The organism is Serratia sp. NPDC078593 (assembly GCF_050268245.1).
GTDB lineage: Bacteria > Pseudomonadota > Gammaproteobacteria > Enterobacterales > Enterobacteriaceae > JBNNGK01.
The window spans coordinates 114701-198732 of record NZ_JBNNGK010000008.1; the positions used below are offsets into that span (position 1 = coordinate 114701).

Below are 84032 nucleotides of genomic sequence, written 5' to 3' on the forward strand. Positions count from 1 at the left end.
GAACTTTGTACGCGTAGCGATCCAGAAGGCCGGCCAACCGTATTTGACCGTTTGCCAAAACTACGTGGTTCACGTTGGGTTGCTGTTGGCCGTCTGGATGTCAATACATCCGGTTTGTTGCTGTTTACCACCGATGGTGAATTGGCAAACCGTCTGATGCACCCAAGCCGGGAAGTTGAGCGTGAGTACGCAGTGCGGGTGTTTGGTCAGATTGATGACGATAAAGTCAAGCAACTGAGCCGTGGCGTTCAGTTGGAAGATGGCCCAGCGGCGTTCCGTACCATCAGTTTCCAAGGCGGCGAAGGCCTCAATCAGTGGTATAACGTAACGCTGACCGAAGGCCGTAACCGTGAAGTGCGTCGTTTGTGGGAAGCGGTCGGTGTGCAGGTAAGTCGCTTGATCCGCGTACGTTATGGCGATATCAACCTGCCGAAAGGCATTCCGCGCGGTGGTTGGACAGAGCTGGATCTTCCCGCGATCAATTACCTGCGTGAGTTGGTGGAGCTACAACCGGAAACCGTCAGTAAATTGCCGGTGGAACGTGAGCGTCGCCGCGTTAAAGCGAATCAGATTCGCCGTGCGGTAAAACGTCACAGCCAAGTGACGACGGGCCGCCGCGGTGCGTCAGGTGCTAAGCCAGCCAGCAAGGGCGGCAAGCCAAGCACCCGTAAATAAGCCCCATCAGCAGCCGTGTTAACGCGGCTGCTGTCTCACCAATCAATTCCCTGTTGCGCCTTAATACCTGCATCAAATGCGTGCTTCACTGGACGCATCTCGGTTACGGTATCCGCCAGTTCTAACACATCACGGTGGCAGCCCCGCCCGGTGATAATCACCGTTTGATGAGCTGGGCGCTGTGCCAGCGTCGTCAGCAAGTCTTGCAGATCAAGATAACCGTAACTCACCATATAGGTTAGTTCGTCCAGCACCACCAAATCCAATGCGTGATCGGCCAGCATACGTTTGCCATGTTGCCATACCGCTTGGCAGGCTTCGGTGTCGCTCTGCTTATTTTGTGTTTCCCAAGTAAAACCGGTAGCCATAACTTGGAATTCAACGCCATGCTGTTGCAGCAGGTTCTTCTCACCGTTCGGCCATTCACCTTTGATGAATTGGATAACGCCTGCCTGCATACCGTGGCCAACCGCACGCGTCACCGTACCAAAAGCTGCCGTGGTTTTGCCTTTACCATTACCGGTGAACACCATCAATAAGCCCTTTACATCTTGCGCGGCAGCGATACGGGCATCGACCTGTTCTTTCAGCCGTTGTTGGCGTTGTTGGTGACGATCGTCGGTCATGGGGCATTCTCCTATTCGGCAGCGCCAGGTTTGCGGTTAGGTTGTGCGTCAAAGCTCATACCTGTTTTACGACGGCTATCGTCGCCCATTAAATACAGATACAGCGGCATAATATCAGCCGGGGTTTTCAGTTTGCTCTTGTTTTCATCGGGGAACGCACTTGCCCGCATTTTAGTACGTGTTCCCCCCGGATTGATGCAGTTAACCCGCAAGTTTTGACTTTTATACTCTTCAGCTAAGACTTGCATCATGCCTTCGGTAGCAAATTTTGACACGGCATAAGCGCCCCAATTTGCGCGGCCAGTACGCCCCACGCTTGAAGTAGTAAAGATTAGTGAACCCGCGTTTGATTTTAGCAGCAGCGGTAGCAATGCCTGTGTCAACATGAACGTTGCATTGACGTTAACCTGCATTACCGAGTTCCACATGGTCATTGAAATCTCTGCCATTGGCACGATGTCACCTAACAGCCCGGCGTTATGAAGAACACCGTCAAGGCGGGGCACCTTTTTAGCTAACAGCTCAGCCAACTGTTGGCATTGCTCCGGGGTGGTATGCAACAAATCCAAGGTAAAGGTCAGCGCTGGGGCGCCGCCGAGTTTGGCTATTTCGTCCTGCACGGCCTGTAGCTTGCTTTCGGTGCGACCGAGTAGTATCAACTGTGCGCCGAAACGGGCATAAGTGAGCGCCGCTTCTCGGCCAATGCCGTCACCCGCGCCGGTGACTAAAATGATGCGCCGATCGAGCAGATCGTGTTTTGGGTTGTAATGCACAATAATTCCTCGCGCCGAGATGGCCAATTTTCTATTTGCTTCGCAAAAATCCAGCAATAAGTAGTAGGCCAGAAACAGGAGCTAAGGCTCGACCGTCAGACAGGCCTACAGCGAATGGCGTACATCAATTTGATAAATAATGGGTGTTATATGCCTGAAATGGATCGTGTTTTCAATAAATAGCCGGTCAAAACGGCATTAATGGTAACAAAAACGGAACAATCCCAGCACGATTGCACATTATTCGCGCCATGGGCACTGGTAACGACATTTACTGTGTTTTGTGCACAAGTGAGGTTTGGGTGACTAACCCAACATGGAGTTTCATTTGAACGTCATGATAGCGAATTGTCATTTAGCCGCGACAACAGCCGCATCGGTTAGCTAGAATGAACAAAGTTTTACTAACAACCTGTAAATAAAGGCGGAATCTGTGGAGTTTATATCTATTTACGGCCTGTTTTTGGCTAAGGTTGCCACGGTGGTGATCGCCATCGCTGCACTTGCGTTGCTGGCGGTCAGTTTAGGGCAACGTAAAAGCCAACAAAAAGGGGAACTGCAACTGACCGATTTGGGTGAGCAGTATCGTGAAATGCAGCGTGACATGCGCTTGGCCCGCATGGGAGAGGCAGAGCAAAAAATTTGGAGTAAACAATTCAAGAAGCAGACTAAAGCGGATGAAAAGCGCCAGAAGCAGCGTGCCAAATCCGGCGCGGCACAAATGACCAAGCCGTGCCTGTATGTTTTAGACTTCAAAGGCAGCATGGATGCGCATGAGGTGACCGCGTTGCGTGAGGAAATCTCGGCGGTGCTGGCAGCGGCTACGGCGGAAGATGAAGTGTTGCTACGCCTAGAAAGTCCCGGCGGCGTAGTACACGGCTATGGCCTGGCTGCGTCACAATTAGAGCGTTTGCGTAAAAGTGGCATTCGTCTGACGGTGGCGGTAGACAAAGTGGCTGCCAGCGGGGGATATATGATGGCCTGTGTGGCTGACCGTATTGTCGCCGCTCCGTTTGCGATTATCGGTTCTATCGGCGTGGTCGCGCAAATCCCTAACTTCCATCGTTTGTTAAAAAAGAATGATATTGATATGGAATTGCATACGGCAGGGCAGTTCAAACGTACGTTGACACTGTTCGGTGAGAATACTGAGCAAGGGCGCGAAAAATTCCGGGAAGATCTTAACGAAACGCACGAATTATTCAAGCAGTTCGTCTACCAGCAACGTCCTTCACTGGATATTGAAAGTGTCGCGACAGGCGAACATTGGTTCGGTACGCAAGCCAAAGAAAAAGGCTTAATTGATGAGGTTGGTACCAGTGATGATGTGGTGATCGCCGGGATGGAAAGCCATGAAGTGGTCGGTGTACGTTATACCCAACGTAAACGTCTGATCGATCGTTTTACCGGCAGTGTGGCGGAAAGCGCCGATCGTCTGCTATTACGCTGGTGGCAACGCGGAGAAAAACCGCTGTTGTGAGCCCCAAACGGCGGGTGCTGTTCAGGTAGCATTATTTTGTCAGATATTCGGGGAGGGGGCTGGTGAGCCATGCGTCAAATGTGAAAATACGGCGAACCAACCGTGTCAGGGGGGAGTTCCCCTGACAACCTGGCCTGTCTTTCACGTACCAGCGCGATGGGCAATTTCTTGCTCAGCTTACCCGATTTATTTACGCTAAGATCCGGCGTTAAAGCCGTCCAGATTTAACTGAGCGGCTTTAGGTATTAATCGACTAAATGGTATTTTTCAGACAACACATGTGCCAAGTGTTTAAACATATTAAACACCGCAGTTGTTTTAGCGGTCGGCAATCCTTCAGCATCTAAAAAAAATTCACCACGGAAAACTAAAACCCCACTCTTTTGTTCAACGTCGGTGGCAATCATGCCGTGAAGATAATCGTCGTGTTGGCGAATGATATTATTAGCTTCCTCAAGCAGCGCTTGACGGGTGATGGGGGATGTATTACTGCGCATTTATTACTCTCCACAAAATCGTGTTTGCATTCTAACGCGTGTTCGCTTTTATCCGCAAATTAGCTAAGGTTTTTTTACCTTCATGGCGGCTAGGTGTTAGCCGCAGTTGGCGAAATCATGCTTTCCGTGCTAATTAGGTTGCGTGGCGTTATTTATCAGGTAGAGTGTGGGATTTTGCGGCGCTAGGTGGAAGATTTTGTTTACGCCGTCAATGGAGTAACGCGTTTCTCTAAGCGCGTAGTCTGCATTAAACGTTTGCATAATTAACGAGTTGCGTTTGCGTTGTACAGTTAAGCAGCCAACAGAAAAAAATCTGTTGATCTCTAGCCAGACTGCCGCAATATAAAAAAGAGACATGAAATGCTGCGGTACAACGCGCTAAAAGACTTCTTTTTAGAAGAAATAAATTAGGTAAAGGTAAATATGGGTAAAGCTCTCGTAATAGTTGAGTCCCCGGCAAAAGCCAAAACTATTAATAAATATTTGGGAAGTGACTACGTGGTGAAGTCCAGCGTCGGTCATATCCGTGATTTGCCGACCAGTGGCTCAGCCAGCAAAAAGAGCGCTGACTCAACCGAAGACAAAGCCAAGAAAAAAGTTAAGAAAGATGCAACGACGGCGCTGGTTAATCGAATGGGCGTCGATCCTTATCATGGTTGGAAAGCGCATTATGAAATCCTGCCAGGTAAAGAAAAAGTTGTCGCCGAGTTAAAATCGTTAGCGGAAAATGCTGACCATATTTATCTCGCAACGGACTTGGACCGCGAAGGGGAAGCCATAGCTTGGCACCTGCGGGAAGTGATCGGCGGTGACGATGCGCGCTTTAGTCGCGTGGTGTTTAACGAAATCACCAAAAATGCGATTCAACAGGCATTTAAGGCGCCTGGCGAACTGAATATCGACCGGGTGAATGCTCAACAGGCGCGTCGTTTTATGGACCGCGTGGTGGGCTATATGGTCTCGCCATTGCTGTGGAAGAAAATTGCGCGCGGTCTTTCCGCAGGGCGTGTTCAGTCCGTTGCGGTACGGCTGGTGGTGGAGCGTGAGCGCGACATCAAAGCCTTTGTGCCGGAAGAGTATTGGCAACTACACGCCGATCTGCTGGCAGCGAATGAAACCGCGCTGCAGATGGAAGTGACCCATGCGCACGGCAAACCCTTCAAACCGGTTAATCGTGAACAAACGCATGCGGCGGTGGCATTACTCGAGAAAGCCCGTTATACGGTGCTCGATCGTGAAGACAAACCGACCAGTAGTAAGCCAGGTGCGCCGTTTATTACCTCTACGCTGCAACAGGCGGCCAGTACGCGTCTGAGCTTTGGGGTGAAGAAAACCATGATGATGGCACAGCGCTTGTATGAAGCGGGCCACATCACGTACATGCGTACCGATTCCACCAATTTGAGCCAAGACGCCCTGAATATGGTGCGCGGTTATATTGGTGATAACTTCGGCGACAAGTATTTGCCGGAAGCGGCTAACCATTACAGCAGTAAAGATAACTCGCAGGAAGCGCACGAAGGGATTCGTCCTTCAGATGTGAACGTGGTGGCTGAGCAGTTGAAAGATATGGAAGCCGATGCGCAAAAGCTGTATCAACTGATCTGGCGCCAGTTTGTCGCCTGTCAAATGATGCCGGCGCAATATGATTCCACGACATTGACCGTTAAAGCGGGTGATTATCAACTGCGTGCTAAAGGGCGTACCCTGCGCTTTGACGGCTGGACCAAGGTGATGCCTGCGCTACGCAAAGGCGATGAAGATCGTACATTACCGTTTGTGGAAATCGGTAGTGAACTGGATCTGCAACAGTTGCTGCCAAGCCAGCACTTCACTAAGCCACCGGCGCGTTATAGTGAAGCGTCGTTGGTAAAAGAGTTAGAAAAACGCGGCATCGGTCGTCCTTCAACCTATGCGTCGATCATATCCACCATTCAGGATCGTGGTTATGTGCGGGTGGAAAGCCGCCGTTTCTATGCTGAAAAAATGGGGGAAATCGTCACTGACCGTCTGGAAGAGAATTTCCGTGAGCTGATGAATTACGACTTCACCGCGCGCATGGAAAATGGCTTGGATCAGGTAGCGAACAACCAGGCTGAATGGAAGGCGGTATTAGACGAATTCTTTGCTGAATTCAGTGAACAACTTGAAACAGCAGAAAAAGATCCGGAAGACGGCGGGATGCGCCCGAACCAGATGGTGATGACCAGCATTGATTGCCCGACGTGCGGTCGTCAAATGGGAATTCGTACTGCCAGCACGGGCGTGTTCCTCGGTTGTTCTGGTTATGCATTACCGCCGAAAGAGCGCTGCAAAACCACCATAAATCTGGTGCCTGAAGAGGAAGTGCTCAACATCCTCGAAGGGGACGACGCGGAAACCAATGCGTTGCGTGCTCGCCGCCGCTGCCAAAAATGTGGCACAGCGATGGACAGTTACTTAATCGATAATCAACGTAAGTTGCATGTGTGCGGTAATAACCCTGCCTGTGACGGTTATGATATCGAGGAAGGTGAGTTCCGGCTGAAAGGCTATGATGGCCCGGTAGTGGAGTGTGATAAGTGTGGTTCTGAAATGCACCTGAAGATGGGGCGTTTCGGTAAATACATGGGTTGCACCAACGAGAATTGTAAAAACACCCGCAAAATCCTGCGTAATGGCGACGTTGCTCCACCGAAGGAAGATCCGGTTCCGTTGCCAGAGTTGCCGTGTGAGAAATCTGACGCCTACTTTGTGCTGCGCGATGGTGCCGCTGGCGTGTTCCTGGCGGCCAATACGTTCCCTAAATCGCGCGAAACCCGAGCGCCATTAGTGGAAGAGTTGTACCGCTTTAAGGATCGCCTGCCAGAAAAACTGCGCTATTTAGCCGATGCGCCAGTGGCCGATCCGGAAGGTAATAAAACGCTGGTGCGTTTTAGCCGTAAAACTAAGCAGCAATATGTTTCGTCAGAAAAAGACGGTAAAGCGACCGGTTGGACGGCTTTCTTCATTGATGGTAAGTGGGTCGAAGCTAAAAAATAGCCGGTATCGTTAAGGTGATGAAATTGAAAAACCAGCCACATAGTCTGGTTCCAGACTGCTGATAAAGCCCATTATTAGGGAAAGCGTGGCGGTGGGGTCGTAGTGGCGTAAGCCACCGGAGTGTCCCTCGCTACGCTAGGCCCGGGTATCTCGGGACATCAGGCGACTTCGTCATTAAGCTCAAACCAGCCACATAGGCTGGTTTTTTTATGCCCGGTGCGGGCAACGCGGGATAAAATCATGGAATTTTGTGTTATGCCGCGAGCAACGTTGATAGTCGTACGAAATAATCGTTATCATACTGTGACGGGGATCTATACTTGAAGTTGTAGCGTGATATAGTGGTTATATAAAATTATTTTTTATAGTTAAAAATTATTAGCAACAGCGTATTCTTCTGCATCTGGGTGAACATTGTGTCTATAGCTCGTTAATCTCTTAGCATTTCGGGCGTCACCGATATACCTGATTGCGGCCAGATCGCAGTGTTTAACCTAGGACGGTATAAGATATGAAATTGCAGCAGCTTCGTTACATCGTGGAAGTGGTTAATCACAATCTGAATGTGTCATCGACGGCGGAGGGGCTTTATACCTCTCAACCCGGTATCAGCAAACAGGTGCGAATGTTGGAAGATGAATTAGGTATCCAGATTTTTGCACGCAGCGGTAAGCACCTGACACAGGTAACGCCAGCGGGTCAAGAGATCATCCGTATCGCTCGCGAAGTGCTTTCCAAAGTTGATGCAATTAAAGCCGTGGCCGGTGAACATACTTATCCTGACAAGGGCACGCTGTACGTGGCGACCACGCATACGCAAGCGCGTTACGCCTTGCCAAACGTCATTAAAGGTTTTATTGACCGTTATCCGCGCGTGTCGCTGCACATGCATCAGGGCTCGCCAACGCAGATTGCCGAAGCCGTTGCTAAAGGCAACGCCGATTTTGCCATTGCCACTGAAGCGCTGCATCTTTACGATGATTTGATTATGCTGCCGTGCTACCACTGGAATCGCGCAGTGGTAGTGAAACCCGATCATCCTTTAGCAGGAAAGAGCCATATCACCATTGAAGAGTTGGCCGAGTACCCAATAGTGACTTACACTTTCGGTTTCACTGGCCGCTCCGAGCTAGATACGGCGTTTAACCGTGCAGGCTTGACGCCGCATATCGTCTTTACCGCGACGGATGCCGATGTCATCAAAACCTACGTGCGTTTAGGACTGGGTGTTGGGGTGATTGCCAGCATGGCAGTTGATCCGCTCCAAGATCCCGATTTAGTGACCGTCAATGCGCGAGATATTTTCACCCATAGCACCACGAAAATCGGTTTTCGCCGTAGCACTTTCTTACGAAGCTACATGTATGATTTCATCCAGCGTTTTGCGCCACATTTGACGCGTGATGTCGTCGATACCGCCGTTGCACTGCGCTCGAATGAAGACATCGAAGCGATGTTCAAGGACATTTCGCTGCCGGAAAAATAAGTCCTCTATCCTTAGGGGCGTACGCGCCCCTGAAGACAATACCACTGTTGCCGAAACAACCGTACCTACCTCACTGATTTGGCTTCCTTATTCCCCAGGCTAGGTCAAAAATTTTGCTATTTTGATTAAAATAGCGTCATGTTGCCCCCCATTCTTATTCATCACTTTTTTCTATCGCTGTGATCAAAACGTGTTGTTATCAAAACGTTATCGTATGTTTGTGTTATCTTTAACTAAGACCTCAGTGATTACCCTGTTTTATATCTCTCATTCAATTATTCAGCGTTAATCACTCTGAATAAGGGCTGCATAAAGTCAGTAACGTTGTGAACGATCGAGAACATAGGTGATAGTCATGTTTTGACGTCAGCAACTGTCACTCACCCAAAGGCAGAATCCAGGATGGTGGATATAGGAAAATAAAAAATGGAGGAGCTATGTCGTCCAATCTTCGTGAAGCGAGTAGGGATAAGCTAGTCGTACTGAATAGTGAATATCATTATTACAGTCTGCCGCTCGTGGCCAAGCAGCTAGGTGATATTGGCCGGCTGCCCAAATCCATGAAAGTGTTATTAGAGAATCTGCTGCGCCATGTCGATGGTGACACCGTGCAGGAAGAGGATTTAAAAGCCCTTGTCGGTTGGTTGCAAACTGGGCATGCCGATCGCGAAATTGCCTATCGTCCTGCGCGTGTTTTGATGCAGGATTTCACTGGCGTACCGGCCGTCGTCGATCTGGCTGCAATGCGAGAAGCGGTACAAAGACTGGGAGGGGATGTTGAGCAGGTGAATCCGCTGTCGCCGGTCGATTTAGTGATTGATCACTCGGTTACCGTTGACGAATTTGGCGACGATCACGCTTTTGATGAAAACGTGCGTATTGAAATGGCACGCAATCATGAGCGTTATACCTTTCTACGTTGGGGGCAACAGGCCTTTAACCGTTTCCGCGTGGTGCCGCCGGGTACCGGTATTTGCCATCAGGTCAATCTGGAATATCTTGGTCAGACGGTGTGGCATAGTGAAGAGAACGGCAAGCAGATTGCCTATCCAGATACGTTGGTGGGGACGGACTCTCACACCACAATGATTAACGGTCTGGGGATACTCGGATGGGGGGTCGGGGGCATTGAAGCGGAGGCCGCGATGCTGGGCCAGCCAGTGTCGATGCTGATCCCGGATGTGGTGGGATTTAAGCTCACCGGAAAGCTGCGTGAAGGCATCACCGCCACCGACCTGGTGTTGACCGTGACACAAATGCTACGTAAACACGGCGTAGTGGGTAAGTTTGTTGAGTTTTATGGTGACGGGTTGGCGCAGTTACCGCTCGCCGATCGTGCCACCATCGCTAATATGGCACCGGAATATGGGGCGACCTGCGGTTTCTTCCCTGTTGACGATGTCACCTTAGATTATCTGACGCTGAGCGGACGCAGTGAAGAGCAAATCGCACTGGTAGAGGCTTATGCCAAAGCTCAGGGCATGTGGCGAGAACCCGGCGATGAACCGGTATTTACCAGCACGTTAGCGTTGGATATGTCGTCGGTTGAGGCGAGCTTGGCCGGGCCAAAACGGCCGCAAGATAGGGTGGCACTGTCAGGTGTTCCGCGCGCGTTTGCTGCGGCGACCGAGTTGGACATCAATACGGGCAAGAAAAAAGCCGACTCCGTCACGTTCATATTAGATGGGCAATCGCACCAGCTAAAAGAGGGCGCAGTGGTGATTGCGGCGATTACTTCCTGTACCAATACCTCTAATCCCAGCGTGATGATGGCAGCAGGTTTGCTGGCGAAAAATGCCGTGGAAAAAGGGTTAAAGGTGAAACCGTGGGTGAAAACCTCACTGGCACCTGGCTCCAAAGTGGTTACCGATTATTTTGACAGTGCTAAGTTGACGCCTTACTTGGAAAAGCTGGGTTATAACCTGGTGGGGTACGGATGTACTACCTGCATTGGTAACTCAGGGCCATTACCGGAACCCATAGAGTCAGCGATTAAAGACGGCGATCTGACGGTGGGGGCAGTGCTATCTGGTAACCGTAACTTCGAGGGGCGGATTCATCCGCTGGTAAAAACTAACTGGTTGGCCTCACCGCCGTTGGTGGTGGCATACGCGTTGGCTGGTACCATGGCATTGGACCTAAGCACTGATGCTTTGGGAACCGATAAAGAGGGTAAGCCGGTTTATCTGAAGGATATCTGGCCGAGTAATATTGACATCGCCAAGGCCGTGGAAGAAGTACGAACAGAGATGTTCCATAAGGAGTACGGTGAAGTGTTTGACGGTGATGAGGCTTGGCAATCCATTCATGTCACGGGTTCGGCCACCTATCCATGGCAGGAGGATTCTACTTATATCCGCCATTCACCGTTCTTTAATACCATGCAAGCGAAGCCGGATACGGTCAAAGATATTCATGCCGCGCGTATTCTGGCAATGCTTGCCGATTCCGTCACCACCGACCATATTTCACCGGCAGGGAGTATCAAGGTTGATAGCCCGGCAGGGCGCTATTTGCGCGAACACGGTGTTGATGTTAGCGCGTTTAACTCTTATGGCTCGCGTCGCGGTAACTATGAAGTCATGATGCGTGGCACCTTTGCGAACATTCGTATCCGCAACGAGATGGTTCCCGGCGTGGAGGGCGGAGTGACGCGTCATATTCCTTCGCAAGATGAGATGTCGATTTATGACGCCGCGATGCGTTACCAGCAAGAGCAGGTTCCGCTGGCCGTGATTGCAGGCAAGGAATACGGTTCCGGTTCAAGCCGTGACTGGGCGGCGAAAGGGCCGCGATTGCTGGGGGTACGCGTAGTGATTGCTGAATCCTTTGAACGTATTCACCGTTCTAATCTGATTGGTATGGGGATCCTGCCACTGGAATTTCCGCAGGGTGTTACGCGTAAGACGCTGGGGCTACGCGGTGATGAACAGATCAGCGTCAGTGGGTTACAGGATCTGAAGCCCAGCCAAACGGTCCCAGTCCATATTACCTATGCAGACGGCCGCGAAGAGGTCGTGAACACCCGTTGCCGTATTGATACCAACACGGAACTGACTTACTACAAAAATGATGGCATTTTGCATTATGTCATCCGCAAAATGCTTTAACACAAAAGGGCACCGTTATGGTGCCCTAATTGTTGCTGTCGGCGTTTACTGTTTATCCAGCAAATGCCCCATTTTAGCGGCCTTGGTTGCCAGATAGCGTTCATTCTTTGGGTTACGCCCAACGATCAATGGCACACGTTCGGTAATATTGATGCCTGCTTCTGTCAGGATCTCAACCTTTTTGGGATTATTGGTGAGTAAACGTACGGCATCGACGCCAAGCAGTTTAAACATATCGGCACATAAGGTGAAATCACGCTCGTCGGCGGCAAAACCGAGCTGGTGATTGGCCTCAACGGTATCGGCACCTTTATCTTGCAAAGCATAAGCGCGGATTTTGTTGAGCAAACCGATGTTACGGCCTTCCTGACGGTGATACAGCAGAATACCGCGCCCTTCTTCGGCAATGTGCTCCAGTGCCGCCTCCAGTTGGAAACCGCAGTCGCAACGCAGGCTGAATAACGCATCACCGGTTAAGCATTCTGAGTGTACCCGCGAGAGCACTGGCATATCGCCAGTAATATCACCGAAAACCAATGCCAGATGATCGTGCCCGGTGGCTAACTCTTCAAATCCCACCATTAGGAAATCGCCCCAAGGTGTCGGCAGTTTAGCCTCTGCCACCCGTTTAAGCTGCATGTTACTCTCCACAAACCTAGTCGATTCAATCGCTGCCCCGCATGGTACGTCCGGCTTGCTCGCCTGACCAGCACTAAACGCGTTGTCGCAAATTGCATTTCATGATTATCGACTATTTTGCCATAACTTCTTGCTCAGTGGTGCTCAGCAAACCAGCATCCACGTCTATCACTGCAATTGATATATAGTCTGTTTAGTATTTAGCGTGATGTAGAGAGTACAAGATTGTTACACTGTCTGCCGGGCTGCAAAAGAGGAGGGAACATGTTTGAGATAGCGAAACGCACGGCTGGCGGCGCGATTGTGCTACTGCTCATGCCGATAGCAATGTGGGCATCTGGTTGGCTGTGGCAACCAGGCGCGGATGATGCCCTGCTGAAGCCCCTGTTTTGGCTGACAGAAACGGTGACATCGCCGTGGGGTATTATCACCAGCGTGGTGTTGTCCGCTTGGTTTCTTTGGTGTTTACGTTTTCGTTTGAAACCGGCGATTGGGCTTTTTGTGCTGCTTTCAGCGGCCATTCTCATTGGACAAGGCGTCAAATCCTTAATAAAAGAAAGAGTGCAGGAACCACGGCCGTTTGTCATGTGGTTGGAACAACAGCACGGCGTTGATCCGACGTACTTTTATTCATTACATCGTAATCAGCGCAGCGCGTTGGTGATGACACAATTGCAGGATCAAGCACGGGTGCCAGAATGGTTACGTAAACACTGGCAGTTCGAAACCGGTTTCGCATTCCCATCTGGGCATACTCTGTTTGCCGCCAGTTGGGCGTTGCTCGGTGTCGGTTTGCTGTGGCCGCGCCGCCATTATAAAACGGTGGTCGTACTCATGGTGTGGGCGACAGGCGTCATGGGCAGCCGCTTACTGCTGGGTATGCATTGGCCACGCGATCTGGTCATGGCGACGGTAATCAGCTGGTTGCTAGTGACCCTAGCGTGCTGGCTAGCTCAGCGCTGGTTCGGCCCACTGACACCACCACGGGAAGAGCAACAAGAAATTGCGCAGAAGAAACCGCAATAAGCCTATCCAAGGGCGTCATAACCAATGACGCCTAACTCACGCACGCTCAGCATGAGCTTGAGGTGTTTGGGCCGCCCTATGCGTACCCCATTGCATTTTCTTATTTTGCCCCCATCTTTACCTACAAATGTGTGCTTTTGAGAAGCTTTCTCATTAATTTAAACCGGGGCGTCGTTTATCGCCGAATATGTCAGCATCTCTCTGGATTTATCACACTTCAGGGTTTCCCTGCTACGATTGGAAATGCTAACTTAATGGTTAGGGACGCCTCGTATGGGCATGATTCATCCGATTAACTCGGCATTGCGGGAAAGAATGTGAAATATTTACTTATTTTTTTGCTGGTTCTGGTCATCTTCGTGATTTCAGTCACATTGGGAGCGCATAACGATCAGCTCGTGACATTTAACTACTTAGTCGCGCAGGGCGATTTTCGGGTATCTACGTTACTGGCGGCGTTGTTTGGCACGGGATTCGTACTCGGATGGATTATTTGCGGATTGTTTTATCTGCGCACGCGTATTGCATTGGGGCGTGCTGAGCGTAAAGTCAAAAGACTGGAACTGCAGATTGAATCGCCTAGCGCGTCGGCGACTCAGCCCGTTGTCAGCAAGGAATAACCTTCTATGTTAGAGCTGCTGTTTCTGTTGCTGCCCATCGCTGCCGCTTATGGCTGGTACATGGGGCGCAGAAGTGCTCAGCAGGATAAACAGCAAGAAGCGAATCGTCTTTCGCGTGAGTACGTGGCCGGGGTGAACTTTTTGCTTTCCAACCAGCAAGATAAAGCGGTTGATCTGTTCCTCGATATGTTGAAAGAGGACAGTAATACTGTGGAAGCGCACCTGACGTTGGGTAACCTGTTCCGTTCGCGTGGCGAAGTCGATCGCGCTATCCGTATCCATCAGGCTTTGATGGAAAGTGCCTCTCTTACTTTTGAACAGCGTTTGCTTGCCGTGCAACAGCTTGGTCGTGATTACATGGCGGCAGGCCTTTACGATCGTGCTGAAGACATGTTTAGCCAATTGACCGACGAAACCGATTTTCGGGTTTCCGCGTTGCAACAACTGCTGGTTATTCATCAGGCGACCAGTGACTGGCAAAAGGCTATTGATGTCGCTGAAAGGTTAGTCAAACTCGGTAAAGACAAGCAACGTATCGAAATTGCGCACTTCTACTGCGAACTGGCATTGCAAGCGATGGGCAGCGACGACCTTGATAAAGCGATGACGTTGCTGAAGCGTGCGGCGGCAGCAGATAAGCAATGTGCCCGTGTGTCTATCATGCTCGGGCGTATCTACATGGCGCAGGGCGAGTTCAGTAAAGCGGTGGAATCGCTCAAACAGGTGTTGGTTCAGGATCGTGAACTGGTGAGTGAAACGCTGCCGATGCTGAATGAATGTTATGATCAGTTGCCGCAACTGCAACCAGAGTGGGCCAGTTTTCTCAAACGTTGTGTAGAAGAAAATACTGGAGCAACTGCCGAACTGATGCTGGCCGAAAGTATCGAGCAGTATGAAGGGCGTGATGTGGCACAGATTTATATCAATCGACAGTTACAACGTCACCCTACGATGCGAGTGTTCTATCGTTTGATGGATTATCACTTGGCTGATGCCGAAGACGGTCGAGCTAAAGAAAGCCTATTATTGCTGCGTGACATGGTGGGTGAACAGATTCGCACTAAGCCGCGCTATCGCTGCCACAAGTGCGGCTTCACCGCGCATTCACTGTATTGGCATTGTCCGTCGTGCCGAGCTTGGGCTTCGGTTAAGCCGATTCGTGGTTTAGATGGGCAGTAAAAACGGGGCGATGATAAGCCCCGTTTAATTTAACTCGCGTTACTTTTTTTTGCCGTTCTTCACGCCAGTTTTTAACAACTGACGCAGTTTTTTCAATTCTTTCTGGCTTAGTGGCTGTTCGATGGCTTCTTCCGTTTCCTGATTATCAATATCGCTGTGGTGCAGGTTGGCAGATTTTTTTGCGGCGGCTTTATCGGAAGGCGTTGTGGCTACAACGCTGCTCTCCAAACGCTGACAGACCTCAGCACTCAATGAGTGCTGGTTTTCCAGCGCTGCGGCTTTAATTTTCTCTTTCAATTCCAGCGGAATTTTAATGGTCAGTGTCGATATCTCGCTCATTTTGCAGCCTTTACGGATTAGGAGAATTCCAACCTAAGCCAGTAACTATCCATTGTCTAGTGTGTAATAAAAAATTAATATTATTGCAACAAGGTGTGCGAAGGAGACGAACGCGTAAATGGGGATAGGGCCCAGCGAACTGAGCCCAAGAACGAAATGATTATTTGTAGATTACGGCTGTGCCGTGCATCAGATTATTTCCCGATGTTGAGGTGATGCGGTAACCATTTGCGCCTTGTGCTTCTGCTTTGGCCGCCAGTTTAGCCTCTAAGCCGCTTAACGTCGTGGCATGGCCTGCAGAAACCACGCCCACGGCGGTCAAGCTTTCAGCCTGCTGCAGATCGATCTGCTCAGCAGCGAAGGTAGAGAAAGAGGTGATGGCCATTACGCTAGCTGCTGCAAAATATTTGATGCTTTTCATGAGTGACTCCAGTCATTTTAATTAGTTTGGAAGCGGCTTGCTTCCGATGAGTTAAATGATATACCAGCCAGAAAAGATTAAAATCGGAGACTCTTGAGTATCTCATTCAAAATTTTTGATTAATAATTTACCCATCTTTACGGCACTTTACGCCGTGTCAGATAAGTAACTCATGGTTTTTTGACGTTAAATGACGCAGCCTGCGTTTAACATTACGTAGCTAGCAGGGTGCGTCTTGGCTGGGATTTCGCTCGGCCGGCATGTAGAATGCGGCGGTCGAGTTTACGGGTGATGTCCATCCATATCCAACTTATAGAAGGGTGAAGAAATGAAGTCGGAAAATGAAACTAATAACAACGGGTTAAACTCATCTCCGATTATCGTTGCGCTGGATTACGCCGATAAAAACGCGGCATTGGCCTTTGCCGATCGTATTGATCCGCAGGACTGTCGTTTAAAAGTGGGCAAAGAAATGTTTACCTTGTTTGGGCCGCAATTAGTGCGTGACCTACACGAACGGGGTTTTGACGTATTTCTCGATTTGAAATTCCACGATATTCCTAACACAACTGCGCGGGCAGTGGCGGCGGCAGCGGAGCTGGGCGTATGGATGGTTAACGTTCATGCCAGCGGCGGTGCGCGCATGATGAGTGCCGCCAAGGAAGCTTTGCAAGCTTACGGCCAGGATGCGCCTTTATTGATCGCGGTGACGGTGCTGACCAGTATGGAGGCGAGTGACTTACCGGGAGTGGGCATCGATCTGAGCCCGGCTGCGCACGCTGAGCGCTTAGCTCGGTTGACGCGTGATTGCGGTCTTGACGGTGTGGTGTGTTCCGCACAAGAGGCTGTGCGTCTAAAACAAGCCTGTGGACAAGCATTCCAGTTGGTCACCCCGGGCATACGTCCTGAAGGCAGCGCAGCCGGTGACCAACGGCGCGTCATGACGCCACAACAGGCGTTGGCGGCGGGCGTGGATTATATGGTGATTGGCCGCCCCATTACGCAGTCTGCCGATCCGGCCGCGGCCTTGGCGTCCATACGTGCTTCATTAAAGTGAGGAATAACTGATGAAGGATAACAATAGCCAGTTAGTCTACTCTACCGACAGCGGGCGTATTAAAACGGAAGAACCTAAGCCACAGCGCGCGAAAGGTGACGGTATTGTACGTATTCAACGTCAAACGAGCGGGCGCAAGGGAAAGGGCGTTTGCCTGATCACCGGTATTGATCTGGACGATGCCGCGTTGGAAAAACTGGCGGCAGAGTTGAAGAAGAAATGCGGTTGTGGCGGGGCAGTGAAAGACGGTGTCATTGAAATCCAAGGTGATAAGCGTGATCTGCTAAAACAGCTGTTGGAAGCCAAAGGCATGAAGGTCAAATTAGCGGGTGGTTGACGAGTTTTCATGCCGCAGCGTAATGCTGCGGCATGATGCATCGTATGGCGAGGGCGTTAGTCCATCGTTTGCAGCAAAAACGACACAAAATTAAAAATAGACCTGAAAACGCTTATGGTTGTTAATACGTCAAAGCATTATCGCTTTTGCCCGCCTGCCTACCGCGGTTTCCACTTTTGGCCGGGTTATTTTCCAACCTGATTGCCAATGATCCCGCCGACCGCTGCCCCACCTAGCGTACCCAACGCGCTGCCATCGGTCAGTACTGCGCCACCGACGGCACCTGCACCCGCACCAATAGCGGTATTACGATCGCGTTTGGACATGTTTGAACAGGCACTCAGTGTAAACGCCAAAGTAATGGCCAGAGCGGCTGTGGCAAAACGTTTATTGATAATCATCATGACTTCTCCTTAGCTTTGGCTATATGGAAGTGCCTTAATTAGTATAGGCATGATCCATCAAATAGGCCTGCTACTCGCACCCATACAGTATCGAAATAAAAACAGGGTATTTTAAAATTAACAGCAATAAATAGGGTTTTACGGCAGTGCTGTTGCCGTCATTCAGTATAAATAGCGAGATAAATATTCACAGGTAAATATTCTTAAATTCCTGCGGGATTCGGAAACGCGGCGCGACTGGCAGTGTGAGCCGGGTTATTCAATGCGCACAATTGCTTTTCCAGCAGAAACCTGCGTGGTCTTTAGCCAGTTTTACCATACCTACCAATGTGGCTGCCTCGGACAATACGTTAAGGATACGTGACTGAGGAAAGCCGATGCTTAGCGAATTAAAACAACAGGTGTTTGAAGCAAACCTGATGCTGCCGCATCATCGTCTGGTGACTTTTACCTGGGGTAACGTCAGCGGTGTTGATCGGCCAAGCGGCTTGATGGTCATCAAACCTTCCGGCGTTGAATATGATGCGATGACGAGCAACGATATGGTGGTGGTGGAGCTTGAGAGCGGCCGGGTGGTCGAGGGCAGTAAAAAGCCGTCCTCCGATACGGATACGCATCGTTTGCTTTACCAACGCTTTTTGGACATTGGCGGTATTGTGCATACCCACTCTCGCCATGCCACAATTTGGGCGCAGGCGGGTCTGGATATTCCTGCCTGGGGCACTACCCATGCCGACTATTTCTATGGCGACATCCCTTGTACCCGTATGATGCGCGATGACGAAATTAACGGTCGCTACGAATGGGAAACGGGGCGGGTGATCGTAGAAACATTCCAAGAGCGGAACTTGGATGCGATGGCGGTTCCCGCCGTATTAGTGCATTCACATGGGCCATTTGCGTGGGGTAATGATGCCGAAAACGCGGTGCATAATGCCGTGGTGCTGGAAGAAATTGCTTATATGGGGATTTTTTCACGTCAGTTGATGCCAGACTTACCGAACATGCAACCAACGCTGCTGGACAAACACTATCTGCGCAAGCATGGCAAAAACGCCTATTACGGCCAATGATGAATAATGGGGCACGGATTAACGTGCCCGACCATCGTTACTCATTAACCAAGTCGTAGTGAATACCTTGCTGTGTAAGCTGCTGTTGATATTCCAGCGGCAAGCGTGAGTCAGTGACTACGCGGTTTATTTGCGTGAGGGGTGCCAATGAGTTGGGCTGAATCTGGCCGAATTTAGTTGAGTCGGTCAAGATAATATTCTCAACGCCTTTCGTCAGTACGGCGTTAACCACGTCGGCACGCATCATATCGCGCCCCGTGAAGCCGGTTTCTGCGTGATAACCGTCAACACCGATAAATGCCTTGCTGAAATGCACCTGCTGAATACACATTCGCGTCAAGGGGCCAACTACGGTCTCGCTTTTCTTCTGATACATGCCGCCCAAGACAATCACATCACAATCTGTTTCTTTAAGCAGGTGAGCGATGTAATGGCTGACGGTAATCAGTGTAATGCGCTTACGCTCGGCCAAATAGCGGGCCAACAATGCGTTAGCGCTGCCGCTTTCAATAAAAATGGTTTCGCCATCATTAACCAGCGAGGCGGCGTATTGCGCCAGCTTTTGCTTGAGCGCGAAATTAGACATCATGCGCGCATCGACATCGTCGCTTTCCAACGCCACCGCAGAGCCGTGCACCCGTTTCAAGTAGCTGCGTTTTTCCAGCAGGTTCAGATCCTGACGGATCGTTACCTCCGACACGCCAGAGGCGCGCGCCAATTCGCTGACGCTGATGCGCCGTCGATCGTTGACCAGTTGCAAAATGGTTTGTTGTCTTGAATTCATAATGACCTGATGTGCGGTTGCGAAAGGGCAACCGCAAAGATAAATTGTTTAAATAGTGTGTTCTGTTCGCGCGATAATATCATTTTGCGCGTCAGGGGATAATGCGGTAAAGAACGCGGAATATCCAGCGACGCGTACCACTAAATCACGATATTGGTCAGGATGCTGTTTTGCTGCCAGCAGGGTTTCGCGCGACACAATATTGTACTGCACGTGCCAGCCGTGGTAAGCCTCAAAGAAGGTGCGCAGCATGAGCATCAGTTTTTCTCGGTCGCGTGGATGCTCTAGCGTTGATGGATTGAGCTTTTGGTTAAGCAGCACACCACCGAGTATCGACGCGGTCGGCAACTTGGATAGCGAGTTGAATACCGCCGTTGGCCCTAAGCGATCGGTACCGGAGGCGGGGCTGGCGCCCTCTGCCAAAGGAGTGTGTGCTTTACGACCGTCAGGCGTTGCCATGGTTGCGGCGCCAAATGGGACGTTGGCGGAAATTGACGAGGTGCCAGCATAATAGGTGCCGCCAATTGGGCCGCGACCAAAGCGGGTGTTGTGATACTGCTTTAATTCGTCGATATAGGTTTGATAGGCTCGTACCAATAATTGATCGACATCATCGACGTCGTTGCCAAATTTCGGCGCCGCGTTAATCAAACGCTGCCGCAGTTGTTCGCCGTCCAACCCGTCGAAGTCATTGGCCAAGGCGGCCGCTAATTGCTGCTGGCTGACCAGGCCTTGTTCAAACACCAGCTTACGCACTGCCGCCAGACTGTTACCAAGATTAGCGATACCGACCTGTAAGCCAGAAACCCAATCATATTTGGCTCCGCCTTGTTTGATACTCTTACCGCGTTCTATGCAGTCATCGACGAGCGCAGAGCAGAGGATATCGTGGGCGTTCTCCTCCAATACGCTATCGACCACACATTCAATCTCAATAGATTTACGGGTGAAATAGCGGATCTGTGTATCCCACGCCGCCAGTATCTGATCAAAATGGGTGAAATTACCCGCTGACAGCGCCCCGGTTTGTGGCAGGAATACCTGCCCGGAGGTGGCATCGCGGCCCTGTTCTAAGGCCGCAAGCATCACTCGGGCGAAATTAATAAAGCTCATGCCGGTGCAGCGATAGCCCCATTTACCGCCGACTGCGGTTTCGATGCAGCCGATCGCCGCGTAGTCGTAGGCATCCGCAGGTGTCACACCGAGTTTGATAAATTCAGGGATAACAATTTCGTCATTATTGAAGGCGGGCATGCCAAAGCCACAGCGGATGACCTGCACACAGGCATCGAGGAAATCATCGCTGATACCGGCGTGATAACGCACGCTGAGATTGGGTTGAGTCGAGCGCAAACGGCCGCAGGACTCTAAAATAGCGTAAGACAAGGGATTAACCGCATCACAAGCAATGCCGTTGTTCAATCGCTGGCCGCCAATGGTGACGTTTTGATACAACGGGCTGCCCGCGGAGGCTTTGGAGTGTGAACCAGAACGAATTTTATTCACTTCCAACAGCTTCAACCAGCAGCTTTGCAACATTTCGATGGCTTGCTCGCGGGGGAGCGTTTGCGTCAGTTCAACGTCACGGCGATACCACGGATAGAGGTATTGATCGAGGCGACCAAATGAAACCGAGTGGCCATTGGATTCAATTTGCAGCACTAATTGGATGAAATAGCACAGTTGTAGTGCCTGCCAGAAGGTTTGTGGCGGCTGGTGGGCGATCAACTCGCAGTTGGCGGCGATGGTTTGCAGCTCTTGCTGACGCCAGCTCCGTGGCTCACTCAGCGCCATTTGGCGTGCTACTGCTGCATAACGCAGAATATGCTCGCTCAACGCTGTCAATGAAATCGCTATCGCTTTCAGAAATTGCTCTTTATGCAGATCGGCCCAATCGGTCAGTTGGATACGACTTCGGCGTTCGTCAACCTTTTCGCGCAATCCATCCAGCCCTTTATCCAACAGAAGAGGGAAATTGATTGCCAGGTGCGCGTCACCCGAGGTCATATTGCCTTCGGCTTTGATGATACCGCTCGCCAGCAACGCCTTTTGCTCATCAGTAAACATGCCATAGCAACGATCTTGTACCGTTTGGCCACGCCACCATGGGCACAACGCGTGCAGCACGGCTTTATCTTCTTCACCGATCGAAAAACCGGCGCCGGGGCGCTCAGAGAGATGGTCAATTTCGCTTTCTATCCAATTGACGGTGTATTCCGGGAACAGGGGAGCCGCGCGTAATTGACTGGCTTGATTGCCCACGATCAGTTCATCGTTTTTGATCCAAATAGTGCGATGCGCCAAATGGTTGGCTAAGGCCAATGCGCGACGTACCGGCAGCGGTTTATCCTGATGCTGTTGATAAGCATCGGTATAATGGCGGGCGCGCTCGGTGCAAACCGGCGGCTTAACGATATGAATCAAGGTATTTTTGTGTGCTTTAATACGTTCAGTTAGGGTGGTGAGATCCAGCGTAGTCATCATGTTATCCTCGCAAAATAGCGGTCAGTCCTTTAACGCTGGCGTAATCTTGCGCATAGGCCAGCAGTTCGGGGTCATCTAATGGCGTTTTGGCGGCGTCATACGGTATGTCGAGTAGTTGATATTTGTTGATACCCAGTGTGTGATACGGCAAAAAGTGGATCTCATCGACGCCAACCTCATCGGCAGCAAAATCGACAAGGCGGCGAACCGAGTGACGGTCAGCGTTAAAATCAGGGATCAGCGGCACGCGTATGATGAGGGGAACGGATGCTGCAGCCAAACGGCGAAAGTTATCCATCACGCGTTTAGCTGAGCCGTTAGTCCACTGCCTGAAGCGCTGTTCATCGACGTGTTTGAGATCGGCCAGCATCAGATCAAGCCAAGGCAGTGAAGGCGCAATGTGTGACCAAGGGATATGCAAGCAGGATTCAACGGCCGTATGGATACCGGCTTGAGCTCCCCGCTTAAGCAGCTCTGCGGCTCGAGCGGGTTGCATGAATGGCTCACCACCGGATAGCGTTAGCCCGCCGCCGCTGCGTTGGTAAAAGGGTTTGTCTCGCAACACGGTATGCATAATTTCGTCAATGTTTACCGCGCTACCGCACACGGTCAGTGCATCCGTTGGGCAACAGCCGGATAATGCGGCATAATCGCTATCAGTAAGCCGATTACGCTGGATGACCAAAGATTCATCACACCAGGCTATGGCCTGTGGCGCACGTGCATGGCACAGTTGGCAGTGCGCCAGACATAACCGCGGGTCGAACAAGATGTCTTGCTGACGTGAACGGCTTTCCGGGTTTTGGCACCATCGGCAGTTCAGTGAACAGCCTTTGAGAAAAATAACGCTGCGAATACCGGGGCCGTCATGGGTCGAATAGCGTTGCACGTTAAAGATCATTCTTCACCCTCTATTTTCTTTCGTAAATTAAAGTGGTTTCGAATGAAATTTGGTTTGATTTTAATCAATCCTTATCCGAATTGATCCCCTATGATGTTGGGAGTTTGAATCCGCCCACAAAGATTCAGGAGTCCGAAATGGAGCTTTACCTCGATACCGCTGATGTCACTGCCGTAAAACGCTTGGCACGTGTGCTGCCACTGCATGGCGTAACGACCAATCCAAGCATTGTGGCGAAAGAAGGAAAACCAATTTGGGAAGTGTTGCCCGCGCTGCGCGATGCGTTAGGCGGCATGGGTAAATTGTTTGCTCAGGTCATGGCGAATGATGCGGAGCGTATGGTGGCCGAAGCCGTATTGCTGCATCAACGAGTGCCAGGTTTGATCGTAAAGATCCCCGCCACCGCAGAAGGGTTGGCGGCAATCAAAAAACTGACAAGCATGTCGATACCAACGCTCGGTACTGCCGTGTATGGCGCGGCACAGGGATTGCTGGCAGCGCTATCGGGAGCCGAATATGTTGCACCTTACATTAATCGCGTAGATGCTCAGGGCGGGGATGGCATTGAGATGGTGCATGAGTTGCAGCAGCTACTGACGCTGCACGCACCGAATGCCAAGGTATTGGCCGCCAGCTTTAAAACCCCGCGTCAGGCGCTGGAGTGTATGCTGGCTGGCTGTCAGTCCTTAACATTGCCCGTCGATGTGGCAGAGCAGTTAATTGCTACCCCGGCGGTTGATGCGGCGGTGGCAAAATTTGAGCAAGACTGGCAAGGGGCGTTCGGCACTAATGTACTGAGTTAGCGCAATGGATGATGATTGAAGGCGGCCTTGAGCCGCCTTTTTTACATGCGCAATAGAGTGTAACAACCCGATGTTAGAACCTGCGCCAATATATCTTGGCGATGCAGTAATGCGGCATTATTTTTTGGCTTTAATCTTCCTGTCACTATTAATTATTTAATTTAAACCGGTCTACATCATGCAAACTTACCGTTAGTGACGACTCTCGCTGATTAACTTAATTTTGTTACCTGTGCATGGCAGCGAAGCAAACAATCCTTGTGATATATACCTTAATCAGACGCGTCAATAAATCGTGATGTTCTCTAACACGGCTATGAGTTGGATAATGAAAACAGCCTAAAACACTGCAGCTGAATTATGACGGCTCTAGTAATTTAGCTGATTGAGAAAGTAATTTCTTGGTGAAATAGATTAAATATATAAGGACGTTTATATGACCAATAAAGATTTCGCTGATTATTCTTCACAGTTGATCACAATTCGACATGATATACACCAGCACCCTGAATTAGGTTTTGAAGAACATCGCACTAGCGATATTGTTGCTGATTATTTGACGTCTTGGGGGTATGAAGTACATCGTGGGTTAGCGGGAACGGGCGTAGTTGGCACCCTTAAAGTCGGCGGTGGTAATAAGCGTCTTGGGTTACGTGCTGACATGGATGCTTTGCCGATTTTAGAAAACAACGGCAAGCCTTGGGTCAGCACAGTGCCGAAAAAAATGCACGCTTGCGGACATGATGGCCACACCACCATGTTGTTGGGGGCAGCGCGCTATCTGGCGCAAACGCGAAATTTCGATGGTACGCTGCATCTGATCTTTCAACCTGCTGAGGAGATGCTGCGCGGTGGTGCGGTCATGGTTGAACAAGGGTTGTTTGATCTGTTCCCCTGTGACGCAATTTTTGCCATGCATAACATGCCCGGTATGGCTGAAGGTGAGTTTTTTTTCCGACCGGGTTCTTTTATGGCATCAATGGATGAATATGCCATCACGGTGCAGGGATGCGGTGGGCATGGCGCCGTTCCGCATCTGACGATTGATCCGGTCGTGGTTGCCTCACACATCACTGTCGCGCTGCAAAGTATCGTTTCACGCAATATCGATCCCCTTGAGGCAGCGATTATCACCGTGGGCAGTATCCAGGCGGGTGAGGCGGCGAATGTCATTCCCGATCGTGCCGAAATGAAGCTTAGCGTGCGAGCATTAAAGGGTGAGGTACGCGCTAAGTTACGCCAGCGTATACTGGCATTAGTGAAGGCGCAGGCGGAGAGTTTTGGTGCTAGCGCTGAGGTCAATCATGTAAACGGTGCGCCGGTATTGGTCAACGATGAGGCGATGACCCATTTCGCCTATACCGTTGCCGTTGAACAGTTTGGCGCCGAACGTGCTCACAACGACACGAAGCCGCTGATGGGAAGTGAAGATTTCGCTTTTATGCTTGATGCGCATCCACAAGGGAGTTATTTGATTATCGGTAATGGAAATGAGAAGGGCGGGTGCATGGTTCATAATCCCGGTTATGATTTTAATGACCGATGCCTCGTGCCGGGTTGTCAGTATTGGTGCGCCTTAGTTGAGGCTTTTTTGAAAAAATAGTGGGCGGAAACAATCTGCAGATGTGATACCGCGGGCAATTTGTCAGTCGTCTCCGGGGGATGCGCCCCAAGGAATCCACAGAGAGCCAAGCAAAACAGTATCGAGCTGTAACCCATCGGGCACCTCATTCAAAGGCCGATGGGTTACGGTGAACACTCGACACGTCAGACGGCAGGGCGAGCAATCACACTACGGGTTTCCATGCGAACTTCGGCAATGGTCACTTGTAAACTATCACTCTGTCGATAAACAACCTCACCTTTTATCTGAACGGTGCCGGTATCCTGACTGCATACCAATTCATCGCGCACCGCGTGGATAAATGGCGCAGGAATAAAGGCGACTGCACCGTTATCCAGCAGACGTACGCGTAGCCCACCGCGGGTGACATCAATGATTTCGGCATTGAAGCGGCTATCGGTACCGACTTTATCCTTCAGGAAACGGGCATACAGCCAGTCACCCACGTCGCGTTCCGCCATACGATTTAGACGACGACGATCCGCTAATTGTACGGTGATTTCTTGCTGAGGTTTTTCAATGGATTGTTCAGCGATCACCGCTTTCAGCAGCCGGTGATTAACCATATCGCCGTATTTACGGATTGGCGATGTCCAGGTTGCATAGGCTTCCAGACCCAAACCAAAGTGCGGCCCTGGCTCGGTGCTGATTTCGGCAAAGGTTTGGAATCGACGGATACGGCTGTCCAGGAACTGTGTGGGTTGCGCATCAAGGTGGCGTCGCAGTTCGCAGAAACCTTCCAGCGTCAGCAGTTTCTCTGCATCGGCTTCAATGCCATGGTTTTGTAATACGGTGACGGCTTGTTCAACCAGCGCGGGATCAAAACCGGTATGGACGTTGTAAATACCGAAGCCCAGACGGTCACGCAGCACGATAGCCGCGCAGACGTTCGCGGCAATCATGCACTCTTCCACGATGCGGTTGGCAACCCGACGTTGCTCGGTGATGATATCCAGCACTTCGCCTTTTTCACCCAATACGAAACGGTAGTCCGGGCGATCTTTGAACACCAGCGCGTGCTGATGCCGCCAGGCGTTACGCGCATCACATACCTGTTTAAGCAGGGTGATTTGTTGCGCAATGGCTTCGCTTGGCGGTTGCCAGCCGGCTATACCGTCCAGCCAGTCGGACACCTCGTCATAAACCAGTTTGGCTTTAGATTCGATCTCTGCGGCGAAGAATTGCACGTCGTTACCCAGCGCACCATCGGCGGCGAGGGTCACGCGGCAGGCCAGTACCGGGCGACGCTCATTGGCACGCAATGAACACAAGTCGTCGGACAGATCGCGCGGCAACATCGGAATGTTGAAACCGGGCAGGTAGTTAGTGAAGGCACGTTGGCTCGCGATAGTGTCCAGCGTGCTGCCTTGATCGACAAAAGCGGTCGGATCGGCGATCGCAATGGTCAGTTGCAGAGCCCCGTCAGCCTTTTCCTGCACGAACAACGCATCATCCATATCTTCGGTGCTGGCGCTGTCGATGGTGACAAAGTCAAGATGGGTCAGATCTTCACGGACCAGCGTTGAGCTAGGTTGGTGAGTTGCGGCCATTTCTGGCGCTTCTTTCTCCAGATTGTGGCGTGCCAGCGTTACCCACCACGGCGCGAAGTGGTCTTCGGCGTCGGTAATAAATTGAGTCAAATCAGCATAAAAACCACGGTCGCCTTTCAGCGGGTGGCGACGCATTTCTGCTACTGCCCAATCGCCAGCCTGGAAATCATGCGTCAGTCCACGCATTGGACGACACTGAATCGCATCTTTCAGCAACGGATGATCCGGAATGATCGACAGGCGGTCATCTTTTTTCTGTACACGACCGACAAAACGAGACAGGAACGGTTCGACCAGCGTTTCGGGCTCAGCGATTTCGCGTTCTTTCTCTGTATGTACGGTAGCGACGACACGATCGCCGTGCATGACTTTTTTCATGTACGGCGGTGGGATGAAATAGCTCTTTTGACCGTCGACCTCAAGAAAGCCAAAGCCTTTCTCAGTGCCTTTAACTACGCCTTCAACGCGCGGGGTCTGAGAGTGAAGTTGCTGTTTAAGCTGCGCCAGCAGCGGGTTATCTTGAAACATATCGTCCAGTGAATGGGTTGTGAGTGGCAAGATTTGCGGCTGACAGTTTTACGCGAATCACCCGCTGCGGGCAAGCCTGATATTACGCTTTTCCACGTTGGCCGCATGATTTTTACGGATATCAGGCTCATTAGATCAGGCAATACGCAATGTGGGTTTTGCTAACACGGGGCGAATCACCACCGGGATAGATTTTGACGTTGGCGTGCCGGTGCCGTCACCAAAACTACTCAGTGGTACCAGCGGATTGGTTTCAGGATAATAGGCGGCGAGATTACCGCGCGGAATCGCGTAGCTGACCAGTTTAAATCCGCTGACTTTACGCGTGACGCCATCGTTCCATAACGTTTCAATCTCAACGTGGTCGCCGTCTTGCAGGCCTAATGTAGCGAGATCGTCAGGATTAATAAACAGAACTTCCCGTTGGCCGTAGACTCCGCGATAACGATCGTCCAAACCATAAATCGTGGTGTTGTATTGGTCATGCGAACGCAATGTTTGCAGAGTGAAGGGGGCGTGTTTACCCTCTAACTGCGGGAACAGCGTTGCGGGTAATGCGGCCGCGCTAAACTTGGCTTTGCCACTTGATGTTGCGAATCGCAGTTCGGCGGCGTCATTGCCTAAATAGAAGCCCCCTGGTAAATCGCAGCGTTGATTAAAATCGTTAAAACCACGGATTGTTGCGGCGATATGATCGCGGATCAGCGAATAATCATCGGCCAACGCCAGCCAGTCGAGCGGGTGTTTGCCCAATACGGCATTGGCGATACCGCACACGATTGCCGTTTCTGACCATTGGCTGTCGGATAAGGGTTTACCCACGCCTTCTGATGCATGCACCATACTGAATGAGTCTTCCACGGTAATAAACTGTGGCCCGCTGGCCTGTATATCTTGTTCGGTACGTCCCAGCGTTGGCAGGATAAGCGCATCGTTGCCGGTAATCAGGTGGCTGCGGTTCAGTTTGGTACTGATATGCACCGTCAAATCGCAGTGGCGCAATGCTTGGGCGGTACGCTCGCTGTCCGGTGCTGCCGCTGCGAGATTGCCGCCAAGCGCAATCAACACGCGCACCTCGCCCCGCAGCATCGCTTCAATCGCTTCAACGGTGTTATGGCCTGGCTCACGGCGCGGCGAGAAGTTGAAGTGTTGTGCCAAGCTATCGAGTAACGCTGCCGGGGCTTTTTCATCAATGCCCATGGTGCGGTTACCCTGCACATTACTGTGGCCACGAACCGGGCACAGACCGGCGCCCGGCTTGCCTAACTGGCCGAATAACAGTTGTAAATTGGTGATTTCCCGTACCGTGGCAATCGAGTGTTTGTGCTGGGTAATACCCATAGCCCAAGTACAAATCACGCGTGATGCGCCTTGATAAATTGCCGCGGCCTGGCGCAACTGTGCTTCGGTGAGCCCCGACTGGTTGGTGAGGGTGGCCCAATCGCTTGCGTCAACCTGGGCTAAGTAGTCATCAATACCGACCGTGTGCCGTGTAATAAACGCGAGATCGAACAGGCCGGGCTGCCCTGCGGCGATCTGCTGGCGATGCGTTTCCAACAGTGCTTTAACCATGCCACGTACCGCAGCCATATCGCCCCCCAAGTTGGGTTGGTAATAGGCGGTGCTAATGGGGGACGATTTGGGCGTTAACATTTGAAGTGGATTTTGCGGGTCGGCAAAGCGTTCTAACCCGCGTTCGCGCAGGGTGTTAAAGCTGACGATCCGCGCCCCCCGCTGGGCGGCATGTTTCAAGCTGTGCAACATACGGGGATGGTTCGTCCCCGGATTCTGACCAAATACAAATATCGCGTCGGCTTTTTCAAAATCATCCATACGAATGGTGCCCTTGCCAACGCCAATGCTTTGTTTTAATCCAATACCGCTGGCTTCGTGACACATGTTTGAACAATCAGGGAAATTGCTGGTTCCAAGCATGCGGCCAAATAATTGATACAAGTAGGATGCTTCATTGCTGGCGCGGCCTGAGGTATACAATTCGATTTGGTTTGGGGTGTCCATTTGTTTGATGTGGTCAGCAATTAACGCCAACGCATCGGCCCAACTGATAGGTTGATAGTGGTCGGTGGCCGCATCGTAACGCATTGGGTGAGTGAGACGCCCTTGATACTCCAGAAAGTAATCGCTCTGTTGCAACAGGGTCGACACGCTGTGTGCGGCAAAAAATGCGGGTGAGACTGCGTTTCGCGTCGCTTCCCAACTGACGGCTTTGGCACCGTTTTCGCAAAAGCTGAAGGTGCTGTGGTTATCATCACCCCAAGCACAACCGGGGCAGTCAAAACCCCGGACTTTGTTAACACGCATCAGGTTACGCAAGTTCCTCAGCGCTTGTTTACTGTCTAATACATAGCGGGTGGTGGCTTCTAATGAGCCCCAGCCGCCTGCAGCACCGGTATACGGCTTAATGGACGGTTTAAATTTCATCATGGTTTTCGCAGGTGATTGTTATTAGGGTGTGATCGCTTTTTTAAGCGTTTTGATTCTTTATGTCATAAGTTTAGGGTTGCATAACGCGGGCGTCTAATCGAATCGAGCAATAGTGGCATAGAGCGGGTTTATCGCGAGAGGTGACGACCGAGGGCAAAGCGCCCAATCTGAGGTGCCTTTTATACAACCTAAGCACCTAATGTTGCGGATACCGTAAACCTGCATTAACAGTGATTACTGGGGTGGTATAATTATTAATATAATAATAACTTGAGTAAATGTATGGATATCAAGCAGCTGATCTATCTGTGTAATCTGGAGCGTGAAAGGCATTTTGGCCGGGCGGCGGCAGCCAGCTTTGTCAGCCAACCGACGTTATCGATGCGATTGAAAAATCTAGAAAAAGAACTCGGTGTGGCATTAATTATCCGTGGCAATAATTTCGAAGGTTTTACCGCCGAAGGTGAGCGGGTATTGGCGTGGGCGCGGGAGATTGTATCGGTCTATCAGGGACTGAAGCTGGAGGTGGAATCACTCAAGCATGGTCTGAAGGGTACGTTACGGATTGGTGTGGTGCCTCAGTGTAGTATCTCATTGGCGCAATTGCTCAAGGCCGTCAGTGAGAAGTACCCACAGTTGGACTACCGTTTGTCTGTGTTGAGTGCCGATCGTTTGTTGGAAGCGCTGACGGCGCATACGGTAGATATTGGTATTGGTTTCTTTGAGTTATCGACGCTGAAAGAGCTGCATTTTCAGTCGCAACCGCTAGCCGATAGCGGGGTAGAACTGGTCTTTCATCCGCAGTATTTCCCGCAGTTAATCGGTGATGAGCCATTAACGTTGGCACAAGTCGCAGCGCTGCCATTATGCCTGGCTGAACCGACGCGATATTTTCGTCGCTATCTCGATCAACATTTCCGTGATGAAGGGTTAACTTTGCAGCCACGGGTGGAAACCACCTCTATTTTTCAACTCTTGCAGTGTATTTTTGTCGGGCTAGGTTGTGGGTTATTCCCGCGTGGTAATCTTTTGCCAGAAATGACGCCGCAGTTGCAGCATCGAACCGTGACCATGACGCCAATGTCACGTCATGCTGCCGTGGTAGTTGCGGAACCCGGCCGCGCTACACCATTGGCGCAACACTTTTTTGATGCGGCGCAGGGGTGGTTGTTGCAATGAGGGGATCATTGCATCGCCAGCAATTTTCCCCTGGTGCTATGTTCGCCTAAGTGGGGCAGCCGTCAGAACCGCCCACCATCACGACGCCAAGCATCGGCGGTAAGCGCCTCGCCGAAGTGGCTGGCAATCAGACGCTTGGTGAGATCGTGCAGTGGTGCGGCCAGCACTTCCGCGGTACTGCCACGTTCGACGATTTCACCTTCATGCATCACCATCACCTGATCGCTAATATGTTTCATCATGCCTAAGTGCTGAGTAACATAAATGTAAGAAATTCCATGTTTTTCCTGCAATTCAAGCATCAGGTTGATGATTTGCGAGCGCATTGACATATCCAGAGAAGCCAGGGCTTCGTCGGCGACGATCACTTTAGGCTGGAGAATTAACGCGCGTGCTAAGGCTACGCGTTGTTTCTGCCCAGAGGCCAGCATATGCGGATAATAATAGGCGTGATCGGGCAACATCCCCACTTGACGCAAGGTCTGGATGATACGCTGCTCACGTTCCGGCGCTTCCAAATCGGTATTCAACCGCAATGGGGCATCCAGTAGCTGGCCAATGCGTTGACGTGGGTTAAGCGAGGTACTGGGATCCTGAAAAATCATACGGATACGCTGGCTGCGATAGCGATAATCACCAAACGATAAGGGATGATCGTCGATCAATAATTGGCCGGAAGACGGCTCGACCATGCCAGATAGCATTTTAGCCAGCGTGGATTTGCCTGAGCCATTTTCACCGATGATGGCAAGCGTCTGGCGCTCCCGCAGGGTAAAACTGACCGATTTTACCGCTTCGACATGCTGCCGGCGGAACAACCCGGTTCGGTAGCGGTAGGTTTTCGTCAGGTTACGCACTTCCAGTAACGTTTCCATATTATTTCTCCTCCATGTTCAGCGGGAAGTGGCAGGCAAACAGGTGGTTTTTCACCGCTCGCAAACGTGGAGTCTCAATACACCTTTTTTGCGCGTAGGGGCAACGTGGGCCTAAACGGCAGCCCATCGGTAAATGTTCCAGTGAAGGAATGGCTCCCGGCAGGGTGTTTAAACGACTTTTATGCGGCAATGAACGACCGAAGTCAGGCATCGCGCGGATTAGTGCTTGGGTGTAAGGGTGGTGGGGGGCGGCTAACAAGTCGTCACACTGAGCGCTCTCCACCGTTTGGCCGCAATACAGCACGTTCACTCGGTTGGCCCATTTACTCATCATCTGCAAATCATGACTGATGAGCAAAATGGTGGTGTTGTTATTCTGATTTAGCCGCGCTAACAAGCGGAAAATCTGCGCTTGCGTGGTAGGTTCCATCGCATTGGTGGGTTCATCGGCAATTAACAGCCGTGGTTGATTGGCCAACGCGATGGCGATCATCACTTTTTGGCATTCACCCTCGGTAAGCTCATAAGGGAAACTGCCCATGATATCGTTATGGTCTTTGATGCCAACGCGGTGCAATAGCTCAATGGCGCGGCGCTTGCGCCAATTAATGCGTTGCCACCAACGGCCTTTATACGTCCAACCGGGAATTGCCTGAGCCAGTTGTCGACCAATACTTTCGGAGGGATCGAGGCAAGACTGCGGTTCCTGGAAGATCATCGAAACGTTATGGCCGACCAGTTTGCGCCGTTCACGCGGCGTTAATTGCAGTAAATCGATGTCATTAAAGCGGAAGCGATCGGCGGTGACGCGCCAGTTATCTTTGGTTACGCCACAGATCGCTTTTGCGATCAGGCTTTTGCCGGAGCCGGATTCCCCCACCAAGCCGCGTACCTCACCCTCGCTCAACGTCATACTGACGCGATCAACGGCTTTGACCGGCCCGTCGGCGGTCATAAATTCAATCGTCAGATTGCGGATATCGAGTAACGGCATTATTCCACTCCCGCATTGATGGCACGGCGCATTCCGTCGCCCAATAGGTTGACCAGCAATACGCTGATCAAGATCGCGGCTCCCGGTAGCATAACGGTCCAAGGGGCGACATACACCAATTCTAATGAATCACCCAGCATCGCCCCCCATTCTGGCGAGGGCAGTTGTGCACCCAAGTCGAGGAAGCCGAGTGCAGCAATATCTAAAATTGCCATTGACAGTGCGCGTGTGAATTCGGTAACCAGCACGGCGGCGATATTGGGCATCACGGCAAACCATAAAATTTGCCGGGTAGACGCGCCGTCAAGACGGGCGGCAATCACATATTCTTTTTCCAGTTCGTCATGAACCGCGCTGTAGATGGTGCGCACCATGCGCGGCAACAGCGCTAACCACACCGCCAGCATGGCATGTTCCAGTTTCGGCCCAATAAAGGCTACGACGACGATCGCTAACAATAGCGAAGGAATGGACAGCAGAGTATCGAGGATATGATTCAGCACTGCCGAACGCAGGCCGCGGGTCACCCCGGCAAAAATACCCAAGATTAAACCAAAGAACGCCGCGGCAACGGTGACCAGTAGCGCAGAACCGAAGGTGGCGCTGGTACCGGTCAGTAAACGGCTGAGAATATCGCGGCCTAAATCGTCCGTGCCGAGGAAGAATGACACATTGCCATAGCGCGACCACGACGGCGGTAGGAGCTGATAGCCCAGGAACTGTTGATCGAGCGCATAAGGTGCGATCAGGCTGCCAAAGAGCGACAGCAGAATCAGCGCGATCATGCCGTAAAACCCAATCATTGCCAGCGCGTCGCCGTAAAAAATCCGCCAAGTGTAGCGCAGCGGGCTGGGCATTTTCTTTTCGCGGTATACGTTATCGAAGGGCATACCATTCCTTATGTTTCAGCGGGTTGGACGCCGCACCTAAAATATCGGCCAACACGTTAATGGTGATCACCAAGGTGCCGACAACCATGACGCCTGCTGAAATCGCTGCGTAATCTTGTTGGCGAATGGCGTTAATTAACCAGCGCCCCAGCCCTGGCCAGCTAAAGACGACTTCGGTGATCATGGCCAACGTCAGCATGGTTGAGAATTGCAGCCCAAGCTTGGGAATAATCGGTGGCAGGGCGTTATGCATGACATGACGTCGTATGATCGTAAAGCGCGACAGTCCCCGTGTTGCCGCTGCTTTGATGTAGTTTTGATCGAATACGTCGTCAGTACTGATCCGCATCAAGCGTACAACTTCGGTGGTGGGGGCAACGGCCAGCGCGGTAATAGGCAGTATCATATGGCGTAGTGCGCTCGCGATCATCTCACCGCGGTACGGTGAATCTGACAGATAGGCGTCAATCAAGGCAAAACCGGTCACCTGTTTAACCTGATATAACAAATCAAACCGGCCGGAGACCGGCAGCCAGCCTAAGTGCAGGGAAAAGAACAGCATTAGCAGCAGGGCCAACCAGAAAACCGGCATAGAAAAGCCCAACAGCGCAAAGGTGCTGATGGCGGTGTCCTGCCATTTGCCGCGCATAACGCCAGCGATGACGCCCAGCGGAATACCGACGAGTAGCGCCAAGGTAAATGCCAGAATGCACAACTCCATGGTGGCCGGGAACACTTCGCTTAGCTGCTCACTGATTGCTTGGCCGTTAATGCTGGATACACCAAAATCCCATTGCAAAAGGCTGGAGAAATAAAAGTGATAAGCATCCCATAATCCTGCGCCGTTCAACGGCGCGCGCGGGGTAAAATAGCTCAAGCTAAAGCTGACTAGCGTGAGTAAGAACAGAGTGATGATCAGCAGTAAAAAACGCCGCAGCGTAAAAATAATCACTGTTGTGCCCCCTCAGCCGTTTCACGGTATACCCCGGCAAACGACGCATTACCAAACGGGCTCAGTACCAGCCCTTTAATATCGTATCGATAGGCCTGTAAGCGCAACGATGACGCCAGTGGTAAAACGGGTAGCTGTTGTTCGAGAATTTTTTGTGCCTTTTGGTAGTGTTCGATACGTTGCGAAAGCTGCTGAGAAAGCAGGGCATTTTGCAACACGTCGTCAAAGCCTGGGTCGCACCAGTGAGCATAGTTGGTTTGCGAGCGGATTGCTGCGCAGCTCAGCAGTGGGCGGAAGAAGCTATCGGGATCGTTACTGTCGGTAGACCAACCAGTTAGCGTGAGATCGTGGTTCATTTCCATCAACCGTGCTTCTTGGAACCGCCCCTCTACGGGTACGATAGTCACGTTCACGCCGACCTGGCCCAAGTCGGCTTGAATCAGTTCGGCCGTTTTCAGCGGGCTAGGGTTGTAAGACTGTGAAGCGGTCGGCACCCATAGCTTGAGGCTCAGATTTTCAATACCAGCCTCTTTTAACATTTGCCGTGATTTTGCCGGATTGTATTCCGTGACGTGGGCGTCATTGTCGTAGGCCCAAGAGGCGCGAGGCAAAATTGAGGCGGCGGTTTCAGCCGTGCCATAGTATATCGACTGCATCAAACGCTGGTTGTTGATCGCCAGCGAAATAGCCTGCCGTACTTTTAACTCATTGAACGGCGGCTTGCGCGTATTAAACGCCAAATAGGCAATGTTCATGCCCGGCCGCAACGTCAGACGCAAACGCGGATCATCGCGTAAGATCGATAACTGGCTAGCGGCCGGATAGGCCAACACATCACATTCACCGGTCAACAACTTCGAGAGACGGCCGGTGCCACCGGCACCCATGTCGATCACCACCTGTGACATTCGTGGAGTACCTTTCCAGTAGGCATCGTTGCGCGCCAGCCGGATATATTGCCCGGAGCGGTACTCATTGAGCATGAACGGACCGGTTCCTACCGGTTCACGATCGATCATTTCCTGATCGCCTGCTTTAGTCAGATTATCCGCGTATTCAGCTGATAATACCGGCGCATAGTGCGTCGCAAGGTGCCATAGGAAGGACGCATCGGGCGACTGCAAGCGTATTTCGACGGTGTGAGCATCGAGTTTTTTCACGCTTTGTACGGCATCGCCAAATTGCAGACTGTCGAAATAGGGATATTCGCCGCCGTTAATGTCGTGGTACGGATGACGTTGATTAAATACCCGCTGGAAGCTAAACACCACATCATCCGCGTTCATTCGCCGCGTGGGTTTGAACCAATCGGTGGTTTGGAATGGCACATCTTTTCGCAGGTGAAAACGGTAGGTTGCGCCGTTATCCAGCACTTCCCAGCGTTGTGCCAGTTCGGGAATGAGCCGATAAGTATAGGGATCGACATCCAACAAACGGTCATACAGTTGCGCAGACAGCGTATCGATCGTCAGCCCGCTACTGGCCATTTGCGGATTAAACGTATTCAGTATGCCGTTGACACAGTAAACAAAACCGCTTTGCCGTACGTCGGGCAGAGCGGTTGCAGCAGTGGTCGTTGGCAACGGCGACGCAGCCGCGATGGCTGAGCCGGTAAAGCACAACGACAGTATCCAAATTGAAAAACCACGCATAGAAACTTCATGGGTTAATAAGCAATAGCGCTAGTGTACCGCACTCTGGCGAACTGCCCAATTCCTTGCGTATAAAGGCGGTATTTTCTGCAGGTTGATTGAGCAATCCGCGAGAAATGATACGGGGTTATCATAAAAAACTAATTTGTTATGTTATAACATAACAAATATATGTTAACGTTTCCTCATCAGTCATCAATGTGAGTCAGGGGATATATGGAAAATGCAGTCATGTTCACCGCTCAATCATTGCCAGATGCGCAAGCTTGGCAGGATGAGATGGGCGAAATTGCTATTGATTGGGTTGGCATGCAAGAGATTGCGTTGCCGCTGGAATTGGCGGGACGACCGCTGATGGCGAGAGTCAGCGCGGGTATCAATTTATGTGCGAGCAGTAACGGCAAGCGTGGTATCCATATGTCGCGTCTTTATCTGGCGTTAGATGCGTTGACACAGGGGGAGTTGACTCCGCAACGCATCGCCGCAACGCTGAGTGAGTTTATCCGTTCACAACCAGAGCACAGTGACCGTGCGCAATTAACCATTACGGGAGAACTGTTACTGTCAAGATCGGCATTGATCAGCCCGCAACGTGGCTGGAAAAGTTACCCGCTGCGTATTGATGCGGAGCTTGGGGCGTCTCTGACGTTGAGGTTTAAGGTTGGCGTGCCGTATTCATCAACCTGTCCAAGTTCTGCCGCATTGAGCCGTCAAGCGGCGCAGCAGCAATTTCAACTGGATTTTGAAGCAGAGTCGCCAGCGGTGGAACGTCAACACGTGTTGGCCTGGTTAGGCACCGATGGCATGCCAGCGACACCGCACAGCCAGCGCAGTTGGGCGTGGGTGACGGTAGAACTTGCGCATGGGGAACAAAGCTTCCCGGTGATCGCCCTGATTGATCGTATTGAACACGCGCTTGCAACGCCAGTGCAGACCTTGGTCAAACGGCAGGATGAACAAGCGTTCGCTTTGGCTAATGGTCATAACTTGATGTTTTGCGAAGATGCGGTGCGCCGGTTGTTTATTGCGTTGCGCAATTCTTGTCGTTATCGCGCTTTCAGCCTAGAAGTAGAACACCAAGAAAGCCTGCACGCCCATAACGCGGTCGCGAAGATGAAGTGGCGGGAGGGCAAGCATGCTGCGTAAAAACCCCAGCGGTCATATGCCGCAAGTTTCGTCTAAAGCGTATATCGACCCGACTGCCATTGTCTGCGGCCGGGTGATTATTGGCGATTTTGTCTACGTGGGGCCGTATGCGGTGATCCGCGCCGATGAGGTCAACCTGCAAGGGGAAATGGAACCGATCGTCATTGGCGCACATTCTAATATTCAAGATGGCGTCGTGATTCATTCTAAAAGTGGGGCGGCAGTGACCATCGGCAGTTTCAGCTCAATCGCCCACCGAGCCATCGTGCATGGTCCGTGCCGTATCGATGATCGGGTATTTATTGGTTTTAACAGCGTGCTGTTTAACTGCCATGTACGCACGGGCTGTGTCGTACGTTACAACGCGGTGGTGGATGGTGTAACGCTACCGGAAAACTTGTACATCCCTTCCACGGAACGCGTCGGTGCTGACAGTGATTTATCACGTTACGCGCAGGTCGACCGCGATGCGTTGCAATTTTCCGAAGACGTAGCCAGCACCAATATTGAACTGGTACGCGGCTATCAGGCATTACGAAATGAATTTTGACGAGGTAATGAGGCAACCACTTCCTGTTACAGTATCTTCCGGTTTTCTTGGTACCGGCAAAACGACGGTGCTGAGTCAGATCGGTTAACGCGAAGATATGTAACCGATGGGCCTAAGTCGCAGCCACTTCGTATCGGGTGCAGGGTGGCTGCTAAAACGTGCGCATGTTGCGGTCTTTATTCCTCCTCTGACGACGCCGAGTGCAACAGTGGGTATTTTTTCAACATGCCGCGCAGTTGGTGATAGGTTAACCCCAGTAGATCCGCCGCTTTGCGCTGATTAAAGCGAGCTTGTTTCAGCGCCATGGTTATCAGTTGTTTTTCTTGTTCACTTTGCCAATGTTTAAAATCGACCGGTAGCGTCGGTAGCGCCGTGTCTTGATGATCGATGATCGCATGTCGCGGTTGGGCGGTATGCGGTGCGAACGGGTTAATGATGATCTCATCCAGCGCGCTGTTGCTGGTTCCGTGGCGATAGACTGAACGTTCAACCACGTTTTTTAACTCGCGCACGTTGCCGGGCCAGGCATAACCGAGCAGCGTTTCGCGCGCGTGTTCGGTAAAGCCGGGAAATAACGGCAGCGACAACTCACGGCACATCTGGATGGCGAAATGTTCGGCCAATAGCATGATGTCCTGCTGGCGTTGGCGTAATGGCGGCAGTTGCACGACATCAAAGGCCAAGCGGTCGAGCAGGTCGGCGCGGAATTTGCCTGCCGCTGCCAGAGCGGGTAAATCATCATTGGTGGCGCACACTAATCTGACATCCACCTGTAACGGCTGGCTGCCGCCGACGCGTTCCAGATGGCCGTATTCAATCACGCGAAGCAGTTTTTCCTGCACCAGCATGGGGGCGGTTGCCAGTTCATCCAGAAAAAGCGTGCCGCCATCGGCGCGTTCAAAACGTCCAAGATGGCGCTTCTGCGCGCCAGTAAATGCGCCCGCTTCATGACCAAAGAGTTCGGAATCCAGTAAGTTTTCATTCAGCGCCGCACAGTTAAGCGAAATAAACGGCCCTTGCCAACGGTTGGAGAGATAGTGCAAACGGTGGGCGATCAGTTCCTTACCGGTGCCACGCTCACCGATCACCAACACCGGTTTATTCAATTTGGCCAGCTGTGAAACTTGTTCCAGTACTTCTATAAAGGCATTTGCTTCGCCTAATAGGTTTTCAATCTGCTCGCTCATGATGAAATTCGCCAATGTTTGGTGAAAATAATCACTTTACAGGATGGTGGCGCAGAGTCAAAAATAAAATATCTATATATTTCAAATGAATAAAAGTTGGCACGTGTTTTGATAAGAGTTAGGGGTAATCAGTATCCCCCAACATGGCGCTAGAGACGCCGTTAAGACTAAGAGGAAGTGAATTATGGGTATTTTTTCTCGTTTTGCTGACATTGTGAACGCCAACATCAACACCTTGTTAGACAAGGCTGAAGATCCGCAGAAATTAGTGCGGTTGATGATTCAAGAGATGGAGGACACGCTGGTGGAAGTGCGTTCAACGTCAGCGCGGGCACTGGCGGAGAAAAAACAACTGTTACGTCGTATTGAACAGGGTGAAACGCAACTCAACGACTGGCAGGAAAAAGCGGAACTGGCGTTGCGTAAAGACAAAGAAGATTTGACGCGAGCTGCATTGATAGAGAAACAAAAAGTCTCTGATCTGATCGCGACGCTGACGCAGGAAGTCGCCACCGTTGAGGAAACGCTGTCACGCATGAAAAGTGAAATCGGCGAGTTGGAGAATAAACTGACCGAAACGCGCGCGCGCCAGCAAGCATTAACGCTGCGTCATCAGGCAGCATCGTCTTCACGCGATGTGCGCCGTCAACTGGATAGTGGCAAACTGGATGAGGCGATGGCGCGTTTCGAACAATTTGAACGCCGTATCGACCACATGGAAGCGGAAGCTGAGAGCATCAGCATCGGCAAAAAGAAGTCTTTGGATCAAGAATTTGCCGAGTTAAAAGCGGATGACGCAATTAGCGAGCAACTCGCGGCGCTGAAAGCCAAAATGAACCGCTCAGAGTAATGCCGCTGAGGCCGTCTCAATGGCGGCCGTATCTTAAAAGATAAAGTAAGAAGGAAAAGAAATGAGTGCGTTACTACTTGCCATCCCGTTGACAATTTTTGTTTTGTTTGTCGCACCGATATGGCTTTGGCTGCATTACAGCAATCGGCAGCAAAGCGGCATTCAACTTAGCCATCAGGAGATGCGGCGTTTGGCGCAGCTTACCGAAGAGGCGAAAAGCATGCGTGAACGTATTCAGGCCTTAGAAGAGATCCTGGATGCGGAACACCCTAACTGGAGACAGTCTTGATGAATCACACTTTGGGCAGCAAAAAACTGTATCGTGTTCCCGACGAAGGGAGGGTGAAAGGGGTGTGCGCTGGGCTGGCCCATTATTTCGATGTGCCGGTGCGTTTAATCCGCGTTATCGTCATACTTTCGATGATTTTTGGACTGTTTTTCCTGACGGTTGTCGCCTATTTTGTGCTGGCGTTTGCGCTGGAAGAAGCGCCATCTAGCCATTTTGCTGGCGAACATCAACCTACACCGCGTCAGTTGCTCGATCAGTTGGAATATGAACTGGGCAGCGGTGAGCAACAGTTACGGCGGGTTGAGCGTTATGTGACCTCTGATACGTTTGGCGTACAAAGCCGATTCCGCAAACTTTAACGCCCTTGGCGATGATGCGCGACCTGTGTGTCACGCAGGTCGAACAGGGGGCCTGCTTATCCCTGCGTCATTTTGCTGGAGGATATCTCTGATGAACACGCCGCATGCTGTTAATGGCGAAAAATTCGCCACATTTAAACGAGGAGCCGGTGCAATGTTGAAGACATTGTCTAAAGTCATCATCATAGCGTTAATGAGTTACGGACCGGTGGGGGCGACATCATGGTTGCTGAAAACCGTCAGTCGTAAACCGGTTCGCTTGGTGCTGGCGATGGTGCTGGAGCCGATATTCCGCAAAGGGTTAACGAAATTATTTGGGCGTTATGCTCGCTAGATGGCACCATGCAGTAAGGGCGACCCCTCAAAAGCGTGGCGAAGTCACTGACTAAGATAAAGCGTAAAATCGACATCGCTGCGGTTTGAACTTAAAGGTTTCTACGCCAAGGAGAAGAATGAAACGACTGCAAAATGAGCTTACCTCGCTGGTCAATCGCGGGATGGATCGCCACCTGCGGCTTGCCGTAACCGGCCTAAGCCGCAGCGGTAAAACGGCCTTCATCACTGCCTTCGTTAATCAATTACTGCATGTTCACAGCGGCGCACGTATGCCGCTGTTTTCGCCGGTGCGTGAGGAGCGATTGCTAGGTGTAAAACGCATTCCGCAGCGCGATCTGGGCATTTCGCGTTTTACTTATGATGAAGGGTTAGCGCAGTTATACGGCATACCGCCGAGCTGGCCGACCCCAACGCGTGGTGTCAGTGAGATTCGTCTGGCACTGCGTTACCGCTCTAATGATTCGCTGCTGCGCCATTTTAAAGACACCTCCACGCTGTATCTGGAAATCGTCGATTATCCGGGGGAATGGCTGCTGGATTTGCCGATGCTTGAGCAGGATTATCTGGCCTGGTCGCGGCAAATGGCTGGATTATTGCAAGGTGACCGCGCCGAATGGGCAAGACCGTGGCTGGCGTTATGCAAAACGCTGGACCCCTTAGCGCCTGCCGATGAGAACAAACTGGCAGCGATTGCGCAGGCTTATACCGATTATCTGCTGCGTTGCAAAGCGGAAGGGCTGCACTTTATTCAACCGGGGCGATTTGTCTTGCCGGGGGATATGGCTGGTGCGCCAGCGTTGCAGTTTTTCCCGTGGCCGAATATAGATACCTCCAGTGAAGCCAAACTGGCTCAGGCCGATAAGCAGACGAACGTTGGCATGCTGCGCGCGCGTTTCAATTATTATTGCCAATCCATTGTCAAAAATTTCTACAAAGAACACTTTGTCCGCTTTGATCGCCAGATCGTTTTGGTGGATTGTTTACAGCCGCTTAACAGTGGGCCGCAGGCTTTTAATGATATGCGGCTGGCGCTCACCCAATTAATGCAAAGTTTCCACTATGGAAAGCGCACGCTGATCCGTCGTTTGTTTTCACCGACCATCGATAAACTGATGTTCGCCGCCACCAAGGCTGACCACATTACTGCCGATCAGCACGCCAATCTGGTTTCCCTGTTACAACAATTGGTGCAGGAAGCGTGGCAAAATGCCGCCTTTGAAGGCATCAGTATGGATTGTGTCGGGCTAGCCTCTGTGCAGGCGACAGAAAGCGGGATGGTTGATCATCAAGGGCAACGGATACCTGCTTTAAAGGGCAATCGACTGGATGATGGTGCACCGTTAACGGTATTCCCCGGTGAAGTGCCTTCGCGGTTACCCGGTTCGGCGTTCTGGCAGAATCATGGGTTTCATTTTGATCAGTTTCGCCCGCAGTTGATGAGCGTGGATAGCCCGTTACCGCATATTAGATTAGACGCGGTAATGGAGTTCTTATTGGGAGATAAATTGCGATGAGCGAACCATTAAAACCGCGTATTGATTTTGAACAGCCGCTGCAACCGCCGCAAGAACCGCTATTACGGGCCGGCATGACGTTTGACGAGCGGCAGGCGGAAAATTTCTTTCCGGCAGCGCCTGAGTTGGATCAAGAAGAGGAAGAAGGGCGCGCCGAAGGGATCGTTAACGCGGCATTGAAACCTAAACGCAGCCTGTGGCGAAAAATGGTGACGGCCGGTCTGACGCTGTTTGGCGTCAGCGTGGTGGCGCAAGGTGTGCAGTGGGTACATAACGCGTGGCTGCAACAGGACTGGATTGCACTGGGTGGCGGCGTCGCTGGTGGGTTAATCGTTTGTGCTGGCGTGGGATCGGTGGTGACGGAGTGGCGTCGCCTGTATCGTCTGCGCCAACGGGCCGAAGAGCGTGATGTGGCGCGAGAACTGTTGCACAGTCACGGACTGGGTCAGGGGCGTGATTTTTGCGAGAAGCTGGCCCGACAGGCCGGTTTAGATAACGGGCATCCGGCGTTACAACGTTGGCAGGCATCGCTGCATGAAACGCAAAATGATCGTGAAGTGGTGGCGCTGTATGCCAAGCTGGTACAGCCGGTATTAGATAATCAGGCTCGCCGTGAAATCAGTCGCTCTGCGGCGGAGTCCACGCTGATGATCGCCGTCAGCCCGTTGGCGTTGGTGGATATGGCATTCATCGCTTGGCGTAACATTCGGTTGATTAACCGCATTGCGGCACTGTACGGTATTGAGTTGGGTTACTTCAGCCGTCTACGTCTATTCCGGCTGGTGTTGCTTAATATTGCTTTCGCCGGTGCGTCTGAATTGGTGCGCGAGGTGGGGATGGATTGGATGTCGCAGGATTTGGCGGCCCGCCTGTCGACCCGAGCCGCGCAGGGGATTGGCGCAGGGTTGTTGACGGCGCGCCTGGGGATCAAAGCCATGGAGCTGTGCCGTCCGCTGCCGTGGCTGGAGGGCGATAAACCCAAATTGGGTGATTTTCGCGGCCAGTTAGTGAGTCAACTGAAAGAAACCATGAAAAAAAGCGAGAAAAAAGACAAATAGCGGGCATGACCGCACCGGTTGCGGTGTGGTCGCTGGTTTATTAAGCCGTAAGCCCGGCTTGACAAAAGCACATCCCTCTATCATTCCGTGATAATTATCCAATAAATCCGTACCAGCTATGATAACTCTCTGAGAATGCGCTAAAATGACGCCGATGCTGTTATTCGCTTGCGTTTAAAATCATCAACGACAACTATAAATCAGAGTCCTGTCAACTTTTGCTGACAGATCGCTTCTTCCGTCCGGGGTGAGAGAGTATCATCATTGCCAGTCATCCCCGCACCTGCAGAGATAAGGCCAACACTGATGCGTTTGGAAGTATTTTGCGAAGACCGGCTCGGTCTAACCCGAGAACTACTCGATCTTTTGGTATCGCGCAGCATTGATTTGCGTGGTATTGAAATCGATCCCATCGGTCGCATTTACCTCAATTTTTCCCAACTTGATTTTGATACCTTCCGCGCGTTAATGGCGGAAATCCGGCGTATTGAGGGTGTGACCGATGTACGTACCGTCAATTTTATGCCTTCGGAGCGTGAACACCGTGCGTTGCGTGCGCTGCTGGAGTCGATGCCGGAACCGGTGTTTTCGATCGATATGAGATGCAAAGTTGAGCTGGCTAACCCGGCAGCGTTAGCGTTATTTGGCCTGAGTGAAGAAAAAATTCGTAATCAAACCGCTGGGCAACTGATCGCAGGTTACAGTTTTAGCCGTTGGTTAGAGAATGAACATGCCGCCCCGCATTCTGAGCGCGTGGTGATCCGCAGTCAGGATTTCCTGATGGATATCACGCCGATTCATCTTGAAGATGAAAATCATCAACATGATATCGTCGGTGCGGTGATCATGCTGAAATCAACGGCGCGCATGGGGCGTCAGTTGCAAAATCTGTCGGTTAATGACGATAGCGAATTTAACCACATTGTTGCCGTCAGCCCAAAAATGCGACAGGTGTTGGAGCAGTCCCGCAAGCTCGCGATGCTTGATGCACCGTTGCTGTTCGTTGGGGAGACGGGTACCGGCAAAGATATTCTGGCTCACGCCTGCCATCTGCGTAGCCCACGCGGCAAGCAACCGTTCTTGGCGCTCAATTGCGCTGCATTGCCGGACGATGTGGCTGAGAGCGAACTGTTTGGCCATGCGGCTGGCGCTTACCCTGGTGCCGCAGCGGGTAAGAAAGGTTTCTTCGAACAGGCTAATGGTGGCTCGGTTTTACTGGATGAGATCGGCGAGATGTCACCACGCATGCAAACCAAACTGCTGCGCTTTCTGAATGATGGCACCTTCCGTCGCGTTGGTGAAGATCATGAGGTACATGTCGATGTCCGCGTTATCTGTGCGACGCAAAAAAACCTGATTGAACTGGTGCAGCGCGGTGAATTTCGCGAAGATTTGTATTACCGCCTGAACGTGTTGACCATCACTATTCCGCCGTTGCGTGAGCGGCCACAAGATATTATGCCGCTTACGGAGCTGTTTGTGGCGCGTTTTGCCGACGAGCAAGGCGTGGCGCGGCCGAAGCTGGCTAATGATCTCAATAGCTTCCTCAGTAAATACGGCTGGCCGGGTAATGTTCGTCAATTGAAAAATGCTATCTATCGTGCACTAACGCAAACTGAAGGTTTTGAACTGCGCCCGCAAGATATCGTGCTGCCAGAGTTTGAAGTTGAAATAGCGTTGGGCGATGAGGTATTGGACGGTTCGCTCGACGATATTAGCAAGCGTTTCGAGCGCTCGGTGTTGACCCGGCTGTACCGCACATACCCGAGTACGCGAAAACTAGCGAAACGGTTAGGGGTTTCGCATACCGCAATCGCAAATAAATTACGTGAATATGGTCTCAGTAGCCGTAAACCGGTGGAGGAGAGTGAATAATCGAACCGTCAAAAACCGCGATTTGCGGACAATAGCGCGGGGCGGGTTTACGAAATATGTCGGAAAGGCAAATGCGGTGTTTGTGTTAACCGAAGACTGATGTGAAAAGCCGGAGGCGTTCAGCGGTTGGTTGCGCCAACGATGCTGCTCTCGCTTTGCCTATCACGAAATACCCTATTGCTCTCGTCTATAAGCGCCCTCCGTGGCGCTTTTTTCGCTACGCTGCGTCAGCAGGTAGGTCGCATTTAATGACGCCCGATGCCGCTCAGACTAAACTTGGCGGTATCCGACGTGCGCTTCATTATTTCAGTGCGGCCAGCGCGGCGTCGTAGTTGGGTTCAGAGGTGATTTCATTAACCAGTTCGCTGTACAGAACATTGTCCTGACCATCCAGCACCACCACGGCGCGTGCGGTTAAGCCTGCCAAGGCACCATCGGCGATTTCTACACCGTATGCTTGTTTAAATTCAGCACCGCGCAGTGTAGACAGCATCACCACATTGCTCAGACCTTCTGCGCCGCAGAAACGAGATTGCGCAAACGGCAGATCGGAAGAAATGCACAGTACCACCGTGTTGTCTAATTCGCTGGCTAATTGATTGAACTTGCGCACCGATGCTGCACATACGCCGGTATCAATACTTGGGAAGATGTTTAGCACTTTACGTTTACCGGCGAAGCTGCTGAGTGTGACGTCTGATAAGTCTTTGGCAACCAGCGTGAAGGGTTTAGCCGAATCGCCAGCCTGTGGCAGTTGGCCCGCTACGGAAACTGGGTTGCTCTGAAAGTGTACTGTCTGAGTCATGACTTGGTTCCTTTTCAAAAGAGTTGATACAAAGGTATGCACCTAATTAAACGTCCGTTAAGAATTGCATAACATTAGGTTCACACCTTTTCGCCAGTTTATGTCAACAATTGGAGCTTGGATAGATAAAGTTGCTTAAGTCGTTGTATATAGTAGATGACCCTTGCGCACTGCGCTGGCTTAGTGCGTATTTCACTCAGGAGCCGTTATGAGAACTGTGCGTTTCTATTCGCAGACTTGGCCATTACACACCGCCTATGTTATTGCCCGGGGCAGCCGAACCGAAGCCAAGGTGATGGTGGTGGAGATTGAACAGCAAGGCGTATGCGGTATCGGTGAATGTACGCCATATCCACGCTACGGTGAAAGTGAACATTCTGTGAAGGCGCAACTCTTGGCAATGGCTGACGCGATTGAACGTGGCATTACCCGTGAACAGTTGCAACAGTTGCTGCCAGCCGGCGCCGCGCGTAATGCGCTAGATTCGGCGCTGTGGATGCTGGAGTGCCAACTGAGTAAGCAAAGCCTGTGGCAACGGTGCGGCGTCACTGCCCCGCACGCTATCGTGATGGCGCAAACCGTCAGCCTGGGTTCACCGGAGGCCATGGCGTTTGCGGCATTGGATTTGTACCGTAAAGGCGCAACGTTATTGAAGATCAAATTGGACGACCATCTGATCAGCGAGCGGTTGGTCGCGATACGTGGAGCCGTGCCAGAGGCAACACTGATTGTTGACGCCAATGAATCCTGGCATGCGGAAGGGTTAGCATCACGCTGTCAACTGCTGGCGGATTTGGGCGTAGCCATGCTTGAGCAGCCGCTGCCCGTAAATGATGACAGTGCGCTGGAAAATTTTATTCACCCACTGCCCATTTGTGCTGATGAAAGCTGCCACACATGCGCCGACCTTCCGGTGTTGGTCGGTCGTTATGACATGGTAAACATCAAATTGGATAAGACCGGTGGCCTGACGGAAGCGTTAGCGCTGGCGAACCAAGCGCGTGAGCACGGTTTTGCTATTATGCTGGGCTGTATGCTGTGTACCTCGCGCGCGATCAAGGCCGCGCTACCGCTGGCGCCACAAGCGCGCTTCATCGATCTTGATGGGCCCACTTGGCTGGCGCAGGACGTTGATGACGGGCTGGATTTCGCCTGTGGGCTCATCAAATTAGCGGTTGACGTATAACGACCGCGGGCGCGCTATCAATCAGCGTAAACTAACAGTGCCATCATGGCATCTAGGTATTTCTCTGTCGCGGCATCGGCTGAAATGGCAGGAAATTCGGCGGTAATACACGGCAGTGACAAATCGGCACACCAACTGCCGAACGAACCCGGCGTTTCATAACCGACGCTACTGACCAGCGGCAGTCTAAATTGATGAGCTAACCAGAACCCAAGATGCGAGCTTCCGGGATCTTCAATACAGGCGAGCGGCTCATGGAAAGAGACGACCCACTTCGGCTTCAGGCTGTGGATTAAGCGGCAAAGTGCTTGTGTTTCAGGCTCGGAGCCTGGTCGGCCGCCGGTTGAGAGTTTCACATCACGCGTTGGCGTGGCACTGTTCCAACGATAAACCGTGTCACCTGAACGCCAGTTCGCCGCGGGAAAATTGCGATTCAAGTCCACGCCGTTGGCATTGGCGCGCAGCCCGAGTTGGCAGCCGTCCGGGTTCATCGCCAGTACGACGTGATGACATTGCTGAGATGAGGGAAGGCTGCGTAATGCGCAAGATAGCGTCACCACGGCAGCATTTTCATCACCGTGCGTGCCCGCAATAATGAGCCCGGTATCCGGCCCGCTGTGCACTGCGGGGAAATAAAGCAGCGGCGCACCTAATAAAGATTTTCCGTAAATTTCGCCAGCCATGGCCAATTGGCCGCGTTCACTGCGTGGTCGCTGTTGGATCATGGTGTTATCCCGCTCTAATGCCCATTAAGTTAAGACGCATTGCTATTCTATTCAGTGTATTACGCTTTTAAGCCATTTTCCCAGCGCAATATTTCATCACTCGTGAAAGCTGTCGTCGTTATTTAACGGCGAACAACGGAAACTGCGCTGCGGTTAGTAACGTAGCTTGTTATACTCAAGACAGCGCTAAGCCGATAACCAATAAGGGGATTTACATGTCAATTGCCAGAATCGTTGCTCGTTATACCGAAAATACCCAGGACACTATTACGCTGCTGTGTGGCATCGATGGTGACAACCAAATCCGCCAAGGGGAATGGTTTGGCGTAGTGAAAAATGACGATGGACAGGGGGATGAGTCTAATTATCCGTTTACCCTGCATATTGATTATCAAAAAAAGGCGTTCTATCTCGATTATGGTTTTGATGAGGCGGATACACGTCAGCTGCAAGAGATTGATATCCAACAGCAACCGTTAGCGGAAAACGGGGTGTTTACTATTGTTGATGTCGAAGAAGGAGAAGAATACAGCTATAAGATCAGCAGTATTCATTTGTACGATTGAGCATTTCGCCCCTGACTATTGTCTGCGTTGGTCGCAGGCTTTACCGCCCAGTTTTTCAATCTCGTCGCCAACCGACGCTAGGGCGCGGAAATGATGTGCTATAAGATAAGTAATTCAGCTAGTTAACTGGGGATGATTGATGATGGCGAAAATAAAGACTCAACAGGTTTTTCGTGTGGCGCTGTGCGCCACGGTGATCCACCTGTGTTTTACTGCCTCCGCTGCGCAGCTGCCACCGGGCACGATCTTGGCAGAAAAACAGGAAATTGTTCGTCACATCAAAGATGAGCCCGCTTCGCTGGATCCGATTAAAGCAGTGGGGTTGCCCGAAGCGCAGGTCGCCCGCGACTTATTCGAGGGATTAGTCAATCAAGATGCACAAGGAAACGTGATCCCCGGTGTTGCCGCTTCTTGGAAAACGTCTAATAATCAGACCTATATTTTTACGTTGCGTAAAAACGCGCGGTGGTCAAACGGTGACGCTGTCACGGCGAGGGATTTTGTTTACAGCTGGCAGCGTTTAGTAGAGCCGAAAAATTTGTCGCCTTTCGCCTGGTTTGCTCAACTGGCGGGCATTCAAAATGCCGAAGAAATCATTGCAGGTAAACTGCCTGCTGACAAATTGGGCGTAACAGCGGTTGATGATCATACGTTGAAAGTACAACTGAATAAGCCCGTACCGTATTTCGTTAGCCTGACTGCCAATTTTAGCCTGTTCCCAGTACCGCAGGCTGTGGTGGAAAAATATGGTAACGACTGGACTAAAGTGGGGCATTTAGTCGGCAACGGCGCTTTTAAGCTGCAACAACGTGTCGTCAATGAAAAGCTGGTGTTGGCAGCTAATGAACACTATTGGGATCACGCGAAAACCGTATTGACTAAAGTGACGTTTGTACCGATTAACCAGGAATCTAACGCGACCAAACGTCACCTGGCAGGTGATATCGATATCACCGAATCATTCCCTAAAAACATGTATAAGAAGTTGTTGAAAGAGATACCTGAGCAGGTTTATACGCCGGATCAACTGGGTACCTATTACTACGCCTTCAATACCCAACGTGCGCCAACCAATGACGTGCGGGTTCGCAAGGCATTGTCTTATGCCATTGATCGAAAAATTATCGCAGAGAAAGTGTTGGGTACCGGAGAGAAACCGGCTTATCACTTCACGCCTGATGTTACCGCCGGCTTCAAACCGCAGAAAAGTCTATTACAGCAGCAGTCGCAACAAGAACTGGATGCACAAGCCAAGGCACTGATGCAAGCTGCGGGCTATGGCCCCGGTAAGCCGCTGAAGTTGACGCTGTTGTATAACACCTCGGAAAGTCATCAAAAGATCGCCATCGCCGTTGCATCAATGTGGAAGAAGAAGCTCGGCGTTGAGGTTAAATTACAGAATCAGGAATGGAAAACCTACATTGATAGCCGTAATACCGGTAATTTTGATGTCGTGCGAGCTTCGTGGGTAGGTGACTATAATGAGGCCTCAACTTTCTTGTCATTACTGGGCTCGCGCCATACCGGTAATATCGCTAAATTCCGCAGCGCCGATTACGATCGGGTTCTGGAGCAAGCAAGCCGCCAAACGAACTCGGTTGAACTGACTGCCGACTATAACAAAGCGGAACAGATCATTGCCGAGCAGGCTCCGATCGCCCCCATTTACCAGTACACCAATGGTCGATTGATTAAACCGTGGGTGAAAGGATACCCGATCACCAATCCAGAAGACGTGGCCTACAGCCAGAGCCTTTATATCATCAGACACTGATTGAAAAGCATTCTGCTAGGCTTACCGCGAATAAACGATGAAGAGGATAGGCAATGGATGTTATCGCTGGCAATGCGCTGCAAGTTTCTGACGCGGTCTACGCATTTAAGCTGGACGGTAAGGGCGGCGTAACGCCCATTGATCACGACGATCGGATCACCTGCGACATTCCGTGTTGGCTTCATCTAGATTACGCGCATTCCGCCAGCGCACATTGGTTGGCAAGTACGCCGCTGTTACCAGACTCAGTCCGCGAAGCCCTCTCGGGGGAGAGTACGCGGCCGCGCGTGACGCGACAGGGCGACGGTACGATGATTACGCTACGAGGTATTAATTTCAACACCAATGCGCGCCCAGATCAGTTGGTCACCTTTCGCGTTTACATCACCGACAAAATGATTGTCTCAACCCGTCATCGCAAAGTGTATTCGATCGATGAAGTGGTAAACGATTTGCAAAGTGGTGTCGGGCCAACCAACAGTGGTAGCTGGCTGGTCGATGTTTCCGATGGGCTGACCGACCACGCCAGTGAGTTTATCGAAGATTTGCACGATAAGATTATCGATCTGGAAGATGCGTTGTTGGAGCAACAAATTCCAGAACGCGGCCAACTGGCGTTGATCCGTAAACAATTGATTGTATTACGCCGCTATATGGCTCCCCAGCGCGATGTATTTTCTCGTCTGGCCAGTGAGCGCCTGCCGTGGATGAGTGATGACGATCGTAGACGGATGCAGGATATCGCCGATCGCCTTGGCCGTGGTCTTGATGATTTGGACGGTAGTATTGCGCGTACGGCTATTTTGTCCGATGAAATAACGACGGTGATGGCAGAGGCGATGAATCGGCGTACGTATACCATGTCCTTGTTGGCGATGGTGTTCTTACCCACGACATTCCTCACGGGATTGTTTGGTGTGAACTTGGGGGGGATTCCCGGGGGGAGTGAGCCGCTCGGCTTTGCGGCGTTCTGTATCATGCTGGTTTTACTGGTACTCGGCGTGGCTTGGTGGCTTAAACGTCGTCGCTGGCTATAACGCGTTGATTATCGTTGCCAATAGACAGCTAAAAGTGATGAAAACCCGGATAATATTGAGCGACATCAACATTTGCTGAGAGAAAGTGCGGCATCATCTCTCTTGCAGGTGAATGCAACGTCAAGCGATGGGCGTTGCGCTCCATAATTGTCTTACTTTCTTATTTTTAGCATTACTGCATAGCATATTTGCTTCATACAGTGCCGGTTTAGATACCGGCATTTTTTTTACCTATCGTTAGCCATTAACGGTTTATGCGGCAGATTCATCCCAGAAACTGGCCTCTATTTTATTCCCGTCAAGATCGCGTACAAAACAGCCATAATATTGTTCACCATAATGTGGACGAGAACCGGGCGCGCCCTCATCCTGAGCACCCGCTGCCAGCGCCTGTTGATAAAACGCATCAACCTGCTTTTTGCTGGTGGCAAAAAAACCGACGTGGATGCCGTTGCCCATGCTGGCAGGCTGGCCGTCAATCGGCGTTTGCAGCCAAAACTCAGGATAGTCGCGGCCATAGCCGATAGCGCCAGAATGCTCCAATACGCGGCGGCAATCCAGCGCACCGAGAACGCAATCGTAAAAATCTGCAGCCTTGGAAAAATTATTGGTTCCCACAGAGACATGGGACAAACACGGGGTGATATTCATCAGTAAGCTCCATTAACTGTACAAATAAACAGTATAGAATAAATTCGGCGCTGTCAGGTTTTTTTTGCTGGAATTGTGATCGGGATAGAAAAGCATTCAGCGGGCGGTGAACCCATCGGCCGGATAACCGATGGGATGGGGTAATTATTTGATTTCTAAGACATCTAAACGTTGTGGTGTGGCGATTCCATCATCAGATTCTTCTGGTTGCCAGCCGACGGGACGTAACGGAATCTCTTCGCGATCGAAGGCTAAGTCACCACCGTCAATGACGTCACTATCATGATGAATACTCTTAAAATCAAACAATTCAGTATCACACAAATGTGAAGGAACCACATTTTGCATAGCGCTGAACATGGTCTCAATGCGACCAGGATAGCGCTTATCCCAATCACGCAGCATTTCACCAATCACCTGGCGTTGCAGGTTAGGCTGCGAACCACATAGGTTGCAAGGAATAATCGGGTATTCTTTGGCAATGGCGAAACGCTCAATGTCTTTCTCGCGGCAGTAAGCCAGTGGACGAATGACCACGTGCTTGCCATCATCACTCATCAGCTTCGGTGGCATGCCTTTCATCTTGCCACCGTAGAACATATTGAGGAACAACGTTTGCAGAATGTCGTCGCGGTGATGACCCAGTGCGATTTTGGTCGCACCCAGCTCTGTCGCGGTACGGTACAGGATACCGCGGCGCAGGCGTGAACACAGAGAGCAGGTTGTTTTACCTTCCGGTATTTTCTCTTTCACGATGCCATAGGTATTTTCTTCGACAATCTTGTATTCCACGCCCAAGCTTTCAAGATAAGCGGGAAGAATGTGCTCAGGGAACCCCGGTTGTTTTTGATCGAGGTTAACCGCGATCAATGAGAAGTTGATCGGCGCACTTTGTTGAAGATTGCGTAGAATCTCCAACATGGTGTAGCTGTCTTTACCGCCAGACAGGCAAACCATGATGCGGTCGCCTTCTTCTATCATATTAAAATCGGCAATGGCTTCACCTACGTTACGGCGAAGCCTTTTTTGCAACTTGTTGAGGTTATACTGTTCTTTTTGGCTAACTGATTGTTTTTCTGACATTTTACTGGTTCTCAAATCTCAAAAGGGGCAATGTTGGGGCAAAATACTTGATAGAGCAAGTTGGGTGTTGAGCGTGTTTATCTGCTCAGTATTGGGTTTTGCGATCCCTGTTACGCGAATTGCATACACCATTTGCGCGTTATCATGCCCCATTTGGTTTGCGATAATGCGCCCGGTAACGACCAGTACGCAAAAGTATGCCGCGTATGGTACGGATTACGACGACGAATGCCAGCGCGTTTTACTGTCCATGCTATCTGATGTTAATCGACGATAAACAATAGTACGGTTTTTACTCTATCTGATTTAAACATCCATGGATTCCCCCCGATTCGATAGCTTATCGTTGAACTGCGTCACTCATCTATGTACAGATTCGCAATCTGTAGATGCCGTAATAGTGTCACGGTTCAGTAAATCATCATTCAGAAAAAAAGGGGGCGTGCAAAGCGCCGAATGATAGTTTTCTCCGGCCGTTTGCCAGTTGAACAAAAGGTGAGCTTATCGAATTAACTGAACAAACAGTAGACAACAAACGCTCTGCTTGGTCTTTCACCCATGACGGAGGACGTTTCGGTCATGGGCGAGGTGCTTGTTAAACCGCTATATCGTTACCTAATGTATTGACATCTATCAGCTTAAAGTCCTTATCCATTACCTTAATCGCGTTTTCGCACGGTGCGTTGCTGAGGAAATCGCAGTGTTCTTTGATGTGTTTATCGCTGATGCGAATCCACTGCGAAAAAATAGCCACGAAATCAAAGCCTGAACGAAATTCTGATACGATGTTCCGTTGCGTGTCATCGTAACGTGTTATCAGGAAAGGCGGCATAAATGCCTGTCGGTTTAGATCGTCATGTTCCATATACGCATCATCCATCCCTTTATTGAACTGACCTAGACCGTGATCGGCAAAGTAGAGCATTGACCACTTAGCGCCGATGTCAGTAGCATCGCGGGTTATTTGCTCCAACATGCGGTCGGTGTTTTTGATGCTCTGTATATAGCAGGAGAAATCTTTAGATTTATAGAATTCATCGTACTCCCCATTCGTTCTGGCGCATGATTCAGGATGTGAACCAATCAAATGAACAACGATTAGTTTTTTCTGCGACTTATCATTTAACGCCTCTTTAATTGAAGGCATTAGCGCGTGGTCAGGATAATAATGATGGTCGTTTGAATCCCCGCTCTTGATAAAATAACTCACATCTGCCTGCCGTCCAATATCGGCTACGGGTCCATCATAGGTGCCGAATCTTCCCTGATTTGAAAGCCAAAACGTTTTGTATCCTGCCTTTTTAGCCAGCCTGATGATGCTGTTGTTATATTCGATACCTTCACTGCTGCGCGGGTAGAATGAGGCCGTCAGTGATGGCACCGTTGCAAAGCTTGGCGAGTAGTAGTTATTAAAGAAGATCCCATTAGCTCTCGAAAGAAATGGCGTATTGTTGCGCCCATACCCGTAGGCGTGCATATAGTCTCGGCGAACACTCTCGCCAACCACCATGATGTAGGTATCGTATTTACCGCCGCGATCAACGGGGTTCCACTCGTCCTGAGTGGCGAGCAAGTGTGCACTCATTTTTTCCTGCTCAGTGATTAATTTATAGGGTTTATAAATATCAGTGGTAAAACGCACTGGGGAGAAATTAAATGCGCGATATGATAAGGCATTTCCTTCCATATATGATATTGCAGGATTAAAAGAAACGATAACAACGGCGGTGAGCATCATAAATGAAACTGCGCGACTTTTAAGTCTACTAATACCGCCAGATACCGCGATGCAGGTGAATCCTAGAACGATAATCAAGAGTGAAAGAATGATGCTTGATACTGGGATAAGCCGGATAAATTCTAGGCATTCCGATACGCTGGTATAACGCGCGGCGGCTACGGTATTCACCGACGGGGGGCCATATTTTACAGCAGTAGGAAGATAGGCTGCGGAAATAATGCTTAAAATAAAAACGATAACACTGCCGGCAACACGTGAAGCCCGAAATGCAAGCATCACCAGTATCGCCAAGGCGATGACGTAGCCAGGTCTGATCGCGTACCCATAAGAAAAATTCAGCAGTATTGACCAAAAAATAAAAGCAATAAAAATAATTACGTTTTTATGTTGTTTCATCCGTGACTATTCTTTGTGTGTGGAGTGATAAAATAAGAATTAATTTTATCACTTTTCCTATTCCAATTTGATAAACAATCATAAAACCAGGTGGTTAACGCTGTGCATTTAGTGTTCAAATAAAGGTGGCGGCATCGTCTGACACAAAGATAACGAGAGAGTCGGGGATTCATGCAGTGAATTGAGAGGAGAGGTTGGGCGAAACGGTCGCCGGTACAGGTGCGAGTCGCTACTTATCGATTAACGGTCGTGGCAAACCCGCGTTATGCCAGACCCGATGGGTTTCGCTACTCTGTTGTGGAGTCAGCTGTTTTACCCGCCAACAAGCGCAAGAAATCGTATTTTTCTTTCAGCTCTTTTTCTGCTGCTTGATATAACGCGCTGGCAACCTCTGGCTGCTGGCTATTCAGCCGTCGGAAACGTTGCTCATTGAGCAGCGTGGCGCTCAGCTCACTATTCGGCGGCCGCGAATCTAGCGACAATGCCATTTGTCCTTGCTGAGTGCGGCGGGGGGCAAAGCGATATAGCGGCCAGAAGCCCGTTGCGCCCTTAGCGAGATTTGTGCCACGTACACATAGCCATACATCATCATACTGTTGCCAAGATTTTTACATCTGTCGTCATCATTTAGCGGTACCTTTTGGCTCAAAGATCTGCAAAAACACAGTGTTGCAGCAATAATTAAAGTCTAGCAGAGCCAATTTGGCGTTCTTTATCGTAATTGTGTGACAGGAGGGCGTTTCATTAATCGCAGTTGTAAGTTCATATTTCTTCCAACAAAGTTGCGTTATCGTAGGGAAAACGCGTGCAAGTTTAACGATAATTTAATTGTTTACCGCCATACTGGTAGTTGGGTTTACTGTTAATAGAAGAGTTATTTAATGACAGGATTTATGTATTTAACCGTGGCGATTATTGCCGAAGTCATTGCAACAACCATGTTGAAAGCCTCTGAGGGCTTTACCCGTTTGTGGCCGTCGTTGCTGGTGGTTTTGGGTTATGGCGTGGCATTTTGGGGGCTATCGATGGTAGTTAAGACCATGCCACTCGGGATCGTCTATGCAATATGGTCTGGTATGGGGATTGTACTGGTGTCAATTGCTGCCGTCTTTGTCTATAACCAAAAACTCGACTGGCCGGCGATTATTGGGATGGTGTTAATCATTACCGGCGTGTTAGTCATTAATTTATTATCAAAAACCAGCGCACACTGAGTGCTATTCTATCTGGTGCTCAGCGGCAATTGGATCACCGAATGTCCAAACTGTGAACGCCGCTGACTGCCATTATTTGTTGGTAAATATCGGCGACTTGCCTTTTTGGTGACAGTGTAACTTCCATTGAGAGCTCGCAACGCTCCATTTCCCCATCACGCTGAGTCACCGAAAGCTGTGCCGGGCGAATACGCATTTTCTGCAATGCTAATAATACGGTGGGTACGCTGTGCGGCGTTAATTGCAATACCATAAAGTGATGATGGCCAATGAGCCGATTACTTAATTGGCGGAAAACCTCCAGTACAACTAAGGTCATCATAGTGCCGTAAATACCGATTTCATATAATCCACTGCCGATGACTAAACCAATCGCTGCCGTTACCCATAAACCTGCTGCGGTGGTCAAACCTTTCACCACTTGCTTTTGAATCATGATCGTACCGGCACCGAGGAAGCCCATACCGCTGACTACTTGCGCGGCAACGCGGCTTGGATCTAACCCAACGTGGGGCTGATTCAGTAAATCGTCAAACCCGTATTTGGAGACGATCATGAACATAGCGCTGCCGATACCCACCAAAATATGCGTCCGCAGTCCGGCTTCTTTTGCTCGAAGTTGTCGCTCGATACCGATCAAACCGCCTAATGCCCCGGCAAGTGCAATTCGCAGAAGTAAGTCACTAATCATAAATAATTCCCTATATCGATAATCAACGCTCGGTCAGTGTAAAAAATTCAAAATAACTGCTGATGTATATTCTCATTGTTTGATTAACAGGCTAGATTAAACAAGTTTGCTTAAATAATAGTTATACCAATAGGTAAAAAGACACATTCTTGTTATTTACCGCAGCGTGATACCCGGCTCAGGAGAAAAACAATGGCAAGGCAAAAAGGGTGGCTGGTTTGCACCGTGATGATGCTGGCTGCATGCAGCAGTAATCATGAAGAACCACAACAGCAAGGAACTAGCGCCAAAATTAATCACTTACCGACCAGCGCACACTGTGCCAGCGTAGGTGGAATCACAACCATTGCGCACACGTTAAACGGCGAAGCAGTCAGAATGTGCCAAATGCCAAATGGTAAACAGTGTGAAGAGTGGGCATTAGGCCAAGGGGCCTGTGCTGACGCCAGTTAATGGAATCCCAGGCCACGTAGCAGCCTGGGGAGGCTATTAGTATACCCAGTCTTTCAGGGTGTAAATCAGGGTATGGTTACCGTCGCTCAGCGTTAACTGCTGTTGTTGCAGGCTAACCTTGGCACCATTGTGTAACACTGAGCCAATGATTTGATCCCATTGGTTACGCTGCGGATCGCTACACATCATGCGCGTTGTCGCCAGACCTTTCACGGTCAGTACGCCGTTATCCAACTGACCATTACCGAAGAAACGGTTGCACATAGAGCCGGAAACATGCAGCTTTTCGCCAAACTCAATACTCGGCCCTTTTCCTTGCTGGGCATTGGCGGCTATGCCGTCCACACTTTGCAGCACAAAGTTGTGATGTATCAGGTCGCTTTCACTTACCTTGTTATTCACGGGTTTATTTTGGCTCATACCACATCCTGCTAACAGCATGGTGGCTAATGCCACCGAAAGTAATTTCTTCATTTTATCTCCATCGTTAATTGTGTAACTGATTGACACAAGGAGCGTTGCGCAACAGTTGGTCGATATTATTCAGCGTCGTTTGCGAAATGCTGGTCAACGCTTCTTCGGTCAGGAAAGCCTGATGTCCGGTAAATAGTACGTTATGGCAGGCTGACAAGCGGCGGAAAATATCGTCCTGAATGACGTCGTTAGATTTGTCTTCGAAAAACAGGTCGCGCTCGTTTTCGTAGACGTCCATGCCCAACGCGCCGATTTTTTGCTGTTTCAGCGCATCAATGGCGGCAGAGGAGTCGATCAAGCCGCCGCGACTGGTGTTAATCACCATGACGCCATCTTTCATCATTGAAAATGCTTCGGCGTTAAGCAGATGATGGTTTTCGGGAGTGAGTGGACAGTGCAGGGTAATGACATCTGATTGCGCGTACAGTGTTTTCAAATCGACATATTCTGCGCCTAACGCTAGAGCCTGATCGCTGGGGTATGGATCGTACGCCAGTAGTTTCATGCCGAAGCCCTTAAGAATACGCATCGTTGCCACGCCAATCTTACCGGTACCAATTATCCCCGCAGTGCGGTTATGCATATTAAAACCGATCAGTCCTTCTAGCGAGAAGTTGGCATCGCGGGTGCGTTGATAGGCTCGATGAATACGGCGATTTAAGCACATCATTAAGCCTACTGCGTGTTCCGCGACGGCCTCCGGCGAGTAAGCAGGGACGCGTACCACTTTGATACCCAATGCCTTCGCCGCGTCCAAATCGACATTATTGAAACCGGCACAGCGCAACGCCAGGATTTCAACGCCCAGCGCGGCCAGTTCTTCCAGAACTTCACGGCTGCCATCGTCATTGACGAAGATGCATACGGCTTTGCACCCCGCGGCCGTTTTGGCGGTTTTTTTACTGAGCAGAAAATCAAAAAACTCAAGCTCATAACCAAACTGTTGGTTCACCAGTTCTAGATATTTGCGGTCATACTGTTTAGTGCTGTATATCGCCAGTTTCATTAGGGTTTCTCCAGCGTAATTTTGCCCCGATTTTAACCGATTTTGCTAATATTGACAATTACTTAGCGTCTAACATGGTGGGGGTAATGCGTAAGCAACCTGATGCGGCAATGTTTCCTGCTTACCTGCTAAGCATAGATAACAATTCAGATGCTCAATAACCGAGCTATAGCGAGGCGTCACCGTGCGAATCCTAATGCGTGGGCATAACGGCGTGAATCAAATTGGGAATTGACCGCAAGGGACAAAAAAATCCCCACGCGAGGTGGGGAAATGGCTTCTTCACATATACCCAGCATAGCAAGACTGGAGGTATACAGCGTGCTTATTATAATCATTTCAAAACTAATAATTTTATTGAGTAATCACAATAGTAAAATTCTGAAATAGTGACGATTCCGTCGTCTAATATGTAAGCAAACCCTACAAGAGCGGAATAAACGTCGGTGAAAAATGCTCAAACAGTTGCAGTACGCTATATGCGACTTCACGCTGGTTTAAAATCATGACATCATAATTTCCCTTTCTGGCATAGACTTAACGCATCCTCGCATGTGCCTAACTCAGGAATGAAACAATCATTTAATGACTAAGCGATTGAAAGTCTTCATAGGGATTGTGATCTGTATCGTGATCCTACTATTGATCTTATGGCAAACGCTGCCGCGTTGGTTGCCTCGCATTGTGGCGCAGTGGCTACCGCAGGGCAGCGAACTGGTAATGAAAGGCCCTTTGCGTTGGCGGCAAGGTGGTTTGTATATCGAAGGGGTACAATATCGCGCCCAGTCGTGTCTGTTGGCAGACAGCGGGCCAACACGTTTGCGCTATAGCGCCGGACGTTGGCAATTGCGCAGTGACCAGCTCACTGTTGATACCGCCTGTTTATCTAAATTGCCAACCAGCGATGGCCGTGGTGCACCGTTAATGCTGGATAAATTGCAACAACAGTTACCGCAGTTTGATGTGGACATTAATGAGTTTACGCTCATTCCATGGCAGCGCTATGCGGGGAAATTGCAATTGAACACTACGGTTAACGGCCAACAATTGCGTTACCACGGCAAAAATCTTCATATCGAAGCGTTGCTGGATGAAAAACAGCAGATGACGTTGCAAAACCTGACCGTCTTGCCCCCCAACGGCGCGCACCCTTTACATCTGAGCGGAAACCTCGCTATTCCTCTCGATTTAGCCAGTCAACCGCCGCACGGAGCGTTACAAGGTGAAATACAGACTGGCTATTTGGAACGCCCGTTGCTGATGGATGTGCGTTGGGAGCAGCGTCAGGGCGTGGTAACACTGAAAGAAAAGGGCGATGAGCAACCTTTGGCGACGCTGCCGTGGTCCATTGAGCCTCATCGAATCAGCATTGATAAAGGCCAGTGGCGCTGGCCCTATATTGATCAACCCCTCAGCGGCGGTATTAATGTTGCCTTGCGTGACTGGAATAAAGGATTTGATGAAACGCAGATCAGTGCGCGGCTGAATGTGATTACTGCCGGGCATAACGGTAAAGGCAATGCGGTGTTGACACTTGGCCCAGGCAAAGTTGGGCTGACGTAAAGCGATCTGGGGTTTCAACTGACCGGTCAGGCTAATTTGTCCGACTACTCATTGACAGCATCAATCCCAGGCATTATCAGCGGCTCAATCCTCAATCCCACTTTCGTGCTGCAACCCGGATCGCTGCTACGCGCCTGGGGCAACGTGACACCGGAGCTTAAACTGCAAGAAATGCGTTTGCCTTTGGCCGGAGTAAAGGTGACTGCTGCCGGTATCAGTGGACGTTTGCAAGCTATTATCCGCGCCAGCGATCGCTATTGGGGGCAGGCAAAACTTCACCTCGATGGCAAAGCGCAAGATTTTTGGCCTGACACAGGCCGTTGGCAATGGCGTTATTGGGGCAATGGCAGCCTGCCACCGTTACAGGCCACTTGGGATGCCAACGGCAGCGGCAGTTGGCAGGGCTCCAATGTGATCCTCGACCGTTTTTCTACCGGTTTTGATCGGCTGAAATATGGCAAGGTGAAAGTTGATGCACCCCGTTTGACGCTGAATAAACCGCTTCGTTGGCAACGTGATGAAGGTGATGCGGCTTTTAACGGCGATGTGCAGTTGGTCGCTAATAAAATCAGTTTTACCGACGGCGGGCATCTGCCACCTTCCCAGCTTAATCTGCAACTTAACGGACGCGACCCTAATGATTTTCAGTGGCAGGGTAAACTTCAGGCACAAGATATTGGGCCGATAGCCCTACGAGGGCGCTGGGATGGCGAGCGATTGCGCGGGGAAGGCTGGTGGCCGAAACAGCCATTGACGGTGTTCCAACCATTAATATCGCCGGATTTGAACATTAATTTGCGCGAAGGTGCGTTTTACGCCCAGGCGGCATTTTCCGCCGCACGCGATCAGGGGTTCGAAGCAGGTGGTCACTGGGTAGTGAAAAATGGTGGTATGTGGCTGAAAGACGGTGAGTTAAGCGGGTTGGATTTTGTTATGTCCTACCGTTTGAAAAATCATTTATGGCAGTTGGGTGTTAAACAACCGGTTTCGCTGCGCATCAAATCGCTCAATAATTTGTTTGAAATGCGAAATATTAGCGCTGATTTGCAAGGAACGTATCCGTACAGTGAACGTTTGCCGCTGACGCTCAGTAACGTCGGTGTAGAGATGCTCAACGGGCGTATCAGTCTCTCGGCGTTACGCTTCCCACAACATGATGCTGCGGTACTGAAGCTGGACAATATCGACCTCAGCGCCTTATTTACCGCGCTTAAGCCGAAGCAATTCGCGATGTCAGGCCGGATTGACGGTGAATTACCGCTGTATCTGAATCATCCGCAGTGGTTAGTGCATGATGGCTGGATAGCCAACGCCGGTATGCTGACGCTTCGATTAGACAAGGATATGGCGGACGCGATCGCGAGTAATAATTTGGCAACCGGTGCGATTATGGATTGGTTGCGCTATATGGAGATTAATCGTTCGCAGGCGCGGGTCGATCTCGACAATTTGGGTGAGCTAAGGTTGCAAGCCAGGATCGATGGTGTAAACCCGCAGAAAAATGCCAAACGCGAAGTTATTCTGAACTATAACCATCAGGAAAACGTGTTTCAGCTATGGCGCAGCCTGCGCTTTGGCGACAATTTACAGGAGTGGCTCGAGCAAGCCCTCGCAGAACCTGGGGAACAACCATGAAAATCTTCACCTGGCCATTTTTGGCCTCTGCGGTAACGACGCTGTTACTGAGTGGATGTGTGCCGCGCATTGAAGTGGCGACGCCGAAAGATCCCATCACCATCAACATGAACGTCAAAATTGAACATGAAATACACATCAAAGTGGACAAAGACGTTGAAAACATGCTGAAAAACCGCAGCGATCTGTTTTAGGAGCCAATAAAATGAAAAAACATTATAAGTGGTTAATTGGCATCGGGTGGCTATTCAGTAGCGCAGTGATGGCGCTGTCGTTGGATGACGCAAAAGCTCAAGGGAGAGTGGGGGAAACCTTGAGTGGTTATGTGGCGCCACTTAAACAGGATAAGGAAACGCTGGAACTGGTTAAACGCATTAATGCCGGGCGAGCCGAGCAATATCAGCAGGTCGCCGATAAAAATCATGTCTCGACTAATGAAGTCGCGCGTCTGACAGGGCAAAAGTTGGTGGGGCGTGCTAAATCGGGTGAATATGTACGTGGTATTAATGGTCAGTGGTTAAAAAAATAGTTTGAAAGGTATCGCGGTTGCCGCAATCACACGCAGGGAACCGGATTTCTGTTTTGAATCGCGGGGGCAAAAATGCCCCCGGATGTTGCATTAGGCGGCAACGACCTGAGCCAATAGGGCTTGGGCGTCTTCTTGTGCCTTGGTCGCCACCTCTGGGCCGTATGCGATGCCTTCAGCAAACACAAATTCGACGTCGGTGATACCAATGAAGCCCAGGAACAGCCGCAGGTAAGGTTCTACCAAATCGGTTGGCGTACCTTTGTGGATACCGCCACGGCTGGTCAAAATGATAGCGCGCTTGCCTTTCACTAAACCTTCTGAACCGTTTTCAGTGTAACGGAAGGTCACACCGGCACGGGCTATCAGATCAAAATAGTTCTTCAACTGGGTCGGAATGTTGAAGTTGTACATTGGCGCAGCCATGACAATGGTGTCATGAGCCTGCAACTCAGCGATCAGCTCGTCAGACAATGCCAACGCGTCTTGTTGACGTGGCGTCAGTGGCGCTTCAGAAGGGCGTAGTGCACCTACCAGCTCACCATCTAATACTGGGATAGGGTTAGCGGCTAAGTCACGCACGGTGATAGTGTCGTCGCCGTGAGTCTGGCTCCACTGTTCGACAAAGAAATCGGCCAGTTTATTAGATTGAGAATAGGTCGCTAAGATGCTTGATTTAAGTACCAGTACTTTGCTCATTGTTCATTCCTCATTATACCCTTGTGTTTCATCGTGCTATTGAACGTTAAACGGGTACAGGGTTGTAGAAATAAGGACTCAGCGTCCCTTGCATGGAATACACTGTAGGCATCTTTGGTTCGCTGTGATAGCGGAATATTTCGAGATGTTCGTTCGATTATATTGAACAAGTCGCAGCAGCGTCATCAGAAGGGTATGGGGAAAAAACGGCGTGTGATACCCTGTGCACCGACAGCAAACATGAGCTAAAACCATTCTAAACCGCCGTCGGCAGCGTGTCCGGCGGCGATGAAACAAGGAATATCGAAAGTGAAATCCCCTTTCGCGGCACTGTCATCCCAACTGGATGATCTGATGCTCCGTGACCAACAACGCCTCCGACGTCGGTTGCAGGGCGCACGAAAAGTCAAGAGCCCCGATGCCCAGCAGGCGGTTGCCTTAGAGATTGAAAACGACATTGCCGTGGCATGGCAAAAGGTGCAAACGCGAGCGGCCTCGTGCCCCAAAATCACCTATCCGCCGAGTTTGCCGGTCAGCCAGAAAAAACAGGACATTCTTAAGGCAATCCGCGACCATCAGGTGGTGATCGTCGCCGGTGAAACCGGTTCGGGTAAAACCACCCAGTTGCCAAAAATATGTTTGGAGTTGGGGCGAGGGGTTAAAGGGCTGATCGGCCACACGCAACCGCGCCGTCTTGCCGCACGTACCGTTGCCAATCGTATCGCTGATGAGTTGGACACCCCGTTGGGCGGCAGCGTAGGGTACAAAGTGCGCTTCAACGATCAGGTTGGCGAAAACTCGCTGGTTAAGCTGATGACTGACGGCATTCTGCTGGCGGAAATCCAGCAAGATCGCTTGTTAATGCAGTACGACACGCTGATTATCGATGAGGCGCATGAGCGTAGCCTGAACATCGACTTCATCCTTGGCTACCTGCGCGAACTGCTGCCGAAACGCCCGGATTTGAAGGTGATCATTACTTCGGCGACCATTGATCCGCAGCGATTTTCGCGCCATTTCAATAATGCGCCAATTATCGAAGTCTCTGGTCGGACGTATCCGGTCGAGGTGCGTTATCGCCCGGTGGTTGATGATGCCGATGACACCGAACGCGATCAGCTGCAGGCGATTTTCGACGCGGTGGATGAACTGGGCCGTGAAGGGCCGGGTGATATTCTGATCTTTATGAGCGGCGAGCGCGAAATTCGCGACACGGCCGATGCGCTCAACAAGCTTAACTTACCGCACACTGAGGTATTACCGCTGTACGCGCGCTTGTCGAACAGCGAGCAGAACCGGGTATTTCAGTCGCATCATGGCCGCCGTATTGTGCTGGCGACCAACGTCGCAGAAACCTCGCTTACCGTGCCCGGTATCAAATACGTTATCGATCCCGGAACGGCGCGCATTAGCCGTTACAGCTTTCGGACTAAGGTGCAACGTTTACCGATCGAACCGGTATCACAGGCGTCGGCGAATCAACGTAAAGGGCGCTGTGGACGCGTATCTGAAGGTATTTGCATTCGCTTGTATTCAGAGCAGGACTTTATGTCACGTCCTGAGTTTACTGATCCAGAGATTTTGCGCACTAATCTGGCCTCGGTAATCCTGCAGATGACCTCGCTCGGCCTGGGCGATATTGCCGCATTCCCATTTGTTGAAGCGCCGGATAAACGCAATATTCAAGACGGCGTACGGCTGTTGGAAGAGCTTGGCGCGATTAACACCCTGGCGTCGGGGCATTACCAACTGACTGCGCAGGGGCGTCAATTAGCACAATTGCCCATCGATCCGCGCTTGGCGCGGATGGTGCTGGAAGCGCGTAACAGCGGCAGCGTGCGGGAAGTCATGATCATTACTGCCGCATTATCGATTCAGGATCCGCGCGAACGGCCAATGGATAAACAGCAGGCGTCTGATGAAAAACATCGTCGCTTTGCTGATAAAGACTCCGATTTCATGGCGTTCGTTAACCTGTGGGATTACCTGCAAGCGCAGCAAAAAGCGCTGTCGTCCAGCCAGTTTCGACGGCTGTGCCGCACCGATTTCCTGAACTATCTGCGGGTACGTGAATGGCAGGATATTTACACCCAATTACGTCAGGTCGTGAAAGAGTTGGGTTTGCCGATTAACAGCGAACCCTCAGATGTGCGTAGTGTCCATGTTGCGTTGCTCACCGGCCTGCTATCGCACGTGGGTCAGAAAGATACGGATAAACAGGAATATACCGGCGCACGCAATGCCCGATTCTCGATTTTCCCTGGTTCCGGTTTGTTCAAGAAACCGCCTAAATGGGTCATGGTGGCGGAACTGGTGGAAACCAGCCGGCTTTGGGGGCGAATTGCTGCACGTATTGAGCCGGAGTGGATTGAACCGCTGGCTCAACATTTAGTGAAACATCACTACAGCGAACCGCATTGGTCAAAATCACAGGGCGCGGTGATGGCCAGTGAGAAAGTGACGCTATTTGGCTTACCCATTGTCGCTGCGCGGCTGGTAAATTACAGCACCATCGATCCGCTCCTGTGCCGGGAGCTGTTTATCCGCCACGCATTAGTGGAGGGCGACTGGCAAACGCGTCACGCGTTCTTTAGCGACAATCTCAAGCTGCGAGCCGAGGTGGAAGAGCTAGAGCATAAATCCCGTCGGCGCGACATTCTTGTGGATGACGATACCTTGTTCAGCTTTTATGACCGGCATATTCCGTCGGATGTGGTGTCATCACGCCATTTCGATAAATGGTGGAAGCAGGCTTCCCGGCAGCAGCCGGATTTGCTCATTTTCGCCAAGGAAATGTTGATCAAGGAAGGCGCGAATCAAGTTAGTGCGCTGGATTACCCCAACGTTTGGCATCAAGGCAACATTAAACTGCGTTTGACCTATCAGTTCGAACCGGGCACTGATGCGGACGGGGTGACGGTGCATATTCCGCTGCCGATTCTCAACCAGATTGAGGCGTCCGGTTTCGAGTGGCAGATCCCAGGAATTCGGCGCGAGTTGATTATCGCGTTAATTAAATCCCTGCCTAAACCGATTCGTCGAAACTTTGTGCCCGCGCCGAATTATGCCGAAGCGTTTCTGGGGCGGGCTACGCCATTGGAGATGCCGCTGTTGGATTCACTGGAACGTGAACTACGCCGCATGACCGGCGTGACGGTGTCACGTGACGATTGGCAATGGGATCAGGTTCCTGAGCATCTGAAAATGACGTTCCGCATGGTCGGTGAGAAACACCAGACGTTGCGTGAAGGCAAAGATTTGATGGCGTTAAAAGGCCAACTGAAAGAGAAAGTTCAGGAAACCTTGTCCGCAGTGGCAGATGATGGCTTGGAGCAAAGCAATCTGCATATTTGGAGCTTTGGCAAATTGCCGGAATTCTATGAGCAGAAGCGGGGCGGTTATTCTGTCAAAGCCTATCCGGCTCTGGTCGATGAGAAAGATAGCGTAGCCATTCGTTTATTTGACAGTGAGCAGGAACAACAACAGGCAATGTGGCGCGGAACACGCCGCTTGTTGTTGTTGAACATCCCATCACCCATCAAATATTTGCACGAAAAGCTCCCCAACAAAGCCAAGCTGGGGTTGTATTTTAACCCTTACGGCAAGGTGCTGGACTTGATAGACGACTGCATTTCTTGTGGCATCGACAAGCTGATTGCGCAATACGGCGGGCCGGTGTGGCAGGAACAGGCGTTCACGCAGTTGCAAGAACGTATTCGCGCTGAACTGAATGACACCGTGGTCGAGGTCGCCAAACAGGTAGAGCAGATCCTGACTACGGTGTTCGCTATCAATAAGCGCCTCAAAGGGCGGGTAGATATGTCGCTAGCGCTGGCGCTATCAGATATTAAAACCCAACTGGGTGGGCTAATTTATCGTGGCTTCGTTACGGAAAACGGTTGGAAGCGGTTACCGGACACGCTGCGTTATCTGCAAGCGATAGAACGGCGATTAGAGAAGCTGGCGGTCGATCCGCATCGCGATCGGGCGCAGATGTTGCGTGTTGAGCATGTGCAACAGGTGTGGCAGCAATGGCTAAACAAACTGCCACCGACTCGTCGCGAGAATGAAGACGTCAAAGAAGTGCGCTGGATGATAGAAGAGTTGCGCGTTAGCCTGTTTGCGCAGCAGTTAGGCACGCCTTACCCTATTTCCGATAAGCGCATTTTGCAGACCATTGAGCAATTATCGTCATAAACAACGTTGCGTTCGGCACAGGCTCCGCTAATACGGAGCCCGTGCTATTTAGTTGCTGCCAGTGTCGTTAAATGGTCATAAATGGCGGTTATGGCCAAAGCCCGGTTGTCGGCGCGATAACGATCTTTCGCTGCGGGTGCCGAGCTTTGAATGGCTATCAGCCGCCAGCCGTCAGCGGTTTTCAACAGTAATGGCGAGCCGCTGTCACCCGGTAAAGTATCGCATTGGTGCGATATTACGCCTTGCTGCGCCCAGCCTGTCACTTGACAGTTTTGGTGGCTATAGAGGGAATCCAGATGGTCTTCTGGATAACCGGCTTGGGTAATCCGTCGCTTCGCCTGTTTCATTTCCCGCGTAAGGGCTTTGCTATCGCCGTGCCATAAGGGTAACGGCTTGATAGGTAAAGGTTGGGTATCCTGTAACCGAATGAGCGCAAAATCCAAGGCGGCGGCAGAAGGGGGCACGATCCACCCGTCACCCTCTGGTTTGAGTTTTTTACCCAGGCGTTTATCGACCAGCGTTTCGAGATTGTCGAGCTGGTAAGCCCATCCATTAGGTTGAGAAATAAAGCGCAGCGCGATTGCTTTATCCAATACCCCTGGGGGGGATAGCACGCAATGGCCCGCGGTGAGCGCCAGATGTGGTGAAATCAAGGTAGCGGTACACAGATTACCGCTGGCGGTTTCCACTTGGCCAATGGCTTGCCAAGGCCAACCTTGCGTTTCACTGACCTTGATGCGCTCATCTTTGCCAAAAAACAAACGCGTTTGTTCCGACTGAGATTCATCATAAGGGTTATCAGCCCGAACTGAACAGGTCAATGTAAGTGGAAATGAGCACAACAACAACAGAACGGATTTGTGCATAGATCTTTTGCCTGACAAATACTGAGCATCCATAAACTCACCGAATGTTCACTATAGACTTAAATCGTGGTTATTGGGATAAATCTTAATTGATTTCCCAGTCAATTTTGCCATTGGTGGTAGAGGGCTACAGATAACACATCGTGGCAACCAGCCCACAAACGATCAAAACCCCTAGGATAATTTCGAACAAATAACGTTGCCGCACCGATAGCATCCTCACTAAAAACAGGCCAAAACGATGTTGTCATGTTCAGCTCGCCGTTAGGTTATTGGGACGCTTGCCGGCTTCGCTAACGGGTTATGCCATCATAAATGAAGGTGATGAGGCTTACCGTGAGGGATTGGTTTCGGCGTGTAACGTTAGGTACGCGCCGGTTGTTGGCTCAGTTTAATAACGATAGCGTGTATATACCCGGCACATTACAGTCGATGCCATGTTGCTCGCTGCTATTTTAGTTACAACATATAATTTAAGGTGACAATTCAATTATCTGTAACTCCTGCACTCATCTATCACTACACTGCGCTATGTCGCCATCTAAGCTGAGCAGGATAGGGATGGCGCGATAGTCCGCGCCATCCCTCACTATTATTTACAAATAACGGTTTTCCAAATGCTGACGGAAATAGCGCGGATTGAGCGCCTCTCCGGTTGCGTTGGCGATTAGCGTTTCGGTTGAGAAACGGCTGCCGTGGCGCCATATGTTTTGCTGCAACCAGTGGAACAACGCGCTAAGGTCACCCCGGGCGATATCTTCAGTGAGTGATGGCAGTGCGGTGCGGATTTGGGCAAACAGTTGAGCCGCATACATCGCCCCTAGGGTGTAGGTTGGGAAGTAACCGAATGCACCATCAGTCCAATGAATGTCTTGCATACACCCATTGCGGTAATCGCCGGTAGTATCAATGCCGAGATATTGCTGCATTTTTGCATTCCATAGCGCTGGAATATCGTCAACCTCAATGTCACCTTCGATTAACGCTTTCTCGATCTCGTAACGTAAAATGACATGCGCAGGATAGCTGACCTCATCGGCATCAACGCGGATTAAGCCCGGTTTAACACGTTGATTGAGGAGGATGAAGTTATTCTCCGCCAATGCCGGTTGTTCACCGAATTGTGCAATGATCAGCGGACGCAAAATCTTCAGAAACTCATCACTTCGCGCCAGTTGCATTTCGAACAATAAACTTTGCGATTCATGAATCGCGGTGGAACGCGCTTGTGCAACGGGTTGCCCCAGCCATTTGCGCGGTAGATTTTGCTCATAACGGGCGTGACCGGTTTCATGCACTATGCCCAATAACGCCGTCAAAAATTCGTTATCGTTATAACGCGTTGTAATGCGCACATCTTCTGGAACGCCCCCGCAAAATGGATGCGCGCTGACGTCCACACGGCCAGAGTCAAAGTTAAAGCCAAGCAGTTTCATTACGCTCAAACTGAGCTTACGTTGTGTCTCCACATCGAAGGGGCCTTGCGGCATTACGCAGGGTTGTTGTGCTTGCTTCTCGACAACCTTTTGTAATAAATCGGGCAGCCAAGTTTTCAAATCTCCGAAGATCTGATCAAGCTGGTTGCTACACATACCCGGTTCGAAAAGGTTGAGCAACGCATCATAGCGGCTATTGCCTGCGGCCTGTGCTCTTATTTCTGCCTCTTCGCGGCTGAGCTTGACCACTTCGCGCAGGTTGTCTGAAAAACCCTCCCAGTCATTGGCTGGCCGTTGTGAACGCCAGGCGTGTTCACAACGCGCACCGGCCAATGATTTAGCCTCCACCAGTTGTTCCGGCACTAATACTGCATTGTCGTAATGACGGCGCATTTCTAGCAGGTTAGCGCGTTCGTCATCGTCCAACGATTCCTGTTGCGCACGGTCGAGTAATTGGCCTGTTTTATCGGCGGTCAATATTTGGTGCTGCAACACGCTTAACTCCGCTAAGGCTTCAGAGCGTGCTTTGCTGCCGCCCGGCGGCATCATGGTTTGCATGTCCCATCCGGCGATGGCAGAGAGATGGCCGAATCGCGATAGGCGGGTGAACAGGGTACATAATTCGTGGTAAGCAGATGAAGAAGGTGTAGACATGATATCTTGGCTCCATGATTAACAATTCGCTTAACGGCGTTACGAATCGGTTTTGACTAATAAGGGCTGTTGGATAGGCCAACAAAATCGTAAACAGGCACCGCCCAGCGGGCTGGCGTCTGCCCAAATGCTGCCGTGGTGAGCTTCGGCAATGGAATGTACGATCGCCAGCCCCAAACCACAGCCGCCAGTGGCACGATCGCGGCTGGGATCAAGACGAACAAAGGGTTCAAATATTCGTTGGCGTTCATGCGGTGCGATACCAGGGCCGTCATCTTCTACCTGTAGACAAGCGTTGACGCCATCGATCCATAAACTGATGCGGAGCCGATGTTCTGCATAGCGCAATGCATTATTGAGTAAATTGTCCACAACACGCTCCATCAGGCGCAGGTCGACACCGCCGAAATCAGCCCCATGTGGAATGGTGAGTTCAATATCGCGGTCGGCATGAATTGATCGTACATCTTCAACTTTGTCTTGTAACCAACCGGCGAGATCGAGGGGAGCCCTATTCAAAACAACTTGCGGGCGGTCGATTTGCGCATAGGTCAATAACTCGTCAATTAACGACTCTAACTGCCCAATGTCACTGTTTAACGCTCGTTGTTCAGCGTCCGAAAGGTTATCACTCATCGCCAATCGGTAGCGCAACCGCACCAGCGGGGTACGCAGTTCATGAGCGACCCCGTCAATCAACTGCTTTTTACTGGCGATCAGGGTATTGATATTGTCGGCCATTTGATTGAAGGCGACGCCAAGCCGATTCAGACTCGATGTGGTATCGAAATGGGTGCGTTCATCGAGATGCCCGGCTCCTAAACGTTGCGCAGCACTTTCCAATTTTAGTAAATCTTGCCAGTGTGGCCGCATCCACAGGAATACGGGTAATGCCAGTGACAGACCGATTAACAGCAGCAGCGCAAAATCGAGCAACCGCATTTGGTGCAAGTAAAACAGGTAAGGAATCGGACCGACCACCAACACATAATGGCTGCGCGGAATACGTTGCATGAAGGTATATTGATCATCAAGGGCAATGATCTCACCCTGCCGAAGACGTTTCATCATGTCCTCGCTCAGACGCTGTTTGCCAAGCGGTTCGATATGCAGTTCGAACGACAGGTTAAGATCAAGATTATCAATGGTTTTGTTCCAGTCTTTCAGCGGTATTTCCCGCAGTTCGCTGCGCATCAGATACAGCGAGCTTTTCATCAGATCGTCCATCGATTCGCGCCCGGCGCGTTCGGCTGTGACTTTGTACACCAGTCCGACCAACATCGCCATGACCAGAAAGCAGACAAACAACAGCAAAAAGAACTGAACAAAAATTTTCTTCATTGCTGGCGAATCTCCCAAGCATTGGGCGCGAACAGGTAGCCTTTATTACGTACGGTCTTGATGCGGAAAGGTTCTAACGTGTTGTCATACAGCTTGCGACGCAGGCGGGAAATCGCGACGTCAATGCTGCGATCCATACCATCGTAACTGACTCCGCGCAGATTCAGGAGCAAGGCTTCACGGTCCATAACCTGTCCGGCATGGGTTGCTAATTCCCATAACAAATCAAAATCGCCAGTGGAAAGGGTGATGGCTTCTCCTGCCAAGGTAATTTGCCGGTTCACTGGGTCGATGCACAGCAAGCCAAAATGCAATGCATTGTGTTGGGTAAGCGTTGATGGCATCTCGCTCTTTGGTTTGCCATCGTGTTGGCGCAGGTGTAACCGTAAGCGCGCCAGCAGAACCGCAGGCGGTGTCGTTTTCAAAATGTAATCATTGGCACCCATTTCTAATGAAAGAATATGGTTCATATCGCTGTCAAGGGAAGTTAGCAGCACGATTGGGCCAGCAAATACTGGCCGCAGATCGCGGCATAGCGTCATGCCGTCTTTACCGGGTAGCATAATATCTAGCAGCAGCAGGTCTGGCTGTTCTTGCTCAACGCGCGCCTGCGCGGTATCACCCCGTGGTTCTACCAGCACCTCAATGTCATGTTTGCCCAGATAAGCGGCGATCAGCTGGCCAACTTCCACATCGTCTTCAACAAAAATAATTTTATGCATTTTATGTCGTTATCAGCAAAGTAAACCGTTCCATTCTACGCCGCGTTTCATTAAACAATGACTCAACGTAGTGGTCGACCGCCATCTACGCCAAACGTTCGTCCGGTGACGTAACAGCTGTTGAGAAGATAATTCACCAACTCGACCACTTCGCTCTCGCCGGGGGCGATCTTCATCAGTGATTTTTCCAATGCTTGCTGGCGGTAGGCTTCGTCATCTCCGGAATTAAAGATAATCAACGATGGGGCAATAGCATTCACTTTGACTTCCGGTGCCAGTTTACGCGCAAACGATCGCGTCATATTGTCCAGTGCCGCTTTGCTGGCGGCATAAGCAATATGTTTATCGCTACCTTTTTCAACAACGTAATCGGTCAGATGAATGATATCGGCACCGGCTTGGCCTTGCCCTCGTAAGCAAGACTCCAATAGTTGATTCAGTAGGTAAGGGGTATAGACGTGGATTTGCAGCATTGACGCCATTATCTGTTCTGGCGGCGTCTGCGGCGATTCTGCTAACCACGCGCTGGCGTTGTGGATCACCGCCCGTAGTTTGGGCGCAATCTGTTTCACTTGCTCGGCAAAACGGTAAATCCCATCATGCGTAGAGAAATCCCCCTGAATACAGATAGCTCCGCGTCTTTTTAACTCAGTTAATATGGGATAATCGCTGCGATAAGCGATGATAACGGGGATCTCGCGTTGCAGGAAGGATTCGGCTAAGGCTAAACCAATCCGGCGAGCACCACCGGTAATCAGCACCGGTGATGTATGACTATGTTCCATCGATTAAAGCTCCTGGACAGGCTGGCAAACAATAGGGGAATTATGCCATCATAAGGCGCTAAATCGTTATCGCTTCGCATTGATTATGCATTTCAGGATGTGATATCCCTTGAGGGAGCGAGGATAACGACAACGGATCGGTATCAGCCGTTTTGAATCTAGCGTACAGCTGCCCCTTGTGGAACGTATTCATCGTGTGCCTATCGCGCTAAGTGATTGAGATGAGGGGAACAGCCACTTTGTATGTTGACATAAACCGGTAAACACGGGCCAAGAGGGGAATTGAGGGGATGAGCAACAGCCACCTTGCATCCGTCGCGTGCAGTGAGAAAATCTGCTTTGACTACGTCGATTTTCTATCAGCATCGTGCAAGAAACACTGGCGCTTTATAGATGCAATATACGGTGTGATGCCTATTTTTGGCATGGTATTGAAATCGCGGGTGGCGAGCAAGCACACGCGAAAAGAGCATTTAAAAGAGCTCGCTTTACAGGTTGTTTCAACTCAAGTTAGCGATGAGACTAACATTTTACGCTTGATCGATTTGGCGCAGCAGCAGGGGTTAGCCGTGTTTGATATCCAATTGCCTTATGCACTGGACAAAAATCAGTTGGCTGTGATTCAGCAAGAGTGTGGTGACCAGATGCGAGTCACACAGCTCGGCGAGCGAATAACGATAACCACTCAAAAAAAATGACCAGGTAAACACCTGGTCATTTTTTTGTTTATTGCATCATGAACCAGCCTGCAGGCACCGTGGCGAGCAGTAGGAGGAAAATGCTGCTCTTCTCTAGGGTATTCAATAACTTCACATCATCATGACCGCGGCGGGCATAGATGAACACCAATAATCCCGGCGCATACAGCAAGACTGACATCAATAAATGCATCAAACCTGAAGCATAAAGCAGCCAAATGCCATATAAACATGCGCCGGCCGCTGCAAAAATCAATCGCTTATCATTGCGTTGCTTCGCGACTTTAAACAAAAATGCACCGACCAAAAAATACGGTACCAAGACCATCTCAGACGCGATCGTCAGCAACGAATTATAGTTGCTGCCGGTCAACCAAATGATCACCAGCGCTGCCTGTACGGCGCCATTAGTCAGCCATAAAGACGCGGATGGGGCGTGGTGCCTGTTCTGTTTACGGAAGGTCTTTGGGAATGCCCCGTGTTGTGCGGCCACCAGCGGCACTTCCGCGGCCATAATGGTCCAACTGAGGTAGGCACCGCATACTGAAATAATCAAACCGGCCGCAATGATCACGCTACCCCATGGGCCAATCAGATCGACCATCAATACTGCCATTGATGGATTCCGCATCTGCGCTAATTCGCTGCGTGGCACGACGCCGAGCGCCAATAATGTCACCAGTAAATACACGGCAAGGGCTGAGATGACAGCCAGCATTGTCGCGACGCCGACATCTTTCTTGTGCCGCGCGCGCGCGGATAATACCACTGCACCTTCAACGCCGATAAACACCCATAGGGTGATCAGCATAGTATCTTTTACCTGTGTCCACACCGGCTTACCGAGTGCCACTCCGCTGAAGTCAAGTGTGAATACTTCCATTTTGAAAGCAAGAGCGGCCAACACGGCGAACAGCCCAAGCGGTAATAGTTTTGCTAATGTGGTCGCCAGGTTGATGCTGGCGGCGGTCTGTGTGCCGCGCAGCACTAACGCATGCACCACCCATAGCAAGACAGATTCCCCCAAGAGAGCTTGCCAAGTATTACCGTCACCAAGGATCACAGCATCGCCGCGATCGGTGAAAATACTCAATGCGGCAAACACAATCACTAAATAAGAGACGTTGGCGATGACCGCGCATAACCAGTAGCCCCAAGCAGAACAGAAGCCGACTAATTCGCCGAACCCTTCTTTGGCGTAGGTGAAGATACCGCCATCCAGATCGGGACGCAGGCGCGTCAGTAACAGCATGGCGAATGCCAGGAACAAAATACCAACGCCGGTGATCCCCCAGCCTATCAGTAACGCCGCGGGGCTAGCGACTTCCGCCATGTTTTGCGGCAGGCTGAACACGCCAGCACCGAGCATCGAACTGAGCACTAGGGCGGTTAACGCGGTTAGACCTAATTTTTTTTCCAATGATGGTTCCCAAACACAGAATAAATAACTGGCGAGCATCTATTGAACAGTAACAACACAATGAAAAGTATTGCGAACAGAGACAATAGCCCTAAAAATTGGCGCAAATTTTACGGAGGGAACGGGTGAGATGCAATGATTGAATATGCGCAATCGGTAAAAAATTATTCAGTCAATTCTGAAAAACGATGCAAAAAAACGGGCGGCTTTATATGGCCGCCCGGGATGCATAGCTAAATGGGGATTATTTGAACAAATCTGCACTGACGGTTAGGTTGCCGCCGCTCTTGTTCTGCCACTGGCGAGTAACGTGATAGTACTTGGCACCTTTCGCCGCAGCCCGTTTAGCGACTTCGGTGGAGACGTCCGTCATGCTGTTAAAATGGCCGGTGAAGGTGACTGAGTCAAAGGGCTGCATTTGCGCCGCAGTAATATTATTCACTTCTTGTATCTTGGTACCGTCAGGTAGCGTGACAGTGTAGCGTTTGCCGGTAGAGGATTGCGTTTCGAAGAAACGCCCAACTTCACGGCTTGGTGAACCTGAAGAGGCTACGCCGGGAATTTCCACTTTCGCGGCTGCAGCGCCACCAGCGGCCAGTGCCGCTTTACCGGCTTCTGAATCGGCAGGGATCGCATCAGGGCTTTGGACGATGCGTTTTGGCGCATCTGCTTTATAGATATATGCGGTAATGTATTGATTGCCGCCTTGGTTAGCATCCACTTGACGCACAATAAAGAATGAATCGGCGCCTTTTTTCTTGGCTTCTTTTGAAATCGCGTCGTTAACATCCGGTTGGCTGCGGAAGAAACCGCTGGCGCTAACGGTGTCATACGGCTCTAACCGATAGGCTTGATCTTTTGGTAATTCTTTCACACCGTTAAACACGCGGTAGTGGGCTTTTTTACTCACTTCTGGGGCATCTTTATGATAGATGTCTGCGGTGACGCGCCAATTGCCGCCGTTGTTGGTATTGCTAATATCTTGAATATAGAAGGCATCAGCGCCTAATTTGTCTGCACGGCGAGATACGGCATCTGCGGCTTCATTGATGGCAATAAAGCGGCCAGTAATCGTGATGCGATCAAACGGCTTAACAGCCGCTGCTTTTTCAGGTGTTAACTCAAGCGCTGCCTGAGCGGAGAGCGCGGTGAGTGATAACAAGGCTGATGCGATGATCGAGGTCTTCAGCTTCATAAAAAATCCTTTCGCCTAGCGCATTAACGTTTATAACGTGCTGAACTGTTGAGGTGTCATTCAGCCGTTGATTATTACATGTATTCTTGGCGGGTGTCTCAGCATTTTATGTCATCACATGAGACAAATCTGTTTACCTTCATCATGTTTTTAATCTATAGAAACTATTATAAGTTTCAATAATAAAGCGTTTGGCTGAATAAGCGTTAATTATTCACAAATTTATAACTATTATGCTGCATTGTCGCTGTGCACCTTCGTTAAGGTAACGGGAGGGGGAAAAAATAGTGCGCTTTGCCGGGTATTATTGGCGACTATTTCACGCAAAATTGCGGTGTGTCATATCCTTATGTGAATTTTTATGTAAAAACTGGTCGAATGGTTCACGCAATCATGGATCATCGATCATATTTTCAGTAGGTTATAGATGGTGCCGATATTCACTTGCAGGCAAGGTCAGATAAAGCCTTGCTGGTCGGTGCTATGGCTATGGGGTAGGAAGATAATAAAATCCAAAAGTTAAATGGAAGAGAGAATATTATGCGTATTGGTGTACCAAGAGAACGGTTGGCCAATGAAGCCCGCGTTGCTGCAACACCTAAGACGGTGGAGCAATTACTGAAACTGGGCTTTACCGTCGCGATTGAACGCGATGCAGGCAAACTGGCAAGCTTTGATGATGTCGCTTATGAAACGGCTGGAGCGACCCTTACCGACACGGCCGAAGTCTGGCAATCGGATCTGATACTGAAAGTGAATGCGCCGCAAGAGGACGAAATTGCCTTAATGCGCGAGGGCAGCACGTTGGTCAGCTTTATCTGGCCGGCACAAAACCCTGAACTGATGGAGAAACTCGCAGCGCGGAATGTGACGGCGCTGGCGATGGATTCCGTGCCGCGCATTTCGCGCGCGCAATCGATGGATGCATTGAGTTCGATGGCGAACATTGCCGGTTATCGCGCCATCGTAGAAGCCGCTCACGAGTTCGGTCGTTTCTTCACCGGCCAGATCACTGCAGCAGGCAAAGTGCCGCCAGCAAAAGTGATGATTATTGGTGCCGGCGTTGCGGGGCTGGCGGCTATTGGTGCCGCAGGTAGCTTGGGGGCGATCGTACGTGCTTTCGATACCCGCCCGGAAGTAAAAGAACAAGTGCAGAGTATGGGCGCAGAATTCCTTGAGTTGGATTTTGAGGAAGAGGCCGGTAGTGGCGATGGTTACGCCAAAGTGATGTCTGACGCTTTTATCAAGGCAGAAATGGCGCTGTTTGCGGCACAGGCGGAAGAGGTTGACATCATTGTTACCACCGCACTGATCCCAGGCAAACCCGCGCCGAAATTGATCACCAAAGAAATGGTGGCGTCAATGAAGCCCGGCAGCGTCATCGTTGATCTGGCAGCACAAACCGGTGGCAACTGTGAATTGACCGTTGCCGATCGGGTGACCGTCACGGAAAACGGCGTCAAAATCATCGGGTATACCGATTTGCCAAGCCGGCTGCCGACTCAATCGTCACAGCTGTATGGCACCAACCTGGTTAACTTGCTAAAACTGCTGACAAAAGAGAAAAACGGCGAAATTGATATTGATTTCGACGACACCGTGATTCGCGGCGTGACGGTGGTGCGTGAAGGTGAAGTGACCTGGCCAGCACCGCCGATCCAGGTTTCAGCTCAGCCTAAGCAGCCGCAACCGGCAGAGCCTGCCACCAAAGTAGAGAAAAAACCGACTTCACCTTGGCTCAAATATGGCCTGATTGCGCTGGCGATTATCCTATTCGGGTGGTTAGCCGACTCGGCACCCAAAGAGTTTTTATCGCACTTTACGGTGTTTGCGCTGGCCTGCGTAGTGGGTTATTACGTGGTGTGGAACGTCAGTCATGCTTTGCATACCCCGTTGATGTCTGTCACCAACGCGATTTCAGGGATTATCGTCGTCGGTGCATTATTGCAAATCGGGCACGGTGGCTGGGTGAGTTTCCTCTCTTTCATCGCCGTCTTGATTGCCAGCATCAATATTTTCGGTGGTTTCACCGTCACTCAGCGCATGCTGAAGATGTTTCGCAAGAACTAAGGGGTAACAAATGTCTGGAGGATTAGTTACAGCTGCATACATTGTTGCCGCTATTTTATTCATTTTCAGTCTGGCTGGTTTATCGCGCCATGAAACGTCCAAACAGGGTAACTTGTTCGGCGTCGCCGGGATGGCGATCGCGTTGATTGCCACCATCCTTGGGCCAGATTCTGGCAACGTGGGATGGATAATCATCGCGATGATTATTGGTGGCTCGATTGGTATCTATTTGGCCAAGAAAGTTGAAATGACCGAAATGCCGGAGTTGGTGGCAATGCTGCATAGCTTTGTCGGCCTGGCGGCGGTACTGGTTGGTTTCAACAGCTACTTGGATCACGGTACGATGACGGATCCGGTAATGGAAAATATCCATTTAACCGAAGTGTTCCTCGGAATCTTCATCGGTGCCGTCACCTTTACTGGCTCGATTGTGGCGTTTGGCAAGCTGCGGGGCATTATTTCGTCCAAGCCGTTGATGTTGCCTCACCGTCATAAATTGAATCTGGCCGCGTTGGTGGTGTCTTTCTTCTTATTGGTCATGTTCGTGCGCACCGACAGCGTTGGGTTAGAAGTCTTCGCGTTGTTGGTTATGACGGTCATCGCGCTGGCGTTTGGCTGGCATCTGGTTGCGTCAATTGGCGGTGCAGATATGCCAGTCGTGGTATCGATGCTTAACTCCTATTCGGGATGGGCAGCGGCAGCGGCAGGGTTCATGTTGAGCAACGATCTGTTAATCGTCACGGGGGCCTTGGTCGGCTCTTCCGGTGCGATTCTGTCTTACATCATGTGTAAGGCGATGAACCGATCGTTCATTAGCGTGATTGCTGGCGGTTTCGGCACTGATGGTTCTTCTACCGGTGATGCAGAAGAAATGGGTGAATACCGTGAAACCACGGCGGAAGAGGTGGCTGAATTGCTGCGTAACTCCACGTCTGTGATCATTGCACCAGGTTACGGTATGGCTGTTGCACAAGCGCAATACCCTGTCGCGGAGATCACTGAGAAACTGCGTGCGCGGGGCATCAAGGTGCGTTTCGGTATTCACCCGGTGGCGGGGCGTTTACCAGGGCACATGAACGTGTTACTGGCTGAAGCCAAAGTGCCGTACGATGTGGTATTGGAGATGGACGAAATCAACGACGATTTCCAAGATACCGACACCGTATTGGTCATTGGTGCTAACGATACGGTCAACCCAGCAGCGCTGGAAGATCCTCGCAGCCCAATTGCCGGGATGCCGGTGTTGGAAGTGTGGAAAGCGCAAAATGTGATTGTCTTTAAGCGCTCAATGAATACCGGTTATGCTGGCGTGCAGAATCCATTGTTCTTTAAAGAAAACACGCAAATGCTGTTTGGTGATGCTAAAGCCAGTGTCGAAGCTATTAAAAACGCATTGTAATCGTTAAGTAATATCGATAATTAATAACGGGCCGAGGTGATGGCCCGTTTTTTTATCAATCACACCGGCGCAGATCGCATCGACAGGGGAAATCGTGCGCATTCTCGGGCAAAATCGCTTATAACTTGTGCAACTCAACACATCAGATCACAATTAACGGATGTAATGCGGTATCTTATATCCCGATTTTATCAATTTAACGGATCCTAGACCCAATATGATTATCAAACCTAAGGTTCGCGGCTTTATCTGCACCACCACTCATCCGGTGGGTTGTGAAGCCAATGTTCGTCGTCAAATTGCCTATACCAAGCAACAAGGTGCCATTGCTAATGGCCCAAAACGCGTCTTGGTTATCGGTGCATCTACCGGTTATGGCCTGGCATCGCGTATTGCCACCGCATTTGGCAGTGGTGCTGCGACAATCGGTGTGTTCTTTGAGAAAGCCGGTACTGAAACCAAACCTGCGACCGCTGGCTGGTACAACTCTGCCGCCTTTGACAAAGCGGCTAAAGAAGAAGGGCTGTACGCAAAAAGCGTCAACGGCGACGCGTTCTCTAATGAGTGCCGCGCAAAAGTCATCGAACTGATTAAACAAGATCTGGGTCAGATTGATCTGGTGGTTTACTCCTTGGCATCGCCGGTACGTAAAATGCCGGAAACCGGTGAAGTGGTGCGCTCAGCGCTGAAACCTATTGGTGAGGTTTATACCACTACGGCGATTGACACCAATAAAGATCAAATCGTCACCGCGACCGTTGAACCCGCAACGGAAGAAGAAATTGAAAACACCATTACCGTGATGGGCGGCCAGGATTGGGAATTGTGGATGTCAGCACTAGAAGAAGCCAATGTGCTTTCCGAAGGTGCCAAGTCTGTCGCATATTCCTATATCGGTACGGATTTGACCTGGCCAATTTACTGGCACGGTACACTGGGCCGGGCAAAAGAAGATCTGGATCGTGCTGCAACCGCCATTCGCGGCGATCTGGCCGCCAAAGGCGGCACGGCACACGTCGCGGTTCTGAAATCCGTCGTGACCCAAGCTTCCTCTGCTATTCCTGTGATGCCGCTGTATATTTCAATGGCTTTCAAGATCATGAAAGAGAAGGGCATTCACGAAGGCTGCATGGAACAGGTGTATCGTATGATGCGCACCCGCCTTTACGGTGATGATCTGGCTCTGGACGACCATGCGCGCATTCGTATGGATGACTGGGAACTGCGTGATGACGTTCAGCAAGCCTGTAAGGACTTGTGGCCGTTGATCACATCAGAAAACCTCAGCCAACTGACCGACTACACCGCTTACAAGCAGGAGTTCCTGCGCCTGTTTGGGTTTGGTCTCGAAGACGTTGACTACGATGCGGACGTCAACCCAGACGTGCGTTTCGATGTCGTCGAGCTGTAATCCGCGTTAGGATGAGATAAACAGGCCCCTGTGGGGGTGTGTTTGTCTCATCTACGCTTATTTTAGCGTGTGGGGAACCTTCTAGGTGACTCAGATTCGCGGGTAATCGCGCGTATATGACTTATCGTTTCAGCGCTTCCTGCCACACGATTTAAAACCAATCTCCATCCAATATCGAGTTGTGCAGTTGCCTTTGTAAAGCACAATCGTTCCTTCTGCAACTTTGTCTATTCCCTAATACAGTGTTGTGAATTGTAATTATATATTGCAAAATGAAACTGAATGGCAGCAAGGATCGCAAACGCCCTTCTGACAAGTGGCAAGTATCTCTACCGTCAATGTCTTGCGACATCACTGTCTGCTATTTATACCTGATGTTGATGACCAATGTGGTGAGTAACATACTCATTCAGCGTAGTGCTGACAGCCTCTAACATCAAATTTAATAATAATGCTTTCTATTTTATAGGGATGTAATTGCATGGAAATTAATAAATCATATAAAAAGAATCTCATTACCTTGGGTGTATTGTCATGTTTTATTGGATATGCGCATGAGGCGCTGAGCTACCCGTTAATCAATGATCAAATAAATACCAATACGCGTTATTCCAACTCAGAACTCTATATAGATACAAATCATCAAATAGTAGGGATTACACTCGCGGATGAATCTACTTTACTCATGAACGGCGAGAGTCAGGCGACTGATACGGTGGTCGAAGGCCATTCCCTTATCCATATGTATCGATATGATGAAAAGACAGTGGGAAATCCGGTTATCAAAAACACGACCGTCAATGAATACGGCAGTGTTCATATGGCAGCAGGCTCTCTCTCAGTCGGTCAGTTATTTATTGGTAAAGATGCTTCATTAGATATTGATAACAATAAGATGGGGTTAACTGATGTTTCCGTTAACACTCCCGCTCCAGCTGCGAATGTGGCTATCGAAAATCTGACGTTAGTGGGAACGGCAGAGATAGCGCCCACTTGGCCGAGTTATCAAGGTGAGGATGGCGATGCACCATTACCAGAAAAACCGGGTCCTGCTCTGATTACCCGCATCGATAATTTAAATATGCAGTTAGGTAGCAAGTTGTCCATGACCCCCTATAAATCAGGCGTACAATTTAACCGTCTCGAGTTAAAAAATCTGTCTGGTGAAGGTGATTTTTATTTAACAACCAGCCTAGCTGATGGCCTTAGCGATAAAATATATGTATCAGACCACGCCTCGGGTAACTTTGGTTTACAAGTGAAAGACAGTGGGCGTGAGGTTAAAAATCCGCAAAACATCCAGTTGGTTTATATCAATAGCGGTGATGCACGGTTTAATTTGCTCAATAATGGCGGGGTCGTTGAAGCAGGTATCTGGCAATACAAGCTGTATAATAAAACAGATAATGGTCACACGGAGTGGTATCTGGTTGGGGGGCAACCAGGTGCATTGCCTCCACCGGAGACGAATCTCCCCCCTGATACCAATACTGGAACGCCCGAAGAAGGTAACAACACAACATCAAATCCTAAGCTAAGTAACAGCGCTCGTGCTGTCATTAACTTAGCAACGGCTCCGCGGCATATTCTTGAAGCCGAAAGCAGTACGCTGCGCCAACGAATGGGCGATTTGCGCCGCAATGATGGCGATGTAGGGGTATGGGCGCGTTATCTGAGTGATAATTCTCACTTTAACGACAAAGGTTACAGCGTGTATCGAACAAATTTAAATGGAATGCAGATCGGCGCTGACAAAAAACTATCCATCAATAATGGAGCCTTATTGCTCGGTGCGTTTACGTCTTATAGCAAGAGCAATATTAAATCAGACAATACAAATAATGGAAACATGCGTAGTCAAAGCGGTGGCATTTATGCCACATGGCTTGATAACTCGGGTTTCTATATCGACACGCTGCTGAAAGCGAACTGTAGTGGCACACTGAATTTGGCCACCTGAATAGAGGTGGTATCATCACCTCACAGTCAAAACAGGTGACATTATGACCGGACGTAACAGACGCA

71 protein-coding genes and 3 pseudogenes (1 of these 74 cut by a window edge) are annotated in these 84032 nt (G+C 50.6%); 38 read left to right on the forward strand and 36 right to left on the reverse strand.

Going from position 1 to position 84032, the window contains the following annotated elements:
* A protein-coding gene (gene rluB / locus ACQKDS_RS11170) for a 23S rRNA pseudouridine(2605) synthase RluB (RefSeq protein ID WP_399670071.1) crosses the window boundary here: on the forward strand, nt 1-675 show its 3' portion. 231 nt of this gene lie to the left of the window's left edge; 675 of the gene's 906 nt are visible here — the last part of the coding sequence; the start codon falls outside the window, past its left edge; it ends in the stop codon at nt 673-675.
* 35 nt (nt 676-710) lie between these two features.
* Here the strand turns inward: rluB and cobO are convergent, their stop codons facing one another.
* Both cobO and ACQKDS_RS11180 read right to left on the reverse strand, forming a co-directional pair.
* Entirely contained in the window at nt 711-1301 is a 591-nt protein-coding gene (gene cobO / locus ACQKDS_RS11175) for a cob(I)yrinic acid a,c-diamide adenosyltransferase (RefSeq protein WP_399670074.1), read from the reverse strand.
* Between the two features lie 11 nt (nt 1302-1312).
* Entirely contained in the window at nt 1313-2074 is a 762-nt protein-coding gene (locus ACQKDS_RS11180; protein ID WP_399670077.1) for a YciK family oxidoreductase, read from the reverse strand.
* 433 nt (nt 2075-2507) lie between these two features.
* Between ACQKDS_RS11180 and sohB the strand changes: the two genes are divergently transcribed.
* The gene (gene sohB / locus ACQKDS_RS11185) at nt 2508-3554 is read left to right on the forward strand and encodes a protease SohB (RefSeq protein WP_399670081.1); all 1047 of its coding nucleotides are present in this window, start codon (nt 2508-2510) and stop codon (nt 3552-3554) included.
* Nucleotides 3555-3799: 245 nt separating this feature from the next.
* Here the strand turns inward: sohB and ACQKDS_RS11190 are convergent, their stop codons facing one another.
* A complete protein-coding gene (locus ACQKDS_RS11190; RefSeq protein WP_399670084.1) occupies nt 3800-4051 on the reverse strand; it encodes a YciN family protein in 252 nt (83 codons plus the stop codon).
* A gap of 423 nt (nt 4052-4474) precedes the next feature.
* Between ACQKDS_RS11190 and topA the strand changes: the two genes are divergently transcribed.
* The 3 genes from topA (at nt 4475) to acnA (ending at nt 11668) form a co-directional block, all read left to right on the forward strand.
* Entirely contained in the window at nt 4475-7072 is a 2598-nt protein-coding gene (gene topA / locus ACQKDS_RS11195) for a type I DNA topoisomerase (RefSeq protein ID WP_399670087.1), read from the forward strand.
* A gap of 511 nt (nt 7073-7583) precedes the next feature.
* Nucleotides 7584-8558 (forward strand): HTH-type transcriptional regulator CysB, encoded by a 975-nt coding sequence (gene cysB, locus ACQKDS_RS11200; RefSeq protein ID WP_399670090.1) that lies wholly within the window; start codon nt 7584-7586, stop codon nt 8556-8558.
* A gap of 437 nt (nt 8559-8995) precedes the next feature.
* On the forward strand, nt 8996-11668 hold the full coding sequence (gene acnA, locus ACQKDS_RS11205; protein ID WP_399670093.1) for an aconitate hydratase AcnA: 2673 nt from the start codon (nt 8996-8998) through the stop codon (nt 11666-11668).
* A gap of 45 nt (nt 11669-11713) precedes the next feature.
* On the opposite strand, the gene ribA is transcribed toward acnA, so the two are convergent.
* The gene (gene ribA / locus ACQKDS_RS11210; RefSeq protein WP_399670096.1) at nt 11714-12307 is read right to left on the reverse strand and encodes a GTP cyclohydrolase II; all 594 of its coding nucleotides are present in this window, start codon (nt 12305-12307) and stop codon (nt 11714-11716) included.
* A 264-nt stretch (nt 12308-12571) separates the two neighbouring features.
* Between ribA and pgpB the strand changes: the two genes are divergently transcribed.
* The 3 genes from pgpB (at nt 12572) to lapB (ending at nt 15132) form a co-directional block, all read left to right on the forward strand.
* Complete coding sequence (pgpB, locus tag ACQKDS_RS11215; RefSeq protein WP_399670099.1) at nt 12572-13333, forward strand: phosphatidylglycerophosphatase B; 762 nt, start codon at nt 12572-12574, stop codon at nt 13331-13333.
* A 317-nt stretch (nt 13334-13650) separates the two neighbouring features.
* Nucleotides 13651-13953 (forward strand): LapA family protein, encoded by a 303-nt coding sequence (locus tag ACQKDS_RS11220; RefSeq protein ID WP_399670102.1) that lies wholly within the window; start codon nt 13651-13653, stop codon nt 13951-13953.
* 6 nt (nt 13954-13959) lie between these two features.
* On the forward strand, nt 13960-15132 hold the full coding sequence (gene lapB / locus ACQKDS_RS11225; RefSeq protein ID WP_399670105.1) for a lipopolysaccharide assembly protein LapB: 1173 nt from the start codon (nt 13960-13962) through the stop codon (nt 15130-15132).
* A gap of 39 nt (nt 15133-15171) precedes the next feature.
* Here lapB and ACQKDS_RS11230 read toward each other — a convergent pair whose 3' ends face one another.
* Both ACQKDS_RS11230 and bhsA read right to left on the reverse strand, forming a co-directional pair.
* Nucleotides 15172-15471 (reverse strand): Arc family DNA-binding protein, encoded by a 300-nt coding sequence (locus ACQKDS_RS11230; protein ID WP_399670108.1) that lies wholly within the window; start codon nt 15469-15471, stop codon nt 15172-15174.
* A 160-nt stretch (nt 15472-15631) separates the two neighbouring features.
* Nucleotides 15632-15892: a multiple stress resistance protein BhsA gene (gene bhsA, locus ACQKDS_RS11235; protein WP_399670112.1), complete on the reverse strand. Its 261-nt coding sequence runs from the start codon at nt 15890-15892 to the stop codon at nt 15632-15634.
* Between the two features lie 328 nt (nt 15893-16220).
* Here bhsA and pyrF point away from each other — a divergent pair, with 328 nt between their 5' ends.
* Together pyrF and yciH are read left to right on the forward strand one after the other, a co-directional pair.
* Nucleotides 16221-16949, forward strand: a complete 729-nt coding sequence (gene pyrF / locus ACQKDS_RS11240) for an orotidine-5'-phosphate decarboxylase (protein ID WP_399670114.1) — start codon at nt 16221-16223, stop codon at nt 16947-16949.
* Nucleotides 16950-16959: 10 nt separating this feature from the next.
* A complete protein-coding gene (yciH, locus tag ACQKDS_RS11245) occupies nt 16960-17286 on the forward strand; it encodes a stress response translation initiation inhibitor YciH (RefSeq protein ID WP_399670117.1) in 327 nt (108 codons plus the stop codon).
* Between the two features lie 185 nt (nt 17287-17471).
* Here the strand turns inward: yciH and osmB are convergent, their stop codons facing one another.
* The gene (osmB, locus tag ACQKDS_RS11250; protein ID WP_399670120.1) at nt 17472-17690 is read right to left on the reverse strand and encodes an osmotically-inducible lipoprotein OsmB; all 219 of its coding nucleotides are present in this window, start codon (nt 17688-17690) and stop codon (nt 17472-17474) included.
* A 377-nt stretch (nt 17691-18067) separates the two neighbouring features.
* Between osmB and araD the strand changes: the two genes are divergently transcribed.
* Nucleotides 18068-18763: an L-ribulose-5-phosphate 4-epimerase gene (gene araD / locus ACQKDS_RS11255; RefSeq protein ID WP_399670123.1), complete on the forward strand. Its 696-nt coding sequence runs from the start codon at nt 18068-18070 to the stop codon at nt 18761-18763.
* Nucleotides 18764-18800: 37 nt separating this feature from the next.
* Here araD and ACQKDS_RS11260 read toward each other — a convergent pair whose 3' ends face one another.
* From ACQKDS_RS11260 to ACQKDS_RS11270, 3 genes are read right to left on the reverse strand one after another with little or no spacing between them, the layout of a single operon-like run.
* Nucleotides 18801-19547 (reverse strand): DNA-binding transcriptional regulator YciT, encoded by a 747-nt coding sequence (locus tag ACQKDS_RS11260; RefSeq protein WP_399670126.1) that lies wholly within the window; start codon nt 19545-19547, stop codon nt 18801-18803.
* Nucleotides 19548-19595: 48 nt separating this feature from the next.
* Complete coding sequence (locus tag ACQKDS_RS11265) at nt 19596-22028, reverse strand: formate C-acetyltransferase/glycerol dehydratase family glycyl radical enzyme (protein ID WP_399670289.1); 2433 nt, start codon at nt 22026-22028, stop codon at nt 19596-19598.
* Between the two features lie 4 nt (nt 22029-22032).
* Nucleotides 22033-22932 carry a glycyl-radical enzyme activating protein gene (locus tag ACQKDS_RS11270; protein ID WP_399670129.1) on the reverse strand — a complete coding sequence of 300 codons (900 nt, stop codon included), beginning with the start codon at nt 22930-22932 and terminating at the stop codon, nt 22033-22035.
* 137 nt (nt 22933-23069) lie between these two features.
* Between ACQKDS_RS11270 and fsa the strand changes: the two genes are divergently transcribed.
* The gene (gene fsa / locus ACQKDS_RS11275; protein ID WP_399670132.1) at nt 23070-23735 is read left to right on the forward strand and encodes a fructose-6-phosphate aldolase; all 666 of its coding nucleotides are present in this window, start codon (nt 23070-23072) and stop codon (nt 23733-23735) included.
* Nucleotides 23736-24171: 436 nt separating this feature from the next.
* Nucleotides 24172-25338: a M20 aminoacylase family protein gene (locus ACQKDS_RS11280; RefSeq protein ID WP_399670135.1), complete on the forward strand. Its 1167-nt coding sequence runs from the start codon at nt 24172-24174 to the stop codon at nt 25336-25338.
* A gap of 164 nt (nt 25339-25502) precedes the next feature.
* Here the strand turns inward: ACQKDS_RS11280 and ACQKDS_RS11285 are convergent, their stop codons facing one another.
* The gene (locus tag ACQKDS_RS11285; RefSeq protein ID WP_399670138.1) at nt 25503-27437 is read right to left on the reverse strand and encodes an exoribonuclease II; all 1935 of its coding nucleotides are present in this window, start codon (nt 27435-27437) and stop codon (nt 25503-25505) included.
* Nucleotides 27438-27572: 135 nt separating this feature from the next.
* Nucleotides 27573-29879: an FdhF/YdeP family oxidoreductase gene (locus tag ACQKDS_RS11290; RefSeq protein ID WP_399670292.1), complete on the reverse strand. Its 2307-nt coding sequence runs from the start codon at nt 29877-29879 to the stop codon at nt 27573-27575.
* 285 nt (nt 29880-30164) lie between these two features.
* Here ACQKDS_RS11290 and ACQKDS_RS11295 point away from each other — a divergent pair, with 285 nt between their 5' ends.
* Complete coding sequence (locus ACQKDS_RS11295) at nt 30165-31061, forward strand: LysR family transcriptional regulator (protein WP_399670141.1); 897 nt, start codon at nt 30165-30167, stop codon at nt 31059-31061.
* Nucleotides 31062-31123: 62 nt separating this feature from the next.
* Here ACQKDS_RS11295 and sapF read toward each other — a convergent pair whose 3' ends face one another.
* Genes sapF through sapA form a run of 5 tightly spaced genes read right to left on the reverse strand, consistent with a single transcriptional unit; the run spans nt 31124 to nt 36424 of the window.
* A complete protein-coding gene (gene sapF / locus ACQKDS_RS11300) occupies nt 31124-31936 on the reverse strand; it encodes a putrescine export ABC transporter ATP-binding protein SapF (protein WP_399670144.1) in 813 nt (270 codons plus the stop codon).
* 1 nt (nt 31937) lies between these two features.
* Complete coding sequence (gene sapD, locus ACQKDS_RS11305) at nt 31938-32930, reverse strand: putrescine export ABC transporter ATP-binding protein SapD (RefSeq protein WP_399670147.1); 993 nt, start codon at nt 32928-32930, stop codon at nt 31938-31940.
* Complete coding sequence (sapC, locus tag ACQKDS_RS11310; RefSeq protein WP_399670150.1) at nt 32930-33820, reverse strand: putrescine export ABC transporter permease SapC; 891 nt, start codon at nt 33818-33820, stop codon at nt 32930-32932. Before sapC ends, sapD begins: the two co-directional genes overlap by 1 nt.
* On the reverse strand, nt 33807-34772 hold the full coding sequence (sapB, locus tag ACQKDS_RS11315) for a putrescine export ABC transporter permease SapB (protein WP_399670153.1): 966 nt from the start codon (nt 34770-34772) through the stop codon (nt 33807-33809). The genes sapC and sapB overlap by 14 nt, the downstream gene beginning before the upstream one ends.
* The gene (gene sapA / locus ACQKDS_RS11320) at nt 34769-36424 is read right to left on the reverse strand and encodes an ABC transporter substrate-binding protein SapA (RefSeq protein WP_399670157.1); all 1656 of its coding nucleotides are present in this window, start codon (nt 36422-36424) and stop codon (nt 34769-34771) included. The genes sapB and sapA overlap by 4 nt, the downstream gene beginning before the upstream one ends.
* 216 nt (nt 36425-36640) lie before the next feature.
* Here sapA and folE2 point away from each other — a divergent pair, with 216 nt between their 5' ends.
* The gene (gene folE2, locus ACQKDS_RS11325; protein WP_399670160.1) at nt 36641-37570 is read left to right on the forward strand and encodes a GTP cyclohydrolase FolE2; all 930 of its coding nucleotides are present in this window, start codon (nt 36641-36643) and stop codon (nt 37568-37570) included.
* On the forward strand, nt 37560-38120 hold the full coding sequence (locus ACQKDS_RS11330) for a carbonate dehydratase (protein ID WP_399670163.1): 561 nt from the start codon (nt 37560-37562) through the stop codon (nt 38118-38120). Before folE2 ends, ACQKDS_RS11330 begins: the two co-directional genes overlap by 11 nt.
* 176 nt (nt 38121-38296) lie before the next feature.
* Here the strand turns inward: ACQKDS_RS11330 and pspF are convergent, their stop codons facing one another.
* Complete coding sequence (gene pspF, locus ACQKDS_RS11335; protein ID WP_399670166.1) at nt 38297-39307, reverse strand: phage shock protein operon transcriptional activator; 1011 nt, start codon at nt 39305-39307, stop codon at nt 38297-38299.
* 184 nt (nt 39308-39491) lie between these two features.
* Here pspF and pspA point away from each other — a divergent pair, with 184 nt between their 5' ends.
* The 7 genes from pspA to tyrR all read left to right on the forward strand — a co-directional run bounded on the left by pspA (nt 39492) and on the right by tyrR (nt 45588).
* Nucleotides 39492-40157, forward strand: coding sequence for a phage shock protein PspA (gene pspA / locus ACQKDS_RS11340; protein WP_399670169.1), 666 nt, complete (start codon nt 39492-39494; stop codon nt 40155-40157).
* A 61-nt stretch (nt 40158-40218) separates the two neighbouring features.
* Complete coding sequence (gene pspB, locus ACQKDS_RS11345; RefSeq protein ID WP_399670172.1) at nt 40219-40446, forward strand: envelope stress response membrane protein PspB; 228 nt, start codon at nt 40219-40221, stop codon at nt 40444-40446.
* The gene (gene pspC / locus ACQKDS_RS11350) at nt 40446-40805 is read left to right on the forward strand and encodes an envelope stress response membrane protein PspC (RefSeq protein WP_399670176.1); all 360 of its coding nucleotides are present in this window, start codon (nt 40446-40448) and stop codon (nt 40803-40805) included. Before pspB ends, pspC begins: the two co-directional genes overlap by 1 nt.
* A gap of 91 nt (nt 40806-40896) precedes the next feature.
* The gene (locus tag ACQKDS_RS11355; protein ID WP_399670179.1) at nt 40897-41139 is read left to right on the forward strand and encodes a phage shock protein PspD; all 243 of its coding nucleotides are present in this window, start codon (nt 40897-40899) and stop codon (nt 41137-41139) included.
* Nucleotides 41140-41257: 118 nt separating this feature from the next.
* Entirely contained in the window at nt 41258-42655 is a 1398-nt protein-coding gene (locus ACQKDS_RS11360) for a YcjX family protein (protein WP_399670182.1), read from the forward strand.
* Nucleotides 42652-43713 (forward strand): TIGR01620 family protein, encoded by a 1062-nt coding sequence (locus tag ACQKDS_RS11365; protein WP_399670185.1) that lies wholly within the window; start codon nt 42652-42654, stop codon nt 43711-43713. The genes ACQKDS_RS11360 and ACQKDS_RS11365 overlap by 4 nt, the downstream gene beginning before the upstream one ends.
* A gap of 306 nt (nt 43714-44019) precedes the next feature.
* Nucleotides 44020-45588 (forward strand): transcriptional regulator TyrR, encoded by a 1569-nt coding sequence (tyrR, locus tag ACQKDS_RS11370; protein WP_399670188.1) that lies wholly within the window; start codon nt 44020-44022, stop codon nt 45586-45588.
* A gap of 301 nt (nt 45589-45889) precedes the next feature.
* On the opposite strand, the gene tpx is transcribed toward tyrR, so the two are convergent.
* Nucleotides 45890-46393: a thiol peroxidase gene (gene tpx / locus ACQKDS_RS11375; RefSeq protein WP_399670191.1), complete on the reverse strand. Its 504-nt coding sequence runs from the start codon at nt 46391-46393 to the stop codon at nt 45890-45892.
* A 208-nt stretch (nt 46394-46601) separates the two neighbouring features.
* On the opposite strand from tpx, the gene ycjG reads away from it, so the two are divergent.
* Nucleotides 46602-47579 (forward strand): L-Ala-D/L-Glu epimerase, encoded by a 978-nt coding sequence (gene ycjG / locus ACQKDS_RS11380; RefSeq protein WP_399670194.1) that lies wholly within the window; start codon nt 46602-46604, stop codon nt 47577-47579.
* A gap of 17 nt (nt 47580-47596) precedes the next feature.
* Here ycjG and mpaA read toward each other — a convergent pair whose 3' ends face one another.
* Nucleotides 47597-48304 carry a murein tripeptide amidase MpaA gene (mpaA, locus tag ACQKDS_RS11385; RefSeq protein ID WP_399670197.1) on the reverse strand — a complete coding sequence of 236 codons (708 nt, stop codon included), beginning with the start codon at nt 48302-48304 and terminating at the stop codon, nt 47597-47599.
* 215 nt (nt 48305-48519) lie between these two features.
* Here mpaA and ACQKDS_RS11390 point away from each other — a divergent pair, with 215 nt between their 5' ends.
* The 3 genes from ACQKDS_RS11390 (at nt 48520) to zntB (ending at nt 51681) form a co-directional block, all read left to right on the forward strand.
* The gene (locus tag ACQKDS_RS11390; protein ID WP_399670200.1) at nt 48520-48870 is read left to right on the forward strand and encodes a hypothetical protein; all 351 of its coding nucleotides are present in this window, start codon (nt 48520-48522) and stop codon (nt 48868-48870) included.
* Between the two features lie 142 nt (nt 48871-49012).
* Nucleotides 49013-50644, forward strand: a complete 1632-nt coding sequence (locus tag ACQKDS_RS11395; protein WP_399670295.1) for a peptide ABC transporter substrate-binding protein — start codon at nt 49013-49015, stop codon at nt 50642-50644.
* Between the two features lie 53 nt (nt 50645-50697).
* Nucleotides 50698-51681 carry a zinc transporter ZntB gene (zntB, locus tag ACQKDS_RS11400; protein ID WP_399670204.1) on the forward strand — a complete coding sequence of 328 codons (984 nt, stop codon included), beginning with the start codon at nt 50698-50700 and terminating at the stop codon, nt 51679-51681.
* A gap of 252 nt (nt 51682-51933) precedes the next feature.
* Here the strand turns inward: zntB and ACQKDS_RS11405 are convergent, their stop codons facing one another.
* The 5 genes and pseudogenes from ACQKDS_RS11405 to ACQKDS_RS11425 all read right to left on the reverse strand — a co-directional run.
* Nucleotides 51934-52332, reverse strand: a complete 399-nt coding sequence (locus tag ACQKDS_RS11405) for a VOC family protein (protein WP_399670207.1) — start codon at nt 52330-52332, stop codon at nt 51934-51936.
* A gap of 144 nt (nt 52333-52476) precedes the next feature.
* Nucleotides 52477-53415, reverse strand: a complete 939-nt coding sequence (gene ttcA, locus ACQKDS_RS11410; RefSeq protein ID WP_399670210.1) for a tRNA 2-thiocytidine(32) synthetase TtcA — start codon at nt 53413-53415, stop codon at nt 52477-52479.
* 18 nt (nt 53416-53433) lie between these two features.
* Nucleotides 53434-53707, reverse strand: a pseudogene (locus ACQKDS_RS11415) (integrase); the annotation flags it as partial.
* A gap of 303 nt (nt 53708-54010) precedes the next feature.
* Nucleotides 54011-55552 (reverse strand): phosphoethanolamine transferase, encoded by a 1542-nt coding sequence (locus tag ACQKDS_RS11420; protein WP_399670213.1) that lies wholly within the window; start codon nt 55550-55552, stop codon nt 54011-54013.
* 287 nt (nt 55553-55839) lie between these two features.
* Nucleotides 55840-56162, reverse strand: a pseudogene (locus tag ACQKDS_RS11425) (hypothetical protein); the annotation flags it as partial.
* Between the two features lie 271 nt (nt 56163-56433).
* On the opposite strand from ACQKDS_RS11425, the gene ACQKDS_RS11430 reads away from it, so the two are divergent.
* The gene (locus ACQKDS_RS11430; RefSeq protein WP_399670216.1) at nt 56434-56766 is read left to right on the forward strand and encodes a DMT family transporter; all 333 of its coding nucleotides are present in this window, start codon (nt 56434-56436) and stop codon (nt 56764-56766) included.
* Nucleotides 56767-56800: 34 nt separating this feature from the next.
* On the opposite strand, the gene ACQKDS_RS11435 is transcribed toward ACQKDS_RS11430, so the two are convergent.
* A complete protein-coding gene (locus tag ACQKDS_RS11435) occupies nt 56801-57457 on the reverse strand; it encodes an MgtC/SapB family protein (RefSeq protein ID WP_399670219.1) in 657 nt (218 codons plus the stop codon).
* Nucleotides 57458-57649: 192 nt separating this feature from the next.
* Between ACQKDS_RS11435 and ACQKDS_RS11440 the strand changes: the two genes are divergently transcribed.
* Nucleotides 57650-57910 carry a DUF333 domain-containing protein gene (locus tag ACQKDS_RS11440; protein ID WP_399670222.1) on the forward strand — a complete coding sequence of 87 codons (261 nt, stop codon included), beginning with the start codon at nt 57650-57652 and terminating at the stop codon, nt 57908-57910.
* A gap of 36 nt (nt 57911-57946) precedes the next feature.
* On the opposite strand, the gene hslJ is transcribed toward ACQKDS_RS11440, so the two are convergent.
* A complete protein-coding gene (gene hslJ, locus ACQKDS_RS11445; RefSeq protein ID WP_399670225.1) occupies nt 57947-58384 on the reverse strand; it encodes a heat shock protein HslJ in 438 nt (145 codons plus the stop codon).
* A 13-nt stretch (nt 58385-58397) separates the two neighbouring features.
* On the reverse strand, nt 58398-59390 hold the full coding sequence (locus tag ACQKDS_RS11450) for a 2-hydroxyacid dehydrogenase (protein ID WP_399670228.1): 993 nt from the start codon (nt 59388-59390) through the stop codon (nt 58398-58400).
* Nucleotides 59391-59975: 585 nt separating this feature from the next.
* On the opposite strand from ACQKDS_RS11450, the pseudogene ACQKDS_RS11455 reads away from it, so the two are divergent.
* The 3 genes and pseudogenes from ACQKDS_RS11455 to ACQKDS_RS11465 all read left to right on the forward strand — a co-directional run bounded on the left by ACQKDS_RS11455 (nt 59976) and on the right by ACQKDS_RS11465 (nt 63117).
* Nucleotides 59976-62588, forward strand: a pseudogene (locus ACQKDS_RS11455) (YdbH family protein).
* A complete protein-coding gene (locus ACQKDS_RS11460; RefSeq protein WP_399670231.1) occupies nt 62585-62782 on the forward strand; it encodes a YnbE family lipoprotein in 198 nt (65 codons plus the stop codon). Before ACQKDS_RS11455 ends, ACQKDS_RS11460 begins: the two are co-directional and overlap by 4 nt.
* 11 nt (nt 62783-62793) lie before the next feature.
* Complete coding sequence (locus ACQKDS_RS11465) at nt 62794-63117, forward strand: YdbL family protein (RefSeq protein WP_399670234.1); 324 nt, start codon at nt 62794-62796, stop codon at nt 63115-63117.
* Nucleotides 63118-63207: 90 nt separating this feature from the next.
* On the opposite strand, the gene azoR is transcribed toward ACQKDS_RS11465, so the two are convergent.
* Nucleotides 63208-63813 carry an FMN-dependent NADH-azoreductase gene (azoR, locus tag ACQKDS_RS11470; RefSeq protein WP_399670236.1) on the reverse strand — a complete coding sequence of 202 codons (606 nt, stop codon included), beginning with the start codon at nt 63811-63813 and terminating at the stop codon, nt 63208-63210.
* Nucleotides 63814-64122: 309 nt separating this feature from the next.
* Here azoR and hrpA point away from each other — a divergent pair, with 309 nt between their 5' ends.
* Nucleotides 64123-68010: an ATP-dependent RNA helicase HrpA gene (gene hrpA / locus ACQKDS_RS11475; RefSeq protein WP_399670239.1), complete on the forward strand. Its 3888-nt coding sequence runs from the start codon at nt 64123-64125 to the stop codon at nt 68008-68010.
* 44 nt (nt 68011-68054) lie between these two features.
* Here the strand turns inward: hrpA and ACQKDS_RS11480 are convergent, their stop codons facing one another.
* The 5 genes from ACQKDS_RS11480 to folM all read right to left on the reverse strand — a co-directional run bounded on the left by ACQKDS_RS11480 (nt 68055) and on the right by folM (nt 73814).
* The gene (locus ACQKDS_RS11480; protein ID WP_399670242.1) at nt 68055-68876 is read right to left on the reverse strand and encodes a trypsin-like serine peptidase; all 822 of its coding nucleotides are present in this window, start codon (nt 68874-68876) and stop codon (nt 68055-68057) included.
* Nucleotides 68877-69472: 596 nt separating this feature from the next.
* The gene (locus tag ACQKDS_RS11485) at nt 69473-70966 is read right to left on the reverse strand and encodes a carboxypeptidase M32 (RefSeq protein ID WP_399670245.1); all 1494 of its coding nucleotides are present in this window, start codon (nt 70964-70966) and stop codon (nt 69473-69475) included.
* A gap of 39 nt (nt 70967-71005) precedes the next feature.
* The gene (rstB, locus tag ACQKDS_RS11490) at nt 71006-72307 is read right to left on the reverse strand and encodes a two-component system sensor histidine kinase RstB (RefSeq protein WP_399670247.1); all 1302 of its coding nucleotides are present in this window, start codon (nt 72305-72307) and stop codon (nt 71006-71008) included.
* The gene (gene rstA / locus ACQKDS_RS11495; protein WP_399670250.1) at nt 72304-73029 is read right to left on the reverse strand and encodes a two-component system response regulator RstA; all 726 of its coding nucleotides are present in this window, start codon (nt 73027-73029) and stop codon (nt 72304-72306) included. The genes rstB and rstA overlap by 4 nt, the downstream gene beginning before the upstream one ends.
* Nucleotides 73030-73091: 62 nt before the next feature.
* Nucleotides 73092-73814 carry a dihydromonapterin reductase gene (folM, locus tag ACQKDS_RS11500; protein WP_399670254.1) on the reverse strand — a complete coding sequence of 241 codons (723 nt, stop codon included), beginning with the start codon at nt 73812-73814 and terminating at the stop codon, nt 73092-73094.
* A 290-nt stretch (nt 73815-74104) separates the two neighbouring features.
* On the opposite strand from folM, the gene ACQKDS_RS11505 reads away from it, so the two are divergent.
* Nucleotides 74105-74512: a hypothetical protein gene (locus ACQKDS_RS11505; RefSeq protein WP_399670257.1), complete on the forward strand. Its 408-nt coding sequence runs from the start codon at nt 74105-74107 to the stop codon at nt 74510-74512.
* Nucleotides 74513-74540: 28 nt separating this feature from the next.
* On the opposite strand, the gene ACQKDS_RS11510 is transcribed toward ACQKDS_RS11505, so the two are convergent.
* Both ACQKDS_RS11510 and ydgH read right to left on the reverse strand, forming a co-directional pair.
* Entirely contained in the window at nt 74541-75932 is a 1392-nt protein-coding gene (locus tag ACQKDS_RS11510; protein ID WP_399670259.1) for an amino acid permease, read from the reverse strand.
* A 244-nt stretch (nt 75933-76176) separates the two neighbouring features.
* Entirely contained in the window at nt 76177-77127 is a 951-nt protein-coding gene (gene ydgH, locus ACQKDS_RS11515; RefSeq protein ID WP_399670262.1) for a DUF1471 family protein YdgH, read from the reverse strand.
* A 540-nt stretch (nt 77128-77667) separates the two neighbouring features.
* Between ydgH and pntA the strand changes: the two genes are divergently transcribed.
* The 4 genes from pntA (at nt 77668) to ACQKDS_RS11535 (ending at nt 83967) form a co-directional block, all read left to right on the forward strand.
* The gene (pntA, locus tag ACQKDS_RS11520; RefSeq protein ID WP_399670265.1) at nt 77668-79197 is read left to right on the forward strand and encodes a Re/Si-specific NAD(P)(+) transhydrogenase subunit alpha; all 1530 of its coding nucleotides are present in this window, start codon (nt 77668-77670) and stop codon (nt 79195-79197) included.
* Nucleotides 79198-79207: 10 nt separating this feature from the next.
* Nucleotides 79208-80596, forward strand: coding sequence for a Re/Si-specific NAD(P)(+) transhydrogenase subunit beta (pntB, locus tag ACQKDS_RS11525; RefSeq protein ID WP_399670268.1), 1389 nt, complete (start codon nt 79208-79210; stop codon nt 80594-80596).
* A 217-nt stretch (nt 80597-80813) separates the two neighbouring features.
* Nucleotides 80814-82007, forward strand: a complete 1194-nt coding sequence (gene fabV / locus ACQKDS_RS11530; RefSeq protein ID WP_399670271.1) for an enoyl-ACP reductase FabV — start codon at nt 80814-80816, stop codon at nt 82005-82007.
* Nucleotides 82008-82488: 481 nt separating this feature from the next.
* Complete coding sequence (locus ACQKDS_RS11535) at nt 82489-83967, forward strand: autotransporter outer membrane beta-barrel domain-containing protein (RefSeq protein ID WP_399670274.1); 1479 nt, start codon at nt 82489-82491, stop codon at nt 83965-83967.
* The last annotated feature ends 65 nt before the right edge of the window (nt 83968-84032 follow it).

Excerpts from the sequence above, each read along its gene's own strand:
- yciH (WP_399670117.1), top strand. The coding sequence starts at position 16,960 with ATGAAGGATAACAATAGCCAGTTAGTCTACTCTACCGACAGCGGGCGT.
- azoR (WP_399670236.1), bottom strand. The coding sequence starts at position 63,813 with ATGAGCAAAGTACTGGTACTTAAATCAAGCATCTTAGCGACCTATTCT.
- ACQKDS_RS11485 (WP_399670245.1), bottom strand. The coding sequence starts at position 70,966 with ATGTCTACACCTTCTTCATCTGCTTACCACGAATTATGTACCCTGTTC.
- ACQKDS_RS11395 (WP_399670295.1), top strand. The coding sequence starts at position 49,013 with ATGGCGAAAATAAAGACTCAACAGGTTTTTCGTGTGGCGCTGTGCGCC.
- osmB (WP_399670120.1), bottom strand. The coding sequence starts at position 17,690 with ATGATGATTATCAATAAACGTTTTGCCACAGCCGCTCTGGCCATTACT.
- tpx (WP_399670191.1), bottom strand. The coding sequence starts at position 46,393 with ATGACTCAGACAGTACACTTTCAGAGCAACCCAGTTTCCGTAGCGGGC.
- mpaA (WP_399670197.1), bottom strand. The coding sequence starts at position 48,304 with ATGATCCAACAGCGACCACGCAGTGAACGCGGCCAATTGGCCATGGCT.
- ACQKDS_RS11285 (WP_399670138.1), bottom strand. The coding sequence starts at position 27,437 with ATGTTTCAAGATAACCCGCTGCTGGCGCAGCTTAAACAGCAACTTCAC.
- ACQKDS_RS11265 (WP_399670289.1), bottom strand. The coding sequence starts at position 22,028 with ATGACTACGCTGGATCTCACCACCCTAACTGAACGTATTAAAGCACAC.
- ACQKDS_RS11280 (WP_399670135.1), top strand. The coding sequence starts at position 24,172 with ATGACCAATAAAGATTTCGCTGATTATTCTTCACAGTTGATCACAATT.
- pspA (WP_399670169.1), top strand. The coding sequence starts at position 39,492 with ATGGGTATTTTTTCTCGTTTTGCTGACATTGTGAACGCCAACATCAAC.
- ACQKDS_RS11260 (WP_399670126.1), bottom strand. The coding sequence starts at position 19,547 with ATGAATTCAAGACAACAAACCATTTTGCAACTGGTCAACGATCGACGG.
- fsa (WP_399670132.1), top strand. The coding sequence starts at position 23,070 with ATGGAGCTTTACCTCGATACCGCTGATGTCACTGCCGTAAAACGCTTG.
- ACQKDS_RS11355 (WP_399670179.1), top strand. The coding sequence starts at position 40,897 with ATGAACACGCCGCATGCTGTTAATGGCGAAAAATTCGCCACATTTAAA.
- ACQKDS_RS11390 (WP_399670200.1), top strand. The coding sequence starts at position 48,520 with ATGTCAATTGCCAGAATCGTTGCTCGTTATACCGAAAATACCCAGGAC.
- sapF (WP_399670144.1), bottom strand. The coding sequence starts at position 31,936 with ATGGAAACGTTACTGGAAGTGCGTAACCTGACGAAAACCTACCGCTAC.
- araD (WP_399670123.1), top strand. The coding sequence starts at position 18,068 with ATGCTTAGCGAATTAAAACAACAGGTGTTTGAAGCAAACCTGATGCTG.
- rstA (WP_399670250.1), bottom strand. The coding sequence starts at position 73,029 with ATGCATAAAATTATTTTTGTTGAAGACGATGTGGAAGTTGGCCAGCTG.
- ACQKDS_RS11405 (WP_399670207.1), bottom strand. The coding sequence starts at position 52,332 with ATGAATATCACCCCGTGTTTGTCCCATGTCTCTGTGGGAACCAATAAT.
- folE2 (WP_399670160.1), top strand. The coding sequence starts at position 36,641 with ATGGAAAATGCAGTCATGTTCACCGCTCAATCATTGCCAGATGCGCAA.
- lapB (WP_399670105.1), top strand. The coding sequence starts at position 13,960 with ATGTTAGAGCTGCTGTTTCTGTTGCTGCCCATCGCTGCCGCTTATGGC.
- ACQKDS_RS11430 (WP_399670216.1), top strand. The coding sequence starts at position 56,434 with ATGACAGGATTTATGTATTTAACCGTGGCGATTATTGCCGAAGTCATT.
- ACQKDS_RS11360 (WP_399670182.1), top strand. The coding sequence starts at position 41,258 with ATGAAACGACTGCAAAATGAGCTTACCTCGCTGGTCAATCGCGGGATG.
- ACQKDS_RS11365 (WP_399670185.1), top strand. The coding sequence starts at position 42,652 with ATGAGCGAACCATTAAAACCGCGTATTGATTTTGAACAGCCGCTGCAA.
- ACQKDS_RS11435 (WP_399670219.1), bottom strand. The coding sequence starts at position 57,457 with ATGATTAGTGACTTACTTCTGCGAATTGCACTTGCCGGGGCATTAGGC.
- cobO (WP_399670074.1), bottom strand. The coding sequence starts at position 1,301 with ATGACCGACGATCGTCACCAACAACGCCAACAACGGCTGAAAGAACAG.
- pspC (WP_399670176.1), top strand. The coding sequence starts at position 40,446 with ATGAATCACACTTTGGGCAGCAAAAAACTGTATCGTGTTCCCGACGAA.
- zntB (WP_399670204.1), top strand. The coding sequence starts at position 50,698 with ATGGATGTTATCGCTGGCAATGCGCTGCAAGTTTCTGACGCGGTCTAC.
- pntA (WP_399670265.1), top strand. The coding sequence starts at position 77,668 with ATGCGTATTGGTGTACCAAGAGAACGGTTGGCCAATGAAGCCCGCGTT.
- ydgH (WP_399670262.1), bottom strand. The coding sequence starts at position 77,127 with ATGAAGCTGAAGACCTCGATCATCGCATCAGCCTTGTTATCACTCACC.
- ACQKDS_RS11480 (WP_399670242.1), bottom strand. The coding sequence starts at position 68,876 with ATGCACAAATCCGTTCTGTTGTTGTTGTGCTCATTTCCACTTACATTG.
- sapD (WP_399670147.1), bottom strand. The coding sequence starts at position 32,930 with ATGCCGTTACTCGATATCCGCAATCTGACGATTGAATTTATGACCGCC.
- folM (WP_399670254.1), bottom strand. The coding sequence starts at position 73,814 with ATGGAACATAGTCATACATCACCGGTGCTGATTACCGGTGGTGCTCGC.
- ACQKDS_RS11330 (WP_399670163.1), top strand. The coding sequence starts at position 37,560 with ATGCTGCGTAAAAACCCCAGCGGTCATATGCCGCAAGTTTCGTCTAAA.
- ACQKDS_RS11465 (WP_399670234.1), top strand. The coding sequence starts at position 62,794 with ATGAAAAAACATTATAAGTGGTTAATTGGCATCGGGTGGCTATTCAGT.
- rstB (WP_399670247.1), bottom strand. The coding sequence starts at position 72,307 with ATGAAGAAAATTTTTGTTCAGTTCTTTTTGCTGTTGTTTGTCTGCTTT.
- acnA (WP_399670093.1), top strand. The coding sequence starts at position 8,996 with ATGTCGTCCAATCTTCGTGAAGCGAGTAGGGATAAGCTAGTCGTACTG.
- pspB (WP_399670172.1), top strand. The coding sequence starts at position 40,219 with ATGAGTGCGTTACTACTTGCCATCCCGTTGACAATTTTTGTTTTGTTT.
- ACQKDS_RS11420 (WP_399670213.1), bottom strand. The coding sequence starts at position 55,552 with ATGAAACAACATAAAAACGTAATTATTTTTATTGCTTTTATTTTTTGG.
- topA (WP_399670087.1), top strand. The coding sequence starts at position 4,475 with ATGGGTAAAGCTCTCGTAATAGTTGAGTCCCCGGCAAAAGCCAAAACT.
- ACQKDS_RS11440 (WP_399670222.1), top strand. The coding sequence starts at position 57,650 with ATGGCAAGGCAAAAAGGGTGGCTGGTTTGCACCGTGATGATGCTGGCT.
- sapC (WP_399670150.1), bottom strand. The coding sequence starts at position 33,820 with ATGCCCTTCGATAACGTATACCGCGAAAAGAAAATGCCCAGCCCGCTG.
- ACQKDS_RS11290 (WP_399670292.1), bottom strand. The coding sequence starts at position 29,879 with ATGAAATTTAAACCGTCCATTAAGCCGTATACCGGTGCTGCAGGCGGC.
- hslJ (WP_399670225.1), bottom strand. The coding sequence starts at position 58,384 with ATGAAGAAATTACTTTCGGTGGCATTAGCCACCATGCTGTTAGCAGGA.
- bhsA (WP_399670112.1), bottom strand. The coding sequence starts at position 15,892 with ATGAAAAGCATCAAATATTTTGCAGCAGCTAGCGTAATGGCCATCACC.
- pntB (WP_399670268.1), top strand. The coding sequence starts at position 79,208 with ATGTCTGGAGGATTAGTTACAGCTGCATACATTGTTGCCGCTATTTTA.
- ACQKDS_RS11270 (WP_399670129.1), bottom strand. The coding sequence starts at position 22,932 with ATGATCTTTAACGTGCAACGCTATTCGACCCATGACGGCCCCGGTATT.
- ACQKDS_RS11535 (WP_399670274.1), top strand. The coding sequence starts at position 82,489 with ATGGAAATTAATAAATCATATAAAAAGAATCTCATTACCTTGGGTGTA.
- pyrF (WP_399670114.1), top strand. The coding sequence starts at position 16,221 with ATGAAGTCGGAAAATGAAACTAATAACAACGGGTTAAACTCATCTCCG.
- ycjG (WP_399670194.1), top strand. The coding sequence starts at position 46,602 with ATGAGAACTGTGCGTTTCTATTCGCAGACTTGGCCATTACACACCGCC.
- pspF (WP_399670166.1), bottom strand. The coding sequence starts at position 39,307 with ATGAGCGAGCAGATTGAAAACCTATTAGGCGAAGCAAATGCCTTTATA.
- ACQKDS_RS11505 (WP_399670257.1), top strand. The coding sequence starts at position 74,105 with ATGAGCAACAGCCACCTTGCATCCGTCGCGTGCAGTGAGAAAATCTGC.
- pgpB (WP_399670099.1), top strand. The coding sequence starts at position 12,572 with ATGTTTGAGATAGCGAAACGCACGGCTGGCGGCGCGATTGTGCTACTG.
- ACQKDS_RS11190 (WP_399670084.1), bottom strand. The coding sequence starts at position 4,051 with ATGCGCAGTAATACATCCCCCATCACCCGTCAAGCGCTGCTTGAGGAA.
- ribA (WP_399670096.1), bottom strand. The coding sequence starts at position 12,307 with ATGCAGCTTAAACGGGTGGCAGAGGCTAAACTGCCGACACCTTGGGGC.
- sapA (WP_399670157.1), bottom strand. The coding sequence starts at position 36,424 with ATGCGTGGTTTTTCAATTTGGATACTGTCGTTGTGCTTTACCGGCTCA.
- ACQKDS_RS11450 (WP_399670228.1), bottom strand. The coding sequence starts at position 59,390 with ATGAAACTGGCGATATACAGCACTAAACAGTATGACCGCAAATATCTA.
- fabV (WP_399670271.1), top strand. The coding sequence starts at position 80,814 with ATGATTATCAAACCTAAGGTTCGCGGCTTTATCTGCACCACCACTCAT.
- tyrR (WP_399670188.1), top strand. The coding sequence starts at position 44,020 with ATGCGTTTGGAAGTATTTTGCGAAGACCGGCTCGGTCTAACCCGAGAA.
- cysB (WP_399670090.1), top strand. The coding sequence starts at position 7,584 with ATGAAATTGCAGCAGCTTCGTTACATCGTGGAAGTGGTTAATCACAAT.
- ttcA (WP_399670210.1), bottom strand. The coding sequence starts at position 53,415 with ATGTCAGAAAAACAATCAGTTAGCCAAAAAGAACAGTATAACCTCAAC.
- ACQKDS_RS11295 (WP_399670141.1), top strand. The coding sequence starts at position 30,165 with ATGGATATCAAGCAGCTGATCTATCTGTGTAATCTGGAGCGTGAAAGG.
- ACQKDS_RS11230 (WP_399670108.1), bottom strand. The coding sequence starts at position 15,471 with ATGAGCGAGATATCGACACTGACCATTAAAATTCCGCTGGAATTGAAA.
- ACQKDS_RS11460 (WP_399670231.1), top strand. The coding sequence starts at position 62,585 with ATGAAAATCTTCACCTGGCCATTTTTGGCCTCTGCGGTAACGACGCTG.